Below are 112,976 nucleotides of genomic sequence, written 5' to 3'. Positions count from 1 at the left end.
CGACGGGATTCACCGAGACGGCGCGGACCCGGACGAGCAGGTCGTGGCCCGAGGCCTCCGGCTCCGGCAGCTCGATGTCGGTGAGCACCTCGGGGGCGCCGTGTCGGGTGATCGCGACGGCGCGCATCAGACCGCTCCGCCCCGGGCCGCGGCGACCTCGAGCGGTCGGTCGAGGGCCGGGAAGTCGGTGTAGCCCCGGGCGTCGCCTCCGTAGAGCAGGTCGGGGTCCAGTGGGGCGAGGGGCGCACCGGCGGCGATCCTGGCGGGGAGGTCCGGGTTCGCCACGAACGGCCTTCCGAAGGCGACGAGGTCGGCGTGGCCGGCGTCGAGGATCCGCTCGGCCCGCTCGGGCGTGTAGCCGCCGGCGACGACGATCCGGCCGGAGAACGCCTCGCGCAGGCGGGTGCGGAACGCGTCCGGGATCGCCGGGGCGTCGTCCCAGTCCGCCTCGGCGAGGTGCAGGTAGACGATGCCGAGCCGATCGACGCGGCGGGCGAGCTCGAGCGCGGTCTCCTCGATCGCGGGGCAGTCCATGCCCCGCGCGGTGATCTGCGGCGACAGCCGCAGGCCGACCCTGTCCGGGCCGATCTCGTCGGCGACCGCGGTCACGACCTCGACGGCGAAGCGGAGCCGCCCGTCCAGGGAGCCGCCGTACTCGTCGGTGCGATGGTTCGAGGTCGTGCGGAGGAACTGGTCGAGCAGGTAGCCGTTGGCGCCGTGGATCTCGACGCCGTCGAAGCCCGCCTCGACCGCGGCGGCCGCCGCGCGCCGGTAGTCCTCGACGACACCGCGGACCTCGGCGGTCGCCAGGGCCCGTGGCGTGCTGGTCGGCACCATCGTGCCGACCCCGTCGATGCTGATCCAGACCCGCGCACCGGAGTCGAGCGCGCTCGGGGCGACGGGCGCCGCGCCGTCGTGGAAGGATCTGTGCGACATCCGCCCGACGTGCCAGAGCTGGGCGAAGATCCGCCCGCCCGCCGCGTGGACGGCGCCGGTGACGAGGCGCCAGCCCGCGATCTGCTCCGCGGTGTGCAGGCCCGGCGTGAAGCTGTAGCCCTGGCCGGACGGCGAGATCTGGGTCGCCTCCGAGACGATCAGCGCGGCGGTGGCGCGCTGGGCGTAGTACTCGGCGTTCAGGCGGCCGGGGACGTTCCCGGGCTGAGTGGACCGCGAGCGCGTCATCGGCGCCATCACGATCCGGTGGGGCAGGGGGAGGGATCCGAGAGGGATCGGTTCGAGGAGAGAGGTCATGCAGAGAGCGTGCTGCGGACGTGAGGAGAAGTCAAAGTACCCGCTTGGCCGTCTGCGATAAGCTCCGGTTATGGCGACGATCCGGCAGTGGGAGTACCTCCTCCGCGTCGTCGACGTCGGGTCGTTCACCGGTGCCGCCGACGAGCTGGGCGTCACTCAGCCCGGGCTCTCGCAGCAGGTCCGTGCGCTCGAGCGCGAGCTCGGCGGGCGCCTGCTCGACCGGCTGCCGCGGGCGATCGCCCTCACCCCGCTCGGCCGGGCCGTCCTCCCGCACGCCCGGGCCGTCGTCGCCGACGCTCAGCGGGCTCTGGCGGCGGCGGCCTCCGTCGTCGCCGCCGAGACCGGGACGATCGACGTCGTCACGATCACGTCGATCGGGCTCGGCGTGCTTCCCGGGGTCCTCGAGGTCTGGCTGCAGGAGCATCCGGGGGCATCCGTCACCGTGATCGAGCACCAGTCCGTCGACGCGGTGGTCGCGGCCATGAGCGCGGGCGCGGGTGACGTCGCGATCGCGCCGATGCCGCGCGCGTGGGCGGGCCCGTCGCGCCTGATCGGGCGGGAGGAGTTCGTCGTCGTCAGCAGCGCCGACCATCCGCTCGCCCGCCGGTCGTCCGTCGACCTCGCGGAGCTGGCGGACGAGCAGTGGGTGCACTTCACGCCGGAGCACGGCCTCGCGGGGGTGCTGGACGGATACGCGGCCGAGGCGGGCTTCGCCCCGCGTGTCGCCCTGCGCACTCCGCAGACCGCCGCCGTCCCGCGCTTCGCCGCGGCGGGCGTCGGGCTCGGACTCGTCCCGCGCAACGTCCTCGACGGCGGCTTCCGCGGTGCCGTCCTGCCGCTGGAGCCCGCCCGCACGCGGGCCGTCCGCGCCTTCACCCGGGCCGACCCCGATCCGCTCGTCGCCGCCTTCATCGAGACGGTGCTCGCCCACGCCGACCTCGCCGGGCCGACGCGGCGCTGAGCGGGAGAGGGGCAGCAAGGGTGAGCACCCCCATCAAGCTGATCGAGGCTCGCCGCCTCATGCTGATCGAGTAGCCCGCGCAGCGGGCGTATCGAGCGGAGGGGGCGCCTCTGGCGCCACCGCGGGGCGGGGAAGAGACAGACGTTCATGCGGTGGTGGGTCTCGATACGCCCCTGCGGGGCTACTCGACCAGCATGAGGCGCCCCTCTTTGTTGATCGAGTAGCCCGCGGAGGGGGCGTATCGAGACCCACCGCCGTCAGAACGCAAGTCTTCGGAGCCGCCCTGCTGGTGGCGTCGGGTCTCGCGACGCCCCTGCGGGGCTGCTCGACCAGCATGCAGGCGCGGGCTCGCCGTCTCATGCAGGCGCGGGCTCGCCGTCTCATGCCGGTCGAGGCTCGCCGTCTCATGCTGATCGAGGCTCGCTGTCTCATGCTGATCGAGTAGCCCGCGCAGCGGGCGTATCGAGATCCACCACCGCCAGAACGCGAGTCTGCAGACCCGCTCTGCTGAGGACGGCGGGTCTCGATACGGCCCTGCGGGGCTGCTCGACCAGCATGCAGTCGCGGGCCCGCCGTCTCAGCCTCTCTCCCCGGGGGAGATCTCCACAGCTGTGGATAACTCTGTGGAGAGATGTGGAGAACGACCGTCCTCGGCGGGGCCGACCTGGAGACGGGGCCGGTCCGACGCGGGATCCGCCGTCCACAGGGTGGGGAGAAGGTGTGGAGACGCGACGCGTCCACCGGTCACCCTCGGCATCTCGGCGTGCCCGCCCGGTTCGACGCGGCGGGCGGAGTCGCGTACCGTCCGGATCGTGAACACTCCTTCAGGAACCCAGGCCAAGCGTGCCGCCGACGACGCGCAGGACTCGACCGCGGTGCGCACCCTGGCCCGCGGCGGCTATGCCGCGAACGGCCTCGTCCACATCCTGATCGGCGTGATCGCCCTGCAGATCGCGACCGGCGGCCAGGGCGAGGCGGACCAGACCGGCGCGCTCAGCTCGCTCGCCGCGCAGCCCGGGGGAGTGGTCGTGCTCTGGGTCTGCGCGATCGGGCTCTTCGGTCTCGCGCTCTGGGGCGCGCTCGAGGCGTTCCTGGTGGCGAGCGGCGACAGCGCGGCGTCCCGCTGGGGCAGCCGGCTCAAGGAGGCGGCGAAGGCCGTCGTCTACCTCGCGCTCGGCATCACGACCCTGCGCTTCGCGACGGGCGGCAGTTCCGACTCGTCCGAGACGTCCGAGAGCGCGAGTGCGCAGGTCCTCGCCGCGCCCGGCGGAGTGGTGCTCCTCGTGATCGCCGGACTCGCGATCCTCGCGGTCGGCGGCGTCTTCGTCTACCGCGGTGCGTCGAAGAAGTTCCTGAAGAACGTCGCGCAGCCGGGCGGCACGGCCGGCCGCGTCGTCACCGGCCTCGGCATCGCGGGCTACGTCGCGAAGGGCGTCGTGCTCGGCGTCCTCGGGATCCTGGTGATCATCGCCGCGGTCACGCACGACCCGGAGCAGGCGGGCGGTCTGGACGAGGCGCTGAAGACGCTGACCGAGCTGCCGTTCGGCGTGGTGCTGCTCGGCGTCGTGGCCGTCGGGCTGATCGCCTACGGCGCGTTCTGCTTCGCCCGGGCGCGCTGGCCGAAGCTCTGAGGACGTCCCCGCGCCGATCACTACCCCCTGACGGGTGTGACCGCAACTGGTGCCATGACCACGGTTGCGGTGCCACTCTGTGCAGATGCATACAGGCAGCGACGACGCGCGCGCGGAGCGGATCCGCCCCGCCCTGGCCGAGGCCGCCGCGCGCCTCCTCGGGGCCGTCGCGACCGGCGACCGCGCCGCGTTCGCCGAGCTGTTCGATCGCTTCGGCGGGCTCTTCTCCGCGTCGATCGCGACCGTCCAGGCCGACGCCGCCGCCCGCGACCGGATCTGCACCGAGGCGTTCGCCTCCGTCTGGCGCCGTGCCCGCGAGGGTGCCCGCGCTCCGGAGCCGGTGCTGTGGCTGCTCGAGGTGCTCTGCGAGACGCTCGGCTCCTCCCGCGAGACCGCGCGCCGCCCGCTCGCCGACGGGCTCCTCGCCCTGGCCTGCCCGGATCGCGAGCTGCTGCTGCTCGCCGTCGCGGGCCGTTACTCCCAGCCCGAGATCGCCGCGCTGACGGGCGTGCGCGAGTCGCGCCTGCGCGCCGTCCTCCGCGATGCGCTGGGCTCCCTCCACGGCGGTCTGGGCGAGAGCCGCCTCACGGCCTGAGCGGCGAGTCACCGCCGCAGAACTCGCCGCCCCCGCGGGAATGGTTCCGACGGGCGTAAAGTTGAGTCATTCGAACTCAACTTTCGAACCGCAAGGAGGAGATGCAGATGCAGGCCGGTCGGACACCCCAGCAGGACGAGTCGTCCGCTCTCGCGCAGTACGGCGTCGACCTGACCGCGATCGCGGCCAGCGGCAAGCTCGACCCGGTCATCGGGCGCGACGCCGAGATCCGCCGCGTCAGCCAGGTGCTGACGCGCCGCACCAAGAACAACCCCGTGCTCATCGGTGAGCCCGGCGTCGGCAAGACGGCCGTCGTCGAGGGGCTCGCGCAGCGGATCGTCGCGGGCGACGTCGCCGACAGCCTCAAGGGCAAGCGGCTCGTCAGCCTCGACCTCTCCGCGCTGATCGCCGGGGCGAAGTACCGCGGCGAGTTCGAGGAGCGGCTGAAGGCCGTCCTCGCCGAGATCAACGACTCCGGCGGCCGCATCATCACCTTCATCGACGAGCTGCACACCCTGATGGGCGCGGGCGGCGGCGAGGGCTCGGTCGCCGCGGCGAACATGCTCAAGCCCATGCTCGCCCGCGGTGAGCTGCGGATGATCGGCGCCACGACGCTCGACGAGTACCGCCAGTACATCGAGAAGGACGCGGCCCTCGAGCGCCGCTTCCAGCAGGTCTTCGTCGGCGAGCCGACCGTCGAGGACACGGTCGCCATCCTCCGTGGGCTGAAGGAGCGCTACGAGGCGCACCACAAGGTCGCCATCGCCGACTCCGCGCTGATCGCCGCCGCCTCGCTGTCCAACCGCTACATCACCGCCCGGCAGCTGCCGGACAAGGCGATCGACCTGATCGACGAGGCCGCCTCGCGCCTGCGGATGGAGATCGACTCCGCGCCGGTCGAGATCGACGAGCTGCGCCGCTCCGTCGACCGGCTGACGCTCGAGGAGCTCGCGCTGAAGAAGGAGAAGGACGACGCCTCGAAGGCGCGGTTGGAGAAGCTGCGCGAGGACCTCGCCCGCCGCGGCGCGCACCTCGCCGAGCTGCAGCAGCGCTGGGAGCGCGAGCGCGCCTCCCTCAACCGCATCGGCGACCTGAAGAACCGGCTCGACGCCCTGCGGATCGCCGCCGAGCGGGCCCAGCGCGAGGGCAACCTCGAGCGCGCCTCCCGCCTGCTCTACGGCGACATCCCGGCGGCCGAGAGCGAGCTCGCGGCGGCGGAGCAGGAGGAGCAGCCGGCCGAGGGCCGCATGGTCAACGAGCAGGTCACCTCGGACGACATCGCCGCGGTCATCGCCGCCTGGACCGGCATCCCGGTCGGCCGGCTGATGCAGGGCGAGACCGAGAAGCTGCTGCACCTCGAGACCGAGCTGCACCGCCGCCTCATCGGCCAGAACGAGGCGGTCTCGGCCGTCGCCGGCGCCGTCCGCCGCACCCGCGCGGGCGTCTCCGACCCCGACCGGCCCACCGGCTCCTTCCTCTTCCTCGGGCCGACCGGCGTCGGCAAGACCGAGCTGGCGAAGGCGCTCGCCGACCACCTCTTCGACGACGAGAAGGCGATGGTCCGCATCGACATGTCGGAGTACGGCGAGAAGTTCGCCGTCTCGCGGCTCGTCGGCGCCCCTCCCGGCTACATCGGCTACGAGCAGGGCGGCCAGCTGACGGAGGCCGTGCGCCGCCGGCCGTACTCGGTCGTGCTGCTCGACGAGATCGAGAAGGCGCACCCCGAGGTCTTCGACGTGCTGCTGCAGGTGCTCGACGACGGCCGGCTCACCGACGGCCAGGGGCGCACGGTCGACTTCCGCAACACGATCCTCATCCTCACGTCCAACCTCGGCTCGCAGTTCCTGGTCGACCAGTCGCTGACCCGCCCGCAGAAGGTCGAGGCCGTGCAGCAGATGGTGCGCCAGGCCTTCAAGCCCGAGTTCGTGAACCGTCTTGACGACATCGTCGTGTTCGAGGCGCTCGACCGCACCGAGCTCGGCGAGATCGTCTCGCTCTACGTCGACCGGCTCTCGCGCCGGCTGGCGGAGCGGCGCCTCGACCTCGCGGTCACGCCCGCCGCCCGCGGCTGGCTGGCCGAGCGCGGCTACGACCCGCAGTACGGCGCCCGGCCGCTGCGCCGCCTGATGCAGCAGGAGATCGACGACCGCCTGGCGACGGCCCTCCTCGACGGCTCCATCCGCGACGGCGACGTGGTGCTCGTCGACGCGGGCCCGGACGGCCTGCTGGTCTCCGCGGGCCTCGCGACGCCGTAGGCCGGGGCGACCCCGCCCGGTCCGCCCCGCCCCGCCGGACCCTCCTCTCCCATTCCTCAAAAGTTGCGGTAGTCGCGCGCCACTACCGCAACTTTTGGAGGGTGGAACGGGCGGGTCGGGGCGGGGGCTCCTCCACAGGGGGCGATCGCGGGCGGTCCGTCCACAGTCGCCGCTCGGGCGCCTCTCCGGGGGCGCGGCGGCGGGTAGCGTCGCGCCCATGAACTCCCCGTCTCCTGTCGCCGGCGCGCGCATGGCCGACCTCGCGCCCGAGGAGCGGCCGCGCGAGCGGCTCCGCGCCCGCGGTCCGGAGGCGCTGACCGACGCGGAGACGCTCGCCGTGCTGATCGGCAGCGGGGTCCGCGGAGCGAACGCCACCGTCGTCGCCCAGCGCCTGCTCGCGCGCTTCGGCGGCATCGACGCGGTGTCGCGCGCAGGTGTCGCCGACCTCGTCCGCCAGCGCGGCGTCGGCGAGGTCGCCGCCTGCCGCATCGTCGCGTCCTTCGAGCTGCGCCGGAGGATGAACCGCGCCGCGCGGGCCGCGCGCATCGCCGACGCGGCCGGCCTCGCCGAGCTGGTGGCGCCCCTCCTCGCCGCACGGCCGACGGAGACCGTGCTCGCCGTCGCGCTCACGGCCGCGGGAGCCGTGCGCGACGTCCTCGCGCTCGCGGACGGACCGCCCACCCACGCGGAGGTGCCCGTCGCCGAGATCCTCGCGGAGGTGCTGGCGCGCGGCGCGGCGGCGGTCGGCCTCGCGCACAGTCATCCGGGCGCGGCGGACGTCCTCCCCTCCGACCGCGCCGCGACCCGGGCGCTCGTCGAGGCGTGCGCGGCCTGCGGGCTCCGCTTCGTCGCGCACGTCGTCGTCGGCGCCGACGGCTGGCGGGAGGCGCCCCCGTAGCGCCCGCGGACGTTCGTGCAAGCCCCTGGCCCGGCACCTGTCGCTCCGCACGAGCGGCGTAGCGTGGTCGAGCCCCCACCCCCTCTCGAGCAGGAGTCCCCATGCGAGCAACGATCATCCACGGCGAGCGCGACGTCCGACTCGAGGAGGTGCCCGACCCCGTGCTCTCGACCGGGCGCGACGCGATCGTCCGCGTCACCGCTGCATGCGTCTGCGGTTCCGACCTCTGGCCTTACCGCGGCGTCACCCCGACGAAGGAGGCGCACCGCATCGGCCACGAGTTCGTCGGCGTCGTCGAGGAGATCGGCGACGACGTGCACGACATCTCCGTCGGCGACTTCGTGATCGCCCCCTTCTACGTCTGCGACGGCACCTGTGCCAACTGCGCCAACGGCGTCTCGACCTCCTGCCTCACCGGCGGCTGGTGGGGCGCCGAGGTCGGCGAGCAGGGCTTCGCCGACGGCGCGCAGGGCGAGAAGGTCCGCGTCCCGCTCGCCGACGGCACTCTCTTCCCGGTCGGCACCGACGTCGACCCGAAGCTGATCCCGAGCCTGCTCACCCTCGCGGACGTGATGGGCACCGGTCACCACGCGGCCGTCTCGGCCGGCGTCACCGCGGGTTCGACGGTCGCGGTCGTCGGCGACGGCGCGGTCGGCCTCTGCGCCGTGCTCGCGGCCAAGCGCCTCGGCGCGACGACGATCATCGCGATGTCGCGGCACGAGTCCCGCCAGGCGCTCGCCACCCGCTTCGGCGCGACCCACATCGTCGACACCCGCGGCGACGAGGGCGTCGCCCGCGTCCGCGAGCTCACCGACGGCATCGGCGCCGACTGCGTCCTCGAGTGCGTCGGCACCAAGGAGTCGATGCAGCAGGCGCTCGACTCCGCTCGCCCTGGCGGCATGGTCGGCTACGTCGGCGTCCCCAACGGCGGCCCGGAGCTGCCCGTGCGCCAGATGTTCGGCTCGAACGTCGGCGTCAACGGCGGTGTCGCGCCGGTCCGCGGCTACATGGCGGAGCTGCTGCCCGACGTCCTCAGCGGAGCGATCGAGCCCGGACTCGTCTTCGACCTGGAGCTGCCGCTCGAGGAGATCGCGGAGGCGTACGCCGCGATGGACGAGCGCCGCGCGATCAAGACCCTCGTGCGGCCGTAGCGGCGAGCGGGAGCCCGTCGTGCGCATCGAGATCGAGACGCCCCGCGGCGTCGTCGCCGGAGTCGCGGAGGACGGCGTCGCCCGGTTCCTCGGCGTCCCGTTCGCCGAGGCGCCGGTGGGCGACCGCCGGTTCCGGGCCCCGGAGCCGCGGGCTCCGTTCGACGGCGTCTTCGAGGCCGACGCGTACGGGGCGACCCCGCAGCGCGGTCGCCCCTTCGAGTTCACGACCATCCCCGAGCACTCGATCCCGGGCGAGGACACCCTGACGTTGAACGTCTTCGCCCCCGCCGAGCCGGCCGGGCCGCTCCCGGTGCTGGTCTACCTGCACGGCGGCGGCTACGTCACCGGAGCGGCGTCGAGCGACTGGCACGACGGCTCGGCCTTCGCGCGCGACGGCGTGATCGTCGTGACGGCCGCCTACCGGCTGGGCGTCGACGGCTTCGGCGTCGTCGAGGGCGACGCGAACCGCGGCGTCCGCGACTGGCTGGCGGCCCTCGAGTGGGTCCGCGAGAGCATCGGCGCGTTCGGCGGCGACCCCGGCCGCGTCACCGTCGCCGGGCAGTCCGCGGGTGGCGGCGCCGTGCTGACCCTGCTCGGCTGCGCCGCGGCGCAGCCGCTCTTCGCGCGCGCCGTCGCGATCTCGCCGACCGACCGCAGCGTCCCGATCGAGGAGGCGGAGGAGCAGCTCGCCGCCTTCGCGCACGCCCTCGGCGTCGCGCCCACCCGCGCCGGACTCGCCTCGCTCGACCAGGACGGGCTCTCCGAGACCGCCGCGCTCACGATGATGCCCGGCTCGGGGCACGCGATCGTCTTCGCGCCGGTCTCGGGCGACGCGCTCCTCCCCCTGCCCGTGTCCGAGGCGACCGCGACGACCGGTCTCGACAAGCCGCTCCTGATCGGGTCGACCGCCGACGAGTTCGACAGCCCGCGCCTCGAGCGCGAGCCGGGGGCGGCGCCCCGCACGACCGACCTGCTCTTCCGCCGCGCGGTGCTGCAGGCGGCGTGGAATCGGGCGGCCGGACCCGCCCCGACCTGGCTCTACGCCTTCGACTGGCTCTCGCCGGCGACCGGCGGCGCCTCGCACTGCCTCGACCTGCCGTTCCTCTTCGACCATCTCGACGCCGAGGCGACCACCCGCGTGCTGGGCGAGGACCCGCCCGCGGCGCTCGCCGCGGTGATGCACCGCGAGCTGGTGGCCTTCGTGCGCGGCGAGGAGCTGCCCTGGCCGACGGCCCGCGGCGCCGAGGGCGACGCGGTGCGCGTCTATGACGTCGAGCCGGCGGTCGTGCCGGGCCACTACGACGACGTGCTGCCGCTCGTCTCGGACCCGCGGGCATGAGCGGGTCCACGCGCGGAGCCGCACCGCGCTTCCACCCCGACCTCGCGCTCGGCCGCCTCATTCCGCCGATCGTCCTCGGCCCGCGGCTGCTCCGCCTGGCCACCCGCCGCGCGGCCACCGGCGGCGAGGCGGCGCCCGACCTCGTCGTCGAGGACCTCGAGATCCCGGGCCCGGACGGCGTCCCGGTCCCGGCCCGCAGCTATCGCCCGCGCACCCTCCGCGGCGCCGCGCCCGCGCTGGTCTGGGTGCACGGCGGCGGCATGGTGCTCGGCAGCCGCTTCGACGACGAGGCGTCGAACATCGCCTTCGCCCGCACGCTCGGCATCACCGTCCTCTCGGTCGGCTACCGGCTCGCGCCCGCCCACCCGGCGCCGGCCGCCCTCGAGGACGTGCTGGCCGCGTTCCGCTGGCTCGCGGCGCACGCCGACGAGCGCGGCGTCGACCCCGAGCGGATCGCACTGGGCGGCGCGAGCGCGGGCGCCGGCCTGGCCGCGGGGGCGACCCTCCTGGCCCACGACCGCGGCGGAGCGCAGCCCGCGTTCCAGCTGCTCGTCTACCCGATGCTGGACGATCGCACCGTCACCCGACCCGGACCGGTTCCCCGCGGCGTCCGCGTCTGGACGCCGGGCAGCAACCGCTTCGGCTGGACCTCCTACCTCGGCGCCGAGCCCGGCGGCCCCGACGTCTCGCCGTACGCCGCGCCCGCCCGCCGCGACGACCTCTCGGGCCTCCCGCCGGCCTGGATCGGTGTCGGCACCCTCGACCTCTTCCACGACGAGGACGTCCGCTACGCCGAGCGCCTGCGCGCGGCCGGGGTGCCCTGCGAGCTCGAGATCGTCGAGGGCGCCTTCCACGGCTTCGACGCCCTCTTCTCGCGCACCGGCGTGGCGAGGCGCTTCTGGGCGGCGAAGGCGGCCGCCCTCGGGAGGGCACTGGGCGTCTGAGGTCCGCGATCCGGGTCGGGCCGGGCCGGGTGCCGCCGCGCCGGATGGGAGCATGGACGCATGGACATCGACCGCCTCGCCACCCGCTACGAGATCGCCCTGCCCGCCTGGATCGAGGACGCCGTGCGCGACGTCCCCGAGTTCCTGCCCGAGCGCGAGGACCGCATGGCCCTCGTGCACGCTCTGGCCGATCGCAACTTCCGCGAGGGCAACGGCGGCCCGTTCGCGGCGATCGTCGTCGAGCGCGACTCCGGCCGCGTGGTCTCGGTGGGCGTGAACGTCGTCCTCGGCAGTGGGGTCTCCTCCGGGCACGCGGAGGTCACCGCGCTCGGTCTCGCGCAGACCGCGCTCGGCTCGTGGGACCTCGGCGGCGAGGGCCTGCCGGCGCACGAGCTGGTCGTCAACTGGCGGCCCTGCGTGCAGTGCTACGGAGCGACGCTGTGGTCGGGCGTGCGACGCCTGGTGGTCGCCGGGTCGGGTCCCGAGCTGGAGGAGATCTCCACCTTCGACGAGGGTCCGATGCGCGAGGACAGGGGCCGCGCAGTTCGAGGCGCGCGGCATCGAGGTCGTCGACGGCGTGCTCCGCGACGAGGCGCTGGCCGTCTTCCGCGCCTACCGCGAGCACGTCGACGCGGGCGACGTGCTCGTCTACAACGCGCGCGCCGCGGACTGAACCCCGCGCCTGCCGAACGAGCGAGCCGCCCCGAGGATCCCCGGGGCGGCTCGTGCTGTCAGTGGGCTCGTGCCGTCAGTGGTTGCCGGGCGTGTACACGGCGGAGGCGCGCCACCAGTCGTCGAACATCGAGAGCGGCACCTGCCGCTTGTGCTCGGTCGCCTGGTACCGGGCCTCGATCGCCTCGGCGACCTCGGTCGCGACGTCGCCGCCCTCGAGATAGGTGTCGAGGTCCGCGTAGACCAGGCCGAGGTTCGACTCGTCCGTCTGGCCGGGATTCTCGTCGAGGAGGTCGGCCGTCGGCGCCTTCTCGTAGAGGCGGGCAGGCGCGTCGAGGTGCTCGAGGAGCGAGCGGCCCTGGCGCTTCGTGAGGCCGGTCAGCGGCAGGACGTCGGCGCCGCCGTCGCCGAACTTCGTGAAGAAGCCGGTCACCGCCTCCGCCGCGTGGTCGGTGCCGACGACGAGCATGCCCGCCTGACCGGCGATCGCGTACTGCGCGACCATCCGGGCGCGCGCCTTGACGTTGCCCTTGACGAAGTCCGAGATCGGCTCGCCGACCGCGTCGCCGAACGCCGAGGCGATGCCGTCGACTCCGGCGTGGATGTCGAAGGTCACCTGGCGGTCGGGCCGGATGAAGGTCAGCGCGAGCTGCGCGTCCTCCTCGTCCGCCTGCACCCTGTAGGGCAGCCGCACGGCGATGAAGGAGGCGTCGCCGCCGCCGGCGCGCACCTGCTCGACCGCGAGCTGGCAGAGCCGGCCGGCCAGGCTCGAGTCCTGCCCGCCGCTGATGCCGAGCACGAGGCCCTTGGCCCCGGTGTGCCGGAGGTAGTCGGCGAGGAAGCCGCTGCGCCGCTCGACCTCGGCGGCCGGATCGACGGTGGGGGAGACGTGGAGCTCGGAGATGATTCGCTGCTGGACATCGCGCACGCGTCAACGCTACTCCCGATGCCCCCGCCCCGCCCCGCTTCGGAGCCGACCGGAAGCCTCGGGCGGCGCACACCGTCGTGCCGGGTCGAGCAGCCCCGCCTGCACAAGCACATGCTGGTCGAGCAGCCCCGCCTGCACACCCACATGCTGGGTCGAACAGCCCCGTCCGCGCACACACCTGCCGGGTCGAGTAGCCCCGCCCGCGCACACACATGCTGGTCGAGTAGCCCCGAAGGGGCGTATCGAGACCCGCCGTCACCAGCAGGACGGGTCTGCAGACTCGTCCTTCTGATGCTGGTGGATCTCGATACGTCCGCTGCGCGGACTACTCGATCAGCATGCTGGGGCCCGCTCCGCGGACTGCTCGATCAGCATGCTGGGGCCCGCTCCGCGGACTACTCGATCAGCATGCTGGGGGCTCGCCGCGCGGGCTGCTGATCCGGGGGATCCTCGAACGGACCCGCGAGGGGCCTCCTGGTCGAGGCAGGCCCCCGCACGCGTCCACTCGACGGTGCCGACCCGCGCGAGCGGACGCACATCGGGCTCTCCACAGCCACCGGACCCCATAGCGGGTCCACTCGCCGCCCCGGCTCCGGCGCGTCCGGCGCTCCCATGCTGGTCGAGTAGCCGCCGGAGGCGGCGCTCCCATGCTGGTCGAGTAGCCGCCGGAGGCGGCGTATCGAGACCCACCCCGCTGTACGAGCGGCCCGTTCGTCTCAGCCGCGCGCGGCGACGATGCGGGCGATCCGCTCCGGGACCGTGTCGTCCTGGAGGCTCGTGACGTCGCCGAGGGGGCGGCCGTCGCGGATGTCGCCGAGGAGGCGGCGCATGATCTTGCCGGAGCGGGTCTTCGGCAGGTCCGGGACGACGACCACGTCGCGCGGCTTCGCGATCGGCCCGATCGCCGTCGCGACGTGCTCCCGCAGCACCGACGACAGTTCTGCGGCGAGAGCGGTCCAGTAGGCCGGATCCTCCTCCGCACGATCGATCGCCTCGTCGGAGGGGATCACGAACGCGGCGATGGCCTGCCCGGTCGTCGCGTCCTCGACGCCGACCACGCCGGCCTCGCCGACCGCCGGGTGCGCCACCAGGGCGGACTCGATCTCGATGGTCGAGAGCCGGTGCCCCGAGACGTTGATGACGTCGTCGACCCGGCCGAGCACCCAGATGTCGCCGTCGGCGTCGTACTTCGCGCCGTCGCCGGAGAAGAAGTACCCGCGGTTCGCGTAGCGGGCCCAGTAGGAGTCGCGGTACCGCTCCGGGTTCCCCCAGACCGTCCGCGCGAGGGCCGGGCCGGTGCGGTCCACGACGAGGTAGCCGCCTGAGCCGTTCGGCACCCGCTCGCCCGCCTCGTCGACGACGAGGGCGCCGAGCCCGGGCAGGGCGCCGAGCGAGGATCCCGGCTTGAGCGTCGAGACGCCGGGCAGCGGGCACATCACGGCCGCGCCCGTCTCGGACTGCCACCAGGTGTCGACGATCGGGCAGCGCCCGCCGCCGATCCGCTCGTGGAACCAGACCCAGGCCTCCGGGTTGATCGACTCGCCGACCGTGCCGAGCAGTCGGAGGCTGCTGAGGTCGTACTCGGACGGGACGCCCTCCGGGAACCACGTCATCAGCGTCCGGATCAGCGTCGGCGCCGTGTAGTAGACGGTGACGCCGTAGCGCTCGATGATCTCGAAGTGCCGCGCGGTGTGCGGGGTGTTCGGGGTGCCCTCGTAGATCACCTGGGTGAGCCCGTTCGAGAGCGGTCCGTAGATCTCGTAGGTGTGCGCCGTGACCCAGGCCAGGTCGGCGGTGCACCAGTGCACGTCGTCGGGCTTCGCGTCGAACACGGCCCAGTGCGTCCAGGAGGCCTGGGTGAGGTACCCGCCGCTGGTGTGCACGAGCCCCTTCGGCTTCCCGGTCGTGCCGGAGGTGTAGATGATGAACAGCGGCGTCTCGGCGTCGAAGGCCTCGGCCTCGTGCACGTCGGGCTGCGCATCGACCACGTCGTGCCACCAGACGTCGCGGCCCTCGGTCCACGGGAGGTCCGGCGTCTCGTCGCCCGTGCGGCGGACGACGAGCACGTGCTCGATCGACGCGACGCCGGCGACCGCGTGGTCGGCGTTCGCCTTCACCGGGACGGCCACACCGCGCCGGAACTGGCCGTCGGTCGTGACGAGCAGCTTCGCGCCGGTGTCCTCGACGCGGAAGCGCACCGCCTCGGCGGAGAAGCCGCCGAAGACGAGGGAGTGGATCGCGCCGATCCGCGCGATCGCGAGGGTGATGACGACGGTCTCGGGGATCACCGGGAGGTAGACGACGACGCGGTCGCCCTTCCCGATGCCGAGCGCGGTGAGAGCGTGCGCGGCGCGGGCGACATCGCGCTGCAGCTCGGCGTAGCTGATCGAGCGCCGGTCGCCGCGCTCGCCCTCGAAGTGCAGGGCGGTCTTGTCGCCGCGGCCCGCGTCCACGTGCCGATCGACACAGTTGACGGCGACGTTGAGCGTGCCGCCCTCGAACCAGGTCGCGCGCGGGACCGACAGCGTGCCGTCCTCCTGCGGGACGGCCGGCTCCCAGCGGTGCGCGGTGTGCCAGGGCTCGACCCAGTCGAGGCGCCGGGCGGCCTCCTCCCAGAACGCCACCGGGTCAGCAGCGGCGCGGGCGTACTCGTCGGCGCCGACGTTCGCCTGCGCGGCGAAGGCCTCGGGCGCCGGGAAGCGGCGGGACTCCTCGAGCAGGTTGGCGATCGTCTCGCTCATCGGCGTGCCTCCGTGGTCGTCGTGCGGGTCGTGGGCCGCGTCGTGCCGGTCATCCTCACGCCCACTTCCGGATCGCGTAGCGCTGGAACACGCCCACGATCGAGTCGGTCAGCTTGCCCAGCACCGCCAGCAGGATGATCGCGAGGAAGACGCGGTCGATCCGTCCGTTGCTCTGGCTGTCGGTCAGGCGGAAGCCCAGGCCCATCGACGAGGCGATCAGCTCGGCGGCGACCAGGAACAGCCACGACTGCGCGAGCGCGAGGCGCAGCCCGGCGATCACCGAGGGGATCACGGCGGGAAGCTGCACCGCGGTGAACAGCCGCACGCCCGAGAGGCCGAACGCCCGGCCCGCCTCGACGAGCTGCCGGTCGACGTGACCGAGGGCGGTCGCCACGGTGGTGAAGACGGGGAAGAACGCGCCGATCGTGATCAGCGTGATCTTCGACTCCTCGCCGATCCCCATCCAGAGCAGCAGCAGCGGCACCCAGGCCAGCGACGGCACCGCGCGGATCGCGCCGAGCGTCGGCGCGAGCACGACCTCCCAGACCCGCGAGAGCCCGAGGAGCGCGCCGACCAGCAGTCCCAGCGCGGAGCCGAGGCCGAAGCCGATCAGCACCCGCTGGGTCGAGATCGCGACGTCCTGCCCGAGGTCGCCGCGCTGCGCGAGATCGACCGCCGCCGCCCAGACCATCGCCGGCGACGGGAAGACCGACACCGACACCATCCCGGTGGTCGTGACGATCTGCCAGGCCGCGAGCAGCAGCACCGGCAGGATCGCCCCGCCGACGACCAGGAACCAGCGCCGCGAGGTGAGCGGCCGGGCGTGCGCCGCCTCGTCGTCGCGGAGCCGCTTCTGCGACGCCTCGACGCTCGGACCGACCACGGCTGCGCCGACCGCACCCGGCGCCTGCACGAGTCCGGTGCTCCGGCGCACGAGGTCGGCGTCGGTCACGGTCTCGTCGTCGCGTGTCGCCATCGTCGTCTCCTCGGTCGGTCTCGCGGGTCGGTGCTGTCGTGCGGGGACGTGCTGTCGTGCGGGGGCGGTGCCGGGCGTCAGGAGCGCCGTCAGGCGATCGCAGACGGGTCGGCCGCCGTCGCGTACGTGTCGTCGATCAGCGAGTCGAGGGCCGCATCGACCTGGTCCTGCGAGGCGACGTCGCCGTTCGCGACGAAGATCGGGCCGATCACGGAGAGCACGTCGGTCTGCGCGGAGCCGGGCACGTTGTCGACGTCGAGGTTGCTGCGCTCGGTGATCACCGTGGTCGCCACGGCGACGTCGAGCCCGGCGACGGACGCGAGGATGCTCGCCGTCTCCTCCTGGTTCTCCAGGGCCCAGGCGCGGGCGTGCTCGTAGGCGTTCACCACGGTCTGCGCGAGGTCGGGCTTGGCCGCGAGGAAGCTCTCGGTCGCGTTGAGCAGCCCGTAGGAGTTGAAGTCGACGTTGCGGTAGAGCAGGGTCGCCCCGGCCGCCTGCGCGCCCGCCATGATCGGGTCGAGCCCGGCCCACGCGTCGACCGAGCCGTTCTGCAGCGCGGCCCAGCCGTCGGCGTGCTGGAGGTTCTGCACGGTGACGTCGTCGATGCTCAGGCCGGCGGCCTCGAGCGCCTGCACCAGGAAGAAGTAGGGGTCGGTACCGCTGGTGGCGGCGATCTGCTTGCCGGCGAGCTGCTCGACGCTGGTGATCGCGGAGCCGGCGGGCACGACGAGGGCGGACCACTCCGGCTGCGAGAAGATGTCGATCGTCCTGATCGGCGAGCCGTTCGAGCGGGCGAGCAGCGCGGCGGAGCCGGCGGTCGAGCCGACGTCGATCGCCCCGGCGCGCAGCGCCTCGTTGGCCTTGTTCGAGCCGGCCGACTGCACCCAGGTGACGGTGACCTCCTGCTCGGCGAGGGCGGTCTCGAGCCAGCCCTTCTCCTTGATGACGAGGCTGAGCGGGTTGTAGGTCGCGAAGTCGAGCGTCAGCGTGCCGCCCTGGGTCTTCGCGGTCGAGCCGTCGGAGGCGGCGGGTGCAGCGGCCGCGCCGCCGCCGCCCTCGCCCTGGACGCAGCCCGCGAGGAGCGGGACCGCGGCGGCGGTGAGCAGGCCGGCGAGCGCGGTGCGGCGGGTCAGCGGGGAGGTGCTGAAGGACTGGAGCGACATGGGGGCCTCGACTTCGGTGCGGTTCCGGGAGTGGAACGAGTGTGCGGGAGCAGGGGGGAGGGATGTCCGCGAGCGGCGGCATCCGTGGACGGACGGCGAGATCGACGTCTGGGGAGGAGAGGGGAGGAGGGCCTAGTGCCGCTCGATCCCGAGCCCCTCGAGCAGCTCGACCCTCCGCTCGGCGAGCTCGGCGGAGCCGCGGTCGCGGGGGCGCGCCCCGGGGACGGTCATGATCTGCCGGATGCGCGAGACGCCGCCCGGCTCGTCGCGGCCGAGCAGCACGATCCGATCGGCCAGCTGCAGCGCCTCGTCCACGTCGTGGGTGACGAGCAGGATCGTCGCGGGGGCGGCCGCGTGCACTTCGAGCAGCAGGTCCTGCATCCGCAGGCGGGTCAGAGCGTCGAGCGCGCCGAACGGCTCGTCCAGCAGCAGCACGCCGGGGTTGCGCGCCAGGGCGCGGGCGAGCGAGGCGCGCTGCGCCATCCCGCCGGAGACCTCGCGCGGCCGGGAGCCGGCGTGAGCGGTCAGCCCGACCAGCGAGAGCAGCTCGTCGACGGCGGTGCGGCCCGCCTCGCGCGAGGTGCCGCGCGGGAGCCCGAGCGCCACGTTCGCCGCGAGGGAGCGCCACGGCAGCAGCCGCGGCTCCTGGAACGCCACCGCGCAGCGCGGGTCGATGCCCGACACCGGCGAGTCGTCGATCAGCACGCTGCCGGCGCTCGCAGTGTCGAGGCCGGCGGCGATCCGCAGCAGCGTCGACTTGCCGCAGCCGCTCGGGCCGAGGATCGCGATCACCTCGCCGGCGCGCACGTCGAGCGAGACGTCGGCGAGCACGGGGGCGCCCGGGGCGAAGGTGCGGCCGACCCCGTCGAAGCGCACCGGGAACGCCGACTGCCCGAGCGCGGCGTCGAAGGCGAGGCTCGTGCGGGCGGGCGTTCCGGTCATGAGGGCTCCGAGGCGGGGCGGGCGGGCGGACCGTCCGATCGTACGGACGAGCGCCGACTCATCCGATTCCGTGATGAAACGCGGAGTAACACAGGCGCGGCCGGAGACGACGAAGGCCCCGCCGGCACCGCGGAGCGGCGGCCGACGGGGCCTTCGTGAGGGCGACTACGCCTGGACGAGCACGAGCTCCTCGAGCGGGAGGCGGGTGCGCGGCGCGGTCTCGCGCTCGCGGAGCACGTCGTTCGAGAGCGCCTCGGGGCTCGCGAGCACGCCGACCGCGGCGACGGTCACGGGGTCGAAGCGGGCGTCGACGCCGAAGGCCGTGCGGACGCCGTCCTTGTCGAAGCCGGCCATCTGGTGCACGTGCAGTCCCTCGTGGTGCGCCTGCACGCTGAGGTGGGCGACGGCCTGGCCGAGGTCGTAGACGGCCCACGGGCGCGCCTCGCCCTTCTCGTCGACGGTCTCGGCGAGCGCGACGATCAGCGCGGCGGCCGAGCCGGCCCAGGCGGCGTTGAAGCCGACGAGGGTGCCGACGATGCTCTCGAACTCGGGGGTCCCGCGGCGCGCGACGATGAAGCGCGACGGCTGCGAGTTGCCGGCCGAGGGGGACCAGCGGGCGGCCTCGAGCAGCGAGGTGAGCGTCTCGTCCGCGATCGCGGCGGTGGCGTCGTAGGAGCGGGGGCTCCAGCGCTCGGCCAGGACGTCGAGGATCGGGGCGCTGGTCGAGGCGGTGCGGGTGGCGGTGTCGGTCATGGGTGCTTCTCTCCGGGGGTGGTGCCGATCAGGGAGGGCCTCGTCGCCCCCTGCCGTCAACCGCGGACCGCCCGCCGGCATTCCCGCCGGGTCCGTTCGCCCTCGGAGGAGCACGGGGTCCTGTCGGTGCGGAACGGTACCCTGGGAGACGGCGTGGTTCCCCGCGCGCGACAACTCATCACTCTGGAGGAACATCCATGGCCCAGCACTTCGACGTCGTCGTCCTGGGGGCAGGCCCCGGTGGATACGTGGCCGCGATCCGTGCCGCCCAGCTCGGCAAGTCCGTCGCCGTCGTCGAGAAGAAGTACTGGGGCGGTGTCTGCCTCAACGTGGGCTGCATCCCCTCCAAGGCACTGCTGCGCAACGCGGAGCTCGCCCACATCTTCCACGCGCAGGCGAAGCAGTTCGGCATCTCGGGCGACGTCTCCTTCGACTTCGGCGTGGCCTTCGACCGCAGCCGCACCGTCGCGGACGGACGCACCAAGGGCGTCCACTTCCTGATGAAGAAGAACAAGATCACCGAGTTCGACGGCACCGGCTCCTTCACCGGCCCGCAGGGCCTCGACGTGCAGCTCACCAAGGGCGGCTCCGAGTCGCTCACCTTCGACGACGCGATCATCGCGACCGGCGCGAGCGTCCGCCTCCTCCCCGGCGTCGAGCTCTCCGAGAACGTCGTCACCTACGAGACCCAGATCATGACCCGCGAGCTGCCCGACACGATGGCCATCGTGGGCGCCGGCGCGATCGGCATGGAGTTCGCCTACGTCCTGAAGAACTACGGCGTCGACGTGACGATCATCGAGTTCATGGACCGCGCCCTCCCCAACGAGGACCCGGACGTCTCCAAGGAGATCCAGAAGCAGTACAAGAAGCTCGGCGTCGAGATCCTCACCTCGACCAAGGTCGAGTCGGTCGTCGACAAGGACGGCTACGTCACCGTCACCTACACCGGCAAGGACGGCACGCAGTCGACGCTCGAGGTCGACAAGGTCCTCATGTCGATCGGCTGGGTCCCGCGCGTCGAGGGCTTCGGCCTCGAGAAGACGGGCGTCGAGGTCACCGAGCGCGGCGCCATCGGCATCGACGACTACATGCGCACCAACGTCCCGCACATCTACGCGATCGGCGACGTCACGGCCAAGCTGCAGCTCGCGCACGTCGCGGAGGCGCAGGGCGTCGTCGCCGCGGAGACCATCGCCGGGGCCGAGACCCAGACCCTCGGCGACTACCGGATGATGCCGCGCGCCACGTTCTGCCAGCCGCAGATCGCCTCCTTCGGCCTCACCGAGAAGCAGGCGACCGACGAGGGCCACGAGATCACCGTCTCGACCTTCCCGTTCATGGCCAACGGCAAGGCGCACGGCCTCGGCGAGCCGACCGGCTTCGTCAAGCTCATCGCGAGCAAGCAGTACGGCGAGCTGCTCGGTGCCCACATGATCGGCCCGGACGTGTCCGAGCTGCTCCCCGAGCTCACGCTCGCGCAGAAGTGGGACCTCACCGCGACCGAGCTGGCCCGCAACGTGCACACCCACCCGACGCTGTCGGAGGCGCTGCAGGAGGGCTTCCACGGCCTCAAGGGCCACATGATCAACATGTAGCTCCCCGCACCACCCGCACCGCGTGCTCCGGCCCGCGACTGCACCACTTTCGGCTCGCAGAATCCGCCTCGGCTCGTCCGATCGCACGGATCCTGCGAGCCGGAGCTGTCTCCGCGAGCCGGACGTGTTTCCGCGAGCCGGCAACGGCGGCGCAGGCCTGCGAACCCGTCGACGAGTCCCGCGCGGAGCCGCCGCTAGCGTGGACGGATGGATCCGCGCCTCCTCGACCGCCTCGCCGCCGACGCCTGGCCGCCGCTCGAGCGCCGTGCGCTCGGCGGCTGGTGGCTGCGCGCCGCCGGCGGCGTCACGAAGCGGGCCAACTCCGTGCTCACCTCCGGCCCCGTCGACGACGCGGAGCAGGCGATCGCGGCGGCGGAGGCGTTCGCGCGCGAGCAGGGGATCCCGCCGCTGTTCCAGCTCGGCCCCGCGACGCTCCCCGCTGACCTGCCCGAGCGGCTCGCCCGCCGCGGCTACGCCCCGCACGAGCGCACCCTCGTCCTCACCGGCTCCGTGGCGGAGGCGCTCGCCGCGCTCGGCTCCGCCGCCGCCGAGCCGGCCGAGACGCCGGAGACGCCGGCGGCGACGTCGATCGAGACGGCCGACGCGCCCGGCGAGGACTGGCTGTCGCTCTGGTGGTCGGTCGACGGCCGCGGCGGCGACTCCGAGCGCGCGATCGCCCAGCGGATCCTCGAGGGCTGCGACTCCTCCTACGCCCTGCTGCGCGACGCGAGTGGCCCCGCCGCCTGCGGCAGGCTCGCCCGGGCGACCGCCGAGGACGGCGAGCCCTGGGTCGGCTTGTTCGCTCTCGCCACCCGCCCCGACGCCCGCCGCCGCGGCCACGCCGCCGCGATCCTCCGTGCCCTCCTCGAGCAGGCCGTCGCCCGCGGCACCGACCGCCTCTGGATCCAGGTGCTCGCCGACAACGCCGCCGCCCGCCGCCTCTACGCGTCCCTCGGCTGCCGCGAGTCGTCCCACTACGAGTACTGGCGCCCCTGACCCCCGTCCCCCTCCCTCCCGCGAGATGCCACTTGTGCACGCGACACGCCGTGAAAGGCGTGCACAAGTGGCATCTCGCGAAGGGGGATCAGCCGGCGATGACCGCGCGCGCCACGGCCTCGGCGCGCGCCGCGTCGCCGGTCACGAGCACCCGCCACCACGCGTCGTCGTCCAGCACGTCGACTTCGCACGATCCGCCGCCGCAGCCCGAGAGCGCCCGGTCGCCGAGCCCGTCGAGCGGAGTCAGGGTGACGGCGAGCCCGGTGGTCAGCGAGAGGTTCCGCCAGCCGTCCTCGCCGTTCGGCAGCACGTCGACGCTCAGTCCCGAGTAGCTGCTGCTGGTCGCGTCGGTCCAGGTGCAGGAGGCGTAGCCCGCGCGGGCGGCGGCCGCGGCGGAGGCGGTCGACGGCGCCACGCCCTCGGTCCCGGTCCCCGGAGTGGCCTCGACCAGCCCGGCCGTCGTCGCCAGCTGCTCGCCGGTCAGCATCTCGGCGCAGGCCGGAGCGGTCGCGGTCACCGGCTCGTCGAGCCGCCCGACGGCGGCCGCGGCGGTGGCGGTGGTGAGCGCGACGAGATCGGCATCGGCCGGCGCCCCCGACAGCGCGAGCGTCACCCAGGTCGACCCGGTGAGCAGATCGACCGTGCAGATCTCGACCGAGCAGGCGCTGTACGCCTCGACGTCGGTCGCGAGTCGCGTTCGGCCGGAGAGGCCGGCCGCGGAGAACGCGTCCGCAGCGTCCTCGGCCGCGGACGCGACGATCGACGCCGTGCCGTCCTCCTCGTACCAGGCGCAGGTCAGCAGCCCGCCGTTCTCCTGCGCCGACTCGCGGATCAGCTCGGCCGAGGAGCGCACCGTCTCGTCCCGCGACCCCTCGAGCGAGCCGGACGCGATCCCGAGGGCGCTCGAGGCGCGCGCGACCGGCAGCAGAGCGTCGCAGTCGAGCCGGGCGGCCGAGGAGCGAGTCGGAGTCGGGGAAGCGGAGGGCGTGGCAGACACCGACGCGGACGCCGTCCCGCTCGCCTCCGGCTCGGCCGCCGTGCAGCCCGCGAGCAGCCCGACCGCGACGAGCAGCGCCGCCCCCGCCCCGACGGCGCGCGCCCTCACGCCGCCAGCTCGCGCTCGATCGCCGCCGTGAAGGCGTCGATGTCGTCCTCGCTCGTGTCGAACGAGCAGACCCAGCGCACCTCGCCCGTCGCCGGATTCCAGTCGTAGAAGCGGTAGGCGGCGCGGAGCCGGTCCGCGACGCCCGCGGGCAGCGTCGCGAACACCGCGTTCGCCTGCGTCGGCTGGGTGAAGGCGAGCCCGGTGATCCGCCCCGCCGCCACAGCCTCGTCGAGCTGCGAGCGCAGCCGCGCCGCCATCGCGTTCGCGTGCCGCGCCGAGCGCAGCCAGAGCGGCTCCGCCTCGCCGTCCTGGCCGAGCATCGCGAGCAGCTGCGCCGAGAGGAAGCGCATCTTCGAGGACAGCTGCATGTTGGTCTTGCGGAGGAAGGTCAGCCCGCTGGACGCCTCGGGGTCGAGCACGACGATCGCCTCGCCGAGCAGCATCCCGTTCTTGGTGCCGCCGAAGGACAGCACGTCGACGCCGGCGTCGACGGTGAAGGCGCGCACGGGCAGGCCGAGGGCCGCTCCGGCGTTCGCGATCCGCGCTCCGTCCATGTGGAGCCGCATCCCCCGTTCGTGGGCCTGATCGGCGAGCGCGCGCACCTCCTCGGGCGTGTAGACGGTGCCGAGCTCGGTCGACTGCGTGATCGAGACGACCAGCGGCTGAGCGCGGTGCTCGTCGCCGAATCCCCAGGCCTGCTCGTCCACGAGCGCGGGCGTGAGCTTGCCGTCGGCGCTCTCGACGGTGAGGATCTTGATCCCGCCGACCTTCTCGGGCGCCCCGCCCTCGTCCGAGTTGATGTGCGCTGTGCCGGCCGAGACGACCGCTCCCCAGCGGGGCAGCATCGACTGCAGACCGGTCACGTTCGCCCCGGTTCCGTTGAAGACCGGGAACGCCTCGGCCTGCTCGCCGAACTCCCGGCGGAAGACGCGCTGCAGCTCCTCGGTGTAGACGTCCTCGCCGTAGGCCACCTGGTGGGCGCCGTTCGCGGCGGCGATCGCGGCGAGCACCTCCTCGTGCACGCCGGAGTAGTTGTCGGAGGCGAAGCCGCGGAGGTCGGGATCGTGCAGAGCGCTCATCCCCCCATCCTCGCAGCCCGTCGCGCGCCGATCCTGGGGTGCGTCCGCCGCTGTCGCCCGTGTTTCCATCGTGTGAACGCTCCCGCACCCGAAAGCCGATTGCCGTCAAGAAGTTGGTATCGGGTGGGAGGCAGGCCACTCTTGTCCTATGCGCATGGACACTTCGGGGGCGGTCCGCGACATGCCCGCCCCTCCCGGGGTGGACGAGATCGCGGCTCGCTTCGGCGATCCCGTCCTCGCGTTCGCCCCGCAGCCCCGTCTCGAGGAGTTCGCGGCAGCCCAGACCATGGCGCTCGGACGCTTCGTCGAGATCTCCCTCTCCTACTCCTTCTACAAGAATCCGCGCAATCGCGCCGACCCGGTCAACCACGTCCCGCTCACCCCGGAGCAGAAGCGCGCGATCGAGCGCGCCGAGAACGACCACCTCCCGCCGTGGATGGTCGACCAGGTCACCCGGATGCGCTATCCCGTGCTCTGGGAGGCCGTCCGCACCTCCGTGCCGATCCCCGCCGAGCGCAGCCGACCGCTGGAGTCGCGCCTCGCCGCGCACATGGGCGACGTGCTCCGCAACACCTTCCCCGGCCGCGTCCGCACCCGCCGCGGCGGCATGCCGGTGGTCGCCGCCGCCCTCCGCGACGAGGACGTCGTGCGCGGCGTCCCGGTCGTCGTCGACGGCGAGGCTCTGCGCGGCTACCGCGTCGACACCGACCCCGACGTGGTCGCCATCGGCGCCCGGGTCGACGGCCGCTACATGACCGTCGTGCTCGACCGGAAGATCGTCCCCGACATCCGCATGGAGTTCGTCCGTCGAATCCCGCCACGTCCCGCCCCGGCGCAGCCCCGGCGCTGACGCCCGAACGGGCACGATCGGACGCTGCTCGCGGACACGATCGGATCGATCACGACCGGGTCGGTCAGGACCGCCCCGGGACCGCGATCCCGTGCTCGTAGGCGAAGACGACGGCCTGGATGCGGTCGCGGACGCGCAGCTTCATCAGGATCTTGGACACGTGCGTCTTCACGGTGGCCTCGCCGACGAACAGCTCGGCGGCGATCTCGGCGTTGGACGAGCCGCGCGCCAGGTGCACCAGCACCTCGCGCTCGCGGTCGGTGAGCTCCTCGATGCCGGGGTGCACGTCGGCGGCCCGGGCCGGCGCCGTCGCGAAGCGCTCGAGCACGCGCCGCGTCACGTCCGGGGCGAGCATCGCGTCGCCGCGCGCGACCACCTGCACGGCCTCCACGAGCGCCTCCGGGGACGCGTTCTTGAGCAGGAAGCCGCTCGCTCCGGAGGACAGCGCCTCGAAGAGGTAGTCGTCGCGGTCGAAGGTGGTCAGGATGAGGACGCTGGAGCAGAGCCGCGGATCCTTGACGATCTCGCGGGTCGCGGCCAGGCCGTCCATCCCGGGCATCTGCACGTCCATGCAGATGACGTCCGGGCACAGCTCGGACGCGCGCTCGATCGCCTCGATCCCGGTGCGGGCCTCACCGACGACGACGATGCCCGGCTCGGACTCGAGGATGGTGCGGAAGCCGGCGCGGACGAGCTCCTGGTCGTCGACGAGCAGCACCCGGACGTCGGCCGTCATGCGCGCCCCCCGCTCGCTCGCTCCCGGCGCCCCCACGACACCTCGGACGACGCTACCTGCTCCCCGGCCCTCGCGCGGACGCTCGTCAGAGGGACGCGGGCGCGCACCAGGTAGCCGGAGCCGCTCGGACCGGTCTCGACCGTGCCGCCGACGGCCGCCGCGCGCTCGCTCATGCCGGTGTGCCCCAGCCCGCAGGACGTCGCGGCGACGGGATGCGCTCCCTCGCCGCCGTCGTCGGCGACCTCCAGCTCGACGGCGTCGTCGAGATAGCGCAGCCGCACCTCGGCGGTGGCCCCGCGCCCCGCGTGCTTGCGGACGTTCGTCAGCGACTCCTGCGCGATCCGGTAAAGGCTGAGGCCGACGGTCGCCGGGATGTCGCGGGGCTCGCCGACGGTGAGGAAGACGGCGGGGAGGCCCGAGCCGGTCGCGGCGAGGACGAGCTCCTCGAGCTGCGCCACCCCGCGGGTCGAGGCCGCGTCGGTGAGCGGGTCGAGGGCGGTGTCCTCGGCGCGGAGGGCGATGAGGATGCGGTGCAGCTCCTCGATCGCCGAGCGCGCGTCGCTCTCGATCGCGCTGAGCGCCGTCGCCGCCCGCTCCGGATCGCGCGCGAGCACCCGCCGCGCGGCCCCCGCCTGCACGCCCATCACGCTGACGTGGTGGGCGACGACGTCGTGCAGCTCGCGGGCGATGCGCAGCCGCTCCGAGGAGACGGCCTGGCGGGAGGAGCGCTCCCGCTCGTCGTCGAGCTCGGCCGTGCGCGCCTCGAGCGCCTCCAGCCGCCGGGCCGACTGCCAGGACGCGTCCCCGAAGACGTAGGCGCTGCCGAAGTAGAGCAGGTTCGCGACGACCGCCAGCGCCGACTCCGCGATGTACGGCGGGAGCAGGCCCGCGGACTCCTCGGCCGGGAGCGGACTGCTCACCGGGGCGCCGGTGGCCAGGGTGACGATCAGCCAGCCGAGCATGCCGACCGCGATGACCGTGCGCACGACGAGCGCGAGGCGCCGATCGCGGCTCCAGGCCCCGACCGTGTAGAGCGCGAGGTAGAGGCAGATCTGGTTGAACAGCGACTCCGGCACCTGCAGGATCAGCCCGAGGGCGTAGACCGCGGTGAGCGCGACGGCCACCGCCGACGGGAACCGCCGGCGCAGCGCGAGCGGGAGGGTCATCGCGAGCGCCCAGAGCGTGCTCACGGCGGGGTGCGCGGCGTCGGTGAAGCCCGCGGAGGTGTAGAGGGCGACCGAGAGGAGGGTCGCCGCCAGCAGGACGCCCGCGGCGACGGAGTCGCGGACGTACGCGGCCCGGGTCGGCGCTCGCCGCGTCCAGCCCGCAGCGAAGGGGTCGGCAGCGACGGCGCCAGAGGGCATGCGCCCCACGCTAACCGACGTCGGTCGGGCAGGCCGACGCGCGAGTCGCCGCATGACGCTCCTCTCCTCCTGGTCGAGCCGCCACCATGCTGGTCGAGTAGCCCCGCAGGGGCGTATCGAGACCTGCCGGCCTCAGCGGGGCGGGTCTGCAGACTCGCGTTCTGACGGTGGTGGATCTCGATACGCCCGCTGCGCGGGCTACTCGATCAGCATGGGCGGGGCCGGTGCGCGGGCTGCTCGATCAGCATGGTGAGGCCCGCCGCGCGCACCGCCCGCATCTGTCAGTCGCGCCCGGTGATGCCCGCGGTGGACGCGATCACGTCGCCCATCTTCTTGCCGAGCGCCTCGTAGAACATCGACAGCGGGAACTCGTCGTCCAGCACCGCGTCTGTCAGCCCGCGCGGGGCTCCGAGCAGAACCTCGTCCGGCAGCCCGCGCGCCCACGCAGAGGCCGGGTGCGGCGTCACCGTCGCCGCGACCAGCGCGTAGGCGGCGAGCCAGTGCGCGGTCTTCGGCCGGTCGATCGAGCGCCAGTAGAGCTCGTCGATGGCGTCCGAGAGCGCGACGACCACGTCCGCGACGCTGTCCCACTCGAAGGCCAGCCGGGTGTCGGTCCAGTGCAGGACGCCGTGCTGGTGCAGCCAGGCGAAGAGGAGCTGGCCGCCGAGCCCGTCGTAGTTGCGCACCCGCGAGCCGGTCAGCGGGAAGCGGAACAGGCGGTCGAACAGGATCGCGTACTGCACCGAGCGCGCCCGCGCCGCGAGCGCCTCCTCCTCCGTGTCGCGGTGCTCCAGGCCGGCCAGGCGCCGCTCGATCGCGACCGACTCGCGGAACGCGGTCAGATCGCAGCGCAGCTCCTCGAGGGAGTAGAGGAAGAACGGCATCCGCTGCTTGATCATGAACGGATCGAACGGCAGGTCGCCGCGCATGTGCGTGCGGTCGTGGATGAGGTCCCACATCACGAAGGCCTCCTCCGCGACGTGCTGGTCCTCGAGCATCCGGCGCGCGTCCTCCGGCAGCTCGAGGCGGGTGATCTCCGCCGCGGCCGAGACGACGCGGCGGAAGCGCGCGGCCTCGCGGTCCGCGAAGATCGCGCCCCAGGTGAAGGCGGGGACGGCACGCATCGCGACGGTCTCCGGGAAGAGCACGGCGCTGTCGGTGTCGTAGCCGGCGGTGAAGTCGACGAAGCGCACCGGCACGAACAGCGCGTTCGAGTAGTCGCCCGCCTCGAGCTCCGCGACGAAGCGCGGCCAGACGACCTCGACGAGCACGGCCTCGACGTGGCGGTCGCGGCTGCCGTTCTGCGTCAGCATCGGGAAGACGACCAGGTGGCGCAGGCCGTCGACGCGGTCGAGCTGCGGCTGGAACGCCTGCAGCGAGTCGAGGAAGTCCGGGACGCCGAGCCCCTCGGCGCTCCAGCGCTCGAAGTCGACGACGAGCGCCTCGAGGTAGGCGGCGTCGTGCGGGAAGGCGGGCGCGAGGGCGCGGATCGCGTCGACGAGGCGCTCGATCTCGGCGCGCGCGTCACCCAGGCGGTCCGGGTCGGCCAGCGAGCCGTCCTTCGCCTGCAGTGGCTGGAGCGCGGTGGCGGCGGCCTTGAGGCGGAGCCAGTCGCGGGAGGTCTCGATGCGGTCCTCGACGACCTCGGGTTCTCCGACGACTGTGCTCTGCACGAATTGCGACATGGTGATCCTCCTCACGCTCGTTCGACCGGTGCTGCGGGCCGGATCCGGCCCTTCCCCGAGCGTATGGGCCGCGACGCGCGCTTTTCTTGCGTGAGCCCGGAGCGAATCCGCGAGGTCGGCGATCACGGCGCACGACTCCGCCGGAACGGCCCCTTCCGCGCAGATCGACGGGTGGATCGGCGTGCGATACCAGCCCGCGACCAGCCTTTTCGCAGGAAGCACCCCCCTTCCGGGGCTAGATTCGCGAGGTTGCCGCCAAGGCTCCTCCAAGGGGTCGAAGATAGTGCGGACATCACGGCCGCGATCACCCGGCGGCCATCCGATAGACCTGCGACTCCGAACACCTGGCGGAGCGGCAGGGCGTCGGTCCACCTTCAAGAGGAAGGATCGGATCGCGTGACGGGACCCGAACCCGGAAGCGACCACAGAACAGTCAGCATCGATCAGCAGTCCGAGACCCTCCGACTCCTGCCCTGGCCGCAGGCGGACGTCACCGCGCTCCGCAGCGATCTCGCGGAGTCCGGGGAGCATCTCGAGACGGAAGACGAGTTCCTCGATCGGCACGACCGCTATCTGCGCGGTTGGGCCGAGGGGAGCGGGTTCTTCTACGCGATCGAGCTCGACGGGCACTGCGTCGGCTCCATCGGCTATTGGTACGGCCACTCGCGTGGCACTCTCGCCTACGAGACGGGCTGGAGCATCGCTCCTGCTGCCCGTGATCGCGGCGTCGTGGCGCGCTCGGTGCGCCTGCTCCTCGAGGAGGCGGCGGCGTTCCCGCTGCCGCGCTTCGTGCACGCCTACGTCCCCGCGGACGACGCGGAGGACAGCGCGATCTGCGTCGAGGCCGGCTTCGACCGCGTCGACGTCGTCGAGGCCGGCGACCCGCCGGTCCTCTACGCCGACTGGGCGTTCGACCTGGCCGACGTCGCGTAGCAGCGGCCCACCATGCTGATCGAGTAGCCCGCGGAGCGGGCGTACGGAGATCCACCGTTCTGCAGAGCGCGGGGTCTCGATACGCGCTGCGCGCTACTCGACCAGCATGATGGCGCGCTGGCGCGCCCGTTCTTTATGCGTTCCGCGATCGAATCGAGCGCTGTCGCGCCCGTTACTTGCGAGCTTCGCGACCAGCGGGGTTGCCGGGATGTTCACGCGTCTCGGCCGCGCTGGGCCTGTCCATGCTGATCGAGTAGCCCGCGCAGCGGGCGTATCCAGATCGGCTCTCCTGCAGAACGCCGGCGCGACACGCGCTGCGCATTCCTCGAGCAGCAGGAGCGCCGGTTGTGACGCGCCACGGTCGACATCGTGACCCCGCGTTCATATCATCCATGTATGGGTACGACGCGGACGGCGAAATCGACGGGGCCGGCTGGGCTATGAGCGCCCAGGGCGGGGATCTCCGACCGATCTCCTCGCTCGTCGTCTCAGCCGGCGATGGCGTCGTCGCCACCGGTCGGCTGAAGCGAGTGGCCGGGGGACTCCGCCTTGCCGCAGTGGGCGCCGGCCTCTACGACATCGTCGTCGAGCAGGCGGCGCCGAGCGTTCCGCTGACTCTCGAGTCCGCTCCCGCCGGCGTCGACCTCGTCACGGTCGAGGGCGTCTGGCGGGATGGAGGAATCACCGAGGCCCGCATTGTCCCGTTCCGAGAGCCGGTGCGATTCCCGGACGCTCTCGGCGATCGTGCCGAGCCCCCTCTCGTCGCCGGCGGCCGGACGACGAGAGCGGAAGTCCTCGCGGCGGATGTGATGGCAGTCGTCGACGGTCTCCGCGAGTCCGGGCTCGTGTCCTACGTCGCCCACTGCGACGAACGCGGCTGGTTCGGAGTCGCGAGTGCCACCGATCCGGAGCCGGTAGGCCGCGGTCTCCGCCGCGTCCTGGGCGACTCCTTCCTGGTGGTTCATTCCCCCTGGGGACTCCAGACGCTCGACGCCATCGACCGCATCTTCGAGAGCGACGGCGCCGGCCGGGAGACCCTCCACATCGGTCGCTTCATCGATCCACACGGCCGCCTCCGCTCCAGCGCACTGGTCCGCTTCGTCTCTCCCGCGCTGGCCCGCGCCCTCGAGGACACAAGCGCCAGCGCCATAGACCTCGCCGCCTGGATCATTCCCTCGTCGCCAGACCTTTGATCTTCAGCATCCTCGTGCTGGGCGGTGACCGCCCTGCGCCGGGTCGAGCTCGCCTCCGCACTGCACTCGTGCGTCCACCGGATCGAGCTGCTGGCGGTCCTGCTGCTGGAGTCGCTCGCGTGGCTGGTCCCGGTCGGCTCGGCAGGCCTCTTCGTGGCCCTGGTCCTCTGGAGCACCGGTCCGCCCGGCGACGCGGCGGCGACCCTGATCCAAGGCCTCCGGACGCCGGCGGTCGCCCTGCTGTCCGCGGCGACGGGCGTCCTCCTCGGCGTGCTGACGACGCGCGAGAAGCACCTGTTCCGCTACTTCAAGAACCGCTGACGGAGTCGCGGGCGTGCCACCCTTCTGCGGAACGTGGGGTCTCGATACGCGCTGCGCGCTACTCGACCAGCGTGATGGCGCGCTGTCGCGCCAGTTTCCTGCGTGCTCCTCCACCAGCACGGTGCGGAGACGTCCACGGATGCTTGTCGCGCTGGGTCGGATCATGCTGATCGAGTAGCCCGCGTCGCGGGCGTATCGAGATCCGCCAGCGTCAGAAGTCGAGTCCGCTGAGCCGGCCTGCTGAGGACGGTGGGTCTCGATACGCCCCTGCGGGGCTGCTCGACCAGCATGCGTGTGCGCCCATCGCAGCTCCGGGTCAGAGGCCGTGGGACGCCAGCCACGGGCGCAGCACGGCGAGGAACTCGTCGGGTCGCTCGACGCTGGGGAGGTGGGCCGCGTCCTCGAAGACGTGGGCCGCTGCGCCCGGCACCGTCGCCGAGAGGAAGGCGTGCACAGGGAGGGACTCGGAGACGTCGTGCGCGCCGACCATCGCCAGTGTGGGCACCGCGATGTCGACGACGCGGTCGTAGGCGGGCGGCTCGATCTCGGTCGGCCGGGGCTTCTCGCCCTCGTGGCCGGCGCGGCCGCGGGCGAGCTCGCGCACGGTCTCGACGAACGCGGGGTCGAGCGAGGCGGGGTCGCGGTCGGGGCCGAACGCCCACAGCTCCGCCTCCATCCGAGAGACGCGCTCGTGGTCGCCGGTGGTCAGCACCGCGTCGATCTCGTCGAAGCGGCGGTCCTCCTCCTCGGTGAGGTCGGGGTAGGGGAAGCCGCCGACACCGGGGGCGATCAGCACCAGGCCGGTGACGCGGTCGGGGTGCTCGAGCGTGAGGTCGAGGACGAGCGAGCCGCCGCGCGAGCAGCCGATCACCGTCGCGCGCTCGACGCCGAGGTGCTCGAGCACGTCGAGGGCGTCCTGCCGCGGGTCGAACTCGACGTCGTCCGTCCGGGTCTCGCCGAAGCCGCGGGTGTCGTAGCGGATCACCAGGTGGTCCTCCGCGAGCGCGGCGACGACCGGGTCCCACATCCGCAGGTCGGTGATGCCCGCGTGCACGAGCAGGAGGGCGGGAGCGGAGGCGTGGCCGTCCGACTCCCAGTGCAGGGTCGCTCCGGGGACCTCGAGATGCGGCATGCGCCCACCGTAGGCGCGCCCCGGCGGCGGGGCAACGGGCGGTGCCTCCTAGGCTGGACGCGGTGCGCACCCGCGCCGACGATCCCAGCCCGCGAGCCGCCCGGTTCCGCCGCACGACGAGACGGAGGACGCCGTGGAGGGAGTGCTCACCGGCTTCGCGATCATCGGGACCGTCATCGCGGTCGGCTACCTGATCGCCCGGTTCGGGCTGGTCCCGCCCGAGGGCCGTGCCGTCCTCACCCGCATCGCGTTCTTCGTCACGACGCCGGCGCTGCTGTTCACGGTGCTCGCCCGGGCCGACGTCACGGTGCTGTTCTCCTCCTTCCTCCTCGTGTCGCTGATCACGGTCGCGATCGTCGCGGTGCTCTACCTGGTCGCGTCGCGGCTGTTCTTCCGCCGCCCGGTGCCGGAGACGGTGATCGGCACCGCCGCCTCCTCCTACGTGAACGCCAACAACATCGGCCTGCCGGTCGCGATCTACGTGCTCGGCGACCCGCAGTGGGTCGCGCCGACGCTGCTCCTCCAGCTGCTGCTGCTGGCGCCGACGATCCTCACCGTGCTCGACGTGTCGACGAGCGGGCGCGCCTCCGTCACCGGCATCCTCACCCAGCCGCTGCGGAACCCGATGATCATCGCCTCGGCGCTCGGCCTGGTCGTCTCGGTCACGGGAGTGCAGCTGCCGGCGCCGCTGCTCGAGCCGTTCTCGATCATCGGCAACGCGTCGATCCCGCTGGTGCTGATGGCGTTCGGGATGTCGCTGCGCGGGCAGCGGCCGCTGGAGCCGGGGCCCGGGCGGATCGAGGTGGCCGTCGCCTCGCTGCTCAAGATGCTGGTGATGCCCGCGACCGCCTATCTGCTCGGCCGCTTCGCCTTCGCGCTCGACGCCGAGCACCTCTTCGCGGTGACCGTGACGGCCGCGCTGCCGACCGCGCAGAACATCTTCAACTTCGCCTCCCGCTACGACCGCGGTGTCGCCGTGGCGCGCGACACGGCCCTCGTCACCACCGTCATGGCGGTGCCCGTGCTCATCGCCGTGTCCCTCCTCCTGGGTTGACGACGGCGCGGATCGACCGTCGCCTGCGGGCGGGCGTCGCTTAGGCTCTCTCGAATGAGCACCACGACGACCTCCTCTCGCCGCGCCTCCGGCACCCCTCGCCGCAGCAGACGGGGCCTCTGGATCACCCTGACCGTCCTGCTGGTCCTCGTGATCGGCGCGGTCGTGGCCGTGTTCCTCGCGGTGCAGACCTACGACAAGGCGATGACGGTGCGCGCCAAGCTCACCTCCGCCATCCCGCTGGTCTCGCAGGTCGCCGACCAGCTCACCGGCTTCGACACGGCGGGCGCGGAGTCGACGGCCGGCCAGATCGCGACCCTCACCGGCGAGGCGCGCGACGAGACCGACGACCCGGTGTGGCGCGTGATGGAGATCGTGCCCTTCCTCGGCCCGAACCTCTCGGCCGTCCGCGCCGCGACCGAGATCGCCGACGACGTCTCGGGCAAGATCGTCACCCCGCTCTCCTCCACCTCGCTCGACGTCCTCAAGCCGGTCGACGGCAAGGTCGACATCGCGGCGATCACCGCGCTCTCCGACAAGATCACCGTCGCCAAGGGCGTCGTCGACGAGGCGCAGGCCCGCGTCGAGGGGATCGACCGGGGCGCGCTCGTGCCGCAGGTCGCCTCGGCGCTCGACGCGTTCGCCCCGCAGCTCGAGACGGCGACCAGCGCGATGGACCAGGTCCAGCCGATCACCGCGATCCTCCCCGACGCGCTCGGCGCGAGCGGACCGCGCAGCTACCTCGTGCTCTTCCAGAACCTCGCCGAGGCGCAGGCGCTGGGCGGCGGCGCCTCGTCGGTGATGCAGCTGAACATCGACGGCGGCGCGATCACGGTGGGCACGCAGCAGTCGAGCCAGGACTTCCGCGACCTGCAGCCCGTCTCGGTCGACCAGAGCGCGCTCGACACCTTCGGCGGCAACCTCGCGACCACGTTCAACGTGTCGACGAGCCGCCCCGACTTCCCCACCGCGGCCTCGATCGCGACGCAGTTCTGGGCGCAGAAGTTCCCGGAGCAGAAGGTCGACGGCGTCCTCGCGATCGACCCGATGGCGCTGCAGTACCTGCTCGCCGCCACCGGCCCGGTGACGCTCACCGACGGCACCGAGCTGACCAGCGAGAACACCGTCTCGACGCTGCTGAACAAGGTCTACTTCCGCTACTCGGACGCGACGGTCGCCGACGCGACGGACGCCTTCTTCTCGGAGGCCAGCGCGACCGTCCTCGGCAAGATCCTCGGCGGCGACATGGAGCCGTCCAAGATGCTCCCGGCCGTGGTGAAGGCGGTCGGCGAGAGCCGCATCCTCGCCTACAGCACCGATCCGGACGAGCAGGCGCTGCTCGCGCCGACGCCGATCGCGGGCGTCCTGCCGACGGACAACGACGACACCTCGACCACCGGCGTGTTCTTCCAGGACGCGTCGATCGGCTCGAAGATGGACTACTACCTCGACACCGCCGTCACCCAGTCGAGCACGAACCGCTGCGCCGCCGGCGGCACGACCTTCTCCACCCAGGTCACGCTGACGAACACGATCACCGAGAAGGTGGCGCGCACGCTGCCGAAGTACGTGGCGGCGAACGGCGGGAACCGTTTCCCGCTCGGCGACTTCGTCACCAACGTCTACGTCTACGGCCCTCCCGGCACGACGACCTCGCAGGCGCAGGCCTCCTGGTCCGACCCGCTCGGCGACGCCGCCCGGATCTCCGACCCGACCGAGGACCTCGGCCGGCCGGTCGCGCGCGTCGCGGTCCAGCTCGCTCCCGGCGAGTCGACGACGGTGACGGTCGGCTTCACGGCCGCCGACGCCGCCGCGACCTTCGGCGAGCAGGCCGTCCGGGTCACGCCGATGATCAACAAGACCGAGGTCACCCTCGCGGACGACCCGGCCTGCGCCGGCTGACGGCGGGGCGGCCGGCTGACGGCCGCCCCGCTCAGGCCAGCGCGGAGCCGGGGATCGAGCTGGTGACGAGCCAGGACGCGAGGAACGCGGTGCCGACGCAGAGCACGAAGGCGACGATCGGGATCCAGAACACCCGGCGGCCGACGAGGTAGCGGATGATCGTCACGCCCACGGCGATCAGCGTCAGGATCGGCGGGCCGATCAGGGCGAGCGAGACGCCCCAGTCGATCCGGTCGTAGTCGCAGGCGATGTTCTGACCCTCGCACTGACCGGGGAAGACGGCGAGGATCGCGGCGAGATAGCCGAGCACCACGCAGAGCAGCCCGAGCGCGAGGCAGCCGAGGATCGAGAGCACCAGGTCCCAGCGGCGGCGCAGCGGCTTGCCGGCGGCGAAGGTCTCGCGGACCGAGCGGTAGGCCTCGGTGCGGAACTCGTCGTGCGCCCGCGCCACGGCCGGGCGGCTCGCGGCGGCGCGCTGGGCTGTCGACGGGCGCTGCGCGGCGGACGGCTGCTGGTCGGCGCGGGCGCGCTTCTTCTTCGAGGAGGCCACGGTCAGAAGATCATCGGGCGGTCGTCGTCGAGCGAGGTGTCGAGATCGAGGTCGACCACGACCGGCACGTGGTCGCTCGGGGCGTCGCCCTTGCGCTCGTTCCGGTGGATCGAGGCGCCGGTCACCAGGTCGCCGAAGGCGCGCGAGCCGAGCACGAAGTCGATCCGCAGCCCCTCGTTGCGCGGGAACCGCAGCTGCTTGTAGTCCCAGTAGGTGTAGCCCTCGGGGACGAGCGGGCGGACGACGTCGTGCAGGCCCGCGGCGGTGAAGGCCTCGAAGGCGGCGCGCTCCTCGGGGGAGACGTGCGTGGATCCGGGGCCCAGCGTCGGGTCGCCGACGTCGCTGTCGAGCGGGGCGACGTTCCAGTCGCCGACCAGGGCGAGCGGCAGGTCGGGCTCGGCCGCGAGCCAGGCGCGGGTGCTCGCCTCGAGCGCGGCGAACCACTCGAGCTTGTAGTGCCAGTGCGGGTCGCCGACCGCGCGGCCGTTGGGGACGTAGAGGCTCCACACGCGCACGCCGTCGACCGTCGCGCCGATCGCACGGGCCTCGAGCGGGAAGGAGCCGTCGGCCGCGGGCTCCTTGGCGAAGCCGGGCATGCCGGGGAAGCCGACCTGGACGTCCTCCATCGGCAGGCGGGAGGCGATGCCGACGCCGTTCCACTGGCTGAGGCCGACCATCTCGACGTGGTACCCGGCCTGGGCGAAGGCCTCGTGCGGGAACTGCTCGGGCTTGCACTTGAGCTCCTGCATGGCGAGGACGTCGACGTCCTCGCGCACCAGCCAGTCGACGACGCGGCCGGTGCGGGCCCGGATGGAGTTCACGTTCCAGGTGGCGATGCGCATTCCGGAAGTCTAGGAGCCGCCGCCGACACGGTTCCTGCACACGGACGCCGCGCGCGGACGCGCGGGGCCGCTCATCCGGGCGACGGATTGCGGAACCGGTGTCGGTGGTCGATGGTTGTCTTGCGTCGTCCCTGAAGCGGCCGCTCCTCCGCGCCGCTCGGTCCGAGCCCCGAAGCCCCGGCCGCCCCCGTTCCGGTCGCTCGCCGACCGCCTCCGCCCCTCCCTGCCCCGCTCCCGTCCGGAGGACCCATGATCCTGCTCCGTCTCGCGTCCTCGTACGCGAAGCCCTACTCCCGGTCGATCGCGGCGGTCGTGGTGCTCCAGCTGATCGCGACCCTCGCGGCGCTCTACCTGCCGAGCCTCAACGCCGAGATCATCGACCAGGGCATCGGCCAGGGCGACACCGACTTCATCTGGGCCACCGGCATGACGATGCTCACGGTCTGCCTCGTCCAGGTCGCCGCGGCGATCGGCGGCGTCTACTTCGGCGCCCGCACCGCGATGGCCGTCGGCCGCGACCTGCGCCGCGACGTCTACCGCCGGGTCGACTCGCTGAGCGGGCTCGAGGTCGGCCGCTTCGGCACCGCGACCCTGATCACCCGCGGCACCAACGACGTGCAGCAGGTGCAGATGCTCGTGCTGATGACGCTCAACTTCATGGTGTCGACGCCGATCATGTGCATCGGCGGGATCGTCTTCGCCCTGCGCGAGGACGCGGGTCTCTCCTGGCTGGTCTGGGTCTCGGTGCCCGTGCTCTTCGTCGTCGTCGGCGTGCTGGTCTTCCTGCTGCTGCCGCTGTTCCGACTCATGCAGGACCGCATCGACGGGATCAACGGGGTGCTGCGCGAGCAGATCACCGGCATCCGCGTGGTCCGCGCCTTCGTCCGCGAGCCCTTCGAGTCCGAGCGCTACCGCCGCTCGAACGAGGCGATCACCGAGGTGTCGATCAAGGTCGGCAACATCTTCGTGCTGATGTTCCCGGCGATCATGATGATCCTGCACCTCGCCACGGCCGCCGTGCTCTGGTTCGGCGGGCACCGGGTCGACGCGGGTCAGATGCAGATCGGCTCGCTGACCGCGTTCCTCCAGTACCTGCTGCAGATCCTCACCGCCGTGATGATGGGCGTCTTCATGGTGATGATGATCCCGCGCGCCGTGGTCTGCTCCGAGCGCATCCAGGAGGTCCTCGACACCCGGACCAGCCTGACCACGCCGACCGGCGGCGTCGACGCTCCGGCCGTCGGCCGCGTCGAGTTCTCCGGCGTGGTCTTCGGCTACCCCGGCGCCGAGCGCCCCGTGCTCGCGCAGCTCGACCTCGTCGCCGAGCCCGGCCGGACGACGGCCATCGTCGGCTCGACCGGCGCGGGGAAGACGACCCTGCTCGGCCTCGTGCCGCGGCTGTTCGACCCGCAGGAGGGCTCGGTCGCGATCGACGGCGTGCCCGTCTCCTCGCTCGACCGCGCCCAGCTCGCGAAGGTCGTCGGGCTCGTGCCGCAGCGGCCCTACCTCTTCTCGGGCACCATCGCCTCCAACCTCCGCTTCGGCCGCCCGGACGCGACGGACGCCGAGCTCTGGGAGGCGCTGCGCATCGCCCAGGGCGAGGACTTCGTCCGCGCGAAGGAGCGCGGGCTCGACGAGCCGGTCTCGCAGGGCGGCACCAACGTCTCGGGCGGGCAGCGCCAGCGGCTCTGCATCGCGCGGGCGCTCGTCGCGAAGCCCCGCGTCTACCTCTTCGACGACTCGTTCTCGGCGCTCGACGTCGCGACCGACGCGCGCCTGCGCGAGTCCCTCGCCGAGGCGACCACCGACGCGACCGTGATCATCGTCGCCCAGCGCGTGTCGACGATCCGGAACGCCGACCAGATCGTCGTGCTCGACGCGGGCCGCATCGTCGGCCGCGGCACGCACGACGAGCTCCTCGAGACGAACGCGACCTACCGCGAGATCGTCGAATCCCAGCTGAGCGTGGAAGGGGTGGCCTGAGATGGCACGCGCACGCGACACCGAGGCCCAGGCGGCGCCGGTCGCCGAGACCTCCGAGCTCGAGCCCGAGTTCGAGCCCGGCGAGGCCGACGGCGGCATGTTCGGCGACGGCCCGCCCGCGCGGAAGGCGCAGAACTTCTGGCCCTCCGCCAAGCGGCTGTTCAGCCTGCTCGGCCCCGAGCGCGCCCGGATGATCCTGGTCGTCGCCCTCGTCTCGGCGTCGGTCGTCCTCACCGTCATCGCGCCGAAGATCCTCGGCCAGGCGATGGACACCATCTTCAACGGGGTGATCGGCTCGCAGCTGCCCGCCGGCGTCCCGCTCGAGCAGATCATCGAGCAGCAGCGGGCGGAGGGCAACGGCACCTTCGCCGACATGCTCTCGAAGACCGCGATCGTCCCCGGCGAGGGCATCGACTTCACGGTGCTCGGCCGCCTCATCATCATCGTGCTGCTGATGTACGTCGTCGCGTCGGTGCTGATGTGGGCCCAGGGCTACATCCTCAACGGCCTCGTCATGCGGGTGGTCTTCGGGCTCCGCCAGGACATCGAGGCGAAGCTCAACCGCCTGCCGCTGCGCTTCTTCGACACCCGGCAGCGCGGCGACGTGATGTCGCGCGTGACCAACGACGTGGACAACATCCAGACGGCACTCCAGCAGGCGTTCTCGCAGCTCGTCCAGTCGGTGCTGACCATCATCGGCATCGCCGTGATGATGTTCATCGTCTCCTGGCAGCTCGCGCTGATCGCGCTGGTCTCGATCCCGCTCTCCGGCGTGATCGCTGGCGTCATCGGCGCCCGCTCGCAGAAGCTGTTCGCCGCGCAGTGGAAGAACACCGGCGCGCTGAACGGCCACATCGAGGAGACCTTCTCCGGCCTCGAGATCGTCCGCACCTTCGGCCGCGACCGCGAGATGCTCGAGGAGTTCGACCGCCGGAACGACGCGCTCTACTCGGCCTCGTTCGGCGCCCAGTTCGTCTCGGGCATGATCATGCCGGCGATGACCTTCGTGTCGTACCTCTCCTACGTGCTGATCGCCGTCGTCGGCGGGCTGCGGGTCGCCTCCGGCCAGCTGACCCTCGGCGACGCGACCGCGTTCATCCAGTACTCGCGCGAGTTCACCCAGCCGGTGACGCAGCTCGCGAGCATGGCGAACATGCTGCAGTCGGGCGTCGCCTCGGCCGAGCGCACCTTCGAGCTGCTCGACGCGGACGAGCAGGAGCCCGAGACCCCGGTCGACTCGCTCCCCGAGCGCACCGACGGCCACGTCGAGTTCCAGGACGTCTCCTTCTCCTACGACCCGGAGCAGCCGCTGATCGAGGGCCTGACCTTCTCGGCCCAGCCCGGCCAGACGGTCGCCATCGTCGGCCCGACCGGCGCCGGCAAGACCACGCTGGTCAACCTGGTGATGCGCTTCTACGAGCTCACCGGCGGGCGCATCCTGCTCGACGGCGTCGACATCACGCGGATCGGCCGCGGCGATCTCCGCTCGCGCGTGGGCATGGTGCTCCAGGACGCCTGGCTCTTCCAGGGCACGATCCGCGAGAACATCCGCTACGGCCGCCTCGACGCCACCGACGAGGAGATCGCCGACGCCGCCCGGGCGACGATGGTCGACCGCTTCGTGCAGCAGCTGCCGGACGGCTACGACACGGTGCTCGACGCCGACGGCGGCAGCGTCTCGGCCGGTGAGCGCCAGCTGATCACGATCGCCCGCGCGTTCCTCGCCAACCCGTCGCTGCTCATCCTCGACGAGGCGACCTCCTCGGTCGACACCCGCACCGAGCTGCTCGTCCAGCACGCGATGGCGGCGCTGCGCACCGACCGCACGTCGTTCGTGATCGCGCACCGCCTCTCCACCATCCGCGACGCCGACACCATCCTCGTGATGGAGGCCGGCCGCATCGTCGAGCAGGGCGCCCACGATGCGCTGCTCCAGCGCCGCGGCGCGTACTACGACCTCTACATGACGCAGTTCCGCGGCGGAGCCGAGGAGGGGCAGGGCGAGAAGGCCGGCGCGACGCGCGCGGGCGGGGCCGAGTCCGCGCCGTAGGCGTGCCCCGTAGAGTAGGCGCGTGACCGACGCACGCCAGCAGCTCATCGAGTACATCGGCTCCGACGCCGTCTTCCACGGGGACTTCACCCTGACGAGCGGCAAGAAGGCGAGCTACTACGTCGACCTGCGCCGCGTCAGCCTCGACCACCGGGTCGCTCCGCTGATCGGCGACGTGATGCTCGACCTGATCGCTCCGATCGAGCGCGTCGACGCCGTCGGCGGTCTGACGATGGGCGCCGACCCCATCGCGTCCGCGATCCTGCACCGCGGCGTCCTCCGCGGCCTCGAGTACGACGCCTTCGTCGTGCGCAAGGCGCCCAAGGACCACGGCCGCGGCCGCCAGGTCGAGGGCCCGGACCTCGCCGGCAAGCGCGTCGTCGTCGTCGAGGACACCTCCACCACCGGCGGCTCGCCGCTCGCCGCCATCGAGGCGCTGCTCAAGGTCGGCGCCGAGATCGCCGGCGTCGCCGTCGTCGTCGACCGCGCGACCGGGGCCCGCGAGATCATCGAGGGCGCCGGCTACCCCTACTTCGCCGCGATCGGGCTGGCCGACCTCGGTCTGAGCTGATGGTGGACGACGGCCGCGAGCGCGGCGACCAGCACGGCGGGCGGCCCGACGGCGAGCAGCCCGAGGTGACGGAGCCGCGCGAGGGCGAGGACCGCCCCGAGCCGGAGCGCCGCCCCGGCGGCAGTGAGTGGCTCCTCGAGCAGCTCAGTGGCGGCCGCCTGAAGAGCATCTTCGAGGCGCCGCGGACCCCGGCGCCCGCGAGCGAGGCCGCGCCGGCCGCCGAGCCCGAGCAGGAGCGCCGCGAGGAGCCCGTCGAAGTGGCGGCCCCCGTCGAGCCCGAGCAGGGCCGCGACAATGAGCAGTCCGGTGCGTCGGAGCCCGGCGCGTCGGAGCCCGTCGAGCCGGAGCAGTCCGCCGCGCTCGAGCGACCCTCCCAGCCCGAGCAGGTCGTCGAGATCGAGCAGTCCGTCGAGCCCGTCGAGAACGAGCGCCTCGTCGAGGTCGAGAGGCCCGTCGAGCGCGAGCAGCCTGTCGAGCCTGAGCGACCCTTCCAGCCCGAGCAGTCCGTCGAGCCCGAGCAGTCCGTCGAGCCCGAGCGCTCCGTCGAGAGCGAGTCGTCCGTCGAGGTCGAGCAGCCCGTCGAGCCCGAGCGTCCCGCGGAGCCGGCGCCCGCGTCTCAGGACGAGATCGAGACGAACTCCGACGCCGAGCCCGCCCGCTCCGACGACCCCGCGACCATGCCGCCGGCGGCGGACGCACCGGCTGCCGAATCCGACGCGCAGTCCGACGCGCAGTCCGCCGCCGAGCGCGACTCCGCGCGCCGCGGCATCTGGGCCGCCTTCACCGCGCCCCGTTCGAGGTCCGTCGCGGACGAGCCGACCCCTCCGACGCCTACCCCCGAGGTGCCGGCGGAGCCCGCCTCCGAGCGTCCCGTCACTCCCTCCCCCCGCTTCCCGCTCGGTCCGGTGCTCCCGCAGACACCCCAGCCGCCCGCGGCCGCTGCGCCGAGCGCGGCGCCGGCCGCCACCGAGCCGCCGACGCCCGCGCCCGTGCTGCCGGTCGCGCCCGTCCTGCCGCCCGCGCCCCCGACCGCCGACCTGCCGACCGCGCCGCCCGCGCTCCGCACGCCCCGTCACGAGCAGCGCCCCGAGCCCCGCGGCGACCGCCCCGAGGGCGCGACCGCCCCCGAGCCCCGCGAGCCCGCGGAGCCCGACGTGTACCAGTGGCCCGACCCCCGCGGCGGCTGGGACGCCCCGCCGGTCTGGGAGGACGTCGTCGCCCCGCGCGACGAGTCCGACGTCGACGGCGGCGACGAGGAGCTCTGGCGCGAGACCGCCGGCGCCTACGCCTGGAACCTCGAGCCCGAGGACGACGCCCCCGGAACCGACGAGCCGGCCGACGGCGCGGACGCCGGAGCGGACGGGACGTCCCGCGAGGACGCCCCTGCCGCCGCGCCGCCCGCCGCCCCCTTCAGCACGCCCGCCCGCGCGCACGTCAACGCCGCCAAGCGCTCGCCCCGTCCGCCCCGGAAGACCCGCGCCGAGAAGCCGCGCACCGAGAGGTCGCGCGCCGAGAAGCCCGCGAAGACCCCTCCGGCCGAGCCGGTCCCGTCTCTCACGAGCGTCGGCGCTCCGGCCCCGGCGCGCACGCGCAGCCGCCGGCGCCTCCTGATCGGCCTGATCGCCGTGGGCGTCGTGCTCCTGCTCGGCGCGATCCTCGCCATCGGGATCGCCGTCGGCTCGAACGACGATCGGGCCGCCGTGCCCGTCCCGGCCGCGACGACCGCCGCTCCGGCCCAGCCCAGCGCGACCGCCACGACCGCTCCGACCACCGCTCCGACCGCCGCCCTGCCCACCGTCGGCCCGCTGCCCGCCGGCAGCTACGCCTGGACCGCCCTGCTCGGCGGCGAGTGCCTGCAGCCCTTCGACACCGTCTGGGCCGAGACCTTCACGGTCGTCGACTGCGCCACCGCCCACACCGGCGAGATGGTCGCCACCGGCGAGCTGACCGACGCGACGTTCCCCGGCCAGGACGCGCTGGCCGTCTCGGTCGCCTCGCTCTGCCAGACGCAGGGCGTCGTCGACGTCGCGGGCGCCGAGGCCTACGGCGACGTGCAGGTCTCCGCCTCCTTCCCCGTGACCCAGGAGCAGTGGGACGCCGGTGAGCGCAGCTACTACTGCTTCGTCGACCGCGCCGGCGGCGGCGACATGCTGGGCTCGGTCGACGGCACCCCGTCGGCCTAGGCCGGGCGGCGCGAGACGTGGACGAGGCCGGGCCCTCCGCCTCCCTCGAGGTGACGACGAAGGGCGTCGGGCCGTGGGTCGGCGCGCACCCCGACGACGACCGGCTCGACCCCGAGCTGCTCGAGCACGGCGACTCGCGCAACGTGGTCGATCGCTTCCGCTACTGGCGGATGGAGGCGATCGTCGCCGAGCTCGACGTGACGCGGCATCCCTTCCACGTCGCCATCGAGAACTGGCAGCACGACATGAACATCGGCTCGATCGTGCGCAGCGCCAATGCGTTCGGCGCCGAGAGCGTGCACATCGTGGGGCGCCGCCGCTGGAACAAGCGCGGCGCGATGGTCACCGACCGCTACCAGCACGTGCAGCACCACGAGACGGTCGCGGACCTCGCCCGCTGGGCCGCCGCGGAGGACGTCCCGCTGCTCGCGATCGACAACGTGCCCGGCTGCGTGCCGATCGAGACGTTCGCGCTGCCGGAGCGCTGCGTGCTGCTCTTCGGGCAGGAGGGCCCGGGCCTCTCGGAGGAGGCGATCGCCGCCTCCGTCGCCGTGCTCGAGATCTCGCAGTTCGGCTCGACCCGTTCGATCAACGCCTCCGCCGCGGCGGCCGTCGCGATGCACGCCTGGATCCTGCAGCACGTCCGCTTCTGATCGGCCGGCGCCCCCTCTCCCTCCCCCTCCCCCTCCCACTCTCCAAAAGTTGCGGTACTCGCGCTCGACTACCGCAACTTTGGAGGAGTCGGGGCGCGGTCCGTCGGCTGGTCGGCCGCGAGTACGGAGAAGTTGCGGTAGTCGCGCGCCACTACCGCAACTACTGAGGAGTGGGAGTGCCGTCTCCCGGCTGGTCCGCCGCGAGTATCCAGAAGTTGCGGTAGTCGCGCGCCGCTACCGCAACTTTTGAGGAGTGGCAGGGCCAGTGCCCGAGGACGGGCGGGGCCGAGACGGACGGCGCCGGGACGCCGGTCAGAGGATCTGGTCGTCCGGCGGGAACTCGGTCTCGTACGGGTCGGTCGAGAGCAGCTCGTGCACGCCGGTCAGCACCTCGTCGGGGCGGAACGGGTAGCGGTCCATCTCGGCGCGGTCGCTGATGCCGGTGAGGACGAGGACGGTGTGCAGGCCAGCCTCGATGCCGGCGACGATGTCGGTGTCCATCCGGTCGCCGATCATGCCGGTGTTCTCGCTGTGCGCGCCGATCTTGTTCATCGCCGAGCGGAACATCATCGGGTTCGGCTTGCCGACCACGTACGGGTCCTTGCCGGTGGCCTTCGTGATCAGGGCTGCGATCGCGCCCGTCGCGGGCATGACGCCCTCGGCGCTCGGACCGGTCGCGTCGGGGTTGGTCACGATGAAGCGTGCGCCGCCGACGATGAGGCGGATCGCCTTCGTGATCGCCTCGAAGCTGTAGTTGCGGGTCTCGCCGACGACGACGTAGTCGGGCGCCGTCTCGGTCATGATGAAGCCGGCCTCGTGCAGGGCGGTGGTGATGCCGGCCTCGCCGATCACGAACGCGCTGCCGCCGGGCATCTGCGACGCGCAGAAGTCGGCGGTCGCGAGGGCGCTCGTCCAGATCCGCTCCTCGGGCACGTGCAGCCCCGACGCCCGCAGCCGCGCCGCGAGATCGCGCGGTGTGAAGATCGAGTTGTTCGTGAGCACCAGGAACGGGGTGCCCGCGTCCGTCCACTCCTGGATGAGCTCGGGCGCGCCGGGGAGCGCCTGGTTCTCGTGCACCAGCACGCCGTCCATGTCCGTGAGCCAGGCCTCGACCTCGCTGCGCTTCGTCGCCATGGGGTCGATGCTATCGGCGGCGGCCCGGCGGCGGGCCCGTACGAAGGGAGCGGAGAGGCTCCCCGGGGCGGCACAGCGCGAGCGGGTTACCCTGAGGGCATGAATGGCGAGAACCTGCTGGGCCCCGAACCGACCCTCCTCCCGGACGAGCCCGCGGTCACCGCGGCCCTCGCCAAGCATGCGAACCCGGGAGCCGTCGAGTTCGCCGCGCTCGCCGCCGCCCACCCGCGCTCCCCGCTGGCCTGGGCCCTCCTCGCCGACAGCGTCTGGGGGATCGACGCCGCGCTGCCGTCCTACGCCTACGCGCGCGTCGGGTACCACCGCGGCCTCGACCTCCTCCGCACCGCCGGCTGGCGCGGCCAGGGCCCGATCCCGTGGCGCCACGGCCCCAACCGCGGCTTCCTCCTCGCCCTCTACGCCCTCCGCCGCGCGGCCGAGTCGATCGGCGAGACCGACGAGGTCGCCCGCCTCACCGGCTTCCTCGAGCAGGCCGACCCTGCCGCGATCCCCGAGATCGAGCGCTACCACGAGGACGCGCTGCCCCCCACGGCCGCCATCGTGATCCTGGGCGCCGACTGATCCGAAGCATGCAGGTCGAGCAGCCGCGGAGGGGCGTATCGAGACCCGGCGTCGTTCGGTGGTGGATCTACTTGGAAGAGACGCCCGCGCACATGCTGGTCGAGTAGCCCCGCAGGGGCGTATCGAGACCCACCACCGCATGAACGTCTGTCTCTTCCCCGCCCTGCGCTGGCGCCGGAGGCGCCCCCTCCGCTCGATACGCCCGCTGCGCGGGCTGCTCGATCAGCATGAAACGGACCCGCTGCGCGGGCTGCTCGATCAGCATGTTCGGGCGGGCCACTCGGTCGGCTTCGGTGACCTGCTCCGGATGCACGGACGCGCCCTGTTCATGGTGGTCGAGTAGCCCCGGAGGGGCGTATCGAGACCCGACGTCGTTCGGTGGTGGATCTCGATACGCCCGCTCCGCGGGCTACTCGATCAGCATGAAAGAGGACCCGCCGTGCGGGCTGCTCGATCGATAGAAGGAGCGGCGGTGCTCCGCTCCTTGCTGGTCGAGTAGCCCCGGAGGGGCGTATCGAGACCCACGTTCTGCAGGACGGTGGATCTCGATACGCCCTCTGCGAGGGCTACTCGATCAGCAGGTTCGGGTGGGGTGCTCGGTCAGCGAGGCGAGCCGGCGACCGCAGGCGCAGCGCGGCGGCGGAGGAGCAGCACCGTCGCGAGGGTCAGCAGGGCGCCGAGGGCGGCCGCGCCGGCGGTGACCAGGAAGCCGGACTGCGGGCCGAGGGCCTCGACGGCGAGGCCGCTCAGGGTGGAGCCGGCGGTGGCGCCGAGGGCGATGCCGGTCGGCGGCCAGGCGAGGGCTTCCGTGAGGCGCCGGCGCGGGGCGATCGACTCGACGAGGCTCGAGCCGGTGATCAGCAGCGGCGACGTCGCGAGGCCGGCGACGAAGGCCAGCGCGATCAGCGCGGGTAGCGAGCCGGCTAGCACGAGCACCGGCACGACGACTCCGAAGACGGCGCCCGCCACCAGGAACCTCGAGCGCGGACCGCCGGGCAGGCGCGCGGCCCCGACGACGACGCCGGTCAGCACGCTGCCGATGCTGTACGCCGAGAGCAGCAGCCCCGAGGCGGCACCGGCTCCGGACGCCTCCGCCGTCGCGATCGCCGCGACGTTGAACGAGCCGAAGACCCCGCCGATGGTCGCGAACACCGCGACGATGCCGACGAGCCCGAGCGGCAGCCGCTCCCGAGCGGGCGACGTCGCCGAGCGCGTCGGAGCGAGCGCCGGCTGCGTCCCGGTCTGCACGAGCAGCGCGACCCCGCCGGCCACGCCGATCCCGAGCCCGACCAGGACGCCGGCCGCCGGGTGCACGAGCGAGGCGAGCAACGTGACGATCGGCGGCGCGACGACGAAGGCCGCCTCGTCCGCCACCGACTCGACCGAGTACGCGGTGTGCCGGAGCCCCGGGTCGGCCGTCGCGGCGCTCCAGCGCGAGCGGACGGCCGAGCCGACGTCGAGGACGGCGGCGCCGGCGAGGACGCCGAGGACGAACCACGTCCAGACGGGGGCGTCGAGCAGCACGGCGGCGACCAGCCCGAGCGAGGCGGCCACGAGGACCGGGAGTGACAGCGCGAGCGCCCGGCGCTGCCCCCAGCGGTCCATCACCCGCGACCAGAGCGGACCGGTCACGGCGAGGGCGAGGGTCAGCGCGCCCGACACGGCGCCGCCGAGCGCGTAGCTGCCGGACTGCGCCGACACGAGGACGAGCACCCCGATCGCGAGGCTGCCCTTGGGGAAGCGGCCGAACCAGCCGGCGGAGGAGAAGGCGAGCGACCCGGGGAGGGCGAACGCCCGCGCGTACCTCCCGGTCGCGCGGCCCAGTGTCGAGGTCGAGGTGGTCGTGGGGTCTGGCATGGTCGGATCCGATTCCGGTCGTTCCGACGGCGGAGACTGCTCCACTGGCTGGACGGACGACAGCACGAGCCTACGCGGGCGGTGCCTCTGCGGGCACAATGGACGCGTGGATGCCGCCGCGCTCGAGTCCTTTCTCGCCGACCTGCCGGGAGCAGGCGCGAGCTTCCCCTTCGGCCCGGAGATCCGGGTGTGGAAGGTGGAGGGCAAGGTCTTCGCGCTCGAGAGCGAGCGCTTCGGCCGGCCTGTCGTCAGCGTCAAGGCGCTGCCCGAGAACGTCGTGCACCTCGTCGCGGGCGTCGACGGCATCGAGCCCGGCTACCACCTCAACAAGAAGCACTGGGTGACCGTCGACGCCGGCGGCCGGGTCGAGGAGGGCCTCGTGCAGGAGCTGCTCGCGGAGTCGCACGCGATCATCGTCGCGAAGCTGCCGCGCCGCCTCCGCCTCGCCCTCGACGGCACCGCCACCGGCTCCCTCAGCGAGGACGCCTGACGCGAGCCCGGCCCTCCCCGCGAGATGCCACTTGTGACGGACTTCCGCGGCGTGTCGCGCTCACAAGTGGCATCTCGCGGGGGAGGACCGGGCTCGCGGGTCAGAGGCCGTAGGAGCGGAGGTAGGCGGCCGTGTCGTGCCAGCCCTCGACGGCGAAGGTCTCGACGCCCATCGCCTTGACGGGGTAGTCGTTGCCGTCGGGGTCGAGGCGGTCTCCGACGAAGATCATCTCGTCGAGGGGGATGCCGGTGAGCTCGGTGAGCTTGTTCATCCCGTAGGCCTTGTCGATGCCCTTGCGGGTGATGTCGACCGAGGTGGAGCCGCCGGAGCGGACCTCGAGGTCGGGCAGCACGGCCTGGACGGCCTCGCGGAGGGTGTTCTTCTTCTCGCCCGTCGGGTCCCAGGCCTGCTTGACCGGCACCGGGGCGGCCTGGCCGAGGGCGGAGAAGGTGATCTGCGAGTCGCGGTCCTCGAGGATCGGGCCCCAGGTCTCGGACTCCCAGTAGCCGAGCTCCTTGGCCTTCTCCTCGACGGCGGCGAGCGCACGCGACTTCTCGTCGTCGGTGAGGTTCTCGGCGTAGATCTGCGCCCAGTCGCCGTTCTCGTAGCGGTAGTACTGCGTGCCGCAGGTGGGCATCAGGTGCAGCTTCGCCAGCACGGCGGGGTCGGCGCCCTCGAGGCGGTCGAGCACCTGCATCCGGAACTGGCCGATCTGGCCGCCGGAGATGATGCACACCTCGGTGGCCTGCAGCAGCTTGACGAAGAGGTCGGCCATCGCCGGGTCGACGGGGGACTTCGAGGCGGCGAGGGTGTCGTCGAGGTCGAAGGCCATCAGGCGGGGCAGGGTGCTCATGGAACTCGTTTCACGGTCTGCGGACAGGGCGGTAGGGACGGGGTGGCGCGGCGCGCGCGGTATCGAGGATACGGGGCGGTGCAGCCGGAGCGCGGGAACCGCTGGCGCAGACTGGGGCGATGAGCCTCCCGCGCACGATCGCCCGCGTCCTCCTGGGCCTCGTGCTCGTGCTCGCGGGGACGGGGCACCTCACCTTCGCCCGGCAGTCCTTCCAGGCGCAGGTGCCGCCGTGGCTGCCGTTCGATGCGGACTTCGTCGTCCTGGCGTCCGGTGTCGTCGAGATCGCGCTCGGGCTCGCGCTGCTGCTGGTCCGGCGCCGGCGGGTGCTGGTGGGGATCGTCGTCGCCGCGTTCTTCGTCGCGGTGTTCCCGGGCAACGTCTCGCAGCTCGTCACCCGGACCCCGGCCTTCGGCCTCGAGACCGACGCGGCCCGGGCGATCCGGCTGGTCTTCCAGCCGCTGCTCGTGCTCTGGGCGCTGTGGTCCACGGGCGTGCTCGCCGCCTGGAACGCGAGACGGCGCCGCCCTCGGGAGTGAGAGCGGCGCCGTCGAGTCGTGCGGGTGGTGCGTGCTACTCCGAGTGCTGCGCGGAGCGGCGGCGGCGCAGCACCGTCAGCGCGAGGCCGGCGAGCAGCAGCAGGGCCGCGCCTCCCGCGAAGGAGGCCGCGTCGACGCCCGTGTTCGCGAGCGGTCCGGAGTGCGAGCCCCCGGCGACGGGGACGGGCGTGGCGGAGGGCAGGGGCACCGGAGTGGCCGTCGGCTGCTCGGTCGGCTCGGGCGTTCCGGGCGCGGGCGTGCCGGGCGTGCCGGGCTCGGCCGGGACCTCGGCCGCGACCGACGTCAGCGACCAGTTCTCGTCGGAGAAGTCTGCCTGGTCGATCACGCCGCGCGCGCTCGCCCAGTCGATCAGCAGCTGCCGGATCTCGAGCCGCTCGTCGTAGACGAGGGGAGCCGCGGCGACGGCCGGGTAGGCCCCGCCCCCGCTCTGCCGGTAGTTGTTGACGGCCATCACGAAGCGGTCGTCGTCGGCGACGGGGGTGCCGTCGAGTTGCGTCAGGCCGCGGATCCGCGAGCCGGCCGGCTGCGAGATGTCGATGACGTAGTCGAGGCCCGAGAGCGCGTCGTAGTTGTAGTCCGGGATGCCCGTGGGGCGGTCCGCGGTGATCGCGTTGGTGCCCGTGGCCGGGTCGAACGGAGCGCCCGGGGCGACCTGGTTGAAGTAGCGGGCGGAGTACTCGAGGTACGCGCGCACCTCCGCGCCCGTCATCTCGACGCCCCGGAGGGTGTTCTCGTAGATGTAGAGGCCGGCGATGTCGCGGATGGTGACCTGCCCCTTCGGGAAGACCGCGGTGCGCGAGAACGGCGACGCCTGCGAGATGACCGGGACGTCGGCCCACTCCGTGCCCTCGAGCGCGGCGTCGACCGTCTCCGCCTGGACGTTGTTGATGAAGTCGATGATCGGGGTGTCCTCGTAGCGCGAGGTCTCGGCCGAGAGCTCCTCGAGCGACTCCGCGACGGGGGTGTTCACGTACTCGATCGTGGTCGCGTGCTGCTCGGCGAGGGCGTCGACCACGGCGGTCGACTCCTCGGCGATGTCGCGCGCGTAGACCGGCGTGACGACGGGAGCGCTGCCCTCGGTCCAGTCGACCTGCAGGTCGCCCGCGGCGTCCTTCACCAGGTTCAGGGTCACCTCGGTGAGCCCCTGCGCCCAGAAGTACGGCTGGGTGACGAGGACCTGCTCGCCGGCGACGTTCGTGTAGAGCGTCTCGGGGACGTCCTGGTGGCTGTGACCGGCGACGACCACGTCGATGCCGGGGACCTGCGTCGCGATGTTGTTGACGACGTCCTCGTTGAGGTCGGCCGGGTCGTACTCGGCGTCGGGGACGGTGCCCTGGCCGGTGTGCGCGAGGACGACGACCACGTCGGCCTCCGCCTGGACCTTCGGGACCCACTCCTTCGCGGTCTCGACCATGTCGCGGAACTCGAGCACGCCGTCGACGTACTGCTTGTCCCAGACGCGGACGCCCGGGGTGACCAGGCCGAGCACGCCGACCCGCACGGTCTCGCCGTCGATCTCGCGCTCGATCACCGTGTACGGCTCCTGGTACGGCTCGCCGGTGGCGACGTCGACGACGTTCGCGCCGAGCAGCGGGGCGTTCAGATCGCCCTCGTAGGCGCTGAGCATGTCGAGGCCGTAGTTGAACTCGTGGTTGCCGACGACCTGCGCGTCGTAGCCGATGGTGTTGAACGCGGTGGCCATCGGGTGCGTCGTCTCGCCCGAGAGGACGCCCGCGGCGCCGTCGCCGAGGCCGTAGTAGTAGGTGAGGGGCGTGCCCTGGATCGCGTCGCCGTTGTCGAAGACGAGGACGGAGTCGTCGCCCTTCTCGGCGCGGAGGCGGTCGACCTCGGTCGCGACGCGGGTGAGGCCGAGCGTGTCCTCGCCCTCGTAGGGAGCGTTCGCGAAGTAGTCCCAGTTGTAGACGTGCCCGTGAGTGTCGGTCGTCGACACCAGGGTGAGCTCGACGCCGTCGTCGAGAGGGGCCGCGCTCGCGAGGGGAGCGGCGGTGGCCGCCCCGAGCGCGACGACGGCGAGGAGGCTTGCGGCGCGGAGTGTGCGCATCGGTTTCCTGTTCGCGTGATCGGTGGAGTGTGAACGGGTTCGAATCTATGCGCCACGTGTGAACGCGTCGTTACGGGTTCGAGAGCATCGCTCGGCTCTGCACTCGGCGTCGGTGTCGGGACGTCCATGCTGATCGAGTAGCCCGCGGAGCGGGCGTATCGAGCGGAGGGGGGCGCCTTCGGCGCCAGCGCAGGGCGGGGAAGAGGCCGCCGTTCATGCGGTGGGGGGTCTCGATACGCCCCTACGGGGCTACTCGACCAACATGTCTGCGGGCGTCTCTTCCAAGTAGATCCACCGGCGTCAGAAGGACGAGTCTGCAGACCCGCCCTGTGGATGAGGGTGGGTCTCGTAGGAAAGAGCACCTCATGCGTATGGGTAAAGTCATGCTGATCGAGTAGCCCGCGCAGCGGGCGTATCGAGATGCCCCACCGTCAGGACGCTGAGTCTGCAGACCCGTCCTGCTGGTGACGGTGGGTCTCGATACGCCCCTGCGGGGCTACTCGACCAGCATGCTTCCTGCCTCGGTGCGCTCGCCGACCGGGTGCTGCGGGTCGTAGCGGCGGAGGGCCCGGAGTGATCGGGGGAGTGGCGGCGGCCCTCCCGTAAACTGGCTCGGGCTGGTCGCCCTGTCGCGACTCCTCCGTTGCACGGCCGGCCCCGCACCCGGCGTCTCCGGGTACTGCCGTTTCGCACAGCGAAGGACACGCCATGCCAGCAATCGTCATCACCGGCGCCCAGTGGGGCGACGAGGGCAAGGGACGCGCGACCGACCTGCTCGGCAGCCGCGTCGACTACGTCGTGAAGTTCAACGGCGGCAACAACGCCGGCCACACCGTCGTCGTCGGCGACGAGAAGTACGCGCTGCACCTGCTGCCCTCGGGCATCCTGACGCCGGGCGTCGTCCCCGTCATCGCGAACGGCGTCGTCGTCGACATCGAGGTGCTCTTCCACGAGCTCGAGGCGCTCAGCGCCCGCGGCGTGGACGTCTCGAAGCTCCTGGTCAGCGCCAACGCGCACGTCATCACCAGCTACCACCGCACCCTCGACAAGGTGACGGAGCGGTTCCTCGGCAAGCGCCAGATCGGCACCACCGGGCGCGGCATCGGCCCGGCCTACGCCGACAAGATCAACCGCGTCGGCATCCGGATCCAGGATCTCTTCGACGAGAACATCCTCCGGCAGAAGATCGAGGGCGCCCTCGACCAGAAGAACCACCTGCTGGTGAAGGTCTACAACCGCCGCGCGATCCTGGTCGAGCAGGTCATGGAGGACCTGCTGCAGTACACCGAGCGCCTGCGCCCGATGGTCGCGGACACCTCGCTCGTCCTCGCCCGGGCGCTCGACGCCGGCAAGACCGTGCTCTTCGAGGCCGGCCAGGCCACGATGCTCGACGTCGACCACGGCACCTACCCGTTCGTCACCTCCTCCAACGCGACCTCGGGCGGCGCGGCCACCGGCTCCGGAGTGGCGCCCAACCGCATCGAGCGCGTCATCGCCGTCATCAAGGCGTACACGACCCGCGTCGGCGCCGGCCCGTTCCCGACCGAGCTGTTCGACGAGTGGGGCGAGTACCTGCGCAAGCAGGGCTTCGAGTTCGGCACCACCACCGGCCGCCCGCGCCGCTGCGGCTGGTACGACGCCCCGATCGCCCGCTACTCCGCGCGGATCAACGGCGTCACCGACTTCGTGCTCACCAAGCTCGACGTGCTCTCGGGCCTGGAGACCATCCCGGTCTGCGTCGCCTACGAGGTCGACGGCGTGCGCCACGACGAGGTCCCCGTCTCGCAGAGCGACTTCCACCACGCGAAGCCGATCTACGAGGAGTTCCCCGGCTGGCAGGAGGACATCACCGGCTGCCGCGAGTTCGCCGACCTGCCGCAGGCCGCGCAGGACTACGTCCGCGCCCTCGAGGCGATGAGCGGCGCCCGCTTCTCCGCGATCGGCGTCGGACCGGAGCGCGAGCAGGTCGTCGTCCTGCACGACCTCCTCGACTGAGGCGCTCGGGATCGACCCGCTTCGGCACCGACGCGCACGACGGCTACGGCGGGGGATGATCGGCTGGTGCAGATCTACGCCGACCTCCCCGCCGTCCGCGCCCGCCAGATCACGGCCGACGCCCTCGCGCTCGCCGTCGCGGTGATCGCGATCGCGGCCGGGATCGCCGTCGGCTCGCTCATCGCGGGCCTCGCCGAGATCGGCCGCCGCCTCGAGAGCGCCGGCAGCGGCTTCGGGTCGACCATGAGCGACGCCGGCTCGACGCTCGGCGGCATCCCGCTGCTCGGCGACGCCGTGCGCGCGCCGTTCGACGAGGCCAGCGGAGCCGGCGCGGTGCTCGCCGCGGCCGGCCGCGACCAGCAGCAGCTCGCGAGCGCCCTGGCGATCGTGGCCGGCCTCGCGGTCGGCGGGCTGCCGCTGCTCCTGCTCGCCGTGGTCTGGCTCCGCCCGCGCCTGCGCTTCGCCCGCCGCTCCGCCGAGCTGCGCGCGCTCGGCGCGACCCCCGGCGGCGCCGAGCTGCTGGCCCTCCGCGCCCTGACCCAGGCGCCCCCGCGCGAGATCCTCGCCGCCCACCCGCAGGCCGTCCCCGCCTGGCGCGCCGGCGACCCCGCCGCCACGGCCGCCCTCGCCGCCCTCACCCTCCGCCGGGCAGGCCTCCGCCCCTGACCCGCCCCCCACCCCCGTGCTGATCCCCGCCGCGAGATGCCACGTATGAGCACGACACGCCGAGGATCCTGCTCATAAGTGGCATCTCGCGGGGGTCGGAGGGACCAGGGCGGGTCGCCCGGGAGGATGACGGCGGGGGCCATCCGGGGCGACGCCCGCGACAGAGGCGGCTCCGTAGCGTCGGAGACATGCAGAACCAGACCTCCTCCGTCGTGGCGCGCGTCGAGGGCGTGCGCAAGCTCTACGGCAGCACGCCGCCCGTCGTCGCCCTCGACGACGTCACCCTCTCGATCGAGCGCGGCGAGTTCACCGCGGTGATGGGCCCCAGCGGCTCCGGCAAGTCGACGCTGATGCACGTGCTCGCCGGCCTCGACACCGCCTCGGCCGGCCGCGTCTTCCTCGGCGACGTCGAGATCACCGCGATGGGCGACGCCGAGCTCACCGTGCTCCGCCGGCGCAGCGTCGGCTTCGTCTTCCAGGCCTTCAACCTCGTCCCGACCCTCGACGTGCGCGGCAACATCCGCCTCCCGTTCGAGCTCGACGGCCGCCGCGTGACGGCCGAGGAGGAGGACTGGATCGCCCGCCTGATCGAGTCGCTCGGCCTCCGCGAGCGCCTCACCCACCGCCCGCACGAGCTCTCCGGCGGCCAGCAGCAGCGCGTCGCCATCGCCCGCGCCCTGGCCACCCGCCCGCAGCTGATCTTCGCCGACGAGCCCACCGGCAACCTCGACTCCCGCACCGGCCGCGAGGTGCTCAGCCTCCTCCGCGCCTCGACCCGCGAGTACGGCCAGTCGATCGCGATGGTCACCCACGACCCGATCGCGGCGGCCTTCGCCGACCGCATCGTCTTCCTCCGCGACGGAGCCGTCGTCGACGACCGCCGTGGGATGAGCGCCGAGGAGATCTCGCGCGCGATGCTCTCGATGGAGGGAGCGTCGTGAGCGCCCGCACGGGCCTGCGGGCCGCCTCCGGTCAGGGCGGCGGCGCGATCATCACGGTCGCCGCGCTCTCCGCCGCGTTCGGCGGGGTCCTGGTGATGGTCATCGCCGACCTCGTCGCGGCGTTCGACGCCGCCGGTCTCGACGGCATCGCGCAGGCCGCGACGACGCTGGGCGTGGTCGGCGGCGTCTTCTTCGGCATCGCCGTGTTCGTCGGCGCGATCGTCACCTCCAACGCGGTGTCGACGGTGATCGCCGGCCGCACCCGCGAGATCGCGCTGCTGCGCCTGCTGGGCGCCTCCGGCCGCTCGCTCCGCGCGGAGGTGGTGCGCACCGGCCTCGTGCAGGGGCTGATCGGCGCGGCCCTCGGCCTCGTCGCCGCCGTCGTCCTGGTGGCCGTGGGCGCCGAGATCGCCTTCAGCACCGGGACCTTCACGCGCATCGCCGTGCCGCTCGCGTCCCCCGGGCTGCTGCTGCCGGCGCTCGCCGTGATCGTGTCGACCGTCGTCGCCTCCTGGGCCGGGTCACGGCGCGTGCTCGCGGTCGCACCCTCGCAGGCCGCCGGCTCGGCCGCCGAGCCGCGCTACGACGAGCTCCGCGGGCGGACCGGCCGGAACGTCCTGGCGGTCGTCCTGCTCGTGGTCGGCGTCCTGCTCCTGCTGATCGGCGTCGTCGTCGGGCTCGTCAGTCCGCTCGGCGTCCTGATCGGGCTCGCCGGCGGGATGCTTTCCTTCACCGGGGTCGTCCTCGGCGCTCCCGTGCTGCTCCCGCCGCTGATCGCGCTGGTCGGCCGGGCCTTCGGCGGCGGTCCCGTCGCCCGCCTCGCCTCGGCGAACGCCACCCGCAATCCCGCCAGGAGCGCGCGCGCCGTCATCGGCCTCGTGATCGGAGTGACGCTCGTCACGATGTTCGCGGTGGCCGCCGCGACCTTCTCCTCGATCATGCGCGCCTCGAGCGAGATGAGCCCGGAGATCTTCGCGGCGCTCGACCAGTTCGTCGCGGTCAGCACGGCGATCATGAGCGTGCTGCTCGGCTTCTCGGTGCTGCTCGCGGCCGTCGGCATGGTCAACACGCTCTCGCTGAGCGTGCTGCAGCGCCGCCGCGAGCTGGGGCTGCTCCGGGCGCTCGGCTTCACGGGCGTCCAGGTGCGCTGGATGGTCGTCGTCGAGGCGGCCCAGATGGTGATCGCCGCGGCGGTCCTGGGCCTCGTGCTCGGCGCCTTCTACGGCTGGGCCGGCGCCGTCGCGATCTTCGGCTCGCTGCCGGGCATCGGACTGGTGCCGCCGACGATCCCGGTCGGGATCCTGATCGCCGTCCTCGCGGTGAGCATCGTCCTCACCGCGGTCTCGGCGCTCCTGCCGGCCCGCCGCGCGACCCGGGTGTCGCCGGTGGAGGCGCTCGCCGTGGCGTGAGCACCCGGCCCGGCTGCTCCCAGCACCGAACCGCCCGCACCACCGAAGCGGCTCAGACCATCGAACCGCTCACACCACCGAACTGTTCACACCACCGAGAAGCCCTCCGCGAGGCGCTCCCGCCCGCTCAGCGCGAGCAGCAGCTCCTCACCCCGTCCCGCCCGAGCGGCGAGCGCCCCCGCCATCGCGGAGCAGGCCTCGACCGCCTCGGGCGGGATCTCGTGCGCGAGGCCCGTCGCCCGGGACAGGTCGAGCGTGTGCACGACCAGCTCGAGCACGCGCGTCCGCAGATACTCGTCCAGGGCCAGGGCGTGCTCGCCGATCGCGACGAGGCGCCCGGGCGGCTGCTGATCGAGCAGCGCGAGGGCACGCCGCAGCGACGCCGCGATCACCTCGGCCGGATGCTCGCCGAGCAGCGCGCCCGTCTCGACACCCCGCCGCGCCACGGCCGCCGGGTCGGCCCGCCCGCCGGCCAGGGCCGCGTAGTAGCCGAGCGCGTCGGGCACGGTGGCGGCGGGCGGCTCCTCGGCGAGCAGGTAGGTCTCGACCGTCGTGATCGCGCGCGAGGCGTGGCCGGTCAGGCCGCGGACGTCCCAGACGCCGAGGCCCGGCAGCGTCCACTGCTCGTCCCCGATCCGCTCGACGAGGCGGAGCAGGGCGCCGGCCGAGGCGGCGAACATCGCGGAGCTGTCCATGGACCTCATGCTGGCACGCGTCCTGGACTCCCCGACCGGCGCCGATGACCCCCAGACTGGCCGGATGAGCAGCCCCGCCTCGCCCGATCGTCCCGGCCGCGCCGTCCGCCCGGCCCCCGCCGTGCTCACCGGCCGGCTCGTCGTCCTCGAGCCGCTCACCGAGGAGCACCTGGAGCCGCTCCGCGCCGCGATCGGCCGCCCCGAGGTGTTCGCCGCGGGCTACGGCGGCGGGCCCTCGGGCCTGCCCGCCGGCCCGGAGGAGTTCCGCGCCTTCGCCCGCCGCTACTACCCGTGGGGGACGGGGAACCCCTCCGCCGTGCTCGTCGACGGCCGGGTCGTCGGCACCTCCTCGCTGACCGACTTCGACGAGCGGCGCGAGGCGGCGCACCTCGGCTGGACCGCCTACGCCCCCGAGGTCTGGGGCACGGCCGTGAACCCCGAGACCAAGCTCCTCCTGCTCGGCCTGGCCTTCGACAGCGGCTTCTCCCGGGTGAAGCTGCAGGCCGACGCGGCGAACGCGCGCTCCCGCGCGGCGATCCTCCGCCTCGGCGCGGTCTTCGAGGGCGTGCTGCGGCACGACCAGCGGCGGGCCGACGGCTCCTGGCGCGACACGGCGGTGCACTCGATCCTGGTCGAGGAGTGGCCGGCGGTCCGCGAGGGGCTCGAGCGGAGGATCGAGGCGCTATCAAGCCCGGTCCCGCCGCGCAACCCGGATGCTCCGATCGGGCGCTGAGCGGTAGGAAGGACGCATGGAACGCATCCACTACGCCGGCAGCTCGGTGCTCACCGGCAGCCGGATCGCGCACTCGCTCGTCGGCTACGCCGAGGCCCTCGCGCTGCGCAAGGGCGCGATGTCGGTCGACATCCCGATCCGGCGCTCGTCCGGTGAGCTCGGCCGGGCGACCCTGCTGATCGGTCCGGCCAGCCAGCTCTTCTCGGAGACCGAGGACGACGGCGGCGAGGAGATCGTGGACACCGCCCTCGTGGAGAGGCTCACGAACGAGGCCGCGCGGCTCGGCGTGTCCCAGCCGCTGACGGAGGAGGGCGGCTCCTCCGCCCCGCAGCTGTCCGATCTCGAGATCCCGAGCTTCGACTCCGACGACGATCGCCTCTGAGCGAATCCCCAGGGGCGGATAGAATCGCCCTGTACCGTCCGGCCGTGCCCCCGCCGGCCGGACTGCACTGTGAACGGAGACCGCCCTCATGGGCCGATTGATCTACGATTCCACCCTCGAAGCCGACTTCGACGACCGCCTGCTCGCTCATCTGCAGATCGTCATCGGATCGAAGCTGTCGCGCAACGAGTCCTTCTACCTCTCGTGGAAGGACTCGCAGTCGGTCGGTGACGGACGGACGTCGATCTGGCTGCACCCGGCGATCCCGCTGCGCTTCAAGTACCACGGCGGTCGCGCCCCGGCGATCAACCCCGACTGGATCCGCCAGCTGCTGGCCGATTCGCACAGCGCGCACGGTCTGCGCATCAGCGAGGAGCCGCACGGCGGAGCTCGCCAGACCGAGGAGGGCCTGCTGTGAAGCGCGTCGAGCTGATCTACGGCGGTACCCCGTACAGCCTGCACGACACGACGGCGGCGGACGTCCGCGCGAGCGTCGAGCAGGCGCTCGACGGCACCGCGTCCCGCTGGCTGACCGTCAACCAGGGCGAGGGCCAGCCCCGCGAGACGTCGATCCTGATCACGCCGGGAGTGGCGTTCTCGGTCGCGGACGTCGCCCAGTGACTCCCGCCGATCGAGCCGCGGATCCTGACAGGCGCGTCCTGAGCCGCACCTTCTGAGCCGCCCTCCCGGACGGCCCCCGCGTCAGCCCCGGAGCAGCGCCGGGAACTCGCCCGGGATCTCGCGCGCGAGGTAGCCGGCCGGCCCGATCCTCCGCACCAGGACCGAGTCGGCCTCGGTGTGCAGGAAGGCGCCCCAGGCCGCCGCGCCCTGCGGGTCGATCCCGCGCGCGCGGAGCCCCGCCGTCGCGCCGGCGAGGACGTCGCCGCTGCCCGCCGTCGCGAGGCCGGGGTGCTCGCCCTCGATGCGGACGGCGTCGCCGTCGGGTGCCGCGATGACGTTGAAGAGGCTGACGACCGCCCCGTAGCGCTGGGCGATCGCGAGGGCGGCGGCCTCGACGTCGTCCACCTCGGAGCCGAGCAGCCGCGCCGCCTCCTCCGTGTTGGGCGTCAGCAGCAGGCGGCCGGCGAGCGCGCGGGCGACGCGGCGCTGCCCGGGCAGCACGCCGAGCGGGAAGGCGTCGAGATGGACGGCGGGGACGTCGGCGAGCAGGGGCGCCAGGGCGCGCAGTGTCGCGGTGGTCGCCTTCGGGTCGTCGAGCCCGGGGCCGACCAGCGCGACGTCGGCGCTGCCCAGCTCTCCCTCGAGTGCGGAGAGTCCACGACCCGAGATGGAGCCGCCGCGCGTCTCCTCCAGCGGCACGACGCCGCACTCGGGCAGTGCTACGGCGGTCGCGGCGGCGACGGACTCGGCGACGCAGAGGGTGATCCGCCCGGCGCCGACCCGGAGGGCCGCGATCCCGGCGAGGATCGCCGCTCCGGGCGTCTTGCGGGCGCCGCCGACCACGACCACGTCGCCGCGGGCGTGCTTCGAGCTCGCGGGGTCGGGCAGCGGCCAGCGCCGTTCGAGCAGGGCGCGGTCGACGACGGCACTCCTGTGCGTGGTCTCGCTCCTGTGCCTGGTCTCGCTCATGAGTCGGTCCTTCCTCGCGGGTCGTCCTCGGCGCTGTCGACGGCGGCGTCGACGGGGGTGTCCTCGCCGGTGTCGTGGCTGGTGACCGGCGCGCTCGACTCCTCGAGATGCGCGGTCTCGTTGAAGCGCTCGAGCGTCCAGTCGCCGCCGTCGCGGACGAGCCGGGTGACGGAGGCGTTCGCGACCGGGGTCGCCCGGCCGATGTCGAGCAGCTCGCGCTCGGTCAGGCCCTCGCAGACGGAGCGGATGACCAGGACGACGGCGTCGTGGCAGAAGAGCGCGACCGGCCCGGCCGGTGCGACGACGTCGAGGTGGTCGAGGAACGAGCGCACGCGCTGCGCGAGGTCGGTCCAGGACTCGCCGCCCGGCGGCCGGTAGTAGAACTTGCCGAGCCAGTCGCGCCGCGCCGCCTCCTCGGGGAAGCGCGCGCGGAAGCCCGCGGTGGTCAGGCGGTCGGCGATGCCGAGGTCGCGGTCGCGGAGCCGCTCGTCGAGGCGCGGCGCGAGGTCGAGTCCCGCCTCCTCGAAGGCGAGCTGCGCGGTCGAGGACGCGCGGAGGTACGGCGAGGACCAGGCGGCGACGGGGGCGTTGCCGTCGGCGAGCCAGCGGCCGAGGGCGCGGGCCTGCTCGCGGCCGGCCGGGGACAGCTCCACGTCCGGATCGCGCCGGTCGACGGCGATGTCGAGGGCGCCCTCCGCCTCGGCGGCGCTCGCGGCGATGTTGGCGACGCTCTCGCCGTGGCGCACGAGGAGCAGCTCGGTGGGGCCGGAGCGGCGGGAGGCTGTGCTGGTCGGTGAGCTCATCACTCCATCGTCCGCTCCGCCGCCCTCACCGCCGAGGGGCTTCCGCGCAGTGCGGAGCAGTTGCTACGCGGCTAGGGTCGGTCGCGTGAAGCTGACGCGGACTCGACCGGCCCAGACGTTCTCTCCGACATCGATGATCTCCCCGTCTCTGACGATCGCCGCGACCCTGGCGGTGCTCGCGCTCGCGGGCTGCACCGCTCCCGCGGCCGAGGTGACGGTCACGAGCGACGTGGCGGCCCGCGAGGAGTCGCGCGACCGCGTGCTCGCGCTCGTCTCCTCGCTCGCCGGCCCGCAGGACGACGCCTTCGGCTACGCGCGGCTCGCGAGCGACCAGGCCGCCGAGGGCGTGGACCTGATCGGGATCGAGTCGTACGACGCCCTGAGCGAGGGCGGCGAGTTCGGGGCGCTGTCGTTCCGCACGCCGGTCGACGCGGCGTCCTTCCCGGACGTGGCCGACCTGCCGGAGGCCTACTGCTTCCGTGCGCCGTTCGCCCCATCCGGCGCCGTGGTCGACGACGCGGACGGCGGGGGAGTGGCGCCGATCGACTGCCCGGCCGACGCCGAGACGATCACTCCGCCGGCCGAGTAGGGGCGTCCACCGCCGCGACGACCGCGGCGAGCGTCTCCGGGTCGCTGAGGATCCGGAAGTGGCCGCCGGTCTCGATCCGCACGTTCACCGCGCCCTCGAGCATGCTGCCCTCGGGGATGTGCGGATCGAACAGGCCGAAGACCGAGGTGATCCGCGCGTTCGCGCCCGCGCGGCTCGAGAGCAGGAGGGTCGTCGCGTCGCGGGGCGAGAACGAGCGGAGGCTCTTCAGCAGCAGGTACGGCGCGTAGCGCGAGCCGCCGAAGGGAGTGGCGACCGCGACCATCCGGTCGACGCGGCCGTCGGGGTCGAGCTCGGTCATCACGTACTTGCCGATCAGGCCGCCCTTGCTGTGCGCGACGATCACGACGTCGCGCAGCTCGTGCTCGGCGAGATAGGCGGCCACGTCCTCCGCGGTGCGGGCGACCGGGCGGCCGTTCCAGCCGAGGCTGGTGAGCACGTGCATCGGGTGGCCGCGGCGGTGCAGCGGGTCGATGATCGGGCGGAGGAAGGCCCAGGTCTCCCAGATGCCGGGCAGCACCACGATCGGGTGCAGCGTGCCGTCGAGGTAGTCGTCGGCGGCTCGGCGCGAGACGAAGGCGCGGACCTGCCAGGCGACGGCGTAGGCGTAGTCGCGGATCCACCAGACGGCGTCGCGGACGAGGTGCGTCATGCGGGCACCGGGGCGGGCGCGGCGGCCGGGTCGGTGTCGGGGGCGGCCGGGGGCACGGGGGCGATGTCGGCGGCGAAGGAGGCCAGGGCGAGCGCGAGCGCCTCCGGCTGCGTGCGGGGGACGACGTGGCGGGAGCCGGCGAACTCGAGGAGGCGGCCGTCGGCGGCGTGCTCGAGGAGGCGCTCGCACCAGTCGCGGGTGGCGATCGGGTCGTCCCAGCCGCGCACGACGAGCACGGGCCGGGTCACCGCGGCCAGCCGCCGCTGGATCGGGTAGTGCAGCATCTCGGGCAGCTGGCGCAGGTACCAGCCGAGACCGCCGCGGACGTAGTCGGCGAAGAGCAGCGCGTCGACGGCGAGCGGCTCGCCCAGGCAGTCGCGGGCGAGGGCGAGGCCCTGCCGGACGGCGCCGGGGCGCTGCGGATCGACGACCGGGCCGATCAGGACCCCGCCCGCGACGAGGCGGGGTGCGCGAGCGGCGAGCTCGACGACGACCTGGCTGCCCATCGAGTGGCCGACGACGACCGCCCGGGTGACGCCGCGCTCCGTCAGTGCTCTCTCGACGAGGCGGGCGTGGTCGGCGAGGCCGACGCGGCGGCGGGGCGCGGTGTTCGCGCCGAAGCCGGCGAGGTCGACCGCGACGACGCGGCCGTGCGCGCGGAGGGCGACGGCGAGGGTCGAGAACGTGTGGTGCGACATCCCGATGCCGTGGATCAGGACGAAGGTGCGCTCGGCGTCGGCGGGCCCGGTCGCGAGGGTCCGCAGCTCGATCCCGTCGATCCGGTGGCGGACGACGGGCGAGGGGCGGGGCATGCCTCCCAGGCTAGGCAGGCGGGTGCCGGAGCGCGCGGGGGTGCGCGGCGCCGGTCGAGTGGGCTAGGCGGTCGGGCGGGCGCGGCGGTCGGGCGGGCGAGGAGTGTCAAGCGGCTGCACGGGCGGGGAGGCGGTGCCTAGCGTGGGAGCAGGACGGCGGACGCCGCCCGCGGAGGGACATCATGCGGATCGCGATCGTCGGAGCGACGGGCAACCTGGGCACGGCCCTGCTGAGGCGCCTCCGGCGGGAGGCGTCGGTGGAGGAGATCGTCGGGATCGCCCGGCGCGAGCCGCGGCCGGGCGCGGACGAGTACCGCGACGTGCGCTGGCACGAGGTGGATGTGGCGTCCAGCGATGCGGGCCGGCAGCTGCGCGAGGCGTTCACCGGCGTGGACGCGGTCGTGCACCTGGCCTGGGCGCTGCAGCCGAGCCACGACGAGCCGTTCCAGCGCCTGGTCGACGTCGGCGGCACCGCGGCGGTGCTGGCGGCCGCGGCGGCGAGCGGAGTGGGCCAGGTCGCCGTGGCGTCGTCCGTCGGCGCCTACAGTGCGGCGCCGAAGAGCCTGCGCGTGGACGAGAGCTGGCCCACCGGCGGGCTGCACACCTCGACCTACAGCCGGCACAAGGCGGCGAACGAGCGGGCGATGGACGCCTTCGAGGCGGAGCATCCGGAGGTGGTGCTCACCCGGCTGCGCCCGGGGCTGGTCTTCCAGCGCGGCGCGGCGACCGAGATCGCGGGGCTCTTCGCCGGGCCGCGGTACCCGACGCGCTGGCTGCGGGCGGTGCGGCCGCCGATCCTGCCGCTGCCGCGGACGCTGATCTTCCAGGGCGTGCATGCGGACGACGTCGCGGACGCGTTCTGGCGCGCCCTCGACCGCCGGGCCGGCGGGGCCTTCAACGTCGCCGCGGAGCCGGTGCTCACGCCGCAGCGGATCGCGGACGCCGTCGGCGCGCGGCTCGTCACGGTGCCGGCGGGGCTGCTCCGCTCGATCGTGTCGGCGACCTGGCGGCTCCGGCTGCAGCGCACCGACGCGGGCTGGCTCGACATCGCGACGAACACCCCCGTCATGTCGACGGAGAAGGCGCGCACCGTCCTCGGCTGGGAGCCGACGACGACCGCCGAGGAGGCCCTCCGCGAGCTGCTCGACGGCCTCGCCGACCGCGCTACGGTCGCGGGCTCGCCGCCGCTGCGCGGCTGACCGCGGATCTCGATACGCCCTCTGCGAGGGCTACTCGATCAGCATGCAACCGACCCTGCGGCGCGAGCAGCTAGGACGGGCACGGGCGCGCTGCACCGCAGAGACGGGCATGCGCATTCCATGCTGGTCGAGTAGCCGCGCAGCGGCGTATCGAGACCCGCCATCGTCAGCACGGCGGGTCTGCAGACTCGCGTTCCGGCGGTGGTGGATCTCGATACGCCCTCTGCGAGGGCTACTCGATCAGCATGAACCGGGCGCCCTCCATGCTGGTCGAGTAGCGCGCAGCGCGTATCGAGACCCGCCCACCGAACGACGGCGGATCTCGATGCGCCCGCTCCGCGGGCTACTCGATCAGCATGCCTACTCCGCGGCGACGCGGATCAGCACCTTGCCCGTCACGCCGCTCTCGACGGCGTCGTGGGCGGCGGCGGTCTCCTCGAGCGGGAACCAGGTCAGCGGCAGGCCGGCCGGCTCACCGACGGGGAGCGCGCCGTCGCGCAGGGCCGCGGTGATGTCCTCGGCCGCCGCCTGGAGCGGCGCCTCGCCGACGGTGTAGAGCAGCAGGCCCTGCCAGCGGGCGTTCTTGGCGAAGCTCGGCACGATCGGGATCGAGAAGTCGTCGCCGTTGTTGTTCGCGTAGTAGCCGATGCTGCCGTGGTTCGCGAGCACCTCGACGTCGAGCGCGGCGTTCTGCGTCGGCGCGACCTCGACGATCTGCTGGACGCCGTCGGGCGCGATCTCCAGGATCTTCGCCGCGAGCTCCTCGTCCGGGTACTGCAGGACGTGCTGCGCACCGGCGGCCGTCGCGAGCCGCGCCTTCGCGTCGCTGCTCACCGTGGCGATGACGGTCGCTCCGGCCCAGACGGCGAGCTGGATGGCGGCGTGGCCGACCGCTCCTGCGCCGCCCTGCACCAGGACGGTGCGGCCGACGAGCGCACCGGGAGCCAGGCGTGCGGGCCCCTCCTCGTGCACGGTGAGGGCGCGGTGCGCGGTCATCGCGGGCACGCCGAGGCTCGCTCCGAGCTCGGCGTCGACACCCTCGGGCAGGCGCACGACGTGCTCGGCGGCGAGGACGGTCGACTCCTGCGCGGAGCCGGTCGGCCGCTGGTGCGCCGCGAGGTAGAACCAGACGCGGTCGCCGACCGCGAGCCCCTCGACACCCTCGCCGACCGCGTCGATCACGCCGGAGCCGTCCTGGTTCGGCACGACCTCGGCGAACGGCGGCTCGCCGCCGGCGCGCGCCTTCCAGTCGGTCGGATTGACGCCGGAGACGAGGACGCGCACGCGCACCTCGCCGGCGCCGGGCGTGCCGGCCTCGCGGTCGACGAGCGAGAGGACGGAGGAGGAACCGGAGCGGGAGTAGACGATGGATCGCATACGACCCAGAAGCCCCGTGAGCCGCCCCCTATTCCCGCGCGCCCCGTCCCAGACAGCGAGATGCCACTTGTGTACGCGACACGCCGTGAAAGGCGTACACAAGTGGCATCTCGCGGAGGGGAGAGGGGAGTTACGAGCGGTCGCTGTCCTGCGTCACATTCTCCTGCACCGCGTGCTTGGCCTCGCGGGCGGAGTCCTTCACGTCGTCGGCGGCGGATCCACCCGCCTCCTTGACGTTCTGCGCGGCGTCGGTCGCGGTGTCCTTCACCGAGGCGAAGGCCTGCTGAGCGGGCTCGCGGAGCTCGTTCGCGACGTCCTTCGCGGCACCGGTCACGGAGTCGACGACGGGCTGCGCCTGCTCCTTGACCTTGCCGGCCGCGTCCTTCTCGGCGCTCGAGGCCGGGATGAGCGAGGCGACCAGGAGCCCGGCGCCGAAGGCCATCAGGCCCACCGCGAACGGGTTGCCGTTCGCCTTGCTCTTCACCGAGCCGGCCGTGCCGGAGAGCGAGTCGCCGGCGTCGTGCGCCGAGCCCATCACCCGGTCGCGGACGGAGCCCACGGCCGCCTTGACCTTGTCGGTCTGCCGGTCGACGATCGCGCTCGGGCTGACCTTCTCGGCCAGCGCGTCCACGTCACCGCCGAGCTCGAGCCGCGTGCGCTCGATGTCGGCCCGGATCTCCTCCGGAGTCTTGCTCTGTCCTGCGTCGTACGTCATCGTCCTGCCCCGTTCGGCTTGAGGGTTTCGGGAATCTGCTTGAGGGAGTCGACCGTCTCGGGCGCTCCGTCGACCTGCTTGAGGCTCTTGCGGCCGACCGCGAACAGGATCGCGGCGATGATGCCCCAGATCACCGCGACGATCACGCCCGACCAGCCGTTGCCGACCAGCGTTCCGAGCGCCCACCAGAGGGCGATCGAGAGGAAGAGCACGGCCATCAGCGCCGCGTAGCCCGCGCCGCCGAGGAGTCCGGCGCCCTTCCCGGCCTTGCCGGCCGACTCCTTGATCTCGGCCTTCGCGAGCGCCATCTCCTGGCGGATCAGCGTCGAGAGGTCGCGGGAGACCTCGCCGAGCAGATCGCCCAGGGAGGTCGAGCCCGCGCGCTCTCCGGGCGTCGGCTCTGCGGCGGCGCGATGCGCGCCCAGCGGATCGGTCACGGCCGGGTCCCGTTCGGGAAGCCGTCGTAGCCCGGCGTGATCGGCGTGCTCAGCGGGTCCGCGACGGGCTCGGTCGGCGCGAAATCGCCGCGCTCGTCGAACGAGGTCGTCGTGGTCGCGCCGCCGGAGTAGTCGGCGGCGGCGGGAGCGGCGAACTCGGGTCCGGAGGTGTCCGCGGTCGCGGTCTTCTCGTCCTTCGCCTCGGCGGTCAGTGCGCGCACGAGGCGCCCGGCGACCAGGCCGGTGGCGGCGGCGATCAGGATGAAGGCTCCCGGGCGGCGGCGCGCGAACGAGCGGACGTCGTCGAGCAGCTCGGACGGGTCGCGGCTCTCGAGCCACGACGCGACGCCCTGGGCGCGCTCGGCGGCCTGCGAGACGAGTTTCGCGGCGGCGTTGCCCTCGCCGCCCTCGCCGTTCGCGAGTGCGGTCAGGTCGTCGCTGAAGGCGCGAGCGCCCTTGGCGGCGTTCTCCTTCTGGGCGTGGGCCTGCTCGGTGAGCTGAGTGCGGCTCTGGTCGAGGAGGTCCTTGACCTGCACCTTCGCCTCCTGGGCGACGTTGGCGGCCTCCTCCTTGCCGGTGGCGAGCACGTCGGTCGCGGCCTGCTTGGCGTCGCCGGCGACGGCGCCGGCCTGCTCCTTGGCAGCGCCCGCGGTCTCGGCGGCCTTCTCCTTGGCGGAGCCGGCGGCGTCCGAGACGCTGCCCGAGGTGCCGCCGCCGACGCTGTGCGCGCCGGAGCTGGTGTCGGTGGTCGTCGTGTCCGACGAGTACGGCTCGGAGGTGAGCGGTGCGTCGTAGGTGCTGTCGTACGAGGGGTCGGCGGTTCGGGCGTTCGCCGCACCGTCTCCGAACGGAGGTGAAGCGGGATCGATGTTCGACATCGTCTGTCCCTTCCAGGGTCGAGGTGTGGTGGTCTGCGTGCCGGCGTCGCCAGTCTGGGCAGTGCGCCGCGCACCGAGATAGGGCGTAGCGGACAGAAGGCGTGAGGGCGTACGATCCCGCGCAACCGTGCTCTGACGCCGATGCGGTGCTTCCTGGACGTGGGCTCCGGATCCGGTGGACCGGCGCGTCAAGCCCTTCTCGCCGGCGAGGAGCCCTGCCTAGCGTCGAAGGGGATGGGGGCGCGACCGCCCCGTCTCCGCTTCCGGAAAGGCACCCCATGCTCAGCATCCGTCCGTCCCGCACCGTGCGCGTCCTCGGCGCGCTCGGCGCCTCCGCCCTGACCATCGGCCTGCTCGCCGGCTGCACGGGCGACGCGCAGACCCCGAACCAGTCGGGGAGCGCCGTGCCGACCAGCGCCGACGACGGCTCGACCCGCACGCCCACGATGGAGCCGACGCAGACCGCCCCGTCGGACACCGCGACGCCCGTCATGTGAGCCGGTCGGGCGCGGGCAACCGATGATCGTGGCATCTCGGCGATCGCCCGGGCAAGCCCCTTCCCGCTCCCAGCCGACGAGCAGAAAGCACTCCTACCTTCGGGTGACAGTTCAGCGCACGACGATCACGAAGGAGGCACCGCTATGGGGCTCGATGACAAGATCAAGAACGCCGCTCAGGACATCGCCGGCAAGGCGAAGGAAGCCCTGGGCGACCACAAGAACGACGACAGCCTGAAGGCCGAGGGCCAGAAGGACCAGGCCTCGGCCTCCGCGAAGAAGACCGGCGAGGACATCAAGGACGTCTTCAAGTAGGTCTTCCCGCATCACGACTCAGGCGGCGCCCCCTCGGGGACGCCGCCTTCGTCGTGTCCGGGTGGATGGATCTCGGGACGCCGCGCCCATGCTGGTCGAGTAGCGCCGCCAGGCGCGTATCGAGAGCCACCCCTGCAGACGGTGGATCTCGATACGCCGCGTGCCGCGGCTACTCGATCAGCATGGGTCGGCACCACGCGCGCACCGGCACGTGCGCCCCATGCGTGCAGCACGGCACATGCGCTCCATGTCGGCGCATCGGCACGTGCGCCCCAAGCCGGCGCATCGGCACGTGCGCTCCATGCTGGTCGAGTAGCGCCGCCAGGCGCGTATCGAGACCCCACGCCTGCAGACGGTGGATCTCGATACGCCGCGTGCCGCGGCTACTCGATCAGCATGAGGCGTCGCCCGCTACGGCTGCAGGACGACCTTGATGCAGCCGTCCTCCTTCTTCTGGAACGTCTCGTAGAGGCCGGGGGCGTCCTCGAGCGGGGCGCGGTGGGTGACGAGGTCGTTGACGCCGAGCGGGTCGCTCGAGTTTTCGACCAGCGGCAGCAGCTCGTCGATCCAGCGCTTCACATTGCACTGGCCCATCGTCAGGGTGATCTGCTTGTCGAACATCGACTTCAGCGGCAGCGGGTCGGCCTCGCCGCCGTAGACGCCGCTCAGCGAGACGGTGCCGCCGCGGCGCACCAGGTCGAGCGAGGAGACGACCGCGGCGAGCCGGTCGACTCCGACCGTGTCCATCGCCTTCCGAGCGATCGGGTCGGGCAGCAGCCCGGCGACCGTCTGGGCGAACGAGCCCATCGGCGAGCCGTGCGCCTCCATGCCGACCGCGTCGACGACGGAGTCGGGGCCACGGCCGTCGGTGAGGTCGCGCAGCTGGTCGTTGATGTCGTCGGTGAAGTCGAAGACCTCGATCCCGTGGCGAGCGGCCATCGCGCGGCGCTCGGCGACCGGGTCGACCGCGAGCACGCGGTAGCCCTTGTGCGCGCCGATGCGAGCGGCGAACTGGCCGACCGGGCCGAGGCCGAAGACGACGAGCGAGCCGCCGTCCGGCACGTTCGCGTACTCGACGCCCTGCCAGGCCGTCGGCACGATGTCGCTGAGGAAGAGGTAGTTCTCGTCCGGCAGGTCGGTGCCGACGACGACGGTGTTGTAGTCGGCGAGCGGCACGCGGAGGAACTCCGCCTGGCCGCCGGGCACCTGGCCGTACATCTTCGTGTAGCCGAAGAGCGAGGCACCGGAGCCGTACTCCGTCACCTGGGTGGTCTCGCACTGCGACTGCAGGCCGCGGCGGCACATGAAGCACTCGCCGCAGGAGATGTTGAACGGGACGACGACGCGGTCGCCGACCTTGAGCTTCGTGATGCCCGCGCCGACCTCCTCGACGATGCCCATCGGCTCGTGGCCGAGGATGTCGCCCTTGTCGAGGTACGGGCCGAGCAGACGGTACAGGTGCAGGTCGGAGCCGCAGATGGCCGTCGAGGTGATCCGGACGATGGCGTCCGTCGGCTGCTGGATGCGGGGATCGGGAACCGTCTCGACCGAGACCTTCTCGACGCCCTGCCACGTGAGTGCGCGCATGCTTCCTCCTTCTGCCGGCGCTGAGGCCGGTGGTTCTCCGGCGCTCGCCGGATGCGTGACTTCAGGCCACACCTGTCGGCGCGGAGTCGCGAGGGGGTTGACGGCCGGACCGGGCGGTTCGGAGGCGATTCCCGGGGCGCACCCGCCGGCGGCGGCGGTGATGTCGGGAGGACGTGCATCCGACGCTCACCCCGCTCCCGGCCGCGCAGTGGTGTGATGGAGGGATGGATGCTCTCTACACCGCCATCGCCCACGCCTCCGGTGGAGGACGCGACGGCCACGTCCGCACCGAGGACGACCGACTCGATCTCGACACCCGCCCGCCCCAGGAGCTCGGCGGCTCCGGCGAGGGCACGAACCCGGAGCAGCTCTTCGCCGCCGGCTTCGCGGCCTGCTTCCTGAGCGCACTGCACGGCTCCGGCAAGGCGCTCTCGATCGACACCACCGATGCGCAGGTGTCGGCGAGCGTCTCGATCGGCAAGAACGACGACGGCGGCTTCGGCCTCGCGGTCGAGCTGGACATCCACGTCCCCAAGGCGAGCTCGGAGGACGCGCACGCCGTCGCCGAGAAGGCGCACACGATGTGCCCGTACTCGAACGCGACCCGCGGCAACGTGGACGTCGTCCTCAACATCGTCGACTGACGCTCCCTCTTCTCGAAGGCCCCTCCCCGGTGACGGGTGGGGGCCTTCGTCGTGCCGCCGCGGGTCGTCCGGTGCCGGTCCGTTAGGGTCGGAGGCATGATCGAGGAACCGTCGCGCGAGGGGTCGGACGCCGAGGCGCTGGCCGAGCTCGAGCAGATCCGTCAGAGCATCGACAACATCGATGCGGCGCTGATCCACCTGCTCGCCGAGCGCTTCAAGTTCACCCAGAAGGTCGGGCGTCTGAAGGCGGCGCACGGCCTGCCGCCCGCCGACCTCGAGCGCGAGTCGCGCCAGATCTCGCGGCTGCGGGCACTGGCGGAGGACGCGCACCTCGACCCGGCCTTCGCGGAGAAGTTCCTCGGCTTCATCGTCGCCGAGGTCATCCACCACCACGAGCAGATCGCGAGCGGCGCGGCGGACTGAGGCTCGCGGCGGGTGGGGTCTCGATACGCCGCCTGCGGCGGCTACTCGACCAGCATGGCGGGCGCCTGCGGCGGTTGTTCGGTCGGCATGGGGGCGCCTGCGCCTTCATGCTGATCGAGTAGCCCGCGCAGCGGGCGTATCGAGATCCACGAGCGTCAGAAGTGAAGTCTGCAGACCGGGCCTGCTGAGGACGGCGGGTCTCGATACGCCCCTGCGGGGCTACTCGACCAGCATGGGGCCGCCTGCGGCGGCTACTCGACCAGCATGGGGCCGCCTGCGGCGGCTACTCGACCAGCATGGGAGGGCGACCGCCCGACGGGGTGGGCGGCCGCTCACCGAGCGAGCCTCCTTCATGCTGATCGAGGAGCGCGCGCAGCGCGCGTATCGAGATCCTGCCCTCGCCTCGCGGGGCGGCAGCTGACCGCCTGGACGTCCTGACCCCCTTCCGCGAGATGCCACTTGTGCACGCTCGACACGGCGTGTCGCGTGCACAAGTGGCATCTCGCGGAGGGGAGGGGCTACGCCTCGACGGGGCGGGTCAGGGCTCGGACCGAGGTGACGCGGCGGCGGGCGATGGCGGCGACCGTCAGCAGGAGGCCGAAGAGCAGCCAGATCAGCAGGCCGACGACCGCGGCCGCGACGCCTCCGGTGCCCTCGATGACGCCCGCGAGCGCGTTCTGCGCGGCGGAGAGCGGCAGGAAGCCGAGGGCGTCGTCGAAGACGCCCGGGACGGTCGAGATGATGCCGGCGCCGAGGCCGATCACCGCGGCGACCATCGAGACGAAGCGGCCGAGCCCGCCGAGCAGGGCGACCAGGCCCTGGTTCACGGCGGCGAAGGACGCTCCCGCGAGCATCGCCAGCGCGGCGAAGCCGAACCAGGTCACCAGGTCCAGGCTCGCGACCGCGCTCATCACGATCGCGACGGCGAGGCCCTGCACGAGTCCGATCACGAGGGCCGGCACGTACGACGACAGCGCCAGCGCCGCGGAGGAGCGGGTCGACGAGAGTGCGCGGTGCGAGAACGCGGCGAGCACGAGGAAGGTCGCGAGGGCGCCGAGCCAGAGCGCGATCGTCGCGAAGAACGGCACGCTCGACGCTCCGAAGAGATCGGTGGTACTGCTCGAGTTCTCGACCGGGTCGGCGACGACGTCGGCGAGGTTCTTCGACTCCGACTCGCTGTAGGTCGGCAGCTGGGCCACGGCCGCGTCGAGCCCGGTGGCGAGCGAGCGGGTGCCGTCGGCGAGCTGGAGGGCCCCGTCCGAGACGCCGCCCGCGCCGTCGGCGAGCTGCCGGGCGCCGTCGGCCGCGGAGGAGGCACCCGTCGAGAGCTGCACAGCGCCGTCGGCGGCCGAGGTCGCTCCGGTCGCGAGCTGGCTGGCGCCGTCGGCGGCGGAGGTCGCTCCGGTGGCGAGCTGGGACGCTCCACCGGCTGCGGTGGCGGCTCCGGTCGAGAGCTGGCTGAGGCCGCCCGCGAGCGAGCCGGCGCCGTCGGCGAGCCCGCGCGCACCGGCGGCCGACTGCGCGGTCCCCGCGACGAGGGACGGCTGCCCGTTCGCCCCGTCGTTGATGCCGGCGGAGATGCCTGCGGCGTACTGCGCGGTCGCACCGGCCTGGTAGAGCGCGCCGGCCTGGTTCGTGGTGTCGAGCTGGCTGCCGGCTTCCGCGAGGATGGCCGCGCAGACGGGGTCCGTCGCGGCGCAGGACTGGGCGAGGGCGGCGATGGTCCCGAGCGAGGTGCCCGTGGTGGTCGCCGACTGCGCGGCGAGACCGGAGGCGGTCGCTGCGGTGCCGCCGAGCGTCGACACTCCGGCGGCGAGACCGTCGAGCCCGTCCGCGAGCGAGCCCGCGCCGGTGGCGAGCTGCGTCGCTCCGTCGGCCGACTGCTGCGCGCCGGTCGCGAGCTGCGAGACGCCGCCCGACAGGTCCGACGCACCGGTGCCCACCTGGGCGACGCCGTCCGCCAGCGACGACGCGCCGGTGCCGAGCTGCGCCACTCCGTCGGAGAGTCCGGAGGCGCCGGTCGCGAGGTCGTCGATGCCGTCCGCGAGCGTGCTGGTGCCGTCCGCGAGGGTCGAGGCGCCGGTGCCGAGCTCGTCGGCTCCGTCCGCGAGGGTGCCCGCGCCCTCGGCGGCCTGGCCGATCTGCTCGTTCAGGGTGTTGAAGCCGACGTAGACGTTCTCGAGGTACGCGGTGGTGAGCTGGGTGTTCAGCAGCGCGGTCGCCGTGCTCGTGACGGTCGCCGAGATGGCGTCGTCGACGAGCTTCGCCTTCTCGCTCGTCGCGATGTCGATCGTGGCCTTGGTCGCGGCGGCGGCGTCTCCGGAGTAGGAGGTCGCGGCGGCGGAGAACGAGGACGGGATCGTGACGACGGTCGCGTAGCTGCCGTCGGCGAGGCCCTTCGCGGCGTCGTCCTTGTCGGTGAGGACCCAGGTGAAGTTGCCGGTCGAGTCGGAGCCCGAGACGTTCGCCGCGGGAGAGGCCGAGGCGGAGGGCGTGGCGGACGCGGACGGCGTGGCCGACGCGGACGGCGCGGCGGACGCGGACGGCGTGGCGGACGAGGACGGCGCGGGAGTCGCCGAGTCGCTGGTCTCGCCTCCGGTCACGAGCCCGGCCGCGAGCTGGCGCCCGAGCGGCACGGTCTGCCCGTTGATCTCGACCGGGGTGTCCTCGTTCACGACCGCCGCCGTGATGGTGTCCAGGCGCTCGGTCGGGTTCCAGAGCGCCCAGACGAGCAGGCCGCCGATGACGAGGGGGACCAGGACGATGCCGAGGAGGGTCACCCAGGACACCTTCTTGACGCCGCGGGGGCGTTCGAGGGAGAAGAGAGCCATCTGTCAGCCGACCTTCGCGATAGCGCGGCGCTCGGCCGCGGGGGAGACCGCGAGCTGGCCGCGATCGGAGGGGAGGAGGTCGTCGAGCGCGTCCGCGTCGACGGAGGAGGCGATCACCGTGAAGGCGTGCTGCTTCTGCGCGGCCTTCGCGCGGGCCCGGTCGAGCTCGGCGCGGATCCCGTCGCGGAGCTGCGGGTCGGTGACGGTGTCGAGGTCGTCGAGCACGAGCAGCGGCGGGGCCGTCTCGAGCGCCGCGCGCACCTCGGCCACCGGATCGCTCGCGCCGGCGAGCCGGACGAGGCCGACGCGACCGCGGACCGCGGAGGAGCGGATCGGCACGACGAGACCGTCGACCTTGAGCCGGCCGGCGTCGGGGGTGAGGCGCCCCGCGATCGTCAGCAGCAGCGCGGTGCGGCCCGAGCGGTGCGGGCCGTGGACGACCAGCGCGCCGCCCGCGGGCACCCGCACGTCGACGTCGCGGTAGACCGGGCCGTCGGGACCGTCGAGGCACAGCCCCTCGGCCGCGACCGCGTCGGTGGCGCCGGGCTCGGGCCAGTCGGCGAGCGCGAGCTCCTTGGTCAGGCCCTCGCCCTCCACGTCGAAGGAGGGGAGCACCCGGTCGAGCCAGCGCGGCATGTGCCAGGCGCGGTCGCCGAGGAGGTGCAGCACCGCGGGCACGAGCGTCATCCGGACGATGAAGGCGTCGACGAACACGCCCACCGCCAGACCGAGCGCGATCGGCTTGATGTTGGTGTCGCCCTCCGGCACGAACGCCGCGAAGACGGAGAACATGATGATCGCGGCCGCGGTGACGACCTTCGCCGAGCCGACGAAGCCCGACTCGACCGCCGCGCGGGCCGGCCGGCCGTGCACGTAGTCCTCGCGCATCCGCGAGACGAGGAACACCTCGTAGTCCATCGCCAGCCCGAAGAGCACGCCCATCAGGATGATCGGCATGAAGCTGATGATCGGGCCGGTCTTGTCCACGTGCAGGGCGTCGGCGAACCAGCCCCACTCGAAGACCGCGGCGACGGCGCCGAAGGACGCGCCGACCGAGAGCAGGTAGCCGAGCGTCGCCTTGAGCGGCACCCAGAGCGAGCGGAAGACCATCGTCAGCAGCACCAGCGAGAGCCCGACGACCAGCAGGCCGAACGGCAGCAGCGCGTTCGCCAGGGTGTCGGAGATGTCGATGCCGACCGCGGTCTGGCCGGTGACCGCGAGGTCGACCCCGTAGGTCTCCTCGAAGTAGTCGTGCTTGTCGCGGATCTCGGCGACGAGCGCCTTGGTGGCCTCGGAGTCCGGCCCGCCCTCGGGGATCACCTGGATGATCCCGGTGTCGGCGGTCTCGTTCGGGGTGGCGAGCGGCACGGAGGCGACGCCGTCCAGGCCCTCGATCTCGGTCTTGAGGTCGGCCATCAGGCCGAGCGGGTCGGTCGAGCCGATGATCGTGCCGGTGACGATGAGCGGGCCGTTGTAGCCGGGGCCGAAGTTCTCGGCGAGGAGGTCGTAGGTGTCGCGCGCGGGGGTGCCCTCGGCCTGGTAGCCGGCGTCGGGCAGCGCGAGGCGGAGGCTGAGCGCCGGGATCGACGCCATGCCGAGCACCCCGACGACGGCGATGATCGTGAGGATCGGGAAGCGGGTGACGACGCGGACCCAGCCGCGGAAGAAGCCGCGCGGGACCTCGGCGTGCACGTGCGAGCCGGGGGAGGGGGCGGAGGCGTCCTCGGCGGCGTCGGGGTCGGCGTGGGCGCCGACGGCTGCGGCCTTCTCGGCGCCGGAGTTCGCGGCGGCCTGCTTCGCCGCGGCCTTCTTGGCCTTCCGTTCCTTCGGCCGCAGGCGCTCGCCGGCGAAGCCGAGCAGCGCGGGGGTGAGCGTGAGCGCGATGACCACGGCGATCGCGACTCCGCCCGCCGCCGCGATGCCCATCGTGGTGAGGAACGGGATGCCCGCGACCGACAGGCCGGCCAGCGCGATGATGACGGTCAGGCCGGCGAAGACGACCGCGGAGCCGGCGGTCGCGGTCGCGCGGGCGGCCGACTCCTCCGGCGCCATGCCCTGCTTCAGCTGGTCCTGGTGCCGGCTGATGATGAAGAGCGCGTAGTCGATGCCGACGGCGAGGCCGAGCATCAGCGCCAGCAGCGGCGTGGTGGAGGAGATCGAGGCGAAGCGGGTCGCGATGAAGATCGCGGACATCGAGAGCGCGACGCCGAGCAGCGCGGTCACCAGCGGCATGCCGGCGGCGAGGAACGAGCCGAAGGTGAGCACCAGGACGACCAGCGCCACGAGGAGGCCGATCCCCTCGGTGACGGTGACGCCGGGCAGGCTCTGGGAGAAGAGGTCGCCGCCGAGCGAGACCACGGCGCCCGCGGGGAGCGCGTCCTGGAGGGTGGTGGCCTCGGCCTGGAGCGCGTCCCGCGACGCCTCGGAGGTCGTGGTGGCGGAGCCGTCCATCTGCGTGGTGATGACCAGCGCGTTGCCGGCCTCGGAGATCGTGCCCTCGACGGTGTCGGAGTAGGGGTCGGTGACCGCGGCGACGCCGTCGATCCCCTCGAGCGCGGTGACCGCCTCGCCGACCGGGCCGCTGATGTCCGCGTCCTCGACGCTGCCGCCGTCGGGCGCGACGACGACGTAGCGCGCCGACGTGCCGCTGACCTGGGGGAAGGTGCGCTCGAGCTGGTCCAGCGCGGTCTGCGACTGGGTGCCGGGGATGGAGAAGGTGTTGTCCGTGCCCTGGTTGAGCAGCAGCGCGCCACCGCCCGCGAGGACGACGACGGCGAGCCAGAGGACGGCGACCAGCCGGTGGGCGCGGAACACCCAGCGGCCGAGTCGGTAGAGCATCGACGACACGCGTGTCTCCTGACGACGGGGAGCGGAAAGGGACACGACTCTGTGCTCGGAAGCGCTGTCGTGCGGGCGGCGCGAACGCGCTCACGGCGCGGACGTCCTCGATACACGAACGTATCCGATACGCGAATGTATCCGATACAGTGATGTATCTCAACACCGCCGACGCCCGCCCGGGAAGGACTCAGGATGACCGACTCCGTCGAGACCTCCCGCCGGGGCCGGACCCGCGAGCGGCTCCTCGACGCCGCGTATGACGTCTTCGCCGAGACGGGGGTGCACTCGGCCTCGGTGGAGCAGATCTGCGAGCGCGCCGGCTTCAGCCGCGGGGCCTTCTACTCCAACTTCTCCTCGAAGGAGGAGCTGTTCTTCGCGCTGATGCAGCGGGAGAACGGCGCCCGCCTGGACGGTCTGGTCGAGCAGATGGGGCGGACGATCCCGAAGATCGCGGAGTCCGACGAGCCGCTGACGCCCGAGACGCTCGCGGTCGTCATCCTCGACTTCCTGCAGGGGCCGTTCACCGACAGCCGGCGCTGGTGCGTCGTGCAGTCCGAGTTCGAGCTGCTGGCGCTGCGCGATGCGGCGATCGCGCCGCAGTACAGCGCCTTCCGGTCCGGCTTCGACGCGACGCTGGTGGACATCGTGCGGGGGGCGCTGCAGCAGGTGCAGCGCGACTTCTCGCTGGCGCCGACCACGGCCGTCCGCCTGCTGATCGCGAGCTACGACGACGCGGTGAAGACGTCGATCCTCGAGGGCGACTCGGAGGAGGCCGCGCTCGAGCGGCTCCGGGCGACGCTCACCGACGTGGTACTGGCGATCTCGACCGAGCGCTGAGCGTCGAGCCGCTGAGCCGGGTGCGCTGAGCCGGGTGCGCTGATCCGGGTGCGCTGATCGGCCCGGTGCTGATCCGCTGCGGCGCAACCGGTCCCGGTGGTGCCCGTGCGCGACGAGGATGGACCCATGGAACTGCGCCAGCTCGAACACTTCCTCGCCGTCGCGAAGGAGCAGCACTTCACCCGCGCGGCGAGCGCCCTGCAGATCTCGCAGTCGGGCCTCTCCGCGTCGATCCGCGCGCTCGAGAGCGAGCTGGGCAGCCCGCTGTTCACGCGGAGCACCCGCCGGGTCGAGCTGACGCCGGCCGGCCGGGCGATGCTGGCGGAGTCGGAGCAGTCGGTCGCCAGCGCGCTCGCCGCCCGCGACGCGGTGCTGGCGGTGCAGGGCGTGCTGCGGGGCAGCCTCGCGGTCGGCACCGAGGAGTGCCTCGGCGGCGTGCATCTGCCGCGCGAGCTCGCGACCTTCCGCGAGCAGCACCCGGGCGTCGGGCTGCGGCTGACCCACGACGGCTCGGGCACGCTGCTCGACGCGGTGGGCAGTGGGCGGCTCGATCTCGCGCTGGTCGCCGACATCGGCGCGGTGCCGGCCGGAGTGGTCACGCGGCCGCTCGCGAGCGAGGGCTTCGCGGTGCTCGCGCATCCGGAGCATCCGCTCGCCGACCGGCCGGTGTGCCGGATCCCGGACCTGGAGGGGCAGACGATCGTCGGCCTGCAGGAGCACTGGGGCGCGAGCCACCTCGCGGCCCAGGCGTTCGCCGCGCACGGCCTGGCGTTCGAGGTGGAGCTCGAGGTGAACGACGTGCACACCCTGCTCGACCTCGTCGAGTACGGCATGGGCGTGGCCGTCGTGCCGGCCCACTTCGCCGAGAAGCGGCCGGGCGGCCTGCGCGCGGTGCCGCTGGAGGACCCGCTGCTGGTCTGGCGCACCATGGTCGCCCTCCCGGAGCGGCCGACGGCCGCGGCGCGCGCCTTCGTCGCGGCGCTGCCGGGCGCCTCCGCCCGCTGATCGACGGCCCGCGCGGGGCCCGTTCGTGCTGATCGATCAGCCCGCGGAGCCGGCCCTTTCATGCTGATCGAGTAGCCCTCGGAGAGGGCGTACCGAGATCCGCCGTCGTCCGGTGGGTGGGTCTCGGTACGCGCTGCGCGCTACTCGACCAGCATGGGCCGCCTGCTGATCGAGGAAACTCGCGGAGCGGGTCCTGCATGTTGATCGAGTAGCCCTCGGAGAGGGCGTATCGAGATCCACCGTCGTGCGGAGCGTGGGTCTCGATACGCGCTGCGCGCTACTCGACCAGCATGAGGCGATCGCTCAGTCGAGCGAGGCGAGCTCCTCCGGGGTCAGCTCGAGGTCGGCCGCCGTCGCCGAGTCGCGGATGCTCTCGGGGCGCGAGGAGCCGGGGATCGGGATGACGGTCGGCGACTTCGCCAGCTCCCAGGCCAGGCAGACGACCTGCGGCGACACGTCGTGCGCCTCGGCGACGGTGGCGAACGCCGCGAACGACGTGCCCAGCTCGGCGGCCGAGGTGATGCCGCCCAGCGGGCTCCATGGCAGGAAGGCGAGGCCCAGCTCGGCGCAGAGCTCGAGCTCCGGCTCGCTGGAGCGGAACTTCGGCGAGAACTGGTTCTGCACCGAGACCAGGCGGTCGCCGAGGATCCCGTGCGCCTCGCGGATCTGGTCCGGGTCGGCGTTCGAGATGCCGGCGCGGAGGATCACTCCCTCGTCGAGCAGCTCGGCGAGCGCGCCGATCGAGTCGGCGTAGGGCACCTCGGGGTCGGGGCGGTGGTACTGGTAGAGGCCGATCGCGTCGACGCCGAGGCGCTGCGCGGAGGCGCGGGCCGCCTCCTTCAGGTACTCGGGGCGGCCGTCCTGCGTCCAGACGCCCGGCTCGGGGCGGAGGTGCCCGCCCTTGGTGGCGACGAGCACCCCGGAGGTGTCGCCGCCGTAGCCGCGGAGCGCCTCGGCGATGAGCAGCTCGTTGTGGCCGAGGTCGGCGTCGCCGCCCTGGTGGTAGGCGTCCGCCGTGTCGATGAGGGTGACGCCGGCGTCGAGGGCGGCGTGGATGGTGGCGATCGACCGCTCGCGGTCGGGGCGGCCCTCGATCGACATCGGCATGCCGCCGAGTCCGATGCTGCCGACGCTGATGTCGCCGATGCTGCGCTGCTTCATGGGTTCTCTTTCCGAGTAGGGGGTGTCATGGGAGGGGAGATCGTCATGCTGGTCGAGTAGCCCCGCAGGGGCGTATCGAGACCCACCGTCACCAGCAGGACGGGTCTGCGGACTCGTCTTCCGGCGGTGGTGGATCTCGAGACGCCCGCTGCGCGGGCTACTCGATCAGCATGAAATGCACACGGCGCGCGGGCTACTCGATCAGCATGAAATGCGCCTGCTGCGCGGGCTATTCGATCAGCATGGGATGCGCCCGCTGCGCGAGCTGCTCGATCAGCATGAACGGGGGAGCGCCCCGCTCGATCAGCGGGGCAGGCCGCTCACCAGGCGTAGTCCTCCGGCGCCGTGCGGTGGCCGGGGAAGATCTCGTCGAGGCGGGCCAGGTCGGCCGGCTCGAGCGCGATGTCGACGGCCGCGACGGCGCTCTCGAGCTGCTCCATGGTGCGCGGGCCGGTGATCGGACCGGTGACGCCCGGCTGGTGCAGCAGCCAGGCGAGCGCGAGCTCACCCGGCGCGATGCCGCGCTCGCGGGCGAAGGCCTCGTACTGCTCCAGCGCAGGGCGGTTCTTCTCGATCGCCTCGAGCGAGCGGGCGGAGGCGCGACGGCTGCCCGACTCCGTCTTCTCGATCACGCCGCCGAGCAGTCCGCCCTGCAGCGGCGACCAGGGGATGACGCCGAGCCCGTAGTGCTGCGCGGCGGGCAGGACCTCGCGCTCGATGTCGCGCACGAGCAGGTTGTAGATGGACTGCTCGGAGGAGAGGCCGGTGAAGCGGCGGTCGCGCGCCGCCTCCTGTGCCTGGGCGATGTGCCAGCCGGCGAAGTTGCTCGAGCCGACGTAGAGGACCTTGCCCTGCTGCACGGCGACCTCCATCGCCTGCCAGATCTCGTCCCAGGGCGTCGTCCGGTCGACGTGGTGGAACTGGTACAGGTCGATGTGGTCGGTCTGCAGGCGGCGCAGGCTGTCGTCGAGCGCGCGGCGGATGTTCAGGGCGGAGAGGCGCCCGCCGTTGGGCCAGGAGTCGCGGCCGCGCTCGGCGCCGGGCGCGGCGTGCTGCTCCATGTCGCCGTAGAGCTTGGTCGCGAGGACCGTGCGTTCGCGGCGCTCGCCGCCCCGGGCGAACCAGCGGCCGACGATCTCCTCCGTCGCGCCGCGTCCGCCCTCGCCGCCGTAGACGTTCGCGGTGTCGAAGAAGTTGACGCCGAGCTCGTGGGCGCGGTCCATGATCGCGAACGAGTCGGGCTCGCTCGTCTCCGGGCCGAAGTTCATGGTGCCCAGGACGGCGCGGGAGACGGACAGACCGGTGCGGCCGAGATTCGTGTACTGCATGTCTCCAGTTGACGCCTCCGCGGGCGCGCTGTCCAACAGGCGTCGGCGATGGGATTCAGCGGGGGAGGAGGTTAATCGCCGTGCGGGTTAGAGTCTGGGAGTGGCATCGAAGACGACTCAGCGCATCGTGATCGTGCTCGCGAGCACCCTCCTGCTCGCCGGCTGCACGTCGGCGGCGGACGTTCCCGACGCGGCGCCGACCGCGGACTCCGGAGCGGCGAGCTCCGCGACGGCCGCGAGCGCCCCCAGCGCCGAGGCGGTGTCGGCCGGTCCGCGCCCGGTGCCGAGTGTCACGCTCGCCCCGGTGCCCGTCGGCGCGACCGAGGAGTGCGTGATCTCCCCCCTCGGCACCGCCGGCTCGATCGGCGACGTCGACCTCGAGGTCGTGCGCGACGGCGGGACCCGCGAGGGAGCGGCGGGGACGGCGCGCACCGCGACCGATGGGACGCCCGCCGCGTACGTGGTCGCCGCCGGCGACAACCCGGCGCTGATCGCCGACCGCTTCTGCGTGAGTCCCGACTACCTCGACGCGCTCAACTCCGTGCGCCGCGACGGCGTCACCCTGAGCAGCCTCTACGGCGGCGACACCCTCAACCTCAGCCCGTCGACGGTGCTGACCGTCGGCGACCAGAACGGCCGCGTCCTCGACAACGCCGAGCCGGAGCCGCTGCCGGTGCAGGCCGGCTGAGCGCGGCGCTCCCCACCGATCGAGCAGCCGCCGTGCATGCCGATCAACGCGCCCGCCGGCCCATGCTGATCGAGTAGCCCTCGCAGAGGGCGTATCGAGATCCCGCGTCACCGGGAGTCGGGTCTGCAGTCCCGCCCTGTTGAGGGTGGTGGGTCTCGATACGCCCCTGCGGGGCTACTCGACCAGCAGGGGAGCCTCGTGCTGATCGAGTAGCCCGCGGAGCGGGCGTATCGAGATCCCCCACCGTCAGAACCTGAGGCTGCTGACCCGCCCTGCTGAGGACGGCGGGTCTCGATACGCCCCTGCGGGGCTACTCGACCAGCATGCAGGCGGGCGTCTCTTCCCAGTGGATCCTGCGTGGTCAGAGCCCGATCACGCCGACGAAGAGGGCCGAGAGCGCCACGGTCGCAGCGAAGCCGGTGGTCCGGGCGCGGCGCTTCGCCGGGTCCTCGAGCCAGGGGAGGGCGGGCCAGCGCACCACGGCTCCGAACGTCCCGGCCGCCGCCAGCGCCACGAGGGCGAACCACGGCACGAGGGTGACGAGCGTCCAATCGGCGAGCACCCGCGCCAGCAGCAGCACGAGCGCCGATTCGACGCCGCGGGTGAGCACGCGCAGGCGGTCGCTGTCCAGGTGCTTCGCGGTCCGGCGCCAGGGGATGCTCCCGAGCGCGAAGCGGCCGACGGTGAAGACCGTCACGGCGAGGGCGATCAGCGTCGCGAGGATCATGCCTCCTCCTCCAAGACGTGGGCGAGCAGGTCGAGGCCGAGCCGGTCGACCGAGGTCGCAGTGCTCGAGTTGACGAAGACGGCGACGCCGCGCTCCCGATCCATCGCGAGCTTGGTCGCGTAGCCGGCGGTGCCGCCGTTGTGCCAGGTCGTCTCTCCGCCGTCGGCCGCCGGGGAGGTGAACCAGGCGAGACCGATGTGGTCGCCGTCGCCGGCGTCGAAGCGGGGACCGAGGACGGTCGCGGCCGGGACGCCGAGCGCCGGGTCGTCGATGAGCAGGGCGCTCGCGTACCGCGCCATGTCCTCGGCGGTCGAGCGGACGCCTCCCGCCGGCGCGTAGCCCTCGAGCGTCCACGGACCGACCGCACGGCCGCTCTCGGAGTGGCCCGTGGGCGCGTCCGGCGCGAGGGCGTCCGCCGAGACGGGGACCGAGCTGCCGGTCATCCCGAGCGGCGCGAAGATCCGCTCGCGGACCAGGTCGGCGTAGTCGGCTCCCTCCGCGCGGGCGACGGTCTGCCCCAGCACGGCGACGCCGAGGTTGGAGTACGCGACCTCCTCCGCCCCGCCGCCACCGGCGCTCGCCGCCTGGCGCAGGACGTCCTCAGGCGAGAACGTGGCGTACGGATCGACGCCGCGCAGCTGCGCGACGAGCGTCGCCGCCAGATCGAGCGGGGCCGAGGAGAGTCGCGGGAGCCCGGAGCGGTGACTCGCCAGCTCCTCCAGCGTGCCGTCGAAGCCGCCCAGCTCGGCGTGGTCGCCGGCCCGGTCGTCGAGGGCGACCGTCCCCGCGTCGGCGCTCTGCGCGAGGAGCAGTGCGGTCATCGTCTTGGTCACCGAGCCGATCTCGACCTCGGAGCTCGCGTCGGCGCCGAGACCGGCGAAGCGGACGCCGTCCGGGGTGACCACCGCGGCGACCAGCCGGTCGCGGGTGCCGTCGGCTCGCTCGGACAGCCACTGCGCGATCGCGGCGTCGCCGGTGCGCTCGGCCGAGAGGCGGGGCGCATGCGGGCGCAGCAGCACGCCGCTTGCGAGCACGGCGACGGCCGCGGCGGCGGCGATCAGGCGGGTGCGGGTTCTCATCGGGGACCTCCGGCGGCGAGCAGGATCGTCAGCAGGGGAACGAGGCGCGCGGGCGGGATGCCGTATCGGCCGCGCCCGCGCGCCTCGAGCCAGCCCGCCGCGACCAGCTGGTTGACGTGGTGGTAGATCTGGCCGGTCGTGCCGGCGCCCTCGCTCTCGGCGAGCTGCGCCACCGTCTCGACTCCGCCCGCCACGGCCTGGAGGAAGCGCAGGCGCACCGGGCTGCCCAGTGCGGCCAGCGCCGCCGGGCCCGGGCTCGAGCCCCAGTCGCGCTCGAAGAACGCGTCGGTGCTGAGGCCGTACTGCCACTCGACCGGTCCGGCCGGAGTGGCGACGGCACCCGCGAAGACGACCCCGCCGGGCGCGGGCAGCCGCTCCTTGAGCGCGCTGAGCGCCCAGAACGGATCGTCGTGCGCCGGGTCGGCCGCGATACTGCCGGGCGTCGCGACGAGCGCGGCCCCCTCGAGCCGCTCGAGCCGCTCCCGCAGCTCGTCGAGCTCGACGGCGAGATCACGTTCGGAGGTCATGCCTCCACTATTGCAAACATTCCGTAATCCCGGAACCCGGGCTTTGCCCACTCCTCTAGAGTTGTCGTACTCGACCACTGAGTCCGACCACCTCAGCGGACTCGAGGGCGCCCACGGCGGTGCACCCGCTCCACTCCTCGAAAGTTGCAGTAGTCGAGCGCGACTACCGCAACTTCTGGAGACTCATGCGGACGAGCTCGACACGGGCGACTCCTCCAAAGTCGTGGTAGTGGAGCGCGACTACCGCAACTTCTGGAGACTGGTGCGGGCTCTGCGGACGCGCGCGGGCCCTGCCGCGGGGCCCCGCGGGCCGCCGGCGAATGCGCGAACCGAGTCCTCGAAAGTTGCGGTAGTCGAGCGCGACTACCGCAACTTTTAGAGACTCGGCCGGGTGCGCCGGCGGGCGGTGCGGGCCACTCCTCGGAAGTTGCGGTAGTCGAGCGCGACTACCGCAACTTTTGGAGACTCGCGCAGAGGAGACGGTTAGGCCGGAGGACGGTGCGGGCGACTCCTCCGAAGTTGCGGTAGCGGCGTGCGATTACCGCAACTTCTGGAGAGTGGTGCGGGCCCTGCGGACGCGCGCGGGCCCGGCCGTGGGGCGCGGGTGAACGCGCGCGTCGAGTCCTCGAAAGTTGCGGTAGTCGGGTGCGACTACCGCAACTTTTGGAGAGTGGGGCGGGCTCCGGAGAGCGCCCCTCAGGCGAAGCGGGAGGGCAGCACGGCGCCGTTCACGGCGCGCAGCTCCTCGAGCGGCACGGTGAAGAGGCCCTGGACCTCGACGACGGGCGACTCGGCGTCGGTGACGCCGATCCGGAGCACCGGGTAGCCCCGGCCCTCGCACAGGCCGCGGAACTTCACGTCGTCCTCGCGCGGCACCGAGACGAGCACGCGGCCGGTCGACTCCGAGAAGAGGGCGGCGGTCGCATCGACGCCGTCGCGCTCCATCAGCTCGTCCAGCCAGATCCGCACGCCCACGCCGAACCGCAGCGCGGACTCGGCCAGCGCGACGACGAGGCCGCCGTCGGCGAGGTCGTGCGCGGAGGCGATCAGCGACTCGGTCGAGCCGGCCGCGATGAGCTCGGCCAGCGCCTTCTCGGCCGCGAGGTCGAGTTGCGGAGGACGGCCGCCGAGGTGGTCGTGCACGGTCCCGGCCCACGCGGAGCCGTCGAGCTCGTCGCGGGTGACGCCGAGCAGGTAGACGTTGTCGCCCTCGTCCTGCCAGCCGGAGGGGATACGGCGCGCGACGTCGTCGATCACGCCGAGGACGCCGACGACGGGCGTCGGGAAGATCGGCACGTCGCCGGTCTGGTTGTAGAACGAGACGTTGCCGCCGGTGACGGGGATCTCGAGCTCGAGGCACGCGTCGGCGAGGGCGCCGACCGCCTCGCGGAACTGCCACATCACCTCGGGGTTCTCGGGGCTGCCGAAGTTCAGGCAGTCCGAGACGGCGACGGGCGTCGCTCCGGTGACGGCGACGTTGCGGAACGCCTCGGCGAGCGCGAGACGCGCGCCCTGCGCGGGGTCGAGCTGGCACCAGCGGCCGTTGGCGTCGGTGGCGACGGCGAAGCCCAGTCCGGACTCCTCGTCGACGCGGATCATGCCGCCGTCGTCGGGGTAGCTCAGCGCGGTGTTGCCGAGCACGTAGCGGTCGTACTGCGAGGTGATCCAGCTCTTGTCGGCGAGGTTCGCCGAGCCGAGCAGCGCGAGGGTCTCGGCGCGGAGGGCGTCGCCCTCGGTCGAGCGCGGCAGTCGCGAGGAGGAGTCGGCCTGCAGGGCGTCGAGCCAGGCGGGGTAGGCGATCGGGCGCTCGTAGACCGGGCCGTCGACGGCGACGGTGCGCGGGTCGACGTTCACTATCTCCTCGCCGTGCCAGTTGATGATGAGGCGGCCGGAGTCGGTGACCTCGCCGAGCACGCTGGTCTCGACGTCCCACTTGCGCACGACCTCGAGGAACGCGTCGAGCTTCTCGGGGCGGACGACCGCCATCATCCGCTCCTGCGACTCCGACATCAGGATCTCCTCGGCCGTCAGCGAGGGGTCGCGCAGCAGCACCGAGTCGAGCTCGATGAACATGCCGCCGTCGCCGTTCGAGGCGAGCTCGGAGGTGGCGCAGGAGATGCCGGCGGCGCCGAGGTCCTGGATGCCCTCGACCAGGTCGTCGCGGAACAGCTCGAGGCAGCACTCGATGAGCACCTTCTCGGCGAAGGGGTCGCCGACCTGCACGGCCGGGCGCTTGGTCGGGCCGCCGTCGGCGAAGCTGTCGGAGGCGAGGATCGACGCGCCGCCGATGCCGTCGCCGCCGGTGCGCGCGCCGAACAGCACGACCTTGTTGCCCACGCCGCGGGCGTTGGCGAGGTGCAGGTCCTCGTGGCGGAGGACGCCGACCGCGAGCGCGTTGACGAGCGGGTTGCCCTGGTAGACGGAGTCGAAGTAGGTCTCGCCGCCGATGTTCGGCAGGCCGAGGCAGTTGGCGTAGAAGGAGATGCCGGCGACCACGCCGTGCACGACGCGCGCGGTGTCCGGGTCGTCGATGTCGCCGAAGCGCAGCGCGTCCATCACGGCGACGGGGCGGGCGCCCATCGAGATGATGTCGCGGACGATGCCGCCGACGCCGGTGGCAGCGCCCTGGAACGGCTCGATGTAGCTGGGGTGGTTGTGGCTCTCGATCTTGAAGGTGATGGCCCAGCCCTCGCCCACGTCGACGACGCCGGCGTTCTCGCCCATGCCGACCATGAGGTTCTTCTTCATGGCGGGCGAGACCTTCTGCCCGAACTGGCGGAGGTACATCTTCGACGACTTGTAGGAGCAGTGCTCGCTCCACATCACCGAGTACATCGCCAGCTCGCCGCTCGTGGGGCGCCGGCCGAGGATCTCGCGGATGCTCGCGTACTCGTCGGGCTTCAGCCCGAGCGCCGCGTAGGGCTGCTCCTTCTCGGGAGTGGCCGCCGCGTTCGCGGTGGTGTCGGGAACGGCGATGCGGGCGTCTGCGGTGCGGCTGTCTGCCATGTGCTGGAGGCTCCAGGAGAGAGGGTGGGGATGCGCGACGATCCTACCGGGGCGGGCGCTCGCGCCTCGGGGGCGCCCTCCGGGCCGACCCGCCCGTCGTCCGGGCACCGCCTAGGATCGGCCGGGTGGAGCGGGGGATCGGCACGGAACGGGGAACGGGCGCAGCGCGAGCCGTCAGCACGGCGCGCGGGATCGGCACGGCGAAGACCGCGGCCGTCCTCGCGACCCTGCTCTGGGCGCTCTACCAGTGCTTCGGCAACCTCGGCGCGGCGAACATCTCCTCGGACGAGCCCGTCTACCTCTCCGCCGGCTGGAGCTACCTGCACGGCGACATGACGCCCAACCTCGAGCACCCGCCGACCGCGAAGTACCTGATCGGACTCGCGCAGGTCGTGCTCGGCGAGGGACTGCTCGCCGGGCGGATCGCGGCCGGCACGGTGACCCTCCTCACCGGCGTGATCCTGTGGTTCTGGCTGAAGCGCGAGCTCGGCACCGTCCTGGCGCTGATCCCGGCCGGGCTGTTCCTCCTCTTCCCGCGGACGACGGCGACCGGCGGCACCCGGATCGACCGGCTCGCGCTCCTCGAGCCGTTCATGGTGCTCTTCGCGGTCGCCGCGATGGCCGCCGCCTGGGCCTGGGCGCGGCGCGGGGCGGCGGGGGAGCGGGGCGGCTGGTTGATCGGGTTCGCCGGCCTCCTCTTCGCGCTGTCCGTCACCTCGAAGCTGACGACGCTCGTGCTCGCGCCGGTCTTCCTCCTGCCGCTGCTGATGATCCGCGACCGCCGCCGGGCGCTCCGGGGCTTCGCCGCCTTCGCGCTCGCCTTCCTGGTGACCGCCGTGCTCGCCTACCTGCCGGTGCACCCGGTCGAGGCGATCCGCTACCTGCTCGACTTCCAGAGCGAGCACAACGCGAGCGGGCACATGATCGACGTCGCGGGAGCCCCGTACCGCTTCCCGCCGTGGTGGGCGAACCTCTGGTTCATGCTGTCGGGCGTCGGTCCGGCGGCGCTCGCCGTGCTCGTGCTCGGCGGGCTGCTGGCGCTGCTCGCGCCGCGGCGGCTGCTTCTGGTGCTCTACCTGGCGGGCGCGACGCTGCTCCTGCTGGTCTTCCACCTCCTGATCAGCGCGGTCGCGCTGCCGCACTACTACGTGGCGTGGGCGTGGCTGCTCTGCGTGCTGGCCGGAGTGGGGATCGCCGAGGCGCTGCGCGACGGGCTCGTTCTGCCGTGGCGGATCGCGCGGCCGGTCGGCGTCGTGCTGCTGGCGACCTCGCTGGTGATCGCGGCGGCGACCTCGGTCGGCATCGCTCAGGAGCGGGCGACCGGGATCGCGCGGGTGGCGGGCGTGCTGCACGAGCGCGGGCTCGACGGCGGGCTGGTGCTGGTGCAGGGGATGTCGTCGGGGGTCTACGTGCCCTACATCGGCGATCGGTTCACGACCGATCCTTCCTCGGAGGGCGTCGTCGCGATCGCGATCGAGGAGTCGGCGCGCTTCCCGCTGGACCCGCGGGTCGTGGCGTACCTGGCGACCGATCCGACCGTGGTGCAGCTGGACGAGCTGCGACTGGTGCTCACCGACGGGCCGCTGCCGGCCGAGTGACCGGGGTGCGCTGCACAACATGAGTTGAGAAGAGGGTGCCTCCGCTGTGGGGGGAGGGACCCCCTTCTCAGCTGATGTCGTGCGCGGAAGCTCGTGCTCAGGCGGAGCGGCAGGGCCCGGAATCGACGGTCGCGGTCAGCGCCGGCGCCTCGGCGGCCACCGGGCCGAGCACCGAGAGCGGGATCGCGTAGCCCACGTTGGCGACCGAGGCGGCCTTGCCGAAGACCACGCCCGAGACGGTGCCGTCGAGGGAGAGGAGCGGTCCGCCGGAGTTGCCCTGGTTCACGAGGGCCGCGAGCGTCAGCACCTCGCGCGAGGTCGGCGCGCCGTCGACCATCAGCGAGACGGTGGCGTCGGAGGAGATCTGCGCCGCGCCGAGGGTCAGCGGGCCGCCGAACGGGTAGCCCGCCACCACGCCGTCGTCGCCGGCCACGACCGCGTCGTCGAGGGCGAGCGGTGCGGCGGAGAGCCCGTCGACGGCGATGACCGCGAGGTCGGCGGCGGCGTCGAGGTAGACGACGCGGCCGGTGCGCGGCGGCTCGTTCGGCGCCTCCACCACGGGCTCCGAGACTCCGGCCACCACGTGCGCGTTGGTGATCACCCGGTCGTCCGAGACGACGAAGCCGCTGCCGGTGACCCCGACGTCGCAGGCCCAGGCGGTGCCGGAGACGCGCACGACCGAGTCGGTGGCGGTCGCGACCTCGGGGTCGTCGGTCGCGACGCTGGGGATGACCGGCGCCTCGGTCGGGGCGTCGAGGGCCTCGACGACCCAGGAGGTGCCCTCGTCGACGACGGTCGACTGCAGCTGCGCGAGGAAGCCGCGGACCGGGTCCGGCGTCAGGTCGTCGATGGTGCGGATGACGGTGGAGCCCGCGACGGAGGTGGTGACCAGCGGGACGCCGAGCAGCGACACGGCGGAGGTGACGGCGATCCAGACCAGGCCGGTGATGGCGACGCCGGCGACGCCACCGGCCAGGCGGTCGAGGAGGCCGAGCTTCACCTTGTCGGCGCCACGGCCGAAGACCGCGCCGATGGTCGCGCCGAGCGCGTAGCCGAGGCCGAGCGACAGCACGGCGGTGCCGATCACGGCGAGCAGGCGCCACTCGCTGCCGGCCGCCCACGCCGAGACGGCGGGGACGGCGAAGGAGGCGGCGATCGCGCCGGCGACGACGCCCGCCAGGCCGCCGAGCGTGCGGAGGAAGCCGCGGCGGAGGCCGTCGACGAGCGCTCCGATGAGGCTCAGCACGACGATGGCGTCGACGATCACGGATGCGCCCATGCGGAACTCCTCGCGGTCGGGTCCTCCAGCATGACCGACGCCGCATGCGGGGACGCCCGGAGGAGCCTGCGAGTCGCGGGCGCTGCCTGCTGGTCGAAAGGACGCGGCTGGGCCGCGACATGCAGGTCGAAAGGACGCGGCTGTGCCGCGCCATGCTGGTCGAGAGGACGCGGCTGGGCCGCGACATGCTGGTCGAGTAGCCCCGCAGGGGGCGTATCGAGACCCACGGTCCGCAGAAGGGGGCCTGCAGACTCCTGTTGTGGCGGTGGTGGATCTCGATACGCCCGCTCCGCGGGCTACTCGATCAGCATGATGTGCGGATCTTCTTGGAGGAGACGCCCGCAGCCATGCTGGTCGAGTAGCCCCGCAGGGGCGTATCGAGACCCGCCGACTTCAGGAGGCCGGGTCTCCAGGCTCCTGTTCTGGCGGTGGTGGATCTACTTGGAGGAGACGCCCGCGGTCATGCTGGTCGAGTAGCCCCGCAGGGGCGTATCGAGACCCGCCGGCTCCAGAAGGGCGGGTCTGCAGGCTCCCGTTCCGGCGCTGGTGGATCTCGATACGCCCGCTGCGCGGGCTACTCGATCAGCATGATTCCCCGAAGACGCGCCTCCTCCGAGGGCTCTCGCGCGATCTAGAAGAACGAGATGCAGTACGGCGCCGCGATCGGCGCGAAGAAGCGGTCGACGCTCTCGTGGTCCGCCTCCGCCAGCGTCACCGCGCCGGCCCGCGCCAGCGTGGACGGGCGGGCGGAGCCGAGCAGCAGTGTGCCGAGGTCGGCGACGTCGAGCGACAGGGTCGGCGCGTCGTCGCTGCGCTCCACCCGGCCCTCGCCGCCCTCGACCGTGATCCGGTAGGTGCCGTCGACGAGCCCGAGCTCGTCGCGGACCGCGAGCACCAGGGTGCCGTCGCTCGTCCAGGGTCGTGCGCCGAACGCCGCCGCCACGTCGAGCACGCGGGTCCAGATGAGGTCGGAGACGGTGGTCACCGAGACGACGCGCGCGTCGCGCAGCGCCCAGGTCAGCGGGTCGTCGAGGGGCGCCATGTCCCAGGTGACGGTCGAGGCGAGGTCGACGGCGCCGAGGAAGCCCCAGAGCCCGAGGTAGGCGTCGGAGGTCGCGGCCACCAGGTCGACGACCTCGAGGGTGCGATCGTCCTCGTCCGGCCCGACGGCCTTGTAGGTGACGTAGCCGTCGAGCTGTCCGTCGGCGTCGAGGTGCACGGCCGAGCGGACGGCGCGGCCCGGAGCGGTCTCGCCGGGCTCGGTGCCGACGGCGTTCGCCGCGTAGCGCGACTGCCGGGTCAGCGAGCCGGGGGTGCGCGCGTGGAAGGCGCGGAAGACCTCCTCCACCCGCGACTGCAGCCAGGTCGTCGCGACGACCTCGACGCGGCCGGCCGGCTCGACCTGCAGGGCGAAGCGCGGGCCGGTGTCGACGCGGATCGAGCGGGTGAACGCCGAGCGGCCGAAGCCGAACCGGCGGTAGATCGAGGCCTCACTCGCGGTGAGCACGGCGACCGCGGCGCCCGATTCGCGGGCCAGGCGCAGGTCGTCGGTGATCATGGCGCGGAGGATCCCGCGGCGGCGGTGCGTGGCGCGCACGGTGACCTGCGAGACGAGGTGCGCGGCGAGCTCGCGCCCGCGGCCGACCTGCAGCGACCCGGGGAACGCGGCGTAGGTGGCGACCGGGACGGACTCGCCGTCGATGCCCTCGGGGGAGGCGGAGTCGTGCACCGCGGTCAGCTCGCGCTGGTCGGCGACCATGTGCTCGGCCCAGTCGCGCCACTGCTCCGGCGTGTACTCCTTCTCGTGGAAGCCCGCGTTGATCGCGGTGCCCCAGGCGGCCGTGGCGGCGTCGGGCACGCCCTCGGCGGTCAGGGCGGCGGGGAAGCGACGGAATTCGAGACCGGGAAGGGACATCCGTCCAGCTTAGGCACCCGGCCTGCGCGGGTGCTGCGGGGGTAGGAGCGGCGGTCGCTGGGTACGTGCCCGAGGTGGGTCAGAGCGCGCGCCAGCGCTTCTCCAGCGCGTCGTCGACGGCCTCCGCCAGCCCGGCGAGCGCGGCCGGGTCCGGCGCCGCCGCCACGACCCGCGCGCAGGCCGCCGCGATCACCGCGCGCCGCCGCGGCAGCGTCGCGGTGAAGCCGCAGTCGCGCAGCAGCAGGAGCACCCGCTCGGCCGGAGCCTCCACCGCCGGCGCCAGCAGCAGCCGCCGCTCGAACGGCGCCTCCGGCACCATCACCCGCCAGAACCCCGCCGCGTCCTGGAACGCCGCCGGCGGATCCGGCACCCGGGCCAGCAGCGCGAGCGCCGCGGCGAGCCCGTCCACGTCCCCGCGCGCGACGAGCCCGCGCAGCCGCGACTCGACATCCGCCCCGGGACCCGGCCCGAGCACGACCGCGGCGAGCGCGCGCGCGTCGAGCCGTCGCTCCGTCTCCTCGTCCGGCACCGTCTCGTCGGCCGACCACCACGAGAGCAGCGGAGTCGCCGCCACGGCGAAGTCCCCGGGCCGCCGCTCCAGCGCGATCAGCAGATCCTCCGAGGCGGCGAGCGCCACCAGCGCGTCGACGTCGACGGCGAGGATCGTCCCCGACGTCGAGGGCAGCACGAGGTGCCGACCCGACGGCGGCACGATCTCCGCCCGGGTCCGCGCGCCGGGCCCGCGGGTGCTCGCCCGGAGGATCGCCGCCTCCAGCGTGTCCGAGCCCGCCCGCGCCGCATCGCCCCCGAAGATCCGTCCACCGCGCGCCATCCCGCCACGCTACCGTCGGCGGCATGACCCGCCTCGTCGCCCTCCTCCGCGGAGTGAACGTCAACGGCCGCACCGTCCGCAGCGCGGACCTCGCCGCCACTGTCGAGAGCGTCGGCGGCACGGCCGTCCGCACCGTGCTCGCCAGTGGCAACGCCGCCTTCGACTCCGACCGCGACCCCGCCGAGCTGAAGCCCGCGCTCGAGGCGGCCCTCGGCGAGCGCTTCGGCTACGACGCCTGGATCGTCCTCGTCACGCAGGAGGCGCTCGCCGCGGCGGCCGCCGCCTACCCGTTCGAGCGCATCGACGAGACCGCGCACCCCTACGTCGTCTTCGGCTCCGACCCCGCCGCCCTCGACGCGGCCGAGTCCGCGATCGGCGCGACCGACCCGGCCGTCGAGCTGCTCGCCCGCGGCGACGGCGTTCTCTACTGGCGCTGCCCGAAGGGCTCCTCCACCGACACTCCGGCCGCGAAGATCCTGGCCCGCGCCGTCTTCCGCTCGACCACGACGACCCGCAACCTCCGCACTGTGGAGAAGCTCGTCACCGCCTGAGGTAGGGACGCCCCGGCCCTTTCCGGCTGAGAACCTGCACATTCTTTGGTTAGGCTGTCCTTAGTGCTCGGCGTCCACCGCCTGATGCGCGCCACGACCACAGCCTTCCGAAAGGGAACAATGCCCCGCGCCACCAAGCCGCTCGCGCTCGTCGCGACCGCCCTGCTCACCGTCGGCCTCGCCGGCTGCTCGTCCGCCGCGGCCGGCTCCGACACCGCCGACTCCGGCTTCGAGCCGATCACCATCGAGCACGCGCTCGGCACCACGACCATCGAGTCGCAGCCGGAGCGCGTCGCGACCGTCAACTGGGCCAACCACGAGGTCCCGCTCGCGCTCGGCGTCGTCCCGGTCGGCATGGCCGCCGCGAACTTCGGCGACGACGACGGCGACGGACTCCTCCCCTGGGTGTCCGAGAAGCTCGAGGAGCTCGGCGGCGAGACCCCCGTCCTCTTCGACGAGACCGACGGCATCGACTTCGAGGCCGTGGCCGACACCCAGCCCGACGTGATCCTCGCCGCCTACTCCGGCCTCACGCAGGAGGACTACGACACGCTGACCGAGATCGCGCCCGTCGTCGCCTACCCCGAGACCGCCTGGGGCACCTCCTGGCGCGACACCATCACCTTCAACAGCGAGGCGATGGGCATGGCCGACGAGGGCGCCGCGCTGATCGGCGAGCTCGAGACCGAGATCGAGGAGAAGGTCGCCGCGCACCCGCAGCTCGCCGGCGCCTCGGCGATGTTCCTCACCCACGTCGACCCGACCGACCTCAGCCAGGTCAGCTTCTACACGACGCACGACACCCGCCCGGCCTTCTTCGAGGACCTCGGCCTGACCACGCCGGAGAGCATCGCGACCGCCTCGGCCACCACCGACGCGTTCTCGCTCACCCAGAGCGCCGAGCAGGCCGACGCGTTCAACGACGTCGACGTCATCGTGACCTACGGCGACGACGAGCTCGTGAACACTCTCAAGGCCGACCCGCTGCTCTCGCAGATCCCGGCCGTCGCGAACGACGCCATCGTCCGCCTCCCCTCCACCCCGCTCGGCACCGCCGCGAACCCGACCCCGCTGTCGATCTCGTACGTGCTCGACGACTACCTCGCCATGCTGGCCGAGGCCGCGGACAAGGCGGAGTGATCCACTCCCGCCTGACTGCGTGAGCTCCGATCGCGTGACCCTCACCGCACCTCCCGCCTCGGGTGTCGCCGCCGTGCGGCGCCCGAGGCGTCTGCGCGCCCTGTGGCTGCTCGTCTCGCTCCTGGTGCTGGCCGGGGTCGGCGTGCTCTCGGTGCTGATCGGCTCGCGCGACGTGGTGTGGAGCGACGTGGTCGCCGCGCTCGGCGGCTCGACCGACGGCTTCGCGCAGGCCGCGGTCGCCAAGCGCCTCCCGCGCACGGTCCTCGCCGCGATCGCCGGCGCCGCGCTCGGGGTGGCCGGCGTCCTGATGCAGGGCGTCACCCGCAATCCGCTGGCCGACCCCGGGATCCTCGGCGTCAACACCGGCGCCTCGCTCGCGGTCGTCACCGGCATCGTCTTCTTCGGCCTCTCCACCGCGACCGGCTTCATCTGGGTCGCGATCGGCGGCGCGGCCGTCGCCGCCGTCTTCGTCTACGTCGTCGGCTCGCTCGGCCGCGGGGGAGCGACGCCGCTCAAGCTCGCACTCGCCGGCGCCGCCACCTCGGCCGCGCTCGTCTCGGTGATCAGCGCGATCGTCCTGCCGCGCGCCGACCTCTCCGGCGGCATCCGCTCCTGGCAGATCGGCGGAGTCGGCGGCGGCACTTTCACGAGCATCGGCCAGGTCCTGCCCTTCCTCGCCGTCGGACTCGCGCTCTGCGTGCTCTCGGCGAAGAGCCTCAACACCCTGGCCCTCGGCGACGAGCTGGCGGCCGGCCTCGGCGAGCGCGTGGCCCTCGCCCGCGGCGCGGCGGCCCTCGGCGCCGTCGTCCTCTGCGGAGCGACCACCGCGGTCACTGGGCCGATCGGCTTCGTCGGCCTGGTCGTCCCGCACGCCTGCCGCCTCATCGTCGGGGTCGACCACCGCTGGCTGCTCCCCTTCTCCGCGGTCGCCGGAGCGGTCCTGCTGATCGGCGCGGACGTCGTCGGCCGGATCGTCGCGCGCCCGAGCGAGATCGACGTCGGCATCATCACCGCGCTGATCGGCGCTCCCGTCTTCATCGCGATCGTCCGCCGGCAGAAGGTGCGCGAGCTGTGACCGCCGTGCAGTCCCGCCCGGCCGCCCGCGCCGCCGCGCCCTCCGCCACCGCGCTCGCCGTCGCGGCCGGCCGCCGCCGTCGCGGTCGCCGTCGCCGCGCCGTCGTCGCCGTGCTCGTGGCGCTGCTCGTCGTCGTCTTCGCCGTCTCGCTGATCGTCGGGCAGACGATCTACTCGCCGTCCGAGGTCGTCCGGGTGATCCTCGGCGAGCAGGTCCCCGGAGCCTCCTTCACGGTCGGGCGCCTGCGCCTGCCGCGCGCGATCCTCGGCCTGCTCGTCGGCCTCTGCTTCGGCCTCGGCGGCGTCAGCTTCCAGACCATGCTCCGCAATCCGCTGGCCAGCCCCGACATCATCGGCATCAGCGCCGGGGCGAGCGCCGCCGCAGCCTTCGCCATCGTCACGCTCTCGCTCGGAGCGACGCAGGTCTCGGTCCTCGCGATCTCGGCCGGCCTCCTGGTCGCACTCGTCGTCTACGCGCTCTCCTACCGCAGCGGAGTGGCGGGCACCCGGCTGATCCTGATCGGGATCGGCGTCGCGGCGATGCTCGACAGCGTCACCGCCTACGTGCTCTCCCGCGCCGCCGCCTTCGACTTCCAGGAGGCCAGCCGCTGGCTGACCGGCAGCCTGAACGGAGCGCGCTGGGCCGAGGTCGTCCCGGTGCTGATCGCCGTCGTCGTCCTCACCCCGGTGCTGCTCGCCCGCTCGCGCGACCTCTCCGGCACCCAGCTCGGCGACGACACCGCCTCCGCGCTCGGCATCCGGGTGAATCGCACGCGCCTCGTCGTCATCGTCGCCGCGGTCGGCCTGATCGCCTTCGCGACCGCGGCGGCCGGCCCGATCGCGTTCGTCGCCTTCCTCTCCGGCCCGATCGCCGCCCGGCTGGTCGGCCCCGGCCGCTCGCTGCTGATCCCGTCGGCCCTGGTCGGCGCGCTGCTCGTGCTCGTCGCCGACCTCGTCGGGCAGTACGCGCTGGGCCTGCGCTACCCGGTCGGTGTCGTCACCGGTGTGCTCGGCGCGCCGTACCTGATCTACCTCATCGTCCGCAGCAACCGATCGGGAGGGTCCCTGTGACCGCCGAGCACACCCTCACCGTCGACGCGCTCACCCTGGGCTACGGCGACCGGACCGTCGTCGAGGGCCTCGACCTCGTCGTCCCGCCCGGCCGGATCACCGCGATCGTCGGCGCGAACGCCTGCGGCAAGTCGACGCTCCTGCGCTCGATGTCGCGACTGCTGGCCCCGCGCGCCGGCACCGTGCTGCTCGACGGCAAGGCGGTGCACAGGACGCCGGCGAAGCAGCTCGCCCGCACGCTGGGCCTGCTGCCGCAGTCGCCGATCGCTCCGGAGGGGATCACCGTCGCCGACCTCGTCGGCCGCGGCCGCCACCCGCACCAGGGCATCCTCAGCCGCTGGAACGCGCACGACGACGAGGCCGTCGCCACGGCGCTCGACGCGACCGACACCGCCGCCCTCGCCGACCGCGCCGTCGACGAGCTCAGCGGCGGCCAGCGCCAGCGGGTCTGGATCGCGATGGCCCTCGCCCAGGAGACCGACCTGCTGCTGCTGGACGAGCCGACCACCTTCCTCGACGTCAGCCACCAGGTCGAGGTGCTCGACCTGCTCGTCGACCTCAACCGCAACCGCGGCACGACCGTCGTGATGGTGCTGCACGACCTGAACCTCGCGGCCCGCTACTCCGACCACCTCGTCGCCCTGGCCGGCGGCACCGTGCACGCCGCCGGCACCCCCGCCGAGGTCCTGACCGAGGACACCGTCCGCGCCGTCTTCGGCCTGGACAGCCGCATCATCACCGACCCCACCTCCGGCACCCCGCTGATGCTCCCGCTCGGCCGCCACCGCTTGACCACCGGCCCGGACGAGGCCGACCTGCAGCCCCTCGGCTGACCGCCCGGCCCGAGTCTCCTCCCAGCTGACGCGGCGCTGATCCGCCGAGTCGACGCGCAGTGGGGCCTGCTGCCCGGTCAGCGCCCATCCCGGGTCCACTCGCGGACTGCACCGCGACCGAGTGGACGCGAATCGGGGTTCGCAACCGAGCCGGGGCCCGGTCCGCGTCGGTTCGGGGGCGCAACGCCCGGACAGACTGCCTGACGAGCCGCGCAACGAAGGCCGAGCGCCCGGAATCGCCCGTGAACGCGCGGATCCGGTCGTGCAGCCTTCGTTCGGCAGGCGACTCCGCGGCCACCGGCGCGCACCCGCTGCGCAGACCCGCCGCGGCGCGCAGATGTCGGACGTGTAAACGGTTCCAGGCGGCGACCGGGGGGCGTATACGATACCCGGTGTCCGCGCGGACGGCCTGTCGACGGCGGAGCCCACCGCACCCGTGCCCCGACCAGAGGTCCTCCCCGCTGTGACTGCTTCACCGACGCGCCCCGACGCCTCCGCCCTCGGCCGGGCGAAGGCGCTGCTCTTCGACCTCGACGGGGTGCTCACCCCCACCGCCGACGTGCACATGCAGGCCTGGGCCCGTCTCTTCGCGCCGTACCTCGAGTCGCGCGGCATCGCCGGGGGCTACACCGACGCCGACTACTTCCGGTACATCGACGGCCGCCCCCGCTACGACGGCGTCCGGGCGCTCCTCGCCTCGCGCGGCATCACGCTCCCCAAGGGCGCGCCGAGCGACGACCCCGCGCTCGAGACCGTCTGCGGGCTCGGCAACCGCAAGAACGACGCCTTCAACCAGACCCTCGCCGAGAACGGCGTCGCCCCGTACCCCGGCTCGCTCGCCCTCGTCGACGCCGCGATCGCCGCGGGCGTCGAGGTCGCCGTCGTCACCTCCTCCCGCAACGGCGTGCCGGTGCTCGAGGCCGCCGGGATCCGCGACCGCTTCGAGGTCGTCGTCGACGGGCTCCTCGCCGCCCGCGACTCGATCGCCGGCAAGCCCGCGCCGGACACCTACCTGCACGCCGCGCAGCTGCTCGGGCTCACCGCCGCCGAGTGCGTCGTCGTGGAGGACGCCCACTCCGGCGTCGCCGCCGGCCGCGCGGGCGCCTTCGGCCTCGTCGTCGGCGTCGACCGCGGCGTCGGCCGCGACACCCTGCTCGAGCACGGCGCCGACATCGTGGTCGACGACCTGGCCGAACTGCTCCCCTTCCTCCCCTCCGCCCCCGCCCCCGAGGACGCCGCATGAACCCCATCACCTCCGACCCGCTCGACCGCAACCGCTTCCCGGTCGACGAGTGGGCCCTGATCGAGACCGAGTTCGCCACCGAGCTGCAGGGTCGCACCGAGACGCTCTTCGCCACCGGCAACGGCTACCTGGGCCTGCGCGGCAACGTCGAGGAGGGCCGCGACGGCTACGCCTACGGCACCTTCATCAACGGCTTCCACGAGACCTGGCCCATCCGGCACGCGGAGGAGGCGTTCGGCTTCGCCCGCGTCGGCCAGACCATCGTCAACGTGCCGGACGCGAAGATCATCCGCCTCTACGTCGACGACGAGCCGTTCGTGCTGAGCGAGGCCGACGTCCTCGCGTACACGCGCCGCCTCGACTTCGCCAACGGCGTGCTCACCCGCGAGCTGGAGTGGCGCACCCCCTCGGGCAAGCGCGTGCTGATCCGCTCGCGCCGCCTGGTCTCCTTCACCGACCGCCACCTCGCGATCCTCGACTACGAGGTCGAGATGCTCGACCACGACGCCTCCGTGCTGATCTCGAGCCAGATCCTCAACCGCCAGGACGGCGTCGACGAGTACCACGCGCCCTCGGGCAGCGAGGCCGCCGGCTTCGACCCGCGCAAGGCCGAGTCGTTCGAGGACCGGGTGCTGCAGCCGCAGCTCAAGCGGGTCAGCGGCACGCGCTACCTGCTCGGCTACCGCACCACCAACTCCCGGATGACCGTCGCCTGCGGTGCCGAGCACGTGCTCGAGACCGAGAACGAGTGGGACCAGACCTCCCAGATCGACGACGACCTCGCCAAGCACGTCTACCGCGTGAAGGCGAAGGCCGGCGTGCCGGTGCGCCTGGTGAAGACGCTGACCTACCACACGTCGCGCGGCGTCCCCGTGCGCGAGCTCGCCGACCGCTGCGACCGCACGCTCGACCGCGCCCGCGAGACCCCGGTGGAGGAGCAGTTCACCAAGCAGCGCGAGTGGCTCGACGACTTCTGGGTCCGCTCCGACGTGCAGATCGACGGCCAGCCCGCGGTCCAGCAGGCCACCCGGTGGAACCTCTTCCAGCTCGCGCAGTCGACCGCGCGCACCGACGGCGGCGGCGTCGCGGCCAAGGGCGTCTCGGGCTCCGGCTACGGCGGCCACTACTTCTGGGACACCGAGGTCTACGTCCTCCCGTTCCTCAGCTACACGGCGCCGCTCGTGGCGCGGAATGCCCTGCGCTTCCGCCAGAACATGCTCGAGGCGGCCCGCTCGCGCGCGGCCGAGCTCAACCAGCGCGGCGCGCTCTTCCCCTGGCGCACCATCAACGGCCAGGAGTCGTCGGCGTACTACGCCGCCGGCACCGCGCAGTACCACATCGACGCCGACATCTCGTATGCGCTGATGCAGTACGTGGGCGCGACCGGCGACGACGACTTCCTCGCCCGCGGCGCGATCGACATCCTGGTCGAGACCGCGCGGATGTGGGCCGACCTGGGCTTCTGGCGCAGCAACGGCGACGACCACTTCCACATCCACGGCGTCACCGGGCCGGACGAGTACACGACGGTCGTCAACGACAACCTGTACACGAACGTGATGGCCCGTTCGAACCTGCGCGCGGCCGCCCGCGCCGTCGAGCTGCTGAAGGCCGTCGAGCCGTCGGCCTACGAGCGGATGGTCGCCCGGCTGCTGCTGGACGAGGACGAGGTCATCGAGTGGGCCCGCGCGGCCGACAAGATGCACATCCCCTTCGACGCGCGCGCCGGCATCCACCCGCAGGACGCGGCGTTCCTCGAGAAGGAGCTGTGGGACCTCGAGAACACCCCGGCGACCAAGCGCCCGCTGCTGCTGCACTTCCACCCGCTGGTGATCTACCGCTTCCAGGTGCTCAAGCAGGCGGACGTCGTGCTCGCCTTGCTGCTGCAGGGCAACGAGTTCACGGCGGAGCAGAAGCGCGCCGACTTCGAGTACTACGACGCGCTGACCACCGGTGACTCGACGCTCTCGGCGGTCGTGCAGTCGATCATCGCGGCCGAGGTCGGCTACAGCGAGCTGTCGCGGCACTACTTCCTCTCCGCGCTGTTCGTCGACCTCGCCGACCTGCACCGCAACACGGCCGACGGCATCCACGTCGCCTCGACCGGCGGAGTCTGGAGCGCCCTGGTCTACGGCTTCGGCGGGATGCGCGACCACGGCGGGCGGATCACGCTCGACCCGCGCCTCCCCGACGACTGGGACCGCCTGGCCTTCCGCATCACGCTGCACGGCACGCGGGTGCGGGTCGAGGTGACCCAGGAGTCGGTGCTGCTGACCGTCGAGTCCGGCGACGCCGCGGCGATCACCGTCCGCGGCGAGCGCGTGCACGTCGAGTCCGGCAACCCGGTCCGCGTCGGCCTCGGCCACCAGGGCCCGCGCCTGACCGGCGCGCCGACCACCTCCGACATCGAGGGCACCCGCCGCTCGGACGGCACCGTCATCACGGCCTCCATCCCCACCATCTCGATGACCCCGGAGCCCGAGGTGCTGACGGGCCCGTAGCCCCTCCGCATCCTCCTGATCGGACGGCTGCGCCGCGTCCTTCCTTGCTGATCGGACGGCTGCGCCGCGTCGTTCCCTGCCGATCGGACGGCTGCGCCGCGTCGTTCCTTGCTGATCGGACGGCTGCGCCGCGTCATTTCATGCTGATCGAGTAGCCCGCGCAGCGGGCGTATCGAGATCCCCCACCGTCTGCACGCGGGGTCTCGATACGCCCCTCCGGGGCTACTCGACCAGCATGCTGCGCAGCGGGCTGATCGAGATCCGCCCACCGCAGGGTCAGCGGCCGTGCAGCCGACGCCGGAGCGCGCGTCTCCCGTCGGCCGAGCCGCGCGGCGGTCAGCGCCGCCCGCCGCCCCCGCCCGTCCCGGCCGCCGCCGCCTCGCCCGCCGTCACCGTGGTGCCGGTCGCTCCGTCGACGCTCACCGTGTAGGTCGCGCCCGACGTCACCCCGGCGCTCGCGAGCACGATGCTCTGGATCGCCTTCGACGTCGTGAAGGACGAGACGACGCTGCCGTCCGCCGCGGTGATCGTCACGTCGCTGCCCGCCGCGACCGTCGACCCGAGTGCGGCCGACAGCCAGCCCTCGGTCGACGAGGCGTCCGGCGAGACCGCCATCCCGGCGCTCCCGGTCGCGAGCACGTCGCCGCCGGTGACGACCAGCGTCCCGTTCACGTCGAGCGCTCCGTTGCCGCTGCCCTCCGGGCCGTTCACGACCAGGCTGCCGCCGCTGATCACGGCGCTGCCGTTGGAGTCGAACCCGTCGCCCTCGGCGTCGATCGTGACCGTGCCGCCGCTGAGCGTGATCGCGGAGCCGTCGTCGCCTTCGCCGCCCATCCCGCCGCCCGGTCCCTGCGCTGTCGTGGTCGTCCCGGTCGACTCGCCGTCGGAGTCCGTGCCCGTCCCGCCGGACGCGTTCAGCCCGTCGTCGCTCGAGACGACCGAGACCTCGCCCGCCGAGATCCGGATGTCCGCGCTCTCGATCCCCTCGTAGGAGGAGGTGACGGCCACGTCCGCGCCGTGGAGCAGCAGCGCCGTGTCGGCGTGCACCCCGTCGTCGCCGCTCGCCAGCGTGAGCGTTCCGGCGCTCGCGTGCACCCAGCTGTCGGAGTGCACGGCGTCGTCCGCGGCGTCGATCGTGACGTCGCCGCCCTCGAGGTCGACGATCACGCCGGCCTTCAGCCCCTTCGCGGAGGCGTCGGCCGCGAGCTGCGTGCCGCTCCCGCCGCCCGCGGTGAGGTCGAGCACGCCCCCGGTGATCACGACGTCGGTGGTCGCGACGACGGCGTCGCCCTGCGCGTCGACGGTGAGGTCGCCGCCCGAGATCGAGACGAAGCCGGCGGTCGCGTCCTCCTCGTCGTCCGAGGTCAGCCCGTCGCCGCCCGAGGTGACGGAGAGCGTGCCGCCCTCGACGACCAGGTAGTCCTTGCCGCGGATGCCGTCGTCGGCCGCCGTGACGGTGATCGTGCCCGAGAGGATCACCAGCCCGTCCTTGCCGGTGATGCCGTCGTTGCCGTTGCCGTGCACCTCGAGGGCGCCGTCGCCGGTGATCGTGAGGTCGGCCGCGCTGTAGAGCGCCGCGTTCGACTCCGCGTCCTCGGCGTACGAGGCGGTGTCGCTCAGCACGTTCGTCGTGCCGACGGCCAGCTCGACCACCACGTCGGAGGCGGCGGTCACCGTGATCGCGGACCCGGTGGAGCTCGAGACGTCGACGCCGTCGAGCACGAGCCGCACCGTCCCCTCCGCGGTGGTGTCGACGACGACCTGCCCGTCGGCGAGGCTGCCGCTCAGCACATAGGTGCCGGCGTCCGTGATGGTGACCGTGGAGCCGTCGGCGCTCGCGCCGTCTCCGTCGACAGTGGCGGAGTCGCCGCTCAGCGTGATCGCCGTCGAGGTCGCGTCCGCGGCCTGATCGGTCGCGTGCACCGCGAGGTTCGCGGCCAGGATCTCCGCGGCGGTCGAGTCGAGCGCGGTGCCGACGGCCTCCACGGTCGTGCCGGCGGAGTCGGTGCCGGACGTGGTGCCGGAGGTGGCGCTGGACGAGGAGCCCGAGGTGCCGAGCGCGGATCCGGCGACGGCGGCCGCGCTGCAGCCGGCGAGCAGGGCCCCGGTGAGGCCGAGGCCGGCGAGGGCGGTCAGGGTGCGGGTGCGGTTCTGCATGACGGTGTCCTAACGGGGGGAGCCGGCGGCGGGGACGCGGGCGGCGGGGCGGCGGGTGGCGGGGATGCGGTCGAAGTGGCGGTGCAGGGTGCGGTTCCACTTGTTCGCGGGGAGGTCGGCGCGGAACGCGGCCATGCCGGTCCCGTACTTCGAGAGCGACGTGGGCCGGTGGCCGGCCGCCCAGAGGGCGCGGTCCACCTCGGAGGCGCGCGCCGCCGACTTGGTCTCGACGACCACGACCGCGGGCCGCTCGAGCGTCCGGCCGGCCGGGCCGTGCAGGCGCCAGAGCAGCCGGGTGTCGATGGTGGCCCGGGTCGCCGAGCCGGGGAGGAAGAGCGTGGTGCGCGCGTACTCCGTCGAGAGCACGGGCCCCAGGGTCGCGGAGTCGAGCGCGATCCCGGTCGCCGCGAGCGTCTCGTCGACGTAGGCGAGCCCCTCCGCGGTGAGCACGGCGCGCTCCTCGGGGCGGTAGCCGATCCGCTCCTTCACGGTGCTGCTGCGCGCGCCCCGGGTCTTCACCTCGAGGTAGCTCTCGCCCGCATCGAGGTAGGTGCGGGTGCGGATCTTGAAGCGCCGCCGCCGCCCGTGCACCGCGAGCCGGTAGCTCTCGAGCGAGGGGGTGTCGAAGTACACCGATTCGTAGTCGAAGTGACGGCGTCCGTCGATCTCGAGCGTGCGCGTCCTCGGGTCGAGCGCGGCCAGCACGCTGTCGAGAGCATCGGCCGGGATCAGGTACTTGCGGTCGACCCGGGTGAGCAGGGAGGCCCGCTCGACGAGCTCGGGCAGCGCGATCGCGGCGAAGGAGTCGAGCCGCTCGGTCACGGCGGTCATCGCGCGCTCCGCTGGACCGGCGTCGCGACCGTGACCAGGTCGTCGTGCCGGCCGCCGCGGCGGGCGACCGCCTCCGGGGCGTCGTAGCGGACGTCGACCAGGGTGGTGTCGTTGACGAGATCGAGCTGGCGGATCTGCACGTGCCGGACCCGCCCGCCGAGCAGCGCCTCGAGGTGCGCCGACAGGGCGGCCTCGTCGGTGAAGGCGCTGTCGAGGTTCACCGTCTGCGCACGGGTGCGGCGGAAGAGCCGCGGGTGGTCGGCGACGAAGAGGACCGCGATGATCAGCGCGATCAGCCCGATGGTGAGCGGGGTCGGCTCGGAGCCGAGGCCGCTGATCAGGCCGATCGCGAGCGCCGAGAAGTAGTAGGCCACCTCGTGCTGCTCGATCTCGTCCGAGCGGAGCCGGATGATCGACAGCACGCCGAACAGGCCGAGGCCGAGCCCGGCGCCGACGGTGCTCGACGCGAGCACGAGCGAGACGGCGAGCACGCCGACGTTGACGCCGAGGAACGCGGCGACGAGGTCGCGGCGCCGGTGGCGGGGGAAGTAGATCGCGAAGGTGAGCAGGCAGATCGCCGCGAGGTCGACGGCGATGGTGGCGAGAGCGAGCACGGTGACTCCAGAGAGCGGGCCCCGAGGGGGGAGGGGGTCGGGTGGGCCCCCTCATTCACGCGCCGCTCGCTATGCGCTTCCTATGACGCGTCTATGCCTCGCACTCGGATCCGGGCGCCGCCGATCGCGACGGTCCCGGCTTCCGCCGTCACTGCTCCCGCGGCGTCAGGCCGTGGCGACCAGCGCGCGCACCGCGGAGGTGAAGAACGCGAGCCCGTCCACGCCGGAGCGCATCGCGAGCGCGGTGTCCGGGCCGAAGCCCGGCTCGACCGCGTGCTCGGGGTGCGGCATCAGGCCGACGACGTTGCCGCGCGCGTTCGCGACTCCGGCGATGTCGTTCATCGAGCCGTTCGGGTTCGCGCCGAGGTAGCGGAAGACCACGCGGCCCTCGCCCTCGAGCTCCGCGAGCGTCTCGGCCGAGGCGATGTAGCCGCCCTCGCCGTTCTTCAGCGGGATGGTGATCTCCTGGCCGGCCTCGAAGTCGCTGGTCCAGACGGTGGAGGCGTTCTCGACGACGAGCCGCTGGTCGCGGCAGACGAAGGAGCCGACGTCGTTGCGGATCAGGCCGCCGGGCAGCAGGTGCGCCTCGGTCAGCATCTGGAAGCCGTTGCAGATGCCCAGGACGGGAGTGCCGGCGTTCGCCGCGTCGATCACCTCGCGCATGATCGGCGAGTGCGAGGCGATGGCGCCGCAGCGCAGGTAGTCGCCGTAGGAGAAGCCGCCGGGCAGCACGATCGCGTCGACGCCGTCGAGGTCGTGATCGCCGTGCCAGAGGGCGACGGGCTCCGCGCCGGCGAAGCGGACCGCGCGCTGGGCGTCGCGGTCGTCGAGCGAGCCGGGGAAGGTGATGACGCCGATCCGCATGCTCAGACCTCCGGGTAGTGGATGCCGACGACGTCCTCGATGACCGAGTTCGACAGAATCTCGTCGGCGAGCGCGGTGATCGAGGCGCGGACCTCGTCGGTCACCTCGTCGACGGTGATCTCGAAGCGCTTGCCCACCCGCACGCCCGTGACGGCGGAGTGGCCGAGGCGCGAGAGCGCGCCGGCGACGGCCTTCCCCTGCGGATCGAGCAGCTCGGCCTTGGGCATGACTTCAACGACGATCGTGGGCACCGTGTTCTCCGGAGTCTCGAGGGGCTGTGCGGATCTCCGCGCGCCCATCGTACCCGCCCGGCTTTCCGGCGATCCGTCCCGGGATCACGGGACTCCAGGACCCTCCGCTCAGACCGCCGCGGTCACCCGCAGCGTGTTCGCCCACGGGTCCTCGAAGGACAGCGTCCGGCCGTCGTCCGCCGTGGCGACCTTCGCGCTGCGCAGGCGCTCGCCGAGGGCACCGAGATCGTCCGCCGCCGGCACCACGATCTCGACCTGCCCCAGCCCGAGCGCGAGCTGCCGCCGCCCGGCGCCGAGCGAGTTCCAGGTGTTCATCGCCATGTGGTGGTGGTAGCCGCCGGCCGAGACGAACAGCGCCTGCCCGCCGTAGGCGATCGTCGTCTCGAAGCCGAGCCGGTCGACGTAGAACTCCTTCGCCGTCGCGACGTCGCCCACGCTGAGGTGCACGTGGCCGACCGAGGCGCCGCCGAGCCGCGGCTGCGCGATGGCCTCCTCGGTCAGGTGCTCCTGGAGGAACGCGTTCGGGTCGAGGAAGAGCGTCGACATCTCGATCCGGCCGTGCGTCCAGGACCACTGGGTGCGGTCGCGGTCCCAGTAGAGCTCGACGCCGTTGTGCTCCGGGTCGTCGAAGTAGAACGCCTTGCTCACCAGGTGGTCGGAGCTGCCGGTGAAGGAGCCGGGGTGCCGGGTCGCGACGCTGTGCACGGCGGCGGCGAGCGCCGCCTCCGACTCGAAGAGGATCGCGGTGTGGAACAGCCCGGCGCTGCGCGGGGCCGCGTGCCGCAGCTCGGGGGCGTGCTGCAGGATCACCGCCGGGACGCCGCCGCGGCCGAGCACCGCGACCGAGCCGTCCTGCGAGAGCAGGTCGAGCAGGACGGCGTCGCGGTAGTAGGCGACCATCCCGTCGAGGTCGGCGACGCGCAGCGTGACCGCCCCCATCACGGTGTCGGGGGCGAGCAGGTCGGGGGAGGAGGTGGTCATGCCGGTCATGCTAGGTCCAACTCAGTTGTAGCCACAACTATTTCCTTCCCGCGCCGATCCGCTGGACAAGGGGGGCGGAGGGGGATTCCGACGTTCATAGGATCGGCATAGGCATCACCCAGCGGGCCCTGGGCGGGAGGTCGTCGAATGGACTCCGGTCGCCGTCAGGGGCGGCCCCGGCCACGAGGACGCATCATGAACGAGTCACCCGAATCCCACGGCGCCGAGCGCGAGCCCGGTGCCGCCGCCGCCATCACGACGGACCCCACCGGCGCTGAGGAGCGCCAGGCGCTCCGGACCGACGACCGTCGCCGTCGTCGCCGCGCCCTGATCGCCGGCGGCGCCGGCCTCGCGCTGCTGATCGGCGTCACCGCGGGCGGCGTCTCGATCGCCGGCAGCGCGGAGTCGACCTCGTCCGCCTCGTCGAGCACCGCGTCCACGACCGTCTACCCCGGCGGTTCCCGCGGCTCCTTCGGCGGCGGCATCGTCGTGTTGCCGTACTCGGGCGGGCCCTCGTCGGCGTACGGCTACGGCAGCGGGTCGGCCTACGGGTACGGCTCGGGCTCGGGCGCCTCCGGCTCCACCTCGACGTCCACCGCGACCGACGCCGTCGCTGCGAGCGCCGCGCAGATCTCCGGCGTCGTCACGATCACCTCCGACCTCACCTACGAGGGCGCGACCTCGGCCGGCACCGGCGTCATCCTCACCTCCGACGGCATGATCCTCACCAACAACCACGTCGTCGAGGGCTCCACCAGCGTCACCGTCACCGTCGAGACCACCGGGCAGAGCTACACCGCCCGCGTCGTCGGCACCGACAAGACGAACGACATCGCCGTGCTCCAGCTCGAGAACGCCTCGGGCCTCACCCCGGCGACGCTCGACACCGCCGGAGTCGCGGTCGGCGACGCCGTCACCGCCGTCGGCAACGCGAAGGGCACCGGCAACCTCGTCGCCGCGGCCGGCACGGTCGAGGCCCTCGGCCAGAGCATCACGACGCAGTCCGAGACCGGCATCACCGGCGAGACGCTGACCGGCCTGATCCAGGTCGACGCGGACATCGTCGCCGGCGACTCCGGCGGTCCGCTGGTCGACTCGGCCGGGAAGGTCGTCGGCATCGACACCGCCGCCTCGAGCGGGACCGCCGACATCACCGGCTTCGCCATCCCGATCTCGACCGCCCTCGACATCGTCGCGACGATCGAAGCGGGCGCCGACACGGCGACCGTCGCGATCGGCTACCCGGCCTTCCTCGGCGTCTCGCTGCCGTCCACCGCGACGGCGGGCACCGCCTCCGGAGCCGTCTCGGGCGCGAGCACCGCGGCCGGCGCCCTCATCGCCGGTGTCATCGAGGGCACCCCGGCGGCCGCCGCGGGTCTCGCCGCCGGCGACGTCGTCACCGCGGTCGACGGTACGGCCGTGACCTCGGGCGACGCCCTCTCCGCGGACCTGGCCCAGCGCGAGCCCGGCGAGTCGGTCACCCTCACCTGGACCACCGCCGCCGGCACTGTCCAGTCGGCCACCGTCACCCTGGTCGAGGGCCCGGTCGCCTAGGAGCGGTCCGCTCCGCGGGCAGCTCCACCGGTGAGAAGGGCCGCTGCGCGGGCTGCTCGATCGGCGGCCACCATGCTGGTCGAGTAGCCGCGGAGCGGCGTATCGAGACCCGCCGTGCCCAGCAGGGCGGGCCTGCAGACCTGCGTGCTGACGCGGGCGGATCTCGATACGCGACCTGCGGCCGCTACTCGATCAGCATGAACGGTCCGCTGCGCGGGCTTCTTCATCAGCGAGAAGCATGCTGGTCGAGTAGCCGCAAAGCGGCGTATCGAGACCCGCCGTGCCCAGCAGGGCGGGTCTGCAGACCTGCGTGCTGACGCCGGCGGATCTCGATACGCGGCCTGCGGCCGCTACTCGATCAGCATGAATGCGAGGGTCGCGAGCGCACCGCGCATGCTGGTCGAGTAGCCGCGCAGCGGCGTATCGAGACCCGCCCCGCCTGCACCTGCATCCGGCGCCGGCGCACCTACCGCGACGCGCCGTTGTTTTGAACTATTCAACACAACTCGCTACGCTTGTCCCCATGACGATGACGGACGACCGGCTGCGAGCCTCCGGGCTCAAGGCCACCGCGACCCGGCGGGCCGTCCTGCAGGCGCTCGAGGGGCATCCGCACTCCGACGTCGATCAGATCCTCGCGCGGGTGCGCGTCGATCTGCCCGACGCCTCGGCCCAGGCCGTGTACGGGGTCCTCGCCGCCTTCACCGAGGCCGGCCTCACCCGCCGCATCGAGCCGGAGGGCCACGCCCGCCGCTTCGAGCTCCGGGTGGGCGACAACCACCACCACGTCGTCTGCCGCAGCTGCGGCGCCGTCGCCGACGTCGACTGCGTCGTCGGCCAGGCGCCCTGCCTGCACCCGTCGTCGTCGAGCGGCTTCGCCATCGACACGGCCGACATCACGTTCTGGGGCACCTGCCCCGACTGCCTCGCGCAGGCCGAGACCCGGCCCACGCCCGCCATCACCGCCGCGGAGGGCTCGACCGCCCGCCGCCGACAGGAGGACTCATGACCGAGGAACGATTCACGACGACCGATGCCGGAGCCCCCGTCGCCAGCGACGAGCACTCGCTGAGCGTCGGAGCCGACGGCCCCATCGCGCTCCACGACCACTACCTCCTCGAGAAGCTCGCGCAGTTCAACCGCGAGCGCATCCCGGAGCGCGTCGTCCACGCCAAGGGCGGCGGCGCCTTCGGCCGCTTCGTCACCACCGGCGACGTCAGCGCGTATACCCGCGCCGCGCTGTTCCAGCCCGGCGTCGAGACCGAGATGCTCGCCCGCTTCTCCACCGTCGCCGGCGAGCAGGGCTCGCCCGACACCTGGCGCGACCCGCGCGGCTTCGCGCTGAAGTTCTACACGAGCGAGGGCAACTACGACCTCGTCGGCAACAACACCCCGGTGTTCTTCCTCCGCGACGGCATCAAGTTCCCCGACTTCATCCGCTCGCAGAAGCGCCTGCCCGGCACGCACCTGCGCGACCACGACATGCAGTGGGACTTCTGGACCCTCTCGCCCGAGTCGGCGCACCAGGTCACCTGGCTGATGGGCGACCGCGGCCTGCCGAGCTCGTGGCGGCACATGGACGGCTTCGGCTCGCACACCTACCAGTGGGTCAACGCCGCCGGCAAGCGCTTCTGGGTGAAGTACCACTTCAAGACGAACCAGGGCATCGAGATCCTCAGCCAGGAGCAGGCCGACCAGATCGCGGGCGAGGACGCCGACTTCCACATCCGCGACCTGTCCGCCGCGATCGACCGCGGCGACCACCCCTCGTGGACGCTCTCGGTCCAGGTCATGCCGTACGCCGACGCCGAGTCCTACCGGTTCAACCCGTTCGACCTCACCAAGGTCTGGCCGCACGCGGACTACCCGCTGATCGTGGTCGGCACGATGACGCTCGACCGCAACCCGGAGAACTACTTCGCGCAGATCGAGCAGGCGACCTTCGCCCCCTCGAACTTCGTGCCCGGGATCGAGGCCAGCCCCGACAAGATGCTGCTCGCGCGCATCTTCAGCTACGCCGATGCGCACCGCTACCGCGTGGGCACCAACCACGCGCAGCTGCCGGTCAACGCCGCGAAGTCGCCGGTGCACTCGTACTCGAAGGACGGCGCGATGCGCTTCGACTTCCAGCGCTCCGAGCTGCCCGTCTACGCGCCCAACACGACCGGAGGCGCGCACGCCGACCCCGCCCGCGCGGCGGAGGGCCCCGGCTGGGAGACCGACGGTGCGCTCACGCGGGCCGCGGCGACCCTGCACCCCGAGGACGACGACTTCGGCCAGGCCGGCACGCTCTACCGCGACGTCCTCGACGACGACGCGAAGGCGCGACTGGTCGCGAACATCGCCGGTCACGTCTCCAAGGTGACCCGCCCGGAGCTGCGCCAGCGCGTGCTCCAGTACTGGGCGAACGTGGACAGCTCGCTGTCGCAGCGCGTCGCCGAGGCCCTCGAGCCCTCCGCCCCCGGTGCGGATGTCTCGCCGGAAGAGGTCGGCATCCACGCCTGACCCCCTGGTGCGCGGTGCCGGCTGATCCCGGTGCCGCGCACCTCCGCCCGGTCCCTCGGACCGAGCGCCCCCGAGCAGCGGGCGGTGCGGGCTGTCGCATGCGGCCCCGCACCGTCCGCTTCCCCCTCCGAGTGAGCCCGGCCGGCTCGCGAACCGGTGCATCAGCCGGGGAAGCCGAGGCGCCGCTGCCACTCGGCGAGCACCTCCCCGTCGACGTCGAAGAGCTCCGTGCCCCGGTGCGGAGCGTCGATCTCGGTGCTCGTCACGCGCACCCCGGTCGGCAGGATCTCCACGATCGCGGCTCCCGACGCGGCGATCGACCGCTCGTGCTCCGGCCCGGCGAGGACGTCGGTGCGGTTGGCCCCACCGGGAGCGACGACCACCGGCGCGGCGTGCGTCGTGTCGATGAAGGCGTGGTGCCAGTGCCCGGCGAGCACCGCGAGGAGGCTCGACCCGGCGACCGCCTCCCAGAAGTCGTGCGGATTGGCCAGTCCCATCCGCCGGTGCAGCGGGGTCACCGCCTCGATCGGCGGGTGGTGGAGCACCACCACGGTCGGGACTTCCGGCCCTTCGGCCACTCGGCTCCGCAGCCAGGCCAGCGTCGGCTCGGTGAGGAGTCCCCAGGACGCCCCGCCCGGAACGGACGAGTCGAGCACCAGGATCCGCGTCCCGCGCACGACGACCTCCGCGTTCCACGGACCGTCCGCACCGAAGCCCTCGCGGTCGTCGTGATTGCCGAGGGCGAGCACCAGCTCGGCGTCCCGCTCGGCGCACCACTCCTCGAGCCTGGTGCGCAGTACCCGGTACGACTCCGGATCGCCGTCGTCCGCGAGATCGCCCGACACCACGACGGCGTCGAGATCGGCGACGGAGGAGTGCGCCGCGAGCACCGCGTCGAGAGCGGCGCGCGGATCGACGATGCGGTTGTACCGGGCCGCGGGGTCGGCGAGCAGGTGAGTGTCCGAGAGATGCAGGACCCGCAAGGCCCGGGGAGTGGACTCCTCGAGGACGGCATCGGCCCGCGCTCCGGCCGCCTCGATCCGCTCGGCGTTCCGCTCGTCGGGACCGTCGGTCCAGGCGATCGCCTCGTCGAGGGTCTTGCCGAAGCGGAGGTGCCGGGCCACCAGTCGCCGCCGACGGAGCGCCGGCTCGACCCGCAGGTGCAGCGTCAGATCCAGGAAGCCTGCGACCTCGCCCCACCCGTCGTCCTCGAGCAGCAGGTAGTTGCCCTCGATCAGGACGACGGTCCGCTCGCCCACGGGGAGGGCGAGCGAGTCCGGAACCGGCTCCTCGATCGAGCGGTCGAAGGAGGCGACGCGCACGGTGTCGCCCGGACGCGCTGTCCGGATCCGCCGGAGCGCGTCGACGAAGCCTTCGACGTCGAAGGTGTCCGGGGCGCCCATCCGCTCGCGGCGGCCGAGTTCGCGCAGACGCTGCTGCGGCAGGTGGTACCCGTCGAGCGGGAGGACGAGCGCATCGGGCAGTTCCGCGCGCAGCCGTTCGGCGATCGTCGACTTGCCGGCGCCGGGGGAGCCGGTGAATCCCACCAGGAGCAGCGGGGTGTCGGCCGCCGCCCGGAGGATCGCCGCGACCGCGTCACCGATCGAGTGCAGGACGGGAGGCGCGTCGGACCGCTGGTGATCGAGCTGGGGCTGGTCGGGGGAAGGCATGCGCCCATTGTGCTCAGCGGGATCGGGGCCGCCGCGGTGCAGCCCGGGATCAGTGGACAGTGCGGGCGTTCTCGCGCTGGGGAGGAGACCTGGGCCAGGGGGCGACCGAACGCGACACGCCCGGGATGAGCACTTCCGGGGGCCCGGTTTGACAGCACCCGGATCGGGCCGTAACTTATTCCAAGTCGCCACACAGGCCGCAGGGAAACGGAAGAACAGGGCTCCTCAGGGAGCACGGTTCAACGTCCCGGCCTCATTCGGCACCATCCACTCGGCAAGACAGTCCTTCGGGTCAGGTCTGCCGCACGGATGTAAAGCCTTCGCAGGATCCCTCGGGTCCAGCAACTTCGCCGCCCGGCGACGGACTCAGGTCCGGAACCGAGCGACGTCGGAGCGCCTACGAGCGCAACGGCATCGCGAAGAAGCCGGATTTGACACGGCCTGCGGATGTGCTAAGTTAGTCAAGTTGCCACAGCGGCTGAGAGAACAACTTCCTCAGCTTAGCGAAGTCTTCCGACTAAAGCAACTTCTTCGACCACTTCCGTTGTGAAGCACCTTTTGTGGTGTGGAGGCGGGATGTGTCCGATTCTTGAGAACTCAACAGCGTGCACTA

At 72.9% G+C, this 112,976-nt stretch carries 101 protein-coding genes and 1 pseudogene (1 of these 102 running past the window's edge); 54 read left to right on the top strand and 48 right to left on the bottom strand.

Annotated features, from left to right (window positions below; all coding sequences use genetic code 11):
• Together HQQ86_RS14090 and HQQ86_RS14085 are read right to left on the bottom strand one after the other, a co-directional pair.
• Positions 1-127, bottom strand: the beginning of a protein-coding gene (locus tag HQQ86_RS14090) for a zinc-binding alcohol dehydrogenase family protein (RefSeq protein ID WP_173288919.1). The gene continues 863 nt to the left of window position 1, outside the view; only the first 127 of its 990 coding nucleotides appear in the window; it begins with the start codon at positions 125-127; its stop codon lies off the left edge, out of view.
• Entirely contained in the window at positions 127-1,251 is a 1,125-nt protein-coding gene (locus HQQ86_RS14085) for an alkene reductase (protein ID WP_173288918.1), read from the bottom strand. Before HQQ86_RS14085 ends, HQQ86_RS14090 begins: the two co-directional genes overlap by 1 nt.
• A gap of 70 nt (positions 1,252-1,321) precedes the next feature.
• On the opposite strand from HQQ86_RS14085, the gene HQQ86_RS14080 reads away from it, so the two are divergent.
• From HQQ86_RS14080 to HQQ86_RS22095, 9 genes and pseudogenes are all read left to right on the top strand, one after another.
• Positions 1,322-2,212 (top strand): LysR family transcriptional regulator, encoded by an 891-nt coding sequence (locus HQQ86_RS14080; RefSeq protein WP_173288917.1) that lies wholly within the window; start codon positions 1,322-1,324, stop codon positions 2,210-2,212.
• 812 nt (positions 2,213-3,024) lie between these two features.
• Entirely contained in the window at positions 3,025-3,843 is an 819-nt protein-coding gene (locus tag HQQ86_RS14075; RefSeq protein WP_173288916.1) for a DUF1206 domain-containing protein, read from the top strand.
• 85 nt (positions 3,844-3,928) lie between these two features.
• Positions 3,929-4,438, top strand: coding sequence for a hypothetical protein (locus HQQ86_RS14070; protein ID WP_173288915.1), 510 nt, complete (start codon positions 3,929-3,931; stop codon positions 4,436-4,438).
• A gap of 107 nt (positions 4,439-4,545) precedes the next feature.
• A complete protein-coding gene (locus HQQ86_RS14065; protein WP_173288914.1) occupies positions 4,546-6,693 on the top strand; it encodes an ATP-dependent Clp protease ATP-binding subunit in 2,148 nt (715 codons plus the stop codon).
• Between the two features lie 217 nt (positions 6,694-6,910).
• Positions 6,911-7,591: a RadC family protein gene (locus HQQ86_RS14060; RefSeq protein WP_173288913.1), complete on the top strand. Its 681-nt coding sequence runs from the start codon at positions 6,911-6,913 to the stop codon at positions 7,589-7,591.
• A 101-nt stretch (positions 7,592-7,692) separates the two neighbouring features.
• The gene (locus tag HQQ86_RS14055; RefSeq protein WP_173288912.1) at positions 7,693-8,742 is read left to right on the top strand and encodes a zinc-dependent alcohol dehydrogenase family protein; all 1,050 of its coding nucleotides are present in this window, start codon (positions 7,693-7,695) and stop codon (positions 8,740-8,742) included.
• Positions 8,743-8,761: 19 nt separating this feature from the next.
• Positions 8,762-10,081 (top strand): carboxylesterase family protein, encoded by a 1,320-nt coding sequence (locus HQQ86_RS14050; RefSeq protein ID WP_173288911.1) that lies wholly within the window; start codon positions 8,762-8,764, stop codon positions 10,079-10,081.
• Complete coding sequence (locus tag HQQ86_RS14045) at positions 10,078-11,025, top strand: alpha/beta hydrolase fold domain-containing protein (RefSeq protein ID WP_173288910.1); 948 nt, start codon at positions 10,078-10,080, stop codon at positions 11,023-11,025. Before HQQ86_RS14050 ends, HQQ86_RS14045 begins: the two co-directional genes overlap by 4 nt.
• 60 nt (positions 11,026-11,085) lie before the next feature.
• A pseudogene (locus tag HQQ86_RS22095) lies at positions 11,086-11,484 on the top strand (hypothetical protein); the annotation flags it as partial.
• A gap of 289 nt (positions 11,485-11,773) precedes the next feature.
• On the opposite strand, the gene nadE reads toward HQQ86_RS22095, so the two are convergent.
• The 6 genes from nadE to HQQ86_RS14010 form a co-directional block, all read right to left on the bottom strand.
• Entirely contained in the window at positions 11,774-12,625 is an 852-nt protein-coding gene (gene nadE / locus HQQ86_RS14035) for an ammonia-dependent NAD(+) synthetase (RefSeq protein ID WP_173288909.1), read from the bottom strand.
• 716 nt (positions 12,626-13,341) lie between these two features.
• Complete coding sequence (gene acs / locus HQQ86_RS14030) at positions 13,342-15,366, bottom strand: acetate--CoA ligase (protein ID WP_173288908.1); 2,025 nt, start codon at positions 15,364-15,366, stop codon at positions 13,342-13,344.
• A 55-nt stretch (positions 15,367-15,421) separates the two neighbouring features.
• Entirely contained in the window at positions 15,422-16,342 is a 921-nt protein-coding gene (locus tag HQQ86_RS14025; RefSeq protein WP_173288907.1) for an ABC transporter permease, read from the bottom strand.
• Between the two features lie 89 nt (positions 16,343-16,431).
• Positions 16,432-17,505 carry an aliphatic sulfonate ABC transporter substrate-binding protein gene (locus HQQ86_RS14020; protein WP_173288906.1) on the bottom strand — a complete coding sequence of 358 codons (1,074 nt, stop codon included), beginning with the start codon at positions 17,503-17,505 and terminating at the stop codon, positions 16,432-16,434.
• A gap of 132 nt (positions 17,506-17,637) precedes the next feature.
• Positions 17,638-18,447, bottom strand: a complete 810-nt coding sequence (locus HQQ86_RS14015) for an ABC transporter ATP-binding protein (RefSeq protein ID WP_160085958.1) — start codon at positions 18,445-18,447, stop codon at positions 17,638-17,640.
• A gap of 165 nt (positions 18,448-18,612) precedes the next feature.
• Positions 18,613-19,200 carry a nitroreductase family protein gene (locus HQQ86_RS14010; RefSeq protein ID WP_173288905.1) on the bottom strand — a complete coding sequence of 196 codons (588 nt, stop codon included), beginning with the start codon at positions 19,198-19,200 and terminating at the stop codon, positions 18,613-18,615.
• A gap of 197 nt (positions 19,201-19,397) precedes the next feature.
• Here HQQ86_RS14010 and lpdA point away from each other — a divergent pair, with 197 nt between their 5' ends.
• Both lpdA and HQQ86_RS14000 read left to right on the top strand, forming a co-directional pair.
• The gene (gene lpdA, locus HQQ86_RS14005) at positions 19,398-20,798 is read left to right on the top strand and encodes a dihydrolipoyl dehydrogenase (RefSeq protein ID WP_173288904.1); all 1,401 of its coding nucleotides are present in this window, start codon (positions 19,398-19,400) and stop codon (positions 20,796-20,798) included.
• Between the two features lie 207 nt (positions 20,799-21,005).
• Positions 21,006-21,794: a GNAT family N-acetyltransferase gene (locus tag HQQ86_RS14000; RefSeq protein WP_173288903.1), complete on the top strand. Its 789-nt coding sequence runs from the start codon at positions 21,006-21,008 to the stop codon at positions 21,792-21,794.
• A gap of 88 nt (positions 21,795-21,882) precedes the next feature.
• Here the strand turns inward: HQQ86_RS14000 and HQQ86_RS13995 are convergent, their stop codons facing one another.
• Both HQQ86_RS13995 and HQQ86_RS13990 read right to left on the bottom strand, forming a co-directional pair.
• Positions 21,883-22,899: a hypothetical protein gene (locus HQQ86_RS13995; RefSeq protein WP_173288902.1), complete on the bottom strand. Its 1,017-nt coding sequence runs from the start codon at positions 22,897-22,899 to the stop codon at positions 21,883-21,885.
• Positions 22,896-23,978, bottom strand: coding sequence for a low specificity L-threonine aldolase (locus tag HQQ86_RS13990; RefSeq protein ID WP_173288901.1), 1,083 nt, complete (start codon positions 23,976-23,978; stop codon positions 22,896-22,898). The genes HQQ86_RS13995 and HQQ86_RS13990 overlap by 4 nt, the downstream gene beginning before the upstream one ends.
• Positions 23,979-24,132: 154 nt before the next feature.
• On the opposite strand from HQQ86_RS13990, the gene HQQ86_RS13985 reads away from it, so the two are divergent.
• Positions 24,133-24,828 (top strand): hypothetical protein, encoded by a 696-nt coding sequence (locus HQQ86_RS13985; RefSeq protein WP_159421748.1) that lies wholly within the window; start codon positions 24,133-24,135, stop codon positions 24,826-24,828.
• A gap of 64 nt (positions 24,829-24,892) precedes the next feature.
• Here the strand turns inward: HQQ86_RS13985 and HQQ86_RS13980 are convergent, their stop codons facing one another.
• The 3 genes from HQQ86_RS13980 to HQQ86_RS13970 form a co-directional block, all read right to left on the bottom strand.
• Entirely contained in the window at positions 24,893-25,564 is a 672-nt protein-coding gene (locus HQQ86_RS13980) for a response regulator transcription factor (protein ID WP_173288899.1), read from the bottom strand.
• The gene (locus HQQ86_RS13975; RefSeq protein ID WP_173288898.1) at positions 25,561-26,928 is read right to left on the bottom strand and encodes a sensor histidine kinase; all 1,368 of its coding nucleotides are present in this window, start codon (positions 26,926-26,928) and stop codon (positions 25,561-25,563) included. The genes HQQ86_RS13980 and HQQ86_RS13975 overlap by 4 nt, the downstream gene beginning before the upstream one ends.
• A gap of 281 nt (positions 26,929-27,209) precedes the next feature.
• Positions 27,210-28,613, bottom strand: coding sequence for a DUF6421 family protein (locus HQQ86_RS13970; protein WP_173288897.1), 1,404 nt, complete (start codon positions 28,611-28,613; stop codon positions 27,210-27,212).
• A 396-nt stretch (positions 28,614-29,009) separates the two neighbouring features.
• Between HQQ86_RS13970 and HQQ86_RS22090 the strand changes: the two genes are divergently transcribed.
• The 3 genes from HQQ86_RS22090 (at position 29,010) to HQQ86_RS13955 (ending at position 31,060) form a co-directional block, all read left to right on the top strand.
• Positions 29,010-29,546 (top strand): GNAT family N-acetyltransferase, encoded by a 537-nt coding sequence (locus HQQ86_RS22090; RefSeq protein WP_173288896.1) that lies wholly within the window; start codon positions 29,010-29,012, stop codon positions 29,544-29,546.
• 347 nt (positions 29,547-29,893) lie between these two features.
• Positions 29,894-30,739 (top strand): hypothetical protein, encoded by an 846-nt coding sequence (locus HQQ86_RS13960; protein ID WP_173288895.1) that lies wholly within the window; start codon positions 29,894-29,896, stop codon positions 30,737-30,739.
• A 24-nt stretch (positions 30,740-30,763) separates the two neighbouring features.
• On the top strand, positions 30,764-31,060 hold the full coding sequence (locus tag HQQ86_RS13955) for a hypothetical protein (RefSeq protein WP_173288894.1): 297 nt from the start codon (positions 30,764-30,766) through the stop codon (positions 31,058-31,060).
• A gap of 316 nt (positions 31,061-31,376) precedes the next feature.
• Here the strand turns inward: HQQ86_RS13955 and HQQ86_RS13950 are convergent, their stop codons facing one another.
• A complete protein-coding gene (locus HQQ86_RS13950; protein WP_173288893.1) occupies positions 31,377-32,192 on the bottom strand; it encodes an alpha/beta fold hydrolase in 816 nt (271 codons plus the stop codon).
• 133 nt (positions 32,193-32,325) lie between these two features.
• Here HQQ86_RS13950 and HQQ86_RS13945 point away from each other — a divergent pair, with 133 nt between their 5' ends.
• Together HQQ86_RS13945 and HQQ86_RS13940 are read left to right on the top strand one after the other, a co-directional pair.
• Positions 32,326-33,246 (top strand): AEC family transporter, encoded by a 921-nt coding sequence (locus HQQ86_RS13945; protein WP_173288892.1) that lies wholly within the window; start codon positions 32,326-32,328, stop codon positions 33,244-33,246.
• Positions 33,247-33,300: 54 nt separating this feature from the next.
• Complete coding sequence (locus HQQ86_RS13940; RefSeq protein WP_173288891.1) at positions 33,301-35,148, top strand: DUF4012 domain-containing protein; 1,848 nt, start codon at positions 33,301-33,303, stop codon at positions 35,146-35,148.
• A gap of 31 nt (positions 35,149-35,179) precedes the next feature.
• Here HQQ86_RS13940 and HQQ86_RS13935 read toward each other — a convergent pair whose 3' ends face one another.
• Both HQQ86_RS13935 and HQQ86_RS13930 read right to left on the bottom strand, forming a co-directional pair.
• The gene (locus HQQ86_RS13935; RefSeq protein ID WP_173288890.1) at positions 35,180-35,698 is read right to left on the bottom strand and encodes a DUF6264 family protein; all 519 of its coding nucleotides are present in this window, start codon (positions 35,696-35,698) and stop codon (positions 35,180-35,182) included.
• 2 nt (positions 35,699-35,700) lie between these two features.
• Positions 35,701-36,540 (bottom strand): exodeoxyribonuclease III, encoded by an 840-nt coding sequence (locus tag HQQ86_RS13930; protein ID WP_123706017.1) that lies wholly within the window; start codon positions 36,538-36,540, stop codon positions 35,701-35,703.
• 249 nt (positions 36,541-36,789) lie between these two features.
• Between HQQ86_RS13930 and HQQ86_RS13925 the strand changes: the two genes are divergently transcribed.
• Genes HQQ86_RS13925 through HQQ86_RS13905 form a run of 5 tightly spaced genes read left to right on the top strand, consistent with a single transcriptional unit; the run spans position 36,790 to position 43,980 of the window.
• Positions 36,790-38,523 (top strand): ABC transporter ATP-binding protein, encoded by a 1,734-nt coding sequence (locus tag HQQ86_RS13925; RefSeq protein WP_173288889.1) that lies wholly within the window; start codon positions 36,790-36,792, stop codon positions 38,521-38,523.
• A 1-nt stretch (position 38,524) separates the two neighbouring features.
• Positions 38,525-40,573, top strand: a complete 2,049-nt coding sequence (locus HQQ86_RS13920) for an ABC transporter ATP-binding protein (protein WP_173288888.1) — start codon at positions 38,525-38,527, stop codon at positions 40,571-40,573.
• A 22-nt stretch (positions 40,574-40,595) separates the two neighbouring features.
• A complete protein-coding gene (gene pyrE, locus HQQ86_RS13915) occupies positions 40,596-41,144 on the top strand; it encodes an orotate phosphoribosyltransferase (RefSeq protein ID WP_123447133.1) in 549 nt (182 codons plus the stop codon).
• Positions 41,144-43,327, top strand: a complete 2,184-nt coding sequence (locus HQQ86_RS13910) for a septum formation family protein (protein ID WP_173288887.1) — start codon at positions 41,144-41,146, stop codon at positions 43,325-43,327. Before pyrE ends, HQQ86_RS13910 begins: the two co-directional genes overlap by 1 nt.
• 17 nt (positions 43,328-43,344) lie before the next feature.
• Positions 43,345-43,980, top strand: a complete 636-nt coding sequence (locus HQQ86_RS13905) for a TrmH family RNA methyltransferase (protein WP_173288886.1) — start codon at positions 43,345-43,347, stop codon at positions 43,978-43,980.
• A gap of 312 nt (positions 43,981-44,292) precedes the next feature.
• Here HQQ86_RS13905 and HQQ86_RS13900 read toward each other — a convergent pair whose 3' ends face one another.
• Positions 44,293-45,114 (bottom strand): HAD-IIA family hydrolase, encoded by an 822-nt coding sequence (locus HQQ86_RS13900; protein ID WP_123447131.1) that lies wholly within the window; start codon positions 45,112-45,114, stop codon positions 44,293-44,295.
• Between the two features lie 99 nt (positions 45,115-45,213).
• On the opposite strand from HQQ86_RS13900, the gene HQQ86_RS13895 reads away from it, so the two are divergent.
• Both HQQ86_RS13895 and HQQ86_RS13890 read left to right on the top strand, forming a co-directional pair.
• Complete coding sequence (locus HQQ86_RS13895; protein ID WP_173288885.1) at positions 45,214-45,693, top strand: DUF3151 domain-containing protein; 480 nt, start codon at positions 45,214-45,216, stop codon at positions 45,691-45,693.
• Positions 45,694-45,832: 139 nt separating this feature from the next.
• Positions 45,833-46,036 carry a hypothetical protein gene (locus tag HQQ86_RS13890; protein WP_173288884.1) on the top strand — a complete coding sequence of 68 codons (204 nt, stop codon included), beginning with the start codon at positions 45,833-45,835 and terminating at the stop codon, positions 46,034-46,036.
• Between the two features lie 257 nt (positions 46,037-46,293).
• Here the strand turns inward: HQQ86_RS13890 and HQQ86_RS13885 are convergent, their stop codons facing one another.
• A complete protein-coding gene (locus HQQ86_RS13885; RefSeq protein WP_173288883.1) occupies positions 46,294-47,550 on the bottom strand; it encodes an MFS transporter in 1,257 nt (418 codons plus the stop codon).
• Between the two features lie 106 nt (positions 47,551-47,656).
• Here HQQ86_RS13885 and HQQ86_RS13880 point away from each other — a divergent pair, with 106 nt between their 5' ends.
• A complete protein-coding gene (locus HQQ86_RS13880; protein ID WP_216845545.1) occupies positions 47,657-48,040 on the top strand; it encodes an MmcQ/YjbR family DNA-binding protein in 384 nt (127 codons plus the stop codon).
• Between the two features lie 100 nt (positions 48,041-48,140).
• On the opposite strand, the gene HQQ86_RS13875 is transcribed toward HQQ86_RS13880, so the two are convergent.
• Complete coding sequence (locus tag HQQ86_RS13875) at positions 48,141-48,893, bottom strand: HAD-IIB family hydrolase (protein ID WP_173288881.1); 753 nt, start codon at positions 48,891-48,893, stop codon at positions 48,141-48,143.
• A gap of 119 nt (positions 48,894-49,012) precedes the next feature.
• Here HQQ86_RS13875 and HQQ86_RS13870 point away from each other — a divergent pair, with 119 nt between their 5' ends.
• A complete protein-coding gene (locus HQQ86_RS13870) occupies positions 49,013-49,429 on the top strand; it encodes a DoxX family membrane protein (RefSeq protein WP_173288880.1) in 417 nt (138 codons plus the stop codon).
• Between the two features lie 34 nt (positions 49,430-49,463).
• Here HQQ86_RS13870 and HQQ86_RS13865 read toward each other — a convergent pair whose 3' ends face one another.
• Positions 49,464-51,512 carry a bifunctional UDP-sugar hydrolase/5'-nucleotidase gene (locus tag HQQ86_RS13865; protein WP_173288879.1) on the bottom strand — a complete coding sequence of 683 codons (2,049 nt, stop codon included), beginning with the start codon at positions 51,510-51,512 and terminating at the stop codon, positions 49,464-49,466.
• Between the two features lie 708 nt (positions 51,513-52,220).
• Here HQQ86_RS13865 and HQQ86_RS13860 point away from each other — a divergent pair.
• The 4 genes from HQQ86_RS13860 (at position 52,221) to HQQ86_RS13845 (ending at position 56,523) form a co-directional block, all read left to right on the top strand.
• The gene (locus tag HQQ86_RS13860) at positions 52,221-53,507 is read left to right on the top strand and encodes an adenylosuccinate synthase (protein WP_123736253.1); all 1,287 of its coding nucleotides are present in this window, start codon (positions 52,221-52,223) and stop codon (positions 53,505-53,507) included.
• Positions 53,508-53,573: 66 nt separating this feature from the next.
• Positions 53,574-54,173 (top strand): hypothetical protein, encoded by a 600-nt coding sequence (locus HQQ86_RS13855; protein WP_173288878.1) that lies wholly within the window; start codon positions 53,574-53,576, stop codon positions 54,171-54,173.
• A gap of 188 nt (positions 54,174-54,361) precedes the next feature.
• Positions 54,362-55,114, top strand: a complete 753-nt coding sequence (locus HQQ86_RS13850) for an ABC transporter ATP-binding protein (protein ID WP_173288877.1) — start codon at positions 54,362-54,364, stop codon at positions 55,112-55,114.
• The gene (locus HQQ86_RS13845) at positions 55,111-56,523 is read left to right on the top strand and encodes an FtsX-like permease family protein (protein ID WP_367948660.1); all 1,413 of its coding nucleotides are present in this window, start codon (positions 55,111-55,113) and stop codon (positions 56,521-56,523) included. Before HQQ86_RS13850 ends, HQQ86_RS13845 begins: the two co-directional genes overlap by 4 nt.
• 86 nt (positions 56,524-56,609) lie before the next feature.
• On the opposite strand, the gene HQQ86_RS13840 is transcribed toward HQQ86_RS13845, so the two are convergent.
• Entirely contained in the window at positions 56,610-57,218 is a 609-nt protein-coding gene (locus tag HQQ86_RS13840; protein WP_216845544.1) for a maleylpyruvate isomerase N-terminal domain-containing protein, read from the bottom strand.
• A 64-nt stretch (positions 57,219-57,282) separates the two neighbouring features.
• On the opposite strand from HQQ86_RS13840, the gene HQQ86_RS13835 reads away from it, so the two are divergent.
• The 4 genes from HQQ86_RS13835 to HQQ86_RS13820 all read left to right on the top strand — a co-directional run bounded on the left by HQQ86_RS13835 (position 57,283) and on the right by HQQ86_RS13820 (position 58,954).
• Positions 57,283-57,951: a GNAT family N-acetyltransferase gene (locus HQQ86_RS13835; protein ID WP_173288875.1), complete on the top strand. Its 669-nt coding sequence runs from the start codon at positions 57,283-57,285 to the stop codon at positions 57,949-57,951.
• A gap of 16 nt (positions 57,952-57,967) precedes the next feature.
• Entirely contained in the window at positions 57,968-58,333 is a 366-nt protein-coding gene (locus HQQ86_RS13830; RefSeq protein ID WP_173288874.1) for a hypothetical protein, read from the top strand.
• Between the two features lie 88 nt (positions 58,334-58,421).
• Positions 58,422-58,751, top strand: a complete 330-nt coding sequence (locus tag HQQ86_RS13825) for an ATP-dependent DNA ligase (protein WP_160085894.1) — start codon at positions 58,422-58,424, stop codon at positions 58,749-58,751.
• Positions 58,748-58,954, top strand: coding sequence for a hypothetical protein (locus tag HQQ86_RS13820; protein WP_123447117.1), 207 nt, complete (start codon positions 58,748-58,750; stop codon positions 58,952-58,954). Before HQQ86_RS13825 ends, HQQ86_RS13820 begins: the two co-directional genes overlap by 4 nt.
• A gap of 81 nt (positions 58,955-59,035) precedes the next feature.
• On the opposite strand, the gene HQQ86_RS13815 is transcribed toward HQQ86_RS13820, so the two are convergent.
• Complete coding sequence (locus HQQ86_RS13815) at positions 59,036-59,923, bottom strand: NAD(P)H-hydrate dehydratase (RefSeq protein WP_173288873.1); 888 nt, start codon at positions 59,921-59,923, stop codon at positions 59,036-59,038.
• Entirely contained in the window at positions 59,920-60,726 is an 807-nt protein-coding gene (locus tag HQQ86_RS13810; RefSeq protein WP_173288872.1) for a histidine phosphatase family protein, read from the bottom strand. Before HQQ86_RS13810 ends, HQQ86_RS13815 begins: the two co-directional genes overlap by 4 nt.
• Before the next feature lie 133 nt (positions 60,727-60,859).
• Here HQQ86_RS13810 and HQQ86_RS13805 point away from each other — a divergent pair, with 133 nt between their 5' ends.
• Positions 60,860-61,315, top strand: coding sequence for a hypothetical protein (locus HQQ86_RS13805; RefSeq protein ID WP_173288871.1), 456 nt, complete (start codon positions 60,860-60,862; stop codon positions 61,313-61,315).
• Here the strand turns inward: HQQ86_RS13805 and HQQ86_RS13800 are convergent.
• Together HQQ86_RS13800 and HQQ86_RS13795 are read right to left on the bottom strand one after the other, a co-directional pair.
• Positions 61,296-61,985 carry a triacylglycerol lipase gene (locus tag HQQ86_RS13800; protein ID WP_173288870.1) on the bottom strand — a complete coding sequence of 230 codons (690 nt, stop codon included), beginning with the start codon at positions 61,983-61,985 and terminating at the stop codon, positions 61,296-61,298. The genes HQQ86_RS13805 and HQQ86_RS13800 overlap by 20 nt on opposite strands.
• Positions 61,982-62,797: an alpha/beta fold hydrolase gene (locus HQQ86_RS13795; RefSeq protein ID WP_173288869.1), complete on the bottom strand. Its 816-nt coding sequence runs from the start codon at positions 62,795-62,797 to the stop codon at positions 61,982-61,984. The genes HQQ86_RS13800 and HQQ86_RS13795 overlap by 4 nt, the downstream gene beginning before the upstream one ends.
• A gap of 182 nt (positions 62,798-62,979) precedes the next feature.
• Here HQQ86_RS13795 and HQQ86_RS13790 point away from each other — a divergent pair, with 182 nt between their 5' ends.
• The gene (locus HQQ86_RS13790; protein ID WP_173288868.1) at positions 62,980-63,996 is read left to right on the top strand and encodes an NAD-dependent epimerase/dehydratase family protein; all 1,017 of its coding nucleotides are present in this window, start codon (positions 62,980-62,982) and stop codon (positions 63,994-63,996) included.
• A 360-nt stretch (positions 63,997-64,356) separates the two neighbouring features.
• Here the strand turns inward: HQQ86_RS13790 and HQQ86_RS13785 are convergent, their stop codons facing one another.
• The 4 genes from HQQ86_RS13785 to HQQ86_RS21340 all read right to left on the bottom strand — a co-directional run bounded on the left by HQQ86_RS13785 (position 64,357) and on the right by HQQ86_RS21340 (position 67,403).
• Positions 64,357-65,373: an NADPH:quinone reductase gene (locus HQQ86_RS13785; RefSeq protein ID WP_173288867.1), complete on the bottom strand. Its 1,017-nt coding sequence runs from the start codon at positions 65,371-65,373 to the stop codon at positions 64,357-64,359.
• A 130-nt stretch (positions 65,374-65,503) separates the two neighbouring features.
• Positions 65,504-66,088, bottom strand: a complete 585-nt coding sequence (locus HQQ86_RS13780; protein ID WP_173288866.1) for a DUF3618 domain-containing protein — start codon at positions 66,086-66,088, stop codon at positions 65,504-65,506.
• Positions 66,085-66,513 (bottom strand): phage holin family protein, encoded by a 429-nt coding sequence (locus tag HQQ86_RS21345; RefSeq protein ID WP_173289387.1) that lies wholly within the window; start codon positions 66,511-66,513, stop codon positions 66,085-66,087. Before HQQ86_RS21345 ends, HQQ86_RS13780 begins: the two co-directional genes overlap by 4 nt.
• An 8-nt stretch (positions 66,514-66,521) precedes the next feature.
• On the bottom strand, positions 66,522-67,403 hold the full coding sequence (locus tag HQQ86_RS21340) for a hypothetical protein (RefSeq protein WP_173288865.1): 882 nt from the start codon (positions 67,401-67,403) through the stop codon (positions 66,522-66,524).
• Positions 67,404-67,681: 278 nt separating this feature from the next.
• Between HQQ86_RS21340 and HQQ86_RS13765 the strand changes: the two genes are divergently transcribed.
• Positions 67,682-67,900 (top strand): hypothetical protein, encoded by a 219-nt coding sequence (locus HQQ86_RS13765; RefSeq protein ID WP_173288864.1) that lies wholly within the window; start codon positions 67,682-67,684, stop codon positions 67,898-67,900.
• A 144-nt stretch (positions 67,901-68,044) separates the two neighbouring features.
• Complete coding sequence (locus HQQ86_RS13760) at positions 68,045-68,215, top strand: CsbD family protein (protein WP_123736268.1); 171 nt, start codon at positions 68,045-68,047, stop codon at positions 68,213-68,215.
• 411 nt (positions 68,216-68,626) lie between these two features.
• On the opposite strand, the gene HQQ86_RS13755 is transcribed toward HQQ86_RS13760, so the two are convergent.
• Positions 68,627-69,802, bottom strand: a complete 1,176-nt coding sequence (locus HQQ86_RS13755) for a zinc-dependent alcohol dehydrogenase (RefSeq protein WP_173288863.1) — start codon at positions 69,800-69,802, stop codon at positions 68,627-68,629.
• A 224-nt stretch (positions 69,803-70,026) separates the two neighbouring features.
• Between HQQ86_RS13755 and HQQ86_RS13750 the strand changes: the two genes are divergently transcribed.
• Together HQQ86_RS13750 and HQQ86_RS13745 are read left to right on the top strand one after the other, a co-directional pair.
• Positions 70,027-70,446 (top strand): organic hydroperoxide resistance protein, encoded by a 420-nt coding sequence (locus HQQ86_RS13750; RefSeq protein WP_123705992.1) that lies wholly within the window; start codon positions 70,027-70,029, stop codon positions 70,444-70,446.
• A 96-nt stretch (positions 70,447-70,542) separates the two neighbouring features.
• Positions 70,543-70,869 carry a chorismate mutase gene (locus tag HQQ86_RS13745; protein WP_173288862.1) on the top strand — a complete coding sequence of 109 codons (327 nt, stop codon included), beginning with the start codon at positions 70,543-70,545 and terminating at the stop codon, positions 70,867-70,869.
• Between the two features lie 518 nt (positions 70,870-71,387).
• On the opposite strand, the gene HQQ86_RS13740 is transcribed toward HQQ86_RS13745, so the two are convergent.
• Both HQQ86_RS13740 and HQQ86_RS13735 read right to left on the bottom strand, forming a co-directional pair.
• A complete protein-coding gene (locus HQQ86_RS13740; RefSeq protein WP_173288861.1) occupies positions 71,388-73,700 on the bottom strand; it encodes a YhgE/Pip domain-containing protein in 2,313 nt (770 codons plus the stop codon).
• A 3-nt stretch (positions 73,701-73,703) separates the two neighbouring features.
• Positions 73,704-76,538, bottom strand: coding sequence for an MMPL family transporter (locus HQQ86_RS13735; RefSeq protein ID WP_216845583.1), 2,835 nt, complete (start codon positions 76,536-76,538; stop codon positions 73,704-73,706).
• 195 nt (positions 76,539-76,733) lie between these two features.
• Here HQQ86_RS13735 and HQQ86_RS13730 point away from each other — a divergent pair, with 195 nt between their 5' ends.
• Together HQQ86_RS13730 and HQQ86_RS13725 are read left to right on the top strand one after the other, a co-directional pair.
• Positions 76,734-77,378 carry a TetR/AcrR family transcriptional regulator gene (locus tag HQQ86_RS13730; protein WP_173288859.1) on the top strand — a complete coding sequence of 215 codons (645 nt, stop codon included), beginning with the start codon at positions 76,734-76,736 and terminating at the stop codon, positions 77,376-77,378.
• Positions 77,379-77,504: 126 nt separating this feature from the next.
• A complete protein-coding gene (locus tag HQQ86_RS13725) occupies positions 77,505-78,383 on the top strand; it encodes a LysR family transcriptional regulator (RefSeq protein ID WP_173288858.1) in 879 nt (292 codons plus the stop codon).
• Between the two features lie 303 nt (positions 78,384-78,686).
• Here HQQ86_RS13725 and HQQ86_RS13720 read toward each other — a convergent pair whose 3' ends face one another.
• Both HQQ86_RS13720 and HQQ86_RS13715 read right to left on the bottom strand, forming a co-directional pair.
• Complete coding sequence (locus tag HQQ86_RS13720) at positions 78,687-79,544, bottom strand: aldo/keto reductase (protein ID WP_173288857.1); 858 nt, start codon at positions 79,542-79,544, stop codon at positions 78,687-78,689.
• A gap of 320 nt (positions 79,545-79,864) precedes the next feature.
• Positions 79,865-80,872: an aldo/keto reductase gene (locus HQQ86_RS13715; protein WP_173288856.1), complete on the bottom strand. Its 1,008-nt coding sequence runs from the start codon at positions 80,870-80,872 to the stop codon at positions 79,865-79,867.
• A 100-nt stretch (positions 80,873-80,972) separates the two neighbouring features.
• Here HQQ86_RS13715 and HQQ86_RS13710 point away from each other — a divergent pair, with 100 nt between their 5' ends.
• Positions 80,973-81,560 carry a hypothetical protein gene (locus HQQ86_RS13710; RefSeq protein ID WP_173288855.1) on the top strand — a complete coding sequence of 196 codons (588 nt, stop codon included), beginning with the start codon at positions 80,973-80,975 and terminating at the stop codon, positions 81,558-81,560.
• 361 nt (positions 81,561-81,921) lie between these two features.
• Here HQQ86_RS13710 and HQQ86_RS13705 read toward each other — a convergent pair whose 3' ends face one another.
• The 4 genes from HQQ86_RS13705 to purL form a co-directional block, all read right to left on the bottom strand.
• The gene (locus tag HQQ86_RS13705; protein ID WP_173288854.1) at positions 81,922-82,287 is read right to left on the bottom strand and encodes a hypothetical protein; all 366 of its coding nucleotides are present in this window, start codon (positions 82,285-82,287) and stop codon (positions 81,922-81,924) included.
• Entirely contained in the window at positions 82,284-83,366 is a 1,083-nt protein-coding gene (locus tag HQQ86_RS13700) for a serine hydrolase (RefSeq protein WP_173288853.1), read from the bottom strand. Before HQQ86_RS13700 ends, HQQ86_RS13705 begins: the two co-directional genes overlap by 4 nt.
• Positions 83,363-83,893, bottom strand: a complete 531-nt coding sequence (locus tag HQQ86_RS13695; RefSeq protein WP_173288852.1) for a winged helix-turn-helix domain-containing protein — start codon at positions 83,891-83,893, stop codon at positions 83,363-83,365. The genes HQQ86_RS13700 and HQQ86_RS13695 overlap by 4 nt, the downstream gene beginning before the upstream one ends.
• 696 nt (positions 83,894-84,589) lie before the next feature.
• Positions 84,590-86,899, bottom strand: a complete 2,310-nt coding sequence (gene purL / locus HQQ86_RS13690; protein WP_173288851.1) for a phosphoribosylformylglycinamidine synthase subunit PurL — start codon at positions 86,897-86,899, stop codon at positions 84,590-84,592.
• A gap of 125 nt (positions 86,900-87,024) precedes the next feature.
• On the opposite strand from purL, the gene HQQ86_RS13685 reads away from it, so the two are divergent.
• Positions 87,025-88,497 (top strand): glycosyltransferase family 39 protein, encoded by a 1,473-nt coding sequence (locus tag HQQ86_RS13685; protein ID WP_173288850.1) that lies wholly within the window; start codon positions 87,025-87,027, stop codon positions 88,495-88,497.
• A gap of 97 nt (positions 88,498-88,594) precedes the next feature.
• Here HQQ86_RS13685 and HQQ86_RS13680 read toward each other — a convergent pair whose 3' ends face one another.
• The 3 genes from HQQ86_RS13680 to HQQ86_RS13670 form a co-directional block, all read right to left on the bottom strand.
• Positions 88,595-89,776 (bottom strand): MarP family serine protease, encoded by a 1,182-nt coding sequence (locus tag HQQ86_RS13680; protein ID WP_173288849.1) that lies wholly within the window; start codon positions 89,774-89,776, stop codon positions 88,595-88,597.
• Positions 89,777-90,407: 631 nt separating this feature from the next.
• A complete protein-coding gene (locus HQQ86_RS13675; protein ID WP_173288848.1) occupies positions 90,408-91,691 on the bottom strand; it encodes a GNAT family N-acetyltransferase in 1,284 nt (427 codons plus the stop codon).
• 79 nt (positions 91,692-91,770) lie between these two features.
• A complete protein-coding gene (locus tag HQQ86_RS13670) occupies positions 91,771-92,523 on the bottom strand; it encodes a DUF2254 family protein (protein ID WP_173288847.1) in 753 nt (250 codons plus the stop codon).
• 23 nt (positions 92,524-92,546) lie between these two features.
• Between HQQ86_RS13670 and HQQ86_RS13665 the strand changes: the two genes are divergently transcribed.
• From HQQ86_RS13665 to HQQ86_RS13635, 7 genes are all read left to right on the top strand, one after another.
• The gene (locus tag HQQ86_RS13665) at positions 92,547-93,074 is read left to right on the top strand and encodes a DUF1697 domain-containing protein (protein ID WP_173288846.1); all 528 of its coding nucleotides are present in this window, start codon (positions 92,547-92,549) and stop codon (positions 93,072-93,074) included.
• Positions 93,075-93,194: 120 nt separating this feature from the next.
• Positions 93,195-94,214 (top strand): iron-siderophore ABC transporter substrate-binding protein, encoded by a 1,020-nt coding sequence (locus HQQ86_RS13660; RefSeq protein WP_173288845.1) that lies wholly within the window; start codon positions 93,195-93,197, stop codon positions 94,212-94,214.
• 19 nt (positions 94,215-94,233) lie between these two features.
• Complete coding sequence (locus HQQ86_RS13655; protein WP_367948659.1) at positions 94,234-95,289, top strand: FecCD family ABC transporter permease; 1,056 nt, start codon at positions 94,234-94,236, stop codon at positions 95,287-95,289.
• Between the two features lie 5 nt (positions 95,290-95,294).
• On the top strand, positions 95,295-96,359 hold the full coding sequence (locus HQQ86_RS13650; protein WP_173289385.1) for an iron chelate uptake ABC transporter family permease subunit: 1,065 nt from the start codon (positions 95,295-95,297) through the stop codon (positions 96,357-96,359).
• The gene (locus HQQ86_RS13645; RefSeq protein WP_173288844.1) at positions 96,356-97,192 is read left to right on the top strand and encodes an ABC transporter ATP-binding protein; all 837 of its coding nucleotides are present in this window, start codon (positions 96,356-96,358) and stop codon (positions 97,190-97,192) included. The genes HQQ86_RS13650 and HQQ86_RS13645 overlap by 4 nt, the downstream gene beginning before the upstream one ends.
• A gap of 463 nt (positions 97,193-97,655) precedes the next feature.
• Positions 97,656-98,435, top strand: coding sequence for a beta-phosphoglucomutase family hydrolase (locus HQQ86_RS13640; protein WP_173288843.1), 780 nt, complete (start codon positions 97,656-97,658; stop codon positions 98,433-98,435).
• Positions 98,432-100,936, top strand: coding sequence for a glycoside hydrolase family 65 protein (locus HQQ86_RS13635; protein WP_173288842.1), 2,505 nt, complete (start codon positions 98,432-98,434; stop codon positions 100,934-100,936). Before HQQ86_RS13640 ends, HQQ86_RS13635 begins: the two co-directional genes overlap by 4 nt.
• Positions 100,937-101,272: 336 nt before the next feature.
• On the opposite strand, the gene HQQ86_RS13630 is transcribed toward HQQ86_RS13635, so the two are convergent.
• The 6 genes from HQQ86_RS13630 to HQQ86_RS13605 form a co-directional block, all read right to left on the bottom strand.
• The gene (locus HQQ86_RS13630) at positions 101,273-103,093 is read right to left on the bottom strand and encodes a carbohydrate-binding domain-containing protein (protein WP_173288841.1); all 1,821 of its coding nucleotides are present in this window, start codon (positions 103,091-103,093) and stop codon (positions 101,273-101,275) included.
• A 9-nt stretch (positions 103,094-103,102) separates the two neighbouring features.
• Positions 103,103-103,924 carry a polyphosphate polymerase domain-containing protein gene (locus tag HQQ86_RS13625; RefSeq protein WP_173288840.1) on the bottom strand — a complete coding sequence of 274 codons (822 nt, stop codon included), beginning with the start codon at positions 103,922-103,924 and terminating at the stop codon, positions 103,103-103,105.
• The gene (locus tag HQQ86_RS13620) at positions 103,921-104,538 is read right to left on the bottom strand and encodes a DUF4956 domain-containing protein (RefSeq protein ID WP_173288839.1); all 618 of its coding nucleotides are present in this window, start codon (positions 104,536-104,538) and stop codon (positions 103,921-103,923) included. The genes HQQ86_RS13625 and HQQ86_RS13620 overlap by 4 nt, the downstream gene beginning before the upstream one ends.
• A 165-nt stretch (positions 104,539-104,703) precedes the next feature.
• Positions 104,704-105,402 (bottom strand): phosphoribosylformylglycinamidine synthase subunit PurQ, encoded by a 699-nt coding sequence (gene purQ, locus HQQ86_RS13615; RefSeq protein ID WP_173288838.1) that lies wholly within the window; start codon positions 105,400-105,402, stop codon positions 104,704-104,706.
• 2 nt (positions 105,403-105,404) lie between these two features.
• Complete coding sequence (gene purS, locus HQQ86_RS13610; protein ID WP_173288837.1) at positions 105,405-105,653, bottom strand: phosphoribosylformylglycinamidine synthase subunit PurS; 249 nt, start codon at positions 105,651-105,653, stop codon at positions 105,405-105,407.
• Between the two features lie 108 nt (positions 105,654-105,761).
• Positions 105,762-106,643: a VOC family protein gene (locus HQQ86_RS13605; RefSeq protein WP_173288836.1), complete on the bottom strand. Its 882-nt coding sequence runs from the start codon at positions 106,641-106,643 to the stop codon at positions 105,762-105,764.
• 186 nt (positions 106,644-106,829) lie between these two features.
• On the opposite strand from HQQ86_RS13605, the gene HQQ86_RS13600 reads away from it, so the two are divergent.
• The 3 genes from HQQ86_RS13600 (at position 106,830) to HQQ86_RS13590 (ending at position 110,693) form a co-directional block, all read left to right on the top strand.
• Positions 106,830-108,188 (top strand): S1C family serine protease, encoded by a 1,359-nt coding sequence (locus HQQ86_RS13600; RefSeq protein ID WP_173288835.1) that lies wholly within the window; start codon positions 106,830-106,832, stop codon positions 108,186-108,188.
• A gap of 523 nt (positions 108,189-108,711) precedes the next feature.
• Positions 108,712-109,197, top strand: coding sequence for a Fur family transcriptional regulator (locus HQQ86_RS13595; RefSeq protein ID WP_216845543.1), 486 nt, complete (start codon positions 108,712-108,714; stop codon positions 109,195-109,197).
• Positions 109,194-110,693, top strand: a complete 1,500-nt coding sequence (locus HQQ86_RS13590; protein ID WP_173288834.1) for a catalase — start codon at positions 109,194-109,196, stop codon at positions 110,691-110,693. Before HQQ86_RS13595 ends, HQQ86_RS13590 begins: the two co-directional genes overlap by 4 nt.
• Positions 110,694-110,854: 161 nt before the next feature.
• On the opposite strand, the gene HQQ86_RS13585 is transcribed toward HQQ86_RS13590, so the two are convergent.
• Positions 110,855-112,363: a metallophosphoesterase gene (locus HQQ86_RS13585; protein ID WP_173288833.1), complete on the bottom strand. Its 1,509-nt coding sequence runs from the start codon at positions 112,361-112,363 to the stop codon at positions 110,855-110,857.
• Between the last annotated feature and the right edge of the window lie 613 nt (positions 112,364-112,976).

It is taken from the genome of Rathayibacter sp. VKM Ac-2857 (genome assembly GCF_013205025.1).
In the GTDB taxonomy this organism is placed as follows: domain Bacteria; phylum Actinomycetota; class Actinomycetes; order Actinomycetales; family Microbacteriaceae; genus Rathayibacter.
This window is presented reverse-complemented; position numbering and strand designations above follow the sequence as displayed.

Coding starts and splice junctions, on each gene's coding strand:
- HQQ86_RS14085 (WP_173288918.1), bottom strand. CDS start 1,251: ATGACCTCTCTCCTCGAACCGATCCCTCTCGGATCCCTCCCCCTGCCC.
- HQQ86_RS14080 (WP_173288917.1), top strand. CDS start 1,322: ATGGCGACGATCCGGCAGTGGGAGTACCTCCTCCGCGTCGTCGACGTC.
- HQQ86_RS14070 (WP_173288915.1), top strand. CDS start 3,929: ATGCATACAGGCAGCGACGACGCGCGCGCGGAGCGGATCCGCCCCGCC.
- HQQ86_RS14065 (WP_173288914.1), top strand. CDS start 4,546: ATGCAGGCCGGTCGGACACCCCAGCAGGACGAGTCGTCCGCTCTCGCG.
- HQQ86_RS14060 (WP_173288913.1), top strand. CDS start 6,911: ATGAACTCCCCGTCTCCTGTCGCCGGCGCGCGCATGGCCGACCTCGCG.
- HQQ86_RS14055 (WP_173288912.1), top strand. CDS start 7,693: ATGCGAGCAACGATCATCCACGGCGAGCGCGACGTCCGACTCGAGGAG.
- HQQ86_RS14045 (WP_173288910.1), top strand. CDS start 10,078: ATGAGCGGGTCCACGCGCGGAGCCGCACCGCGCTTCCACCCCGACCTC.
- acs (WP_173288908.1), bottom strand. CDS start 15,366: ATGAGCGAGACGATCGCCAACCTGCTCGAGGAGTCCCGCCGCTTCCCG.
- HQQ86_RS14025 (WP_173288907.1), bottom strand. CDS start 16,342: ATGGCGACACGCGACGACGAGACCGTGACCGACGCCGACCTCGTGCGC.
- HQQ86_RS14020 (WP_173288906.1), bottom strand. CDS start 17,505: ATGTCGCTCCAGTCCTTCAGCACCTCCCCGCTGACCCGCCGCACCGCG.
- HQQ86_RS14015 (WP_160085958.1), bottom strand. CDS start 18,447: ATGACCGGAACGCCCGCCCGCACGAGCCTCGCCTTCGACGCCGCGCTC.
- HQQ86_RS14010 (WP_173288905.1), bottom strand. CDS start 19,200: ATGACCGACACCGCCACCCGCACCGCCTCGACCAGCGCCCCGATCCTC.
- lpdA (WP_173288904.1), top strand. CDS start 19,398: ATGGCCCAGCACTTCGACGTCGTCGTCCTGGGGGCAGGCCCCGGTGGA.
- HQQ86_RS14000 (WP_173288903.1), top strand. CDS start 21,006: ATGGATCCGCGCCTCCTCGACCGCCTCGCCGCCGACGCCTGGCCGCCG.
- HQQ86_RS13990 (WP_173288901.1), bottom strand. CDS start 23,978: ATGAGCGCTCTGCACGATCCCGACCTCCGCGGCTTCGCCTCCGACAAC.
- HQQ86_RS13985 (WP_159421748.1), top strand. CDS start 24,133: ATGGACACTTCGGGGGCGGTCCGCGACATGCCCGCCCCTCCCGGGGTG.
- HQQ86_RS13980 (WP_173288899.1), bottom strand. CDS start 25,564: ATGACGGCCGACGTCCGGGTGCTGCTCGTCGACGACCAGGAGCTCGTC.
- HQQ86_RS13975 (WP_173288898.1), bottom strand. CDS start 26,928: ATGCCCTCTGGCGCCGTCGCTGCCGACCCCTTCGCTGCGGGCTGGACG.
- HQQ86_RS13970 (WP_173288897.1), bottom strand. CDS start 28,613: ATGTCGCAATTCGTGCAGAGCACAGTCGTCGGAGAACCCGAGGTCGTC.
- HQQ86_RS13950 (WP_173288893.1), bottom strand. CDS start 32,192: ATGCCGCATCTCGAGGTCCCCGGAGCGACCCTGCACTGGGAGTCGGAC.
- HQQ86_RS13940 (WP_173288891.1), top strand. CDS start 33,301: ATGAGCACCACGACGACCTCCTCTCGCCGCGCCTCCGGCACCCCTCGC.
- HQQ86_RS13930 (WP_123706017.1), bottom strand. CDS start 36,540: ATGCGCATCGCCACCTGGAACGTGAACTCCATCCGGGCCCGCACCGGC.
- HQQ86_RS13925 (WP_173288889.1), top strand. CDS start 36,790: ATGATCCTGCTCCGTCTCGCGTCCTCGTACGCGAAGCCCTACTCCCGG.
- HQQ86_RS13920 (WP_173288888.1), top strand. CDS start 38,525: ATGGCACGCGCACGCGACACCGAGGCCCAGGCGGCGCCGGTCGCCGAG.
- HQQ86_RS13910 (WP_173288887.1), top strand. CDS start 41,144: ATGGTGGACGACGGCCGCGAGCGCGGCGACCAGCACGGCGGGCGGCCC.
- HQQ86_RS13900 (WP_123447131.1), bottom strand. CDS start 45,114: ATGGCGACGAAGCGCAGCGAGGTCGAGGCCTGGCTCACGGACATGGAC.
- HQQ86_RS13895 (WP_173288885.1), top strand. CDS start 45,214: ATGAATGGCGAGAACCTGCTGGGCCCCGAACCGACCCTCCTCCCGGAC.
- HQQ86_RS13890 (WP_173288884.1), top strand. CDS start 45,833: ATGAACGTCTGTCTCTTCCCCGCCCTGCGCTGGCGCCGGAGGCGCCCC.
- HQQ86_RS13885 (WP_173288883.1), bottom strand. CDS start 47,550: ATGCCAGACCCCACGACCACCTCGACCTCGACACTGGGCCGCGCGACC.
- HQQ86_RS13875 (WP_173288881.1), bottom strand. CDS start 48,893: ATGAGCACCCTGCCCCGCCTGATGGCCTTCGACCTCGACGACACCCTC.
- HQQ86_RS13870 (WP_173288880.1), top strand. CDS start 49,013: ATGAGCCTCCCGCGCACGATCGCCCGCGTCCTCCTGGGCCTCGTGCTC.
- HQQ86_RS13865 (WP_173288879.1), bottom strand. CDS start 51,512: ATGCGCACACTCCGCGCCGCAAGCCTCCTCGCCGTCGTCGCGCTCGGG.
- HQQ86_RS13860 (WP_123736253.1), top strand. CDS start 52,221: ATGCCAGCAATCGTCATCACCGGCGCCCAGTGGGGCGACGAGGGCAAG.
- HQQ86_RS13850 (WP_173288877.1), top strand. CDS start 54,362: ATGCAGAACCAGACCTCCTCCGTCGTGGCGCGCGTCGAGGGCGTGCGC.
- HQQ86_RS13840 (WP_216845544.1), bottom strand. CDS start 57,218: ATGGACAGCTCCGCGATGTTCGCCGCCTCGGCCGGCGCCCTGCTCCGC.
- HQQ86_RS13835 (WP_173288875.1), top strand. CDS start 57,283: ATGAGCAGCCCCGCCTCGCCCGATCGTCCCGGCCGCGCCGTCCGCCCG.
- HQQ86_RS13830 (WP_173288874.1), top strand. CDS start 57,968: ATGGAACGCATCCACTACGCCGGCAGCTCGGTGCTCACCGGCAGCCGG.
- HQQ86_RS13825 (WP_160085894.1), top strand. CDS start 58,422: ATGGGCCGATTGATCTACGATTCCACCCTCGAAGCCGACTTCGACGAC.
- HQQ86_RS13815 (WP_173288873.1), bottom strand. CDS start 59,923: ATGAGCGAGACCAGGCACAGGAGCGAGACCACGCACAGGAGTGCCGTC.
- HQQ86_RS13810 (WP_173288872.1), bottom strand. CDS start 60,726: ATGAGCTCACCGACCAGCACAGCCTCCCGCCGCTCCGGCCCCACCGAG.
- HQQ86_RS13805 (WP_173288871.1), top strand. CDS start 60,860: ATGATCTCCCCGTCTCTGACGATCGCCGCGACCCTGGCGGTGCTCGCG.
- HQQ86_RS13800 (WP_173288870.1), bottom strand. CDS start 61,985: ATGACGCACCTCGTCCGCGACGCCGTCTGGTGGATCCGCGACTACGCC.
- HQQ86_RS13795 (WP_173288869.1), bottom strand. CDS start 62,797: ATGCCCCGCCCCTCGCCCGTCGTCCGCCACCGGATCGACGGGATCGAG.
- HQQ86_RS13790 (WP_173288868.1), top strand. CDS start 62,980: ATGCGGATCGCGATCGTCGGAGCGACGGGCAACCTGGGCACGGCCCTG.
- HQQ86_RS13785 (WP_173288867.1), bottom strand. CDS start 65,373: ATGCGATCCATCGTCTACTCCCGCTCCGGTTCCTCCTCCGTCCTCTCG.
- HQQ86_RS13780 (WP_173288866.1), bottom strand. CDS start 66,088: ATGACGTACGACGCAGGACAGAGCAAGACTCCGGAGGAGATCCGGGCC.
- HQQ86_RS21340 (WP_173288865.1), bottom strand. CDS start 67,403: ATGTCGAACATCGATCCCGCTTCACCTCCGTTCGGAGACGGTGCGGCG.
- HQQ86_RS13765 (WP_173288864.1), top strand. CDS start 67,682: ATGCTCAGCATCCGTCCGTCCCGCACCGTGCGCGTCCTCGGCGCGCTC.
- HQQ86_RS13760 (WP_123736268.1), top strand. CDS start 68,045: ATGGGGCTCGATGACAAGATCAAGAACGCCGCTCAGGACATCGCCGGC.
- HQQ86_RS13755 (WP_173288863.1), bottom strand. CDS start 69,802: ATGCGCGCACTCACGTGGCAGGGCGTCGAGAAGGTCTCGGTCGAGACG.
- HQQ86_RS13750 (WP_123705992.1), top strand. CDS start 70,027: ATGGATGCTCTCTACACCGCCATCGCCCACGCCTCCGGTGGAGGACGC.
- HQQ86_RS13745 (WP_173288862.1), top strand. CDS start 70,543: ATGATCGAGGAACCGTCGCGCGAGGGGTCGGACGCCGAGGCGCTGGCC.
- HQQ86_RS13740 (WP_173288861.1), bottom strand. CDS start 73,700: ATGGCTCTCTTCTCCCTCGAACGCCCCCGCGGCGTCAAGAAGGTGTCC.
- HQQ86_RS13735 (WP_216845583.1), bottom strand. CDS start 76,538: ATGCTCTACCGACTCGGCCGCTGGGTGTTCCGCGCCCACCGGCTGGTC.
- HQQ86_RS13730 (WP_173288859.1), top strand. CDS start 76,734: ATGACCGACTCCGTCGAGACCTCCCGCCGGGGCCGGACCCGCGAGCGG.
- HQQ86_RS13725 (WP_173288858.1), top strand. CDS start 77,505: ATGGAACTGCGCCAGCTCGAACACTTCCTCGCCGTCGCGAAGGAGCAG.
- HQQ86_RS13720 (WP_173288857.1), bottom strand. CDS start 79,544: ATGAAGCAGCGCAGCATCGGCGACATCAGCGTCGGCAGCATCGGACTC.
- HQQ86_RS13715 (WP_173288856.1), bottom strand. CDS start 80,872: ATGCAGTACACGAATCTCGGCCGCACCGGTCTGTCCGTCTCCCGCGCC.
- HQQ86_RS13705 (WP_173288854.1), bottom strand. CDS start 82,287: ATGATCCTCGCGACGCTGATCGCCCTCGCCGTGACGGTCTTCACCGTC.
- HQQ86_RS13700 (WP_173288853.1), bottom strand. CDS start 83,366: ATGAGAACCCGCACCCGCCTGATCGCCGCCGCCGCGGCCGTCGCCGTG.
- HQQ86_RS13695 (WP_173288852.1), bottom strand. CDS start 83,893: ATGACCTCCGAACGTGATCTCGCCGTCGAGCTCGACGAGCTGCGGGAG.
- purL (WP_173288851.1), bottom strand. CDS start 86,899: ATGGCAGACAGCCGCACCGCAGACGCCCGCATCGCCGTTCCCGACACC.
- HQQ86_RS13680 (WP_173288849.1), bottom strand. CDS start 89,776: ATGGGCGCATCCGTGATCGTCGACGCCATCGTCGTGCTGAGCCTCATC.
- HQQ86_RS13675 (WP_173288848.1), bottom strand. CDS start 91,691: ATGTCCCTTCCCGGTCTCGAATTCCGTCGCTTCCCCGCCGCCCTGACC.
- HQQ86_RS13670 (WP_173288847.1), bottom strand. CDS start 92,523: ATGGCGCGCGGTGGACGGATCTTCGGGGGCGATGCGGCGCGGGCGGGC.
- HQQ86_RS13665 (WP_173288846.1), top strand. CDS start 92,547: ATGACCCGCCTCGTCGCCCTCCTCCGCGGAGTGAACGTCAACGGCCGC.
- HQQ86_RS13660 (WP_173288845.1), top strand. CDS start 93,195: ATGCCCCGCGCCACCAAGCCGCTCGCGCTCGTCGCGACCGCCCTGCTC.
- HQQ86_RS13635 (WP_173288842.1), top strand. CDS start 98,432: ATGAACCCCATCACCTCCGACCCGCTCGACCGCAACCGCTTCCCGGTC.
- HQQ86_RS13630 (WP_173288841.1), bottom strand. CDS start 103,093: ATGCAGAACCGCACCCGCACCCTGACCGCCCTCGCCGGCCTCGGCCTC.
- HQQ86_RS13625 (WP_173288840.1), bottom strand. CDS start 103,924: ATGACCGCCGTGACCGAGCGGCTCGACTCCTTCGCCGCGATCGCGCTG.
- purQ (WP_173288838.1), bottom strand. CDS start 105,402: ATGCGGATCGGCGTCATCACCTTCCCCGGCTCGCTCGACGACCGCGAC.
- HQQ86_RS13605 (WP_173288836.1), bottom strand. CDS start 106,643: ATGACCGGCATGACCACCTCCTCCCCCGACCTGCTCGCCCCCGACACC.
- HQQ86_RS13600 (WP_173288835.1), top strand. CDS start 106,830: ATGAACGAGTCACCCGAATCCCACGGCGCCGAGCGCGAGCCCGGTGCC.
- HQQ86_RS13595 (WP_216845543.1), top strand. CDS start 108,712: ATGACGATGACGGACGACCGGCTGCGAGCCTCCGGGCTCAAGGCCACC.
- HQQ86_RS13590 (WP_173288834.1), top strand. CDS start 109,194: ATGACCGAGGAACGATTCACGACGACCGATGCCGGAGCCCCCGTCGCC.
- HQQ86_RS13585 (WP_173288833.1), bottom strand. CDS start 112,363: ATGCCTTCCCCCGACCAGCCCCAGCTCGATCACCAGCGGTCCGACGCG.